Consider the following 115,343-nt stretch of genomic DNA (forward strand, 5'->3'; position numbering starts at 1 on the left):
GCGTCGACCGCCCGGCGGAGCGAACAGATGCCGCCGACGGGGAGGAACTGTTTCGGGATCTCGCCGCCGAGGCGATGGCCGCGGCCGGCCGCGACTATAAGCACGGAATTCAACATGGATTTCGACTAGCCGTTCTTCCAGTAAACTTCAATCCGCGTTTCCGGCTGGCGGATGCCGAAGGGGCTGGCTGCTTGCGGGCGGCTCTGTCTCGGCGGCCCGATCCCGGAGATTGCGCCGGCGACAGGAACTGTCGGCACAGCGCCGTAATGGCTCAGTTTCCTATCCGTCATCGAGCCGGATTGAAAGAAACCGGCCTTGTGTGTATCGTCGAGCTTCGATTGCGCACCAACCGGCGGGCCCGTCCTTGAACCTGACGACAAAGGAAACCGATCTCGTCTTCAGCATCATGGCTGACCTTTCCTACGGCTACGGCTCGAACGAGTTGCGCCGCCGGGTCGGGCTCAAGCTGCTGGACCTGCTTGGCGCGCAGTATTTCGCCTCCTATGTCTGGAACAATTCCCAGAACGCGTTTTGCGATCGTGTGTCGATCAACATGAGCGACGACAATCTGGGCGCCTATGAGCAGTACTTCCAGTATTGCGATCCGATCACGCCGGTGCTGCAGCGGCGGCGCAAGGCCACTAGCGTCAGCGAGATCATGCCGCGCAGCCGGTTCGAGCGCACCGAGTTCTTCAACGATTTCCTTGCCAATGACGGTCTCCACTTCGGCGTGAACTTCTACGCCTATTCCGGCGGAACCAATATCGGCGACCTCAGGATCTGGCGCGGCAAGAACAAGGAGGATTTCAGCCACCGCGAGCTTGAGATCCTCGACGCCATCGGCCCGGGTTTCACCAATGCGATGCGCAGTGCCCTGGCGCGGGAGACGAGCGCGCAAGGCAAGGTCGACCTTGTCTCCGCGCTCGAGCAGGCCGCCACCGGCGCGATGCTCACCGCACGCGAGAAGGAAATCTGCGCAGCCGTGCTGGCGGGCCTGTCAGATCAGCAGATTGCCGCAAGATACGGGATCTCCTTCACGACGGTCCGGTCCCACCTCAAGCACATCTATGGCAAGCTCGGGATCAGCGGGCGCACCCAGCTTCTCTCCAGGGTGATCACGCACTGAACTGAAATATCCTCATTACTGAGGATAGAAATCGCGGCTCCGCCATACGCATCATGTCCCTCGGTCCGAAACCACAGGCGGAGGGAAAATGCCACATCACGATCTCGACCTTTTCGACCTCACGATCACGCAGGCTCTCGAAGGGCTTACGGCACGGCGCTTCTCCGCCCGCGAATACGCCGAGGCTCTGATCGCGCGCTCGGAAGAGCAGAAATCGCTCAACGCTCTGGTGTCGCACGACTGGGACAAGCTGTTGGAAGCCGCCGGCAAGGTGGATGCTTCCGGCAAGGCCGGGCAGAAGCTCGGCGGCATCCCGCTGTGCATCAAGGACAACATCAACACAGGCATCCTGCCTGCGGGCGCCGCCACCGGGGCGCTGGCAAGCCATGTCGCCAAGGCGCCCGCGCCGGTGGCAAAGGCGCTGTTCGATGCAGGCGCGCTGCTCGGCGCCAACGGCAACATGCACGAGCTTGCCTTCGGCATCAGCTCCAACAACGGCGTTACCGGCGCGGTCCACAATCCCTGGAACCCGGCCATGATCCCCGGTGGATCGAGCGGCGGGGTCGCAGCTGCCGTCGCGGCGCGGATGATGCCCGGCGGCGTCGGCACGGATACCGGCGCATCGGTCCGGCTTCCGGCATCGCTCTGCGGTCTCGTCGGCTTCCGTCCCACCGTCGGGCGCTATCCGGGCGAAGGCATCGTTCCGATCAGCCACACCCGCGACACCGCAGGGCCGCTGACCCGATCGGTCGCCGACGCACAGCTGCTCGACCGGGTGATGGCGGGCGGCGTGCCCGCGACAGCTCCAGCAACACTGAAGGGACTGCGGCTCGGTGTGCCGCGCACCTATTTCTACGAGACCCTCGACCCGGCCGTGGCCGCCAACGCGGAAGCCGCGCTCGACGCGCTGCGGAAAGCCGGCGTCGTGCTGATCGAGGCGGACATTCCGGATATTGGCGCGCTCGATGCGGCGGTCAGCTTCCCGGTCGTGCTCTACGAATTCATGCAGGACCTGCCGGCCTATCTTCGCGACCAGGGACTGGACCTGACCATGCAGGATATTCTCGACGGCATCGGCAGCCCGGACGTCAAGGGGCTGGTTGCCTCACAGCTTGGCGCGGATGCCATGCCCGAAGCCGTCTACCGCAAGGCGATCGACGAGGATCGGCCGAAGCTGCTGGCGGCCTATGCCGACTATTTCAGGTCGCACGACGTCGAGGCGGTGATCTTCCCGACCGCGGCCCTTCCGGCCAGGCCGATCGGCGACGACGAGACCGTGGAGTTGAACGGCGAACGGGTTCCGACCTTCCCGACCTTCATCCGCAACACCGATCCGGGCAGCAATGCCGCGATTCCCGGCATCAGCCTGCCGTCCGGTCTCAGCCCCGGCGGCCTGCCGCTGGGCATGGAGCTCGACGGCCCCGCGCTCTCGGACGACCGGCTGCTCGCCATCGCCGCCGCCATCGAAACCGTCTTCGCCTTCGATGCGAAACCACCAGTCCGTTGAAACCTAACAACCGGGGAACAAACATGAAAAGACGCGACTTCATCAAATCATCGCTCACCGTGGCCGTTGCCGGCGCGCTCTCGGGCACTGCCCTCACCTCGGCCTTCGCCGCAGGCCCGATCAAGGTCGGCATCCTGATCCCGCTGTCGGGCCCTGCAGGTCTGTTCGGCCCTTCCTCGCAGAACTGCGCCCAGATGGCCGTTGACGAGATCAACGCCAGCGGCGGCATTCTCGGCCGCCAGATCGAACCGGTGTTCGCCGATGTCGGAGGGCCGCCCGCCGACGCCACCCAGGCGGCGCTGAAACTGTGGAAGGGCGAAAAGGCCGAAGCCTTCATCGGCATGCATGACAGTGCCGTGCGCGGCGCGCTGACCAACCTGTTCAAGGGCCAGGTGCCCTATATCTACACCCCCGTCTACGAGGGCGGCGAGTGCGCCGCCGGCACCTATGTCATCGGTGAGACCCCGGACCAGCAGCTGGCCCCCGTCATTCCGTGGCTGGCCAAGGAAAAGGGTGCGAGCAAATGGTACCTGATCGGCAATGACTACAACTGGCCGCGCGACACCAATGCAGCCGCAAAGGGCTATATCGAGGCGTCGGGCGGCGAAGTCGTCGGCGAGGAATACCTGCCCTTCACCGCTGATAATTTCGATTCCAACCTCGCCAAGATCAAGGACACCGGCGCCAACGCGGTGCTGATCACGCTGGTCGGCGGCGCGTCGGTCGGCTTCAACCGGGCCTTTGCCAGCTTCGGCCTCTCCGACAGCGCCATCCGTCTTGGTACGCTGATCGAGGAGAACACCCTGGCCGGCATCGGCGCGGAGAACTCCAAGGGGCTCTACTCCTCGGCCGGCTACTTCGCCTCCATCGACACGCCAGCCGCCAAGGCCTTCGCGGAAGCCTATGCCGCCAAGTTCGGAGCGGACGCGGCAGCGCTCAATTCGCTGGGTCAATCCTGCTACGAGGGCGTGCTGCTTCTGAGCGCGCTGGCCGGCAAGGCGCAGTCGCTGTCAGCCAGCGATATCGACACCATCGCAGAAGGCACAACCTATGAGGGGCCGCGCGGTGCGGCGACGATGTCGAACCGTCATGTCGCCAAGGACATCTACCTGGCCCAAGCCGACGGCACCGCCTTTACGGTGGTGCAGACCTTTGCCGATGTCGATCCCGGCAACAATTGCGGCTGAGGATCGGCAAGGGCGATGGATCTCGTTGTCACCTACGGGCTTAATTTCGCCTATTCCACCGCAACCCTGGGACTGATCGTCCTGGGGCTTGCGGTGGTGTTCGGCCTGCTCGGCGTCATGAACATGGCACATGGCGAGTTCGTCATGCTTGGCGCCTACAGCGCGCTGATGGTGCAGCAGGCCGGATTGCCGTTCGTGCTGGCCATCCCACTCGCCGTGATCGTCTGCGGCGCGCTGGGCTGGCTGATGGAATGGTCGGTGATCCGGCATCTCTACCGGCGGCCGTTCGACACGTTCCTGGCCACCTGGGGGATCGCGATCCTGATGCGCAAGGGCGTCGAGGTGAGTTTCGGTCGCGAATACCAGAGCGTCGACCAGTCGCTGCCCGGCACGGTCAGCCTGATGGGCATCGATTATCCCGCCTACCGGCTGGTGCTGATGGCGGTGATCGTCACGATGTTTGCCTTACTGTTTGTCTGGTACCAGCGCTCCAACACCGGCGCCCGGATCAAGGCGATGGTGCAGAACCCCGATCTTGCCGCAGCCGTCGGCATCAATACGGCGCGGCTTTCGCGCGCGACCTTCGTCACCGGCGTCGCCATCGCGGGGCTCGCGGGCGTGTTGCTGGCGCCGCTGGTGCGGGTCGAACCCTATATGGGCCTCGATTACCTGCTCTCCTCCTTCTTCATCCTGGTGGTCGGCGGGCTCGGTACGCTTGAGGGCCTCATCATTGGCTCGAGCATCATCGGCGGCGCCGATGTCGTCATCTCCGCCATTTTCGACAAGACCGCCGGCTATCTCGGCGTGCTTGCGATCTCCATCCTGTTTTTATGGTTGAGGCCCGATGGCATTTTCTCGCGCCGCTAAACTCACGCTCGCAGCCCTGCTTCTGGCGTTTCCGTTGCTCTCGGACAGCTTCACCGCCTACCAGCTCGGGCTCTACCTGCTCTACGGCATGGTGGCGCAGGGCATAGCGCTGTGCTGGGGTCGAGCCGGCTTCCTGCCGCTCGGGCAGGCGCTGTTCTTCGGCATCGGCGCCTATCTCTCGGGCGCTGCGCTGAAGGCGGATCTGGGCTGGGCGCTGCTCATTCCGGCCTTCGCCGTCGCCTGCCTGGTGCCCGCACTTCTGGCCGGGCTTGTCGGTGCGCTGGTGTTCAACCGGCAGACCGGCTCGGGTCCCTACTTCTCGCTGATCACGCTGGCGCTGTCGATGCTCGGATTCCAGCTTGCCAATTCGCTCAGCGGCATTACCGGCGGGTTCAACGGCATGACCGCAATTCCCGGACTGCCCGGGATCGATACCTACGAGACGCTCTATTTCGTCATCGTTGGAGTGCTGGTCGTCTCCACCCTGGTGCTGGCGCATGTGATGCGCGCGCCGTTCGGGCAACTGCTGATCGCCATCCGCGAGAACGAGGAGCGGCTGCAGTTCTTCGGTTTCCGCACATCGATGCTCAAGGCTGCGGCCTTTGGCATCAGCGGCGGCATCGCCGGTCTCGCAGGCGCGCTTTACGCGCCGCATCAGGGCATCGTCACGCCCCAGGCGGTGGGCTTCGTGCTCTCGGCGGAACTCCTGATCTGGACGGCCGTCGGCGGCCGCTTCGGCCTCATCGGCCCGGTCGCCGGCGCGGTGCTGATCGGTTTCATGGCAGCAGGCCTGCGGGACTCGTTCCGCTATTGGGAAGTGGCCGTCGCGCTGGTGTTCATCCTCGTCGTGCTGAAGATGCCGGGCGGTATCAGCGGGCTGTTTTCGGCGGCACTCTCACGGTTCGGCGGCGGGAGCTCAACCCGCCATGAAGCCCCCACACCGCAATTGCTTGCAAGCAAGGACCAACGCGCTGCGCCCGACCTGCGGTTCGACACTGTCGGCGTCAGCATGGGCCCGGTGCGGATCCTCAACGGCTTGAGCTTTTCCATATCCCGCACCGGAATCCACTGCATCATCGGACCGAACGGCGCCGGCAAGACCTCGGCGCTCAACGTGCTCACCGGCCGGCTTCCGCTCGGGGCCGGCGAGATCAGCTGGCGCGGCGTGTCGCTCGGCAACACCCGGCCCTTCATTGCCGCGCGCAACGGCATCGGCCGGAAGTTCCAGGTTCCGTCGATCTTTCCGGAACTCAGCGTCCGCCAGAACATCGAGATCGCGCTCTGGGCGAACCGCATCGGCACGACGGAAATGTTCTCGATGCGGCCCTATGGCTGGACGACGCAGATGCTTGGCGAACTCAAGATTCGCTTTCCCTTCCTCATGCAAAGCGACAAAATGGCGGGCTCGCTGTCGGTGGGCCAGCGGCAGATGCTGGATTTCTCGATGACAGTTCTGGCCGAACCGGACCTGGTGCTGCTCGACGAGCCCTGCGCCGGATTGTCCGCCGACGAGACCCGGCAGATGATCGAGGCGATCGCCGCGATCGCCGGGGAGACAAAGGCCACCTTCATCATCATCGAGCACGACATGCAGGTGGTGGAGCGGCTCTCCGACCATGTTCTCGTGATGCACCAGGGGGCACTGCTTGCCAACGGCACCATGACCGAGATCCGCGCCAACGCCGATGTCGCACGCGTCTATTCGGGAGGCAGCAAATGAAAGCCGCGCCTCTTCTCTCGATCGATAATCTCACCGGCGGATATGGCGAGATCGTCATCGTCACCGATCTGTCGCTCGCCTTGTCGCAAGGCCAGGCGCTGTGCGTGACCGGACGCAACGGCGTCGGCAAATCGACGCTCGCGCGACTTGTCACCGGGTCGCTCATGCCGGCATCAGGCCAGGTGGTATTTTTGGGAGAGGATCTCACCTTCGCACCGGCGCATGGCCGCGCCAGGCAGGGCATGGGCTATGCGCCGCAGGAAGGCGTGGTGTTCGATACGTTGAGCGTTGCCGAGAACCTGACGCTGCATCACCGCGACCGCTCGCTGGAACGCTACAAGGAGCTTTTCGCCATGTTCCCGCGGCTGCCGGACCGGCTCGGCCAGCGCGCCGGAACCCTTTCGGGCGGCGAAAAAAAGATCCTGTCCTTCTGCCGGGCGCTGGCGGAGGACACGAAGCTGGTGATCCTGGACGAGCCGACCGAAGGCGTGCAGCCGGAAAACATCGCGCTGATGGCCGAAGCGATCAACCGGGCGAAAGATGCGGGTCGCGGCTTCCTGATCATTGAGCAGAATTTGAGCCTGGTCGAGGCGGTGGCGGATCAGGCGGCCCTGATGGATCACGGCGAATGCATCTACACCCATTCCGGCACGATCAATCTTCGCGCGGAACTGGCGGAACGGCTCAAGATCTGAACCGGGATCTACAGAATGAAAAACCGGCCCCGTCCGTGAGGACGAGGCCGGCCTGTTTTCAACAACGCTGAGACGTGACGATCAGTTGAAGTCGTCGGGCAGCAATTCGGCAGGCATGTTCTGGTAGCAGACCGGACGCAGGAAGCGGCGGATCGACAGCGTGCCGACCGAGGTCGCGCCGAAATTGGTCGAGGCCGGATAGGGGCCGCCATGCACCATGGAATCGGCTACCTCGACGCCGGTCGGGAAGCCGTTGGCCAGCACCCGGCCCGCCTTGCGCTCGAGCACCGGCATCAGCGCGCGGCCGTTTTCCGTGTCGCCTGCATCGAGATGCAGGGTGCAGGTGAGCTGGCCGTGGAGGCTTTTCGCGACCTGCATCATCTCGTCGAAGCCGGAGACCCGGACGATCAGGCCGAGCGGCCCGAAGACTTCCTCACCGAGGATCTCGTTGTCGAGCCATTCCTTGCCGGTGGTGGCGAACAGATAGGGCGTGGCGTTGCGCAGATCGCAGGTCGAGGTCAGCAGTTGCTGGATGCCGGTGACGCCGGCAACCCGGTCACGACCGGCGCGATAGGCCTGGGCGATGCCGTCGGTCAGCATGGTCTGCGCGCCGACCGGCGAGAGTGCCGCCGTCGACGCTTCGACAAAGGTGTCGGCCTCGGGGCTGTCAATGATGACGGCAATTCCGGGATTGGTGCAGAACTGGCCCGCGCCCATGGTCAGCGATCCGGCCCAGCCCTTGGCGATCGCCTCACCGCGTGCCTTGACGGCTTCGGGCAGCAGGAACATGGGGTTGACCGAACCCAGTTCGCCAAAGAACGGGATCGGCTCGGGGCGCTGGGCGCAGAGGTCGAACAGGGCACGGCCGCCGGCGAGCGAGCCGGTGAAGCCGACAGCCTTGATCAGCGGGTGCTGGACCAGGCTCTGGCCGACGTCACGCTTGCCGCCCTGGATCAGCGAGAAGATGCCGGGATGCATGCCGAGCTTCTTCAGCGCCGCGTCGATCGCCTGGGCGACGATTTCGCCGGTGCCGGGGTGTGCGGAATGGCCCTTGACCACGACCGGGCAACCAGCGGCAAGTGCTGCCGCCGTGTCGCCGCCGGCGGTGGAGAAGGCGAGCGGGAAGTTCGACGCGCCGAAGACGGCAACAGGGCCGATCGGGCGCTGGATCATGCGCAGATCAGGACGCGGCAAGGGCGCGCGGTCAGGCAGAGCCTCATCGTGGCGGCGGTCTAGATAATCACCCTTTTCGATGTGGCTGGCAAACAGACGCAACTGGCCGGTGGTGCGGCCGCGCTCGCCCTGCAGGCGGGCTTCGGGCAGACCCGATTCCGATGTGCCGATGGCAGTGATCTCTTCGCCACGCGCCTCGATCTCGTCGGCAATGGCATTGAGAAGAGCAGCGCGCTCGGCGCGGCTGGAATAACCGAAGCTCCAGAAAGCTTCTTCCGCAGCCTTCACCGCCGCATCGACGTGGGCAGGCGTGCCGACCGAGAATTCATGGACATCGCCATGCGCCGGTTCACTCTTGAACGTTGTCTCACCAGCAACCCAGTTTCCGGCAATCAGATGTTTTCCAGTCAGCATGTCAGTCTCCAGTCAAATAAGATTTCGCGCGGCAAGGTTCCGCATAAAAGAGGCGACCCCGAATGTCCATTCCGGGCACTCTGTCGACAGCCGGACCGTGTTGGTCAGATTGCCAAGCCGAGGCGACGAAATGGTGACGACATCGCCGATCTTGTGGGTAAATCCCTCGCCCGGCGTATCACGATCCTGAGTCGGTGCGAACAGCGTGCCGAGGAACAGCACAAGCCCGTCGGGGTACTGATGATGGCGACCCAACGTCTGGGCAACCAGATCGGCCGGGTCGCGGCTGATCTGGTTCATGGAGGAATGGCCCTTGAGCACGTAGCCGTCCTCGCCGGTCACCGTCAGGTCGAGTTCGGCCTCGCGGACGTCATCAAGGGTGAAAGCGTCATCGAACAGACGGATCATCGGGCCGATGGCGCAGCTCGCATTGTTGTCCTTGGCCTTGCCCAGAAGCAGTGCCGAACGACCCTCAACATCGCGCAGATTGACATCGTTGCCAAGCGACGCGCCGACGATGCGTCCTTTCGACGACACCGCCAGAACGATCTCCGGCTCCGGATTGTTCCATTTCGAAACCGGATGGAGGCCGACCTCCGCGCCGGGGCCAACCGAGGACAGCACCTGCGCCTTGGTAAACACTTCGGCGTCCGGACCGATGCCGACCTCGAGATACTGGCTCCACAGCCCCTCGGCGATCAGCGCCGCCTTGACCTGGGCGGCTTCGTCCGAACCGGCCTTGATGTTGCGCAGCGAGCCACCGATGATGTCGCCGACACGGGCTCGAATATCCTGCGCCTTCTTCGGGTCGCCGGCAGCCTTCTCCTCGATCACCCGCTCGACCATGGACGAGGCAAAGGTCACGCCGCAGGCCTTGACCGCCTGCAGATCGCAGGGCGCCAGGAAATGCGGCCTTGCCAGATCACCGGCCATGTCACCGGCCGGATTGGCGGCCAACGAAGCGAGATCGCCGATGGTCACGCCGCCAGCGCTGCGCACGTAGGCTGCGGGATCCTCCATCTCGCAGATGTCGCGCACGCTCGGGGCCTGTTTCGAGGTGATGTCAACGATCTTGCCGTCGCGAAGCGTCACCACCGACGGCCCCTGGACCTCCGGCGACCAGATGCGGCCGATGAAAACGCCATCGTCAGGCAGGTTGAAGTCGGTCATTTCGGTAATCCCCCCAGATGCAGAAAGCAGCGGTGATGTTTCGGGCAGTTTGGCTCGAGCCGCAAGCCTGTACCGACGAAAATGGCGCCGGAGATATCCCGGCGCCGCACATTCAGACGTTTTAGCTGTGCCTCAGGCCTTGCCGACCTTCTGGCGCTGCTGGCCCAGTCCCTCAATACCGAGCTCGATGATCTCGCCGCCCTTTAGATAGGTCTGCGGCTTCTGGCCCATGCCGACCCCGGGAGGCGTTCCGGTGGAGATAACGTCGCCGGGCTGCAGGCTCATGAACTGGCTGACGTAGCTGACCAGATGCTGGACGCCGAAGACCATGGTCCTGGTGGAGCCGTCCTGGTAGCGGTGGCCGTCGACTTCGAGCCACATTTTGAGGTCCTGCGGATCGGCAACCTCGTCGCTTGTGACGAGCCAGGGGCCGATCGGTCCGAAGGTGTCGCAGCCCTTGCCCTTGTCCCAGGTTCCGCTGCGCTCGATCTGGAATTCGCGCTCGGAGACGTCATTGACGACGCAGTAGCCGGCGACATGATCAAGCGCGTCGGCCTCATCGATATAGACGCCGCCCTTGCCAATGATGACGCCGAGTTCGACTTCCCAGTCGGTCTTGACCGATTTGCGCGGGATCAGGACCGTGTCGTTGGGGCCGCAGATGGCGCTGGTGGCCTTCATGAAGATGACCGGCTCCTTGGGCACCTCGGCGCCGGTTTCGGCGGCGTGGTCGGAATAGTTCAACCCGATGCAGATGAACTTGCCGACCTGACCGACACAGGGACCGATGCGGCCATCGTCCAGCACCGGAAGTGTCGACGGGTCGATTGCGGCGATCTTCGCCAGGTTATCGGGCAGCAGCGCGTCACCGGCAATATCACCCACGACAGAAGAGAGATCGCGGGCCTTGCCATCGGCATCGAGAATGGCGGGCTTTTCCTGTCCGGGGGCGCCAACGCGAAGCAGTTTCATGATGTTCGTTCCTTGTGTCTGTTGAAAGCGGTCAGGCGACCGCAGCCTTTGACGGCGTGAAGGTGTACTGGGTTATGGATCTGGCTTTCATCTCGATCGAGAAGCCGGGCGATACAGGCGGCATGTAAGCTGCATCGCGAATGACGCACGGGTGCAGGAAATGTTCGTGCAGATGGTCGACATATTCGATTACCCGCCCCTCCATTGTGCCGGATATGGCGACAAAATCAATCATCGAGAGATGCTGGACATATTCACAAAGGCCAACGCCGCCGGCATGCGGCCATACTGGAAGTTCGTACTTCGCCGCCATCAGCAACACCGCCAGCACCTCGTTGAGCCCACCCATACGGCAGGCGTCGATCTGCACCACGTCGATGGCGCCGCCGACGATCATCTGCTTGAAGATGATGCGGTTCTGGCACATCTCGCCGGTCGCCACCTTGACCGGCGCTATCGCCTCGCGAATGGCCTTGTGGCCGGCGATATCGTCCGGGCTGGTCGGCTCCTCGATGAAGAACGGTTTTGCAAAAGCCAGTTCCTTCATCCAGTCGATGGCTTGGCCGACTTCCCAGACCTGGTTGGCATCGATCATCAGGAAACGGTCGGGACCGAGTTCCTCGCGCGCGATCCTGAGCCGGCGGATGTCGTCTTCAAGATCGCGGCCAACCTTGAGCTTGACGTGATCGTAGCCGGCCTCGACCGCCTCGCGGCACAGCCGCCGAAGCTTGTCGTCGGGGTAGCCGAGCCATCCCGCCGAAGTGGTGTAGCTGGGGTACCCGGTCGCTTCGAGGCTCGCGATCCGCTCCGCCTTGCCGGGCTCTGCGCGGCGGAGGATGTCGAGCGCCTCGTCGCGGGTGATCGCGTCGGTGAGATAGCGGAAATCAATGATGGAAACGATCTCCTCGGGGCTCATGTCGGCGACGAGCCGCCAGACCGGCTTGCCCGCCTGCTTGGCGAGCAGATCCCAGACCGCGTTGACCACGGCGCCGGTCGCCAGATGGATGGCGCCCTTGTCAGGACCGATCCAGCGCAACTGGCTGTCGGAGGTGACATGCCGCCAGAACCGGCCGGGGTTTTCGCTGATCCAGTCGAGATCCAGGCCGACGACGAGATGGCGCATGGCCCCGATCGCGGCGCAGCAGATGTCGTTGCCGCGGCCGATGGTGAAGGTCAGGCCGTGACCTTCCAGACCCGGAGTATCGGTCTTGATCACCACATAGGCTGCCGAATAGTCCGGGTCCGGATTCATCGCATCGGAACCGTCGAGGCTCAGCGATGTCGGGAATCTGAGATCGTGGGTCTCTAGGCCGGTGATTGTGGTCACGTGATCTGTCCCGGTTCTGCTCTCAGATGGTCCAGCCGCCATCGATGGCGTAGGCCTGACCCGAGGTGTAGGTGGCGTTTGCCAAGTAGACCGCGAGGTCGGCGATTTCCTCGGGCGTTCCGAGCCGGCCCATCGGCTGGCGGGCGATGAAAGCTGCGCGCGCGGTCTCGTAGTCGCCCTGCGCGCGCATGCGCTCCTGCAGCGACGGGCTTTCGACCGTGCCGGGGCAGATGGCGTTGCAGCGGATGCCCTGCCCGACATAATCGGCGGCCACCGACTTGGTCAGCCCGACCACGGCGGCCTTGGTGGTTGAATAGGCAAAGCGGTTGGGCACGCCCTTGATCGAGCTTGCCACCGAGGACATGTTGACGATCGCGCCGCCGCCGCGCTCGATCATCGCCGGCAGTACCGCGCGGATGGTGCGGATCATCGAGCGGACATTGAGATCAAGCGCGAAGTCGAAATCCGCGTCCGGCATCTCCAGGATCGAGCCTGCGTGAACGAAGCCTGCGCCGTTGAACAGCACGTCGACCGGACCGACGGCGGCAACCGTGGCGACAATGTCGGCATTGTCCAACACGTCGAGCCGGCGGGTTTCGATCCCGGTCATGCCACCCATTTCGGCCAGCGTGGTTTCATTGATGTCGGTGGCGATGACGCGCGCACCGGCGGCGGCAAACGCGAGTGCGGTCGCGCGGCCGATGCCCTGGCCTGCGGCTGTCACCAATACCGTCTTGTCCTTGACCCAATCTGCCATGTTGTCTCCCTAGGTTGCCGCTCAGTCGGGCTTTTTCTTGCGTTCAACGATATAGATGTGGTCGGCGACCAGCACCACCTCATCCTTCTGATTGATGACCTCGGTGCGCTCGAATACCCGGCCCATGTCCTGGCGCTTCGGATCATCCTCCTTGGAGGCAATCGTGGTGCGGGTGTGGATGGTGTCGCCGATGAAGACGGGCCTGACAAAGCGCAGCCGGTCATAACCATAGGAAAACGCCACGGGGTTGATGACGCTCGCCGTCAGCCCGACGCCGATCGAAAAAACCATGGTGCCATGGGCGATGCGCTGGCCGAAGCCTTGGGTCTTCATGAACTCGGCGTCCATGTGATGCGGGAAAAAGTCGCCGGTATGCCCGGCATGGACGACGAAATCGGTCTCGGTGATTGTGCGCCCGTAAGTCACGCGCTGGCTGCCGATTTCGTAGTCCTCGAAATAGGTTGTCTGTTCCATACTCAGGGTCTCTCTTGCAGCGGAGTCGCAGGCGTTGCGGATGACTGGTAGGCCGCCTCGACCAGTGCCATGGTGTTCCAGGCATCCTCGACGGAGCTTATGAGTTCGGCATCTTCTCCGGCGGCGAAGCGCTGCAGATTGGCCATGCGGCCGACGAAGGCATCGGGGAACCACGAACCTTTCAGCGGCACGGCTATCCACTCGTCGGCGCCTTCGGGCCGGACTTCGAGTATGTCGGGTTCGCCGCGGGGGTAGTCGAGATTGACGCCCAATTGCAGATAGGCCGCGCCCTTGGTGCCGCAAATCCGGAATTCGCAGGCCTGGTGCCTGCGGCCGAAATCATGATCGTGGTTGATCGACAGCGCGCACCGCACCCTGTCACCGTAATCGAGAATGGCGCTGGTGCGGGTCTGGGCGACATCATGGCTGGGGTGGCCGATGGATTTGGCGTGAACGCCATCCGGGTCGCCGAGCAATTGCCGGATCAGGTCGAGATAATGGATCGAGTGCATGGCGATCTCGATGCGGGGCAGGCCCTTGAGGAACGGCCACAATTGCCAGGGCGTCGCCAGTGCCAGCCAGGCGTCGAAATCGACGACCTCGCCGAGCCAGCCCTTAGCGATGGCGTCTTTCAATGCCAGCATCATCGGGGCAAAGCGCAGCTGGAAATTGACTGCGGCGCTGAGCTTCTTCTCGCGGCAGATCCGAAGGATCTCGGTCGCAGCCGGGAGGTCGCTGCCCATCGGTTTCTGGATCAGCACGGCGGCGCCATCGGGCAGCATGCGCAGGACACCGGCATGAACGTTGGGCGGCGTTGCGAGATCGAACACCGCGCCAGGAACCGCAGCCGCTTCTTCCGCCGAAGCATAGGCCGTGATGCCCCACTCGGCCGCGAGCTTCTGCGCCTTTTCCGTATCGGGATCATAGAGGCCCGCAACCGGAAAACCCGCCTTGCGGTAGGCCGGAAAATGCGCGTCACCGACGATGGAGCCCGCGCCGAAAGTGACGATCGGACGAGGGTTGGATGGCGCGGGCCAGGACTGCTGCAGGATGGCGGGGTCGAAGCTGTCAGACATGACGGAACTCCACGGCTGAACTGCTCCTACAACGCCCCCTCACCAACTTCGGCCAAGGGCTCGCCTTGCTCGCCCGGCCTTCGTATCCTCTCCCACAAGGGGAGAGGTCGGCCGAATGACGATCGCGCCACTCTGCCTCTCCCCTCGTGGGAGAGGATAGCAAGCCCGCATGAGACGCAGTCGAATGCCTGGGCACGCTTGGTGAGGGGGAAGGACCGTCGACAAAACTCTCAGTCATGATGGAACACCTCCTCCATCATCGCCCACCATTCCCCGTCCTTGCGTGTCTCCAACGGCGTCTGGCAGGGCATGCAGACATCCCACCACTCCTGCGTTTTCGGGTCGGCCGCCATCTTGGCCGCGTCGGCCTCGAAATCGGTGCCGTGATATTCCCAGTAGCCGAACAGCAGGTTCTCCGGCTCTTTGAGGAAGATCGAATAGTTGCGGATATGGCACTTTGAAATCATGTCGAGGATTTCGGGCCAGACCGCCGCGTGCAGGCGCTTGTACTCGGCGATGTTCTCCGGTTTCAGAGCTATGACCATTCCCATTCGCTGCATGGTTCAATCCCCGCTTTGTGTGATCACGGTGATAAATTCGGCGATGCTCCTGCCGCGCACCGCGTCCCAGTCCCAGTCGATGCCGATGCCCGGTTCGGATGGCGCATAGGCATGCCCGTTCTCGATGCGCATGCGACTTCCGGTCAGCTCATCAAGCTGCGGAATGTATTCGACATATTTGCCGTTCGGCACCGCGCAGGTAAGGCTGACATGCAGTTCCATCAGGAAATGCGGGCAGACCGGAATGTCAAAGGCCTCGGCGGCGTGTGCAACCTTCAGCCAGGGCGTGATGCCGCCGATGCGGCCGACATCGACCTGTACGATCGAGCAGCCGCCCTTCTGCATGTATTCGCGGAAATGGCGGATCGAATAGAGCGATTCCCCGACTGCGATGGGCGTTGAGGTCGAACGCGACAGGCGGACATGGCCATCGATGTCATCGGCAGGCAGCGGTTCCTCGAACCAGGCCAGATCCAGCTCGCGTAGGCGGTCGGCCCGGCGGATTGCCTCATCGATGGCAAAACCCTGGTTGCAATCGGTCATGATCTCGTAGCCATCGCCGACGGCGGCGCGGACAGCGGAAAGCCGGGCATGGTCTTCAGATCCGTGCGGTCGTCCGACCTTGACCTTGGAGCCGAGGAAGCCTTTCGCCTTGGCCTCGACGGCATCCTCGACAAGGGCTTGCGTTTCGATGTGCAGCCAGCCGCCCTCGGTGGTGTAGAGCGGGCATTTTTCCTTTGCGCCTCCCGCCAGCTTCCACAGCGGCAGGCCCTGCTTGCGCGCACGCAGATCCCACAGCGCGGTGTCGATGGCGGCAAGTGCAATCGCGGTGATGGCGCCGATGGTTGTGGCGTGGGTGGCGAATTCGAGATCGTGCCAGATCGCCTCGATCATGTCGGCATCGCGGCCGATCAGCCGCGGCGCCAGATGGTCGGCGATAAGGCGCATCACCGACGAGCCACCGGTGCCGATGGTGTAACTGTAACCGGTGCCGGTGGCGCCGTCTGAATCGGTGATGGTGACGATCGGGGTTTCCTGGCTGACGAAGCTCTGGATCGCATCGGTGCGCTTGACCTTGGGCACCAGGTCGACCATCCGCAGTTCGACTTTTTCGATACGGGCCATCAACCTAGCCCCTCAGACTTTTTTCGGATTGCGCATCAAACAAATGCGACTGGCTGAGATCGAAGCTCAGTTCCACCTTGTCGCCCGACCTCAGCGTCTTCGGATTGAGCATACGCGAAATCCAGTCCTGGCCGGCGAACTCGGCAAAGACCAGCGTCTCGTTGCCGAGCGGTTCGGTCAGCGACACCGGCACTTCGACGGCGTGGACTTCCGCCGCCTCGCCTGAATGAATGCCGTGGCCGGTCGGGTAGAGGTCATCGGGCCTGAGGCCGAAGATTACCTTCTGGCCGGCGGTCACGCGGTCGCGGAACTGCGCGGGCAGAGGCAGGGTGTCGCCATTGCCAAAGATCAGCTTGCTATCGCCGACAACCGCGTCATGCAGGTTCATGGTCGGCGAGCCGATGAAACCGGCGACAAAGCGTGTGGCGGGCCGGCGGAATACCTCTTCCGGCGGTCCGACCTGCTCGATATGGCCGTCGCGCATGATGACGATCCGGTCGGCCAGTGTCATCGCCTCGACCTGGTCGTGGGTGACGTAGATCACAGTCGACTGGACCTTGGCGTGCAGCTTCTTGATCTCGGTGCGCATCTGCATCCTGAGCTTGGCGTCGAGGTTGGATAGCGGTTCGTCGAACAGGAAGACATCCGGGTGGCGGACGATGGCGCGGCCCATGGCGACGCGCTGGCGCTGGCCGCCGGAAAGCTGCGACGGGCGGCGGTCGAGCAATTCCTCAAGTCCCAGGGTTTTCGCGGCATCGGCAACCGCGCTGGCGATCACGTCCTGCGACCGGCCGGCGATCTTCAATGAGAAGCCCATGTTCTCGGCCACGGTCATGTGTGGGTAGAGTGCGTAGGACTGGAACACCATCGAGATATTGCGCTGGCGCGGCGGCAGGTTGTTGACCTCGCGGTCGCCGATATGAATGTGGCCGCCGCTGATGGCCTCAAGCCCGGCAATCATCCTGAGCGTGGTCGACTTGCCGCAGCCCGACGGGCCGACAAGAGCGACGAACTCGCGGTCGGCGACATCGAGATTGATGGCATGGACAACCTCGAGGCTGCCATACTTCTTGACGAGGTTCTTGAGCGAAACGGTGGCCATGACTATCCCTTGACGGCGCCGGAGGTCAGGCCGGACACGAGGTGTTTCTGGACAATGAAGGTGAGGGTCAGCGCCGGGATGATCATCACCACGGCGAGCGCGCACATGCCGCGCCAGTCGATGGTGAACTCGGCGGTGTAATCGAGCAGGCCGACCGGCAGCGTCTTGGAATTGGTCGACCGCGTCAGCTGCGAGGCCAGTGCGAACTCGTTCCAGGAGATCAGGAAGGCGAAGATGCCGGCCGAGGCGATGCCGGACCGGGCGAGCGGAAACTCGACCTGCCAGAACGCCTGCCAGCGGGTGCAGCCGTCGATCTGGGCGGCCTCGGCGAGATCGCGCGGCACCTGGCGGAAGAAGCCGTCGATCAACCAGACCGTGAACGGCACGTTGAGCGCGACATAGGCGATGATCAGGCCGAAATGGGTGTCGATGATGCCGAGCTTGGCATAGACGAAGAACAATGGCAGCGACAGGGCGATGCCCGGTACGGTGCGGGTCAGCATGAAGCCGAGGAAAATCGCGGTCTTGCCGCGAAACTGGTAGCGCGCAAACGCATATCCGCCGGCCATCCCGATGGCGAGTGCGATCACGGTCGAGGTCACCGAGATGATGATCGAATTGCGGAAATAGTCGAGCACCGGGATGCCACCCTGGCCGACGCCGGAGAACATCGCGACATAGGCGTCGAACGACAGGCTCTGCGGGATCCAGACCGGCGGCTTGGCCATGATCTCGACGGTGGGCCGGAGCGAGGACAGCACGATCCACAAGCCCGGCAGGCAGATGATCGCCATGGCGATGAACAGGCCGACAAGATGACCGATCTTGAGCGCCTGCTGCTTGAGACGGTTGGTCTGGTTCTCGTTCATGACTACCACTCCGCCCCGATCTGCTGGCGGGCCTTGGCGAGCTGCCGGAAGAACATGACCGTGAACAAGATAGACAGGAAAATCGCGACATAGGCCATCGCGTTGGCGAGCCCCATCCGCGCGTCCGAATAGGCGGTGCGCGAAATCAGCGTCCAGAGGATCTCGGTGCGTTTGGCCGGGCCGCCGTCGGTCATGATCTTGACGATGTCATAGGCCCGGGCAATGTCGAGCGAGCGGATGGTCATGGCGATGAAGGCGAACGGCATGATGAAAGGCCAGGTGACATAGCGGAAACTCTGCAGCGGCGTGCAGCCATCGACCTTGGCTGCTTCCAGCGGCTCCTTCGGCATCGCCATCAGGCCAGCCAGAATGAAGATCGCGAACACCGATGTGGAGGACCAGACCTCGGCGATCAGGATCGAGGTGAAGGCAAGCTTGCCGTCAATCAGCCAGGGGATCGCCTGATCGGTAAGACCCAGCGATTGCAGCGCGTTGTTCACAAGCCCGATATTGTCATTGAACATGAATTTGAACTGGAAGCCGACCAGGATCGGCGAAAACATCATCGGAAACATCATGATGGTGCGCAGCAGGCGCTGCCCGCGCGTGGCCTTTTCGACAAGCAGCGCCAGAAATAGACCCAGCACCATTTCCAGGTTGAGCGCGATGGTCAGAAGCAGCACCGTGCGTCCGAATGCCGCCCAGAACTCCATGTCGGCAAACAGCCGCTGGTAGTTGCGGAACCCGATGAAGGTGTAAATCGTATCCGGCCGGGTCAGCCGGAACGGCGTGAAACTCGAATAGAGTGACAGCAACAGCGGCACCACCACAACAGCCGCAAGCACGACAAAGGCGGGCAAAAGCAGCAGAACATGCGGCGCAGGCTTCCAGCCTCTCATCGTATCCTCGCATCACTTCGATTTGTGTAAGGTATCACGCGTCCGGCAGGCCGACACGATCCTGGTGGCGGAAAAGGGCGCGGAGCGGCCGCGCCCTTTCCGGGAGGAGGCTGTTACAGCTCTCCGGCATCCTCGAGAATGGCCGTGGCCTTGTCGGCGGCGGCATCGAGGGCTTCCTGGCTTGTCTTGTCGCCAAGAATGGCGGCCTGCAGTTCAGGATAGACCGCGTTGGAGATCTCGATCCAGGACGGCGACTGGGGGACCGGATAGGCGCCATTGGCCGCTTCCTGGAAGGCTTCGAGCACTTCCTTGCGATAGGCATCGTCCTTGGCCTCTTCGATCACCCAGGTCCAGACCGCATCGCGGGTCGGCAGCGGGCCGGCTCCGGCTTCAAGCTTCTGGCTGTCCTCGTTGGTGAGGAACCAGACCAGGGATGCCGCGGCTTCCTTGTTCTCGCAGCTTTCGGTGACGGAGAAACCGTGATGACCGGACCAGCCGGTGCGTGCGCCCGACGAGCCCTTGGGCGGCGCCACGACGCCGACATTGCCCGCCACCTTGGATGCGCCCGGATCGTTGAAGAACCCGGCCCAGCCCGGCCAGTCAAGGTTGAGTGCGACGGTGCCCGAAGCGAAACCCTGGCCGAGGTCGTCCCAGAGATAGTTGGTGGTGCCGGCCGGAACCGCCTTGGCCTTGTAGAGTTCGACGAACCAGTTCAGAGCCCGCACGCCGGCCTCCGAATTGATCGCCGGCTTGCCGTCGGCGTCGAGATATTCACCGCCCTCGGCGCGCAGCATTTCGTAGAAGCGGCCGTTGATCGCCTCTTCCTTGCCGGCATATTGCGTGCCGTAGAAATCCGGCGGATTGGCGAAGAATTCGGCCTGGTCTGTGACCTGCTCCCAGGTGTCCGGCGGGGTCAGATCGTAGCCGTATTTTTCCTTGAATTTCGCCTTGTTGTCTTCGTCAGCATACAGGCTCTTCTGGTAATACATGGCGGAGACGTCGAACTGGGCGCGCGGCAGCATGACCAGTTTTCCATCCAGTGTGGATGCGCCGATATTGGCGTCGACGAAGGCGTCGATTTCCGACGCCGGCAGAAGTGCTGCCAGGTCGGTGTAGATGCCGGAATACTGCGGCGCGAAGGACGAGTGGTTCGAGCCGACGCACCAGTTGATCGCGCCGACAGCGATGTCGGACTTGATTTCCTTGTCGAGCTCGAAGTGGTTCTTCTTCGAAATGACATTGACGGTCGCGCCGGTGGCGTTCTCCCATTCGCTGATGCGCGAATAGAGGTTCTCATACTGCTGACCGCCGATAAGCTTGGCATCGATGGTCACGCCTTCGAACTTGCCGGGCAATTCCTGGGCAAGTGCAGTTCCGCCGACCATCAATAGGACAGCGCCGGCCGATACGCCGGTCAATAGCTTGTTCATGAGCCTCCTCCCGAGACGTTTAAACTTTGGGGCTTCCCCCTCGACCCCTCACTGATGAGAGGTTCATTCATATACAAACATCATCTTCACCAGCGGTCAAGGCATTGTTTCGTTGTTATCTGAAACAATTCTGCGTATATGAATTGGACAATTCATGGAGAAACAAATGGATACGGAAGATGACCGCTACCGGGCGCCGGCGCTCGACAAGGGGCTCGACATTCTCGAGCTGCTGGCCGAAATCGACGGCGGGCTCACCCAGGCGGAGATCGCCAAGCGGCTGGGCCGAAGCCCGAACGAGTTCTACCGCATGCTCGACCGGCTGGTGCGCCGCGGCTATGTCACGCGGCTTGACGGCGACCGGTATTCGCTGACGCTGAAACTCTTCGGCCTGGCGCAGCTGCATGTCCCGGTGCGCCGGCTCGTGTCCTATGCCACCCCGTTCATGCGCGAGCTTGCCGAGGAAACCCGGCAGGCCAACCAGCTCGCCGTCTTCGACCGCGGCTCCGTCGTGGTGGTGGCGCAGCAGGAGGCGCCCGGCTACTGGGGCATCTCTATCCGTGTCGGGTCCCACATCAGCCTTTACGACACCGGCTCGGGCCATGTTCTGCTCGCCTTCCGTTCCCAGGACGAGCGGCTGATGATGATCAACGAGTACTCCGCCAGCGGCGAGCATCCGACGTTGGAAAACGAGTTCTTCGAGCGTCTCGACCAGATCCGGGAGCGCGGCTACGAGATCATGCCGAGCGCCCAGACCGCCGGCGTGTTCAACCTGTCGGCTCCGGTACTCGGCCCCGATGGGCGTGCCATTGCGGCGTTGACTATCCCCTATATCAGCCTGGTCAACGTGCCCCAGGCTCCCGAGATGGCCGAAACCGAGGCAATGCTGACGAGGACCTCACGGCAGCTGTCAAAACTGGCCGGAGCAGATTTCGAACTGCCAAGCTAATTCTTATTTGAATAATCTATTTCCCTATGGGAGCATGTCTTTTCTGGCCGGACAGGGCAAGCCAACGCATTCGAGGAGGAAACCGGATGATCATCGACACCCATCTGCACGTCGTCGACCCCTGGACGCTCGACTATCCCTGGCTGGCGACAGTGCCGGCGCTGAACCAGGCCTGGCCCTATGCGGCCTATGAGCTGGAGGCCCGCCGCGCCGGCATCTCGCGCACACTGCACATGGAGGTCGATGTCGCGCCGGAGCGGATCGAGGACGAAACCAATTATATCGACACGCTTGCGCACCGTCCCGACAGCCTGATCGCCGGCGCGATCGCCTCCTGCCGGCCGGAAGAGCCGGAGTTCGCGGCCTATCTCGACCGCCAGCGCCGCAACCCGCTGGTCAAGGGCTTCCGACGGGTGCTGCACGTGATGCCGGATGAAGTGTCCGAACAGCCGTTGTTCAGGGACAACATCAAGCGCATGTCCGGCTCCGGCCTGACCTTCGATCTGTGCATGCTGCCGCACCAGTTGCCCAACGCAATGGCGCTGGCGGATCTGGCGCCCGACGTCACCTTCATCCTCGACCATTGCGGCGTTCCCGACATCAAGGGCGACGCCCGTCAGCCGTGGCGCGACCACATCACCGAGCTTGCCAGACGCCCCAACGTGGTTGCCAAGATCTCCGGCGTTGTCGCCTATGCCGATCCCGACACCTGGATCGCCGACACGTTGCGGCCCTGGGTCGAGCACACGATTTCGAGCTTCGGTTGGGACCGGGTGGTCTGGGGCAGCGACTGGCCGGTCTGCACGCTCGGCGGCGGGCTTCTGGCCTGGGTCGCGGCAACCCATGCGCTGATCGACGGTGCCAGCGCGGAGGAGAAGCAGAAACTGCTTTCCGGCAACGCCCAGCGCATCTGGAGTCTCTGAAAGCTGTCCGTCTAAAGCCCTAATTCAGCCCTGATCGCCGCGCTGTGTTCGCCGACACGGGGCGCCGCGCGGGTCGATTTCGGCCGCTGCCCGTTGACGCGGATCGGCGAGCGGGTGGTCAGGATCGAGACATTGTCGTCGCGCTCGACCCGCTGCAGCATGTCGAGCACCTCGAAGCCCTCGCTCTGCATCAGGTCGTCCCAGTCAAGCACGCGGGAGCACCAGATGTCGGCCGGCTCCAGGATTGCCAGCCATTCATCGACCGTTTTCGCCCTGATCCTGTCGGCAATCAGGCGCTTAATCTCGTCGCGGGCGGTGAACCAGGATTTCGGATCGGTGGCATAGGGCGCCAGTGCATCGAGTTGCAGCAACTCCTGAAGCCGCGGGATCGGCGTCATGGCGATAGCCAGAAAGCCGTCACTGGCTTCGTAGACACCGTAGGGTGCGGAGAGATAGGCGTGGGCGCTGCGAAAGCCGGAGCGTTTGGGCATGCGCCGCCCGTCGTTGAGATAGGTGGTGAGAACCTCGAACTGGAAATCGACCAGCACTTCGAGCAGGCTGGTTTCGACATGGCTGCCGCGGCCGGAAATGCCGCGCTTGACCAGCGCCGCGAGGATGCCTTGCGCCGTGGCAGCGCCGGCGAGCATGTCGCCCACGGCAAGCCCCATCGGCACCGGGCCGTCGCCATCATTGCCGCTCAGCCACATCACGCCAGAGCGGGCCTGGGCGAGAAGATCCTGCCCCGGCCGTTTGACCCAGGGCCCCTCCTCGCCATAGCCGCTGATCGACGCGTAGACGATTTTCGGGTTTATGGCGCGGACGGTCTCGTAGTCGAGCCCGAGCCGTTCGATCACACCGGGACGGAAATTCTGCACCAGCACGTCGACCTTGCCGATCAGGGCGCGCAGCACCTCGAGGTCGGCCTCGTTCTTGAGATCGATGGCCAGGCTTTCCTTGCCGCGGTTGATGGCGTGAAAAATCGTCGAATCGCCGCCGATCTCGGTGTCGCTGAGATAGAGCGAACGCGAGAGGTCGCCGGCTTCCGGGCGTTCGATCTTGATGACGCGGGCGCCGAGGTCCTGAAGCCGCAATGTTGCATAGGGGCCGGACAGGAACTGGCTCATGTCGAGAATGACGAGGCCATCCAGGGGCAGGTCGGTATCTGTTGTCATGATGTCTTTTCGGTGCTGCCGGCGAAATCCGCCGGGTTTTTGTACTTCACGGTCTGGAGATGCTCGCAGTAGAGAACCAGTTCGCCCTCACCCTTGAACACTTCGTAGCTGGCGCGGATCAGCCCCATGTCCGGGTAGCGCGGTTTCTTGTCGAGGTTGCTGCGCACGGTGTAGATGGTCTCGCCGATGAACACCGGCTTGATGAAGCGCAGCTTGTCATAGCCATAGGAAAACGCGTTGACGCAATTGGTCGCGACCAGGCCGAGCCCGGCGGAAAAGACGAAGGCGCCGGCAACTAGGCGGCGGCCGAACATGCCTTCGCTCTCGGCAAACATCTGATCCTGCACGTAAGGATGGATGTCGACCACGAGCGAGTTGAACATGTGGCTTTCGCCCTCGGCGATGGTCCGGCGCAGCGACCGGATCCGGTGGCCAGGCTGCCAGTCCTCATAAAACCAGTTCTCGGCGTTCCAGACCGGCAGCTCCGCATGCTCCTGGGGCATGTTGCGCGGATGCGTGCTGGCAATGCCCACCGTGGGCTCGAACGAAGATCCCATGACTCCTCCCAAATTCCTATTTGAATAATATATTCACATATGGATTAGACTGACAAGGGGCTGGAATTGAAGCGCTGCGACTGATCCGGGTGGAGCCTTTTGGCGTAGGTTGGGATGGAATACGGCGGCAGGCGTCGGGCGATCGCGAAACGGGACGGTATCTATGCCGGAATGCGGGGTTGTTAACTCTCGCCGACTATGCTGACTGATAATCTAAAAAGTAACTCGTCGGGAATCGACCAATGATCAGAAAACTTCGCTTCGCCGCTGCCCCGCTTGTCGCACTTGCAGTCATTGCACCCCAGGCACAGGCGCAGGATGCCAGCGGACCGGGCATCTCCTTCGAACTGGGAGCGGCAGGCAAACTGACGCCGCGCTATTTTGGCGCCAGCAAGCTGGTGCTTTCACCGGTTCCGCTGTTCCGCCTCAAGCGTCTGGAATTTCCCAACGGGTTTGCAATCGGCGGCGGTTCCGACGAAGGCTTTTCGCTGAGCCCGTCAATCGACGTGATCGGCAAGCGTTCGACCAAGGATTCGCCTGAACTGACCGGTCTCAACACGATCAACACCGCGGTCGAACTGGGAGTGGCTGCCAAGTACCAGATGGGCAATTTCCGGGTGCTGGGCGCCGTCAGGCAGGGGCTCGGGGGACACAAGGGTGTGCGCGCCGAACTGGGCGCCGACCTTATCGTCAAGCCCGATGAGCAGTGGACGTTCCACGGCGGTCCGCGCCTGAACTTCGGCAACTCGAAGTTCACCAACACCTATTTCGGCGTCACCGCCGCGGAAGCGTCGGCACTCTACCCGGCCACGACAGCATCGGGCGGCCTGTACAGCGCAGGTTTGGAAGCGGGTGTGCGGTTCCAGGTTGATGACTACTGGGCCGTGGAAGCAAGTGCAGGCTGGTCGCGGCTGACCGGCGACGCGGCAAGGTCACCGATCACCGCTCAGGGCTCGAAAAACCAGTACAGCGCCTCCTTTGGCGTCGTCCGCCGTTTCGATATCGGCTTTTGAGATCATGCCGGTCTCGTTCAGGGACCGGCAGATCACCTGACAGGTCGTGCAATAACCGCTGCATCCGGATCCCGATCAACGGCATGGCATATTAGAGAGTTGCCCCGCCGCCATCCTCGGGCGAAACCGGATCTGCAGACAACCGTGCGAGCGCTTCATCAAGATGTTTGAGATCGTCTCCAACATCATCGTCACCGACCATCGCACTCTCGGTTGCAGCACGCATTTCGGCCCGGGCCGCTTCGCGCATACGCTCAAGCCGGTCGATCTTTTCGGCATTTCCCAAATCCGGATCTTCGAGAATGGTCCTGATATCCGCCTTGACGTCCTGATGGGGCATGGCACTGATCCTTTCACTGACAGTGGATCTTATGATTAACGGATTGCTCCGCCTGTCGGGCCAACGCGGCAGCATCCGCATGGTTCCGGCCGATTTTACACACTTGACCCAAGGCACGGCGCAGACTGCGTCCGATTGCTACGCGCAAGTCTTGCGCGGTAATCATTTCGAAAAGACGTTATGATTCGGGATCGAACCCTGCTGCGCTCTGAACCTCGTATGGCTCCGCAGCAGAGCAATGCCAGACATGTAGTCAAGCTGACGCATTGCCGTTTGGGTCCCTCAGACAAACAGCGAGTCGACATGATACTCAGTCCCGATGACCATGATTTTTTCAAAAGCGAAGGGTATCTGCTGATCAAGGGGTTTCATGATCACAGTTCTGAGATCATGCCCATCCAGCGTGACATTCACGAGATCATCGGCCTTGTCGCGCAACGGCACGGGATCAAGCTGCCGGAGCGTGCGTTCACCCCCGAAAGTTTCGATGAGGACTATTACACCCTGCTGGCCGAAGACCGCCGCTATGCCAGCGAGGTCTACGATCTCACCAAGCAGATCCCGTCATTCCTTCGCCTGATCTCGAACGAACGCTCGGAAGCCCTGTTCCGCGAACTGCGCCAGACTGAACATGCAGGGATTGGTGCCGCTTCCTACGGCATCCGGATCGACAATCCGAACGAGGACAAGTTCCGCTCGCACTGGCATCAGGAATTCCTGTTCCAGCCGCAAAGCATTGACGGCATCGTCTTCTGGACGCCGCTCACGCCGGTACGCGCCGACATGGGACCAGTGATCATTCTTCCCAAGTCGCACAAGGACGGCCTTTGTACCTACAGCAAGGCCACCACCTATGCGAACAAGCAGGGCGCCTATCAGATCGGCATTCACGACGAGGATGCGGTGGTCTCCCGCTATGAGCATATCGCGCCGCTGACTGAACCGGGCGACCTGCTGCTGATGGATTTCCTGACCATCCACGGGTCGGGCGAAAACCGCTCGAAACGTTCCAGATGGTCGATTCAGAGCCGATTCTTCAACTACCGGGATCCGGTCGGCATGAAGCTTGGCTGGAAAGCCTCGATCACCACCGGCACCGAGGTGGAAAAGCTTTTCCCGGAAAATTTTGTCAGCAGCGAGCAGCCATGATGCTTTGCAACGTCTGTCACACCGAACTGGCGGATCCGGTTTACCGCGGAGGCGCAAACACCTCGATCACCACCATGAACAAGGTGGTGTCGGGGCAGACGCGAATATTCCATTGCCGGACCTGCGATCACGTCCAGACCGAGGAACTGCCGGATCTCGCGCGCTATTATGCCGAGGAGTATTCCATCAATGAAGATGGCGTGGATGACGACCAGCTGTACGAGATAAGAGACGGCAGGGAGATCTACCGCTCCGAGCATCAGGCAGCAGTTCTGCTGTCCAAGATCGACCTGCACAACAATCCCAAGGTTCTCGATTATGGCTGCGCGAAGGGGGCAACCCTGAGGCGGGTTGTCGAGGCCAACCAGTCGGTCGAGCCTTACCTGTTCGACGTCACCGACAAGTATCAGCGCTACTGGCGCGACTTCCCAAAGCCGGCGCGTTGGGCCTCGCACACTCCCGATCCGGCATGGTCGGGCACGCTGGACGTGGTGCTTTCGTTCTACGCGCTCGAACACATTCCCCATCTCGGCAGCGTCCTTGGGGACGTCAGGGCGCTGCTGCGTCCGGGCGGGCTGTTCTATTTCATCGTGCCCAACCTCTACGCCAACTGGGCCGACTTCATCGTGGCCGACCACGTCAACCATTTCAGCCGCGGCTCCCTTGCCATGATGCTGGCGAGAGCAGGTTTCGACGATATTGAAATCGATGACAGCTCCCATGCGTCAGCCTTCGTCGTCAGTTGCCGCAGGGCCGAGACTGCTCCCCAGGCGATTTGGGGTGCTCCGGCATCGAGCGAGGCTGTCGAGGAACTGGCGAGGTTCTGGTCCACCGCAAGGCAACGCATCAGCGAGCAGGAGGGCGGAGTGGCGCCAGATGCGAGATTCGCGATCTATGGCGCCGGCATCTATGGCAATTTCATTCTTTCGTGTCTTGCCAACCCGGACCGGGTTGCCTGTTTTCTGGATCAGAACCGGTTTCTGCAAGGCAAGCAGTTGAACGGGGTCCCGATCGTTCACCCGGCCGATCTCCCCGACGATGTCGCCGCGGTTTTCGTCGGCCTGAATCCGCTCAATGCGCGACGGATCATCTCCTCCGTGGAGAGCCTGCAATCGCGCAGTGTTCCCTGTTACTTTCTGAATTGAGGCCTTGCTTCCGGAGTTGACGCCAATGGAAAATCTGGACGCCGTCGCGGACAAATATCTCGCCGAGCCAGCCGTGGAGATCGAGAACGATCTGATCATGAACTGGTATCCGGAACGGATCGCCAACCGCACAGGCCATGTCGGCTCTGTTCTGGAACTTGGCCTGGGACATGGCTACACGGTTCCCTATTTCGTCAAGATGGCCGACCATCACGAGGTTGTCGAAGGGTCACAAAGGGTCATCGATCATTTCCGCGCCAAGAATGCCTGGTACCAGGGCCGGCTCGTCCAGGACTATTTCGAGACCTACACGCCCGACCGCCTGTTCGATGTGATCGTCATGGGTTTCGTGCTCGAACATGTCGATGATCCGAAACTGCTGCTTGAACGCTACCGGTCGTTTCTCGCCCCCGGTGGCAAGATCTATGTCGCCGTGCCCAACGCCAAATCGCTCAACCGCAGGCTCGGGCTGGAGATGGGCATGATCGACAACATCTACGATCTCAACGCCACCGATCACCAGTTGGGCCACAAGCGCAACTACTGCCGCGACAGCTTGCGCACCGATGTCGAGGCAGCGGGCTATCGCACGACCCTTGAAGAGGGCATCTATCTCAAGCCGCTGCCATTGGGGGTCCTGAAAACGCTCGACGACATGGACGCCAATCTGCAGGCGATGCTGAAGGTCGGCGTCGATTTTCCCGATCTCTGCGTGGCGTTGCTGTTTGAGCTTGAGGCCACAGGTGGCTGAGCATTCGCCGGATCGCCATACCATCGCGGTGACCGGTGTCGGCGCGCTGATCGGCCAGGGCATCGCCCGGTCGCTGCGTCCGGCAGGCCGGGCCCGGATCGTCGGCATTGACCGACGCATCACGCCTTTCTCGCAGAGCTTCTGTGACATCTGCTTACAGAAGCCCGAGGCAGACGAGGCTTCCGAAGCCTATCTCGATTTCTGGCGAAACCTGGTACGCACTCACTCCGTCGACCTGATCCTGCCCGGGCTCAGCGTCGACATGGAATTCTTCAACACACATCGTGCAGCCTTTGACGAGATGGGCGTGCCGGTTGCCCTGAACCGGGCGGAACTGATCGAGCTGTGCGCCGACAAGTTCGATTTCTACACCACCTACCGAGCGGCCGGCTTTCCGGCCATTCCATCGGCAAGGCCGGAAAGCTGGGTAAGCGCGGTGTCGGAACTCGGACCGGCTCCGCTGCTGCTCAAACCGCGTCGCGGCGAAGGATCGTCCGGTATTGTAAAGCTTCACGATGAAGTGGACTTCGCGTACTGGACCCGGCGCAACGGCGACAACTGGCTGCTGCAGACAATCATCGGGACAGATGCCGACGAATACACCGTGGGGCTCTACGGGCTGGGCGATGGCACCTACGCCGGACCGATCATCATGCGCCGGCGGCTGACGCGCTCGGGGCACACCGGCGAAACGGAGGTCATGGATCACCCGGCCATCGCCGAGCTGACCGGCAGGATCGCTCGCCATTTCAAACCCGTCGGGCCGACAAATCTGCAGTTCCGGGTTCAGGACGACATACCGTACCTGCTCGAAATCAATCCCCGGTTTTCAAGCAGTTGCTCGCTCCGTGCCGCCTTCGGCTTTGTCGAGGCAGAAATGTGCATCGACGATCTGCTGGAAGGCAGACGTCCGGGTGTCCCGCACATTCGCCGCGGAACCGCACTTCGCTACAACGAGGATTTCATCGCACATGTTGGCGATACTCTCTGATATCCACGCCAATCTGGCAGCCCTCGAAGCGGTGCTTGAGGATGCGCGGGCGCGCGGCTGCGATGACTTCATCTGCCTTGGCGACGTCATCGGCTACAATGCGGAGCCCGAGGAGTGCTGTCAGCTGCTGATGCAAAACGGGATTCCCAACATTCTGGGCAATCATGACAGCTACATCACCACCGGCGAAAACTGCACGCGGTCCCAGGTGGTGGCCTCGATCATCGATGATCACCGCAGCCGGCTTTCTCCCGAAAGCATCGCCTGGCTCGCCCGTTCATCGTCTTACATACGCAACGGAGACATCCTGATGGTCCACGGCGGACCGGACGATCCGCTCGACCAGTACATCCGGGAGATCGATGCAACGATGTTTCCCGATGGGGTGAACGTGATGTTTGCCGGGCATACCCATGTCCAGTTTTCCCACCGCTTCGGAGAAAAGCTGTTCTGCAATCCAGGCTCCGTCGGCCAGCCGCGCGACGGTGACCCGCGTGCCGCCTATGCGATCTGGCATGAGCGAACACTGAGCCTGCACCGCGTGGAGTACGATATCGACCGGACGATCTCGGTCATGCAGGCACGCGGTTATGAGCCGTTTCTTGCCCGCGGCTTGCCGATCGGCGCCCAGATCAACGGCAGGGTGGATACGATCCTGGTCCGTTGACGGGCAGATCGGTCATGCCCGTTTCAGGGCCCGGCGGGTCGACAGCAGCAGGTTGGTCTCGCTTGAGGTGATGCCCTCGAATCTGCGGATGCGGACCAGCGTGTCGTCGAGCTCCTGAAGCGTGTCGGCCGCCAGTTCGACAATCAGGTCCCAGCGGCCATTGGTCGAATGCACCGCCTGAACCGCCGGCATGCCCTGCAAATGGGCAATGATCCGTTCCGTTCCCCTGCCCTCAATCCCGATCATGGTCAGCCCCCTGACCGGCGCCGCGGTCACGTCGGCGCGGGTGAGCACGGTGAAGCCTGCGATCTCGCCGCTGGCAACCAGCCGTTCGATGCGGCTGCGAACCGTGGCGCGGGCCAGTTTCAGCTTCGCCGCGAGATCCGAAATCGACGCCCGCCCATCGCGCCTGAGCGCCGCAATCAGGCGAATGTCGATATCATCCAGTGTTGACATGCTCACCTGCCGATCTGATCAATGATGTTTTCGTTTTGAGAATACCTGATGCCTCGTTCTTGGCAAAGAGGGAAACATTTCGTTGCCAAGGCGGTATCACGCCCGATTTCACCTTACGATCCTTACCAAAATGGCAAACCTGACTGACACAAACAGTGTTTTGGTGCCCGGAACGGGCAAACTTTCCATTTCAAACGCCAGCCGCCTCTGCGACGGATCATCCGAACAGAGGACATCCGATGAACCAGCATTGTATTTTGGTCGGCGCGCCCGTCGACAGCGGTCAATCCAATCCAGGCTGCCTGATGGGTCCGGCGTCCTACCGCGTGGCGGGCCTTGCCGGAACGCTTTCCGAACTCGGTTGCAGCGTCGAGGACCGCGGCGATGTCGCACCACGAGTGTCTGAAGCAGGGACCTGTACCAATGCAGCGGTGCATCACCTGGGCGAAACGGTTTCCTGGACGCAGGCGCTGGCTGATGCGGCAGAGCATTCAATGGCGGCCGGGTTACCGATCTTTCTGGGCGGCGACCACAGCCTTTCGCTTGGTACGGTCGCCGGGGTGGCGGCCCATGCCAGAAAGCACGCAAGGCCATTGTTCGTGTTGTGGCTCGATGCCCACAGCGATTTCCACACGCCGATGACCACCCGCTCGGGCAACCTGCACGGCACGCCGGTTGCCTATCTCGCCGGACTTGCAGACTTCGAGAATTTTCCGCCGTTCCCGGACCCGGTCCCGGCCGACCGGATCTGCCTGTTCGGAATCCGCTCGGTCGATCCCGACGAGCGCACGGCGTTGCGCCGTCACGGCATCACGCCGGTCGACATGCGCGAGCTCGACGAGCGCGGCTTCGTCGCGCCGCTCAGCGCATTTCTCGATCAGGTGCGGGCTGCCGACGGGCTTTTGCACGTCTCGCTCGATGTCGATTTCCTCGATCCGTCGATCGCGCCGGCCGTCGGCACCACCGTGCCCGGCGGGGCGACCTTCCGCGAAGCACATCTGGTCATGGAGATGCTGCACGAATCGGGCCTCGTCAGTTCACTCGACCTGGTTGAGCTCAATCCGTTCCTCGACGAGCGCGGCCGCACCGCGCGGCTGATGGTCGATCTCACCGCCAGCCTGATGGGGCGGACGGTTTTCGACCGCGTCAACCGAAGCCTCTGATTTAGGCACCCATCCCTCTTTCCAATACCGGAGACGACAATGACCCCTCCTTCGCACCTGGCCTATGTGCCCTTCATCAGCGTCGAGAACATGATGCGGCTCATTCACTCGATCGGCATCGAGACAATGCTGAGAGAACTGGCGGACGCCATCGAGCACGACTTCACCCGCTGGCCATTGTTCGACAAGACGCCGCGGGTCGGCAGTCACTCCGAAGTGGGTGTGATCGAGCTGATGCCGACATCGGACGGCGATCTCTACGGCTTCAAATATGTTAACGGCCACCCGTCCAACACCAAGCAGGGGCTGCAGACGGTGACCGCTTTCGGGCTGCTGGCGCAGGTCTCCTCGGGCTATCCGGTGCTGCTCTCGGAGATGACCGTTCTGACGGCGCTCAGGACGGCGGCGACCTCGGCGATGGCGGCGCGGCACCTGGCGCCGAAGGGTGCGAAGGTAATGGCGGTGATCGGCAATGGCGCCCAGTCCGAATTCCAGGCACTGGCTTTCAAGGCGGTGGTCGGCATCGAGGAAGTCCGGCTTTACGACATCGACGCGGCGGCGACCGCCAAATGCGCCCGCAACCTCGCCGGCTCCGGACTGAAGGTGACCCCCTGCCAGTCCTCCCAGGAGGCGATGGAAGGCGCGCAGATCGTCACCACCTGCACTGCCGATAAGCAGTACGCCACCATCCTGACCGACAACATGATCGGCGACGGCATCCATATCAACGCGATTGGCGGCGATTGCCCGGGCAAGACCGAGTTGCACAGGGACATCCTGCTGCGCTCCGATATCTTTGTCGAATATCCGCCCCAGACACGGATCGAGGGCGAGATCCAGCAAATGCCCGAGGATTACCCGGTAACCGAGCTGTGGCAGGTGATCAACGGAGAGGTTCAAGGCCGCACATCGGCTTCGCAGATCACGCTGTTTGACGGCGTCGGCTTTGCCATCGAGGATTTCTCGGCGCTGAAATATGTCTACCAGCGGGCCCTGAAGACCGACCACTTCCAGCAGCTCGACATGATCGCCGACCCGGACGATCCGCGCGACCTGTTCGGCATGTTGCACCGCGCCGGCGATGCAGCCTGACAGGCAAGGCTGGAGCAGGTTGCGGCACCTGCCTTGGCGAAAGCGGTGACAAGGGGTATGGACGGGCATGACCAGTCCTGACCCCGAAACCCCGCCGATCCGCCTGCTTGTCGATGCCGATGCCTGCCCGGTGCGCGAGGAGTGCGTTCGGGTGGCGCTGCGCCACGATATCAAGGTGACCTTCGTGTCCAACAGCTACTTCCGGATCGAGACCGATCCGCTGGTGGAACGCGAGATCGTGCCAGGCAATTTCGACGCTGCTGACGACCGTATCGTCGAGCATGTGACGAAGCGGGCCGTGGTGGTGACCGCAGACATCCTGCTGGCGGAGCGCTGCCTGAAGGCCGAGGCGGCGGCGGTGATGAGCCACACCGGCAAGCCCTTCACCAATGATTCCATCGGCATGGCCGTGGCGACACGATCGATCATGGCGGACCTGAGAGCCGGCGGCGCAAAGGTGGGCGGGCCGGCGCCGTTTTCCAGGCAGGACCGGTCGCGTTTTCTCTCGGCGCTCGATCTGGCCCTGGTGCGGTTGAAGCGGCACGGCTGAGCGCGCGTCCGGAACTGGTGATTTTCGCCCCAGCCATTTTCGCCCCAGACAAGACAATCGGTCCGGCTTTCCATTTCTTCTGGACAATCGTCTCCGTGCGGGCTCAATTGATGCGAACGGCTTACCGGGGATAGATTTCATGGCCTATGTGGACATGCTCAAGACATTTGTGCGCGTTTACGAACTGGGCAGCATGTCGGCTGCCGCGCGCGATCTGCGGGTTTCGGCGGCGGTCTCCTCGAGCCGGATTTCAGACCTTGAGAAAAGCCTTGGCGTACGGCTGTTCAACCGCACCACCCGCAGCCTGCGCGCCACCGCGCATGGCGAATTGTTCTACAAGGGCGCGATCAAGATCCTCGACACGATCCGCGAGGTCGAAGGCGGCATTGCCGAAATTACCGCCCAGCCAAAGGGGACACTTTTCATCTCGGCGCCGCTGGCGCTCGGCAAGAAACTGGTGGCGCCGCTAATTCCGGCCTTCAAGGCGGAGTACCCCGACATCAATGTCCGGCTCCGATTGTCAGACCGCAAGGTGGATATTGCGCAGGAGGGCCTCGACGCCGCCTTCGTGCTCGGGCCGCTTCCCGATTCGGATCTCAGGGTGCGGGCGATCCACGACTTCGAACGCCTGCTGGTTGCCTCGCCGGCCTATGTCGAAACGCACGGCATGCCGGAAAGCGGCGACGAGATAATGGCGAGCAAGCACAAGTGCCTGCTGCTGCGCTATCCCGGCGCAACCGAGTTCTACTGGAACCTGCTGGTCGACGGCGAAGTGCGCGCCTACCATCCCGAAGGGTCGCTCGAAAGCGATGACGGCGACGTGCTGACGGCCTGGGCGCTGGCCGATTGTGGCATCGCCAGCAAGACCCGTTACGACGTCGCCGCCGATCTTGACGCCGGCCGCCTGGTGCAGGTGGCCAAATCCACCCCGCAGACGCCGCAACCCTTCTCCTGCCTGTACCCGCACAAGCGGCTGCAGGACCCGAAGGTCAAGCTGTTCATCGATCACGTCATCAAGGGAATCCGGGCCGAGATAGACCGGGCCGCGGCTTCAACATCTTCAGGAAAAATTTGAAACCGAACTGCATTTTCTTTGCATACTATAGGTTTTGAAGTCCGGCTGGAGTCGACCGGATGCATTCGTCCAGGAGACACATGATGAGTGAGCACATGCCGTCGCAGCTTCCGGGTTTCGCGCGAAATTCGGTCAACCTCGCATCCGCGGGCCTTGGCGCGAAGGGCATCTTTGTCACCGACGAGTTCTTCGCCCCGCTCGAGCGCATGCTCAGCGATCAGCCAGCCGTGTTCATCGAAGACAAGTATGACGACAACGGCAAGTGGATGGATGGCTGGGAAAGCCGCCGCAAGCGGGTGCTGGGCCATGATTTCGCAATCATCCGGCTGGCGGTCGCCGGACGCATCGATGGCTTCGATGTCGACACCTCGCACTTTACCGGCAACTATCCGCCGGCTGCCCGCATCGAGGCCTGCAATGTGGCGGACGATCCGGATGAGAGCACCGAGTGGACCGAAGTCCTGCCGACCTCGCCGCTGGGACCGAGCGCCCACCATTATCTCGGGTCCAACTCTTCGGAGATCTTCACCCATGTCAGGCTGCACATCTATCCCGATGGCGGTGTGGCGCGGCTCAGGGTCTTCGGCCAGCCGTTCCTCGACCGGTCGCGGGTCGGTAACGGAGACATCGAACTGTCGTCGGCGCTGAATGGCGGCCGTATCGTCGGGTTCTCGGACGCCCATTACGGTTCTTACCACCGGCTGCTCGCACCGGGGCGCGGCGAGAACATGGGCGACGGCTGGGAGACAAGCCGCAGGCGGGTTCCGGGCAATGAATGGATCGTGATCGCGCTGGGGGCGCGGGGCGTTCTGTCCGGCGCGATTGTCGACACCGCCTACTTCAAGGGCAATTTTCCCGACATGTGCTCGATCCAGGCCGCGGACATGAGCGAATTCGGCACCGATGCGGGCGATGCCATCATCACCGCGTCGATGTTCTGGCCGGAACTGATCGGGCAGCAGAAGCTCTCGGCGGATCATGTCCATGATCTTTCCGCCGATATTCGCGACATCGGGCCCGTCACTCACGTGCGGCTCAACATCTTCCCGGACGGTGGGGTCAGCCGCCTGAAACTGACAGGACGTCTCGCCTGAGCGCGATGACGGCAGGATAACAGCATGCACATTTCTTTGTGGAGGCAGCAACCGGGACATCGATAAGCGGAACACAGATCGTTCTGCCCACATTTTTGGAAGGTCGACAGAGACTGGCAATTCAGCCGGTTCGCAGCATGGGGGGCAGCGAACCGGTGGGACAAGCGCCCCTGAGGGAAAAAGGACCAACCCAATGGCAGACTCATCAATTGGAACCGCAGAACAGCTGCGGGATCCGAACTACACGCCGCCGCTTATCAAGGCCGTACCGCTGGGCATCCAGCATGTGCTGGCCATGTTCGTTTCAAACGTCACGCCGGCCATCATCGTGGCCGGTGCCGCCGGCATCGGTTTCGGCTCGGATCAGGGCGCGCTCGGCTTCCCCGACATGACCTACATGATCCAGATGTCGATGCTGTTCGCCGGTATCGCAACCCTGCTGCAGACCATCGGCATGGGCCCGGTCGGGGCGCGGCTGCCAATCGTGCAGGGCACCAGCTTCGCCTTCGTTCCGGTGATGATCCCGGCGGTCGCGGGCCTTGGCACCGCCGGTCTCGCCGGCCTTATGACCGGTGTGATGATCGGCGGCGTGTTTCACTTCTGCCTTGGCTTTTTTGTCGGCCGCATCCGCTATGCCCTGCCGCCGCTGGTGACCGGACTGATCGTGCTGATGATCGGTCTGGCGCTGGTCAAGGTCGGCGTACAGTATGCCGCCGGCGGCGTGCCGCTGATGGGCAAGCCCGAATTCGGCAGCCTGGCGATGTGGATTCCTGCCCTGGTGGTGATCATCGTCACGCTTGCGATCAAGTTCTTCACACGCGGTTTTGCGGCCGTGGCGGCCGTGCTGATCGGCATCGTCGCCGGTTACATCGTGGCGCTGATGATGGGCCAGGTGAACTTTGGAAACCTGGCGCGGGCCAGCTATTTCGCACCTCCGATGCCGTTCAAATGGGGCTTCGAGTTCAACTTCGCCATCGTGCTGGGCATGTGCTTCATGGCCGTGGTCTCGGCGATCGAAACCGTGGGCGACACCTCAGGCATCACCAAGGGCGGGGCCGGGCGTGAAGCCACCGACAAGGAGATCGAAGGCGCGACCTTCGCCGACGGTCTTGGCACCGCGGTCGCCGGCGTCTTCGGCGGCCTGCCCAACACCTCGTTCTCGCAGAATGTCGGCCTGGTCGCCATGACCGGCGTGATGAGCCGTCACGTGGTGACCATCGGGGCGCTGTTCCTTATCGCCGCCGGCTTCATCCCGAAGGTCGGTGCTGTCATCAACACCGTGCCGATCAACGTGCTTGGCGGCGGCGTCATCGTGATGTTCGGCATGGTCTGCGCCGCGGGCGTCAACATGCTCTCGGAGGTCAAGTGGAACCGCCGCAACATGGTGATCTTCGCCACCGCTCTGTCGATCAGCCTCGGCCTGCAGCTGGTGCCGGAAGCTCTGCAGCACCTGGGCAAGACCGCCCAGATCCTGCTGACCAGCGGCCTGCTGCCCGCAGCCCTGATCGCGATCGTCCTCAACCTGGTTCTGCCCGAAGATCTCGACGACTGAGACCGGCAGAAACCCTGATCGCAAACAAGCCCCCGGTTTCGGCCGGGGGTAAGAAACAAGAGAGGCCGGAGCATCAAGCCATGCTCCGGCCTCTTTGGTGTCGGTATCCGGGCCGGCGAGGTCCGGTTGACGATCTCAGGCGGCGCTTTGCGCTGCCAGGCGAATGGCCGAAATATTGCTCGCCCAATCTTCCTCGCCCGCACCGTTGAACACCGCGGAACCTGCGACCAACACGTCAGCACCGGCAGCGGAGACCAGCGGGGCGGTCGCCGGGGTGACGCCGCCGTCGATCTCGATATGGATCGGACGGGCGCCGATCATCTTTTTCACCCGCGCCACCTTGTCGACCACCGACGGGATGAAGGCCTGGCCGCCGAAGCCGGGGTTGACGGTCATCAGCAGGATCAGGTCAAGCCGGTCGAGTACATATTCGATGACGTTTTCCGGCGTCGACGGGTTGAGCGACACGCCGGCCTTCTTGCCGAGCGCGCGGATTGCCTGCAGCGAACGGTCGAGATGGGTGGTCGCTTCGGCATGAACCGTGATGATGTCGCACCCCGCATCGGCGAAGGCCTCGAGATAGGGATCGCAGGGCTCGATCATCAGGTGGCAGTCGAACACCGCCGTGGTGCGGGGGCGCACGGCCTTGATGATGCCGGGGCCGAAGGTGATGTTGGGGACGAAGTGGCCATCCATGACGTCGAGATGGATCCAGTCGGCGCCGGCGCGCATGACGCCTTCGATGTCATCGCCGAGGCGGGAGAAATCCGCCGACAGGATGGACGGGGCAATCAGGATGGGCTTGGACACTGTGGACATGGGCGCTTACCTCGGATTGGGAGCGGCCGTGCCTGATGGCCCCGGCCCGTTGGAATGCGGTTTGCCCGATCAGACGCGCCAAGGTCAAGACGGCTTTGGATCATGCCTGTGCAAAGCCCTGCGACCTCTTGCCCGAATCATGCGGCACGGGGCAGGCTTCCGCGGCAAGCAACCGGAGCCCACGATGTCCAGACCACCGATCAGCCATTCCATCGTCTTCACCTACACGAGCGATCTCGAGCGCGGCTCGCGGTTTCTGCGCGAGGTGATGGAACTGGATTTCGTGGTCGATCAGGGCGCCTGCCACATCTACCGGCTGACGCCGCTGAGCTATATCGGCATATGCAATCTGCCCGACCGTCCGCAGGGTACGGCGGGGGTGACGCTGACCATCGTGTCGCCCGATGTGGACGGCTGGCGCGATTTCCTCGAAGCCAAGGGCGTGAAATACGTCAGCGGGCCAGAACACAGCGAGGAGTTCGGCGTCTACTCGTCGCTGTTTCATTCGCCCGACGGCTACCGCGTGGAGATCCAGAGTTTCGACGATCCGGAGTGGGACATGGGCAATGTCGGGGGCAGCATCGACTGACGCTGCCCTGCCCTGCGATAGGTAGAAACCGGATCAGAACCGGATCGGTTCTCGGGTCATTTCCAAGTGCAGCATGTCGCCACTCCACGGATTGGCTTCGCAGACCGCCTCATCGAGCTCCACTCCCAGGCCGGGCTCATCCGACGGGATCACGTAGCCGTCCTGCCATTCGATCTTTTTCCTGAGCACCTCGGCGTAGAAGCCGTCCCAGGTCTTGATCGACTCCAGCACGAGGAAGTTGGGCAGGGTGGCGGCAAGCTGAATGTTGGCGGCAGCCACCAGCGGGCCGCAATAGCAATGCGGCGCGATCTGGATGCCGAAGGCCTCGGCCATGCCGGCGATCTTCTTGGTCTCGAGAAGCCCGCCTGAGCGGCCAAGGTTGGGCTGCAGGATGGCAGCTGCGCGGGTTTCGATGACGCGGGCGAACTCGTGCTTGGTTACCAGCCGCTCTCCGGTCGCCACCGGGATGGACGTTGCCCGCGCAACTTCGGCCATGGCCGCGATCTGATCGGGGGGCACCGGCTCTTCGAACCACAGCGGATCGGCGGCCTCGATGGCGCGCGCCATGCGGATGGCGCCGGCGGCGGTGAACTGGCCGTGGGTTCCAAACAGGATGTCGGCCCGGGTGCCCACTGCCTCGCGCACTGCCTTGACCATGCGGGCAGAGCGATCGATGTCGGTCAGAAGCGGCTGATGCCCGCCCTGGACCCGATAGGGCCCGGCCGGATCGAACTTCACCGCCGTGAAGCCCTGGCGCACGGCCTCGATAGCCGCCGCGGCGGCAAGATCCGGATCATTGTAGACGTTCTTCGGGCTGTCGGTGGACAGCGGGTCGGCGCTGCCGGTGGCAGGATAGAGATAGGTGTAGGAGCGAAGTCCCTCATGCACCCGTCCGCCAAGCAGCTTGTGCACCGGCTGGCCCGCTTCCTTGCCGATGATGTCCCAGCAGGCCATTTCCAGCGCCGAGCAGCAGGCCATCATGGTCATGTCGGGGCGCTGCGAGAAGCCGGAGGAATAGCAGAGCCTAAAGAAATTCTCGATGTCATGCGGATCGCGGCCGACCAGATAACGTGCGGCGACATCCTCCATCAGCCTGGCGGTCAGATGCGGATCAAAGGCCGCGTCATAGGCTTCACCATATCCGACGACGCCGCCGTCGGTGACCAGCTTGACGAACAGGAAGTAGCGCCCGCCGGTCTGCGGCGGCGGGTTGGCCACCACAAAAGTCTGGACATCCTTGATCTTCATGACGTGCTCCGCAATCTCAAATCGACTTCAAAAACGACCCGGCGCAATCGATCAGGTATCGGCAGCAAAATCCAGCCCATTCGAATTCATTCCCGGCCATTTTGCCGCTCAAACCGGCATACGGCGCGAGGACAAGGATCGGGCAAGCTTGACCTGACAGGGTTGGATCAGCCAGGGCCTCACGTGAAGAAGCTACATGATTCAACTTTCCATCTGTCTGCCCACACGCAACAGGCAGAAATACTGCATTGAAACGATCCGCGGTCTCGCCGCGAGCGATGCAACCAATTTCGAAGTCATCGTCGGCGACAACTCCGACGATGGCTCGATCCTGTCCGATTACTTCACAAACGAGCTCAGGGATTCCCGTTTCCGCCTCATAGGCCCGGAAGAGACGGTTCTTGCCATGGTCGACAACTGGGAACGGCTGGTCGGAGAGGCAAAGGGGCGCTGGCTTTCGGTCATCGGTGACGACGACCATATCGACCCGAGGCTTGTGCAGTTGCTCAAATACTACGAGCGCACCTATCCGGAGGTCGAGGCGGTCAGCTGGGCGCGGATGAGCTTCAACTGGCCGGACAATCGTCCGGAACCGGCGCTTTCGGTGGTCCCGGTCGCCCATGATACCTATGTGGCGGTGAAATCGATCGTCCAAGACCGGCTTTACCGCTGGAGCGAAGGCTCGAAACGCCCGGCAGTGGGTTTCGGCATCTATCATGCCGCGGTACGCAAGTCGGTGATGGAACGGATCAAGCGGAAATATGGCGGGCGCTATTTCGAGCATCCGGTGGTCGATTACGAAAGCAGCTGCAAGATCATCCGGGAAGCCAAGGTGCTGGTGCACTGCCAACGACCGTTCTCCGTGCTCGGGGCCTGCAATGCATCCAACTCCGCGGGCACGAAGTCCCGTGAAACCATGATGAAGCGGGTCGACACGTTCAAGGCGGAAACCAGGGGCAAGGTCGACATGGACGACCCGGTTTTCCCGTTCCCGATCAGCGATCCCGGTGCCTCGATCTGCTCATCCGTCGCCTCCACCACCTACTGGTTCTGCCGGACCTATGGGATCGACCTCACCGGCTTTCCAGAGAACTTCGCCCGCGCTGCGATGGATGAACTGGGCGGGACGGTTGTCGAGGAAGATTACAATCTCAAGAAGGCGTTCTTCGAACGCGGGTTTGATGCCTGGGAAGGCGGGAAATGGCGGGAGCATTTCAAGCCGCAGCCATTCTGGGGCAACCGCTCGCACAACGAACTTTGCGGGGTTCTCAAGGACTATCTCTACATCCGCGAAGATGTGCCGCCCTCGGAAACACCGGCCGACTTCTATCATTTCGGTGAAGCGATGATCATGCCGGTCGAGAACGTGACCTCCGGCGCCCGGGTGTTCGCACGATGACCCGGCTGACCATCTGCATCCCTACCCGCAACCGCCAGCGCTACGCCATGGATGCCGCGCGTCACATGCTCGCCTCGAAGCGGGACGACTTCGAGATCCTGATCGGAGACAATTCCGATGACGCCGCTCCGCTGGCAAGCTTTGTCGCCGAGATGAACGACAGCCGGCTGCGCTTGCTGCCTCCGGAAGAAAAGCCGCTGGCGATGCAGGACAACTGGGAACGGATGCCACAGCATGCACGCGGCGAATGGATCAGCATCATCGGCGATGACGACTACCTCGACCCGGACCTGTGCGAGGTGTTGCGGCTGACCACCCAGCGCGTGCCCAACGCCGATGCACTTACCTGGGGCCGGTCCTATTTCGTCTGGCCCGAAGCGCGATCGCATCGCGAGATCACCCGGATCCCCACCGGAAGTCATCTGATGCACATGGAGAAGAAGGATCTCATGCGCAAGATGTTCTTCTGGGAAGATGCCAAGGACCGTCCTGCCTGCCCGTTCGGGATCTATCATGGCGCGCTCAAGAAAGACCTCCTGGAGAGGATCAGGAGCGCCTTCTCCAATCGCTATTTCGAACATCCCAATGCCGACTACGACAGTATCTGCAAGACGGTGATGATGGCCGACATGTGCATCTACTGGGAACGGCCGCTTTCGGTGTTCGGCGCGTGCGCGGCATCCAATACCGCCGGCCTGCGCGACACCGCCGTCGGGCTGGAACGCATCCGTACCGTTCGCGGGGAAAACCAGTCCCAACTGGAAGCAGCCGACTTTCCGTTTCCGATCGAGCTCGGCATCACGTCTTCGGTGGCGCATGCTGTGGAATGGTTCAAGCAGCGCTACGGCATCGAACTCAACGGCTGGGAAGAAGGCTTCATCCAGGCCTGCGCCGGGGACTGCGAAAGCCAGACCGACCGGGCAAGGTTCGAGGAGAAAAAGGCGGGCTATGCGGCCGCGATCAAGCAATGGCGCGGCGCCCAGGCGCTCAAGCTGTTCAACCCGGCCTTCAAGCACCGCCCGGATGTACCGAAATTCATGGGCCACGCCGAAGCTCATCTCAATTTCGACATGGGCATCGGAAACGCGCAGACGGCTGCGGAGTTCTACAACCTCCTGAACGGCATGCTTTTCCCGGTGCGCCTACTGGAAAGCCGCCTGAACGATGCCTGACGCGTTTCTCCGGCGCCGGCTTGCGCGCGATGCAACACCGTCCGGACCCCCGACATGATGGGGCGGCGTGTTGTCATCAGCCAGTCCATGTATTTCCCCTGGGTGGGCATGCTCGAGCAGATCCGCCTTGCCGATACGCTGATCCACTACGACGACGTCCAGTTTTCAAAGGGCAGCTTCAGCAACAGGGTTCAGGTCAAGTTGCCAAACGGACCATCCTGGATGACGGTACCGCTTCACGATCACCATATGGGACAGACGATCGAGGAGGTCCAACTGCAACCAACCGGTCCCTGGCGTGCCCGGCATCTCGCCATGCTGGAGCAAAGCTTCGCGGGAGCACCTCATGCCGCAGATGCTCTGGAACTTGCCAGCCGGGTGATTGACGGCAATCACGCCACGCTGGCCGATCTGGCGCGCGACAGCATGCTGTCTCTTTGCAGCTATTTCGATCTGGACAAGACTACGCGGTTTGCAGATGCCGGTGACTTCGGAATAGGCGGGTCCGGAAGCGTCCGGGTACTGGAACTGGTCAAGGCCGTCGGTGGTACGGACTACATCACCGGGCACGGGGCGAAGAACTATCTCGATCACCGGATGTTTGAGGCCGAGGGTATCAGCGTCTCGTACATGGATTACCAATGCACGCCCTACCCGCAATCACATGGCGCCTTCACTCCCTTTGTGTCGGCTCTGGATCTGGTGGCTCATTGCGGCCGAGGCGGACTGACAAAAATCGCGTCCCAGACACGGGACTGGAAGGAGTTTGTGAATGAACCCCAATGATGCATTCCGCGCTGAAGTCGAGGCCAACATCGATGGTCTCATGGAAGACACCGATCTGCAGGCCCTCTCGCGGGTCTGGATCCGGGAAGCCACACCCTACAAATGGTCTTATAACTTCTCCTGGTTTGGGCGGCCGGCGATCCAGCTTCCAAATGACGCCTGGGCGTTGCAGGAGCTGGTCTGGAAAGTCAGGCCGGACCTGATCATCGAGACCGGCATCGCCCATGGCGGATCGCTGATCTACTCGGCGTCGCTGCTGGCGCTGCTGGACCTGTGCGATGCCACCGAAAAGGGCGAAACGCTCGACCCGCGCAAGCCGAAGCGCAAGGTGCTCGGCATCGATATCGACATCCGCCAGCACAATCGCGATGCCATCGAGGCGCATCCGCTCTTCCCGCGTATCGAGATGATCGAGGGCTCAAGCATTGCCGAAGAGACGATCGCGAAGGTTCGCGAGATGGCGTCGGACTACAAACGAATTCTGGTATGCCTCGATTCCAATCACACCCATGACCATGTTCTGGCCGAGCTTGAGGCCTATGCGCCGATGGTCACGCCCGAAAGCTACTGCATCGTTTTTGACACATTGATCGAAGACACCCCGGCATGGCTTGGCGGTGAGCGTCCCTGGGGTCCGGGAAACAGTCCGAAATCGGCGGTTCATGCCTATCTCAAGAACAATCCGGACTTCGAGATCGACAGCCGCATCGACAAGAAGCTGCTGATCACAGTGGCACCGGACGGATTCCTCAAGCGCATCGGCTGATTCAGGCCCAGGCAACCAGACCAAAAGCGCGAAAATTCCGGTTTTCTGACCAGAAATCGCGTCAGACCGTGACTATCACTAGGTGAGCAATCTTTAAATCGATTGAAAAACTGAAAACCTCCGGCAGTCCAACTTTTCCTGTTCCGGCTGTTTAAAAACACGCTATAGAGGCAAAAGGGGACAGAGGGCGCATGAAAGCGCCCCCCATAAAAAGACGAGAGGGACAACGGCCTCATGGAGTATTTTCTTCAGCAGCTTATCAATGGGCTCACGTTGGGCTCCATTTACGGGCTCATCGCCATCGGCTACACCATGGTCTATGGCATCATCGGCATGATCAACTTTGCCCATGGTGACATCTTCATGGTCGGCTCGTTTATCGCGCTTGCGACGTTCCTGGCCCTGGTCGCCCTTGGCATTTCAGCCTTGCCGCTGATCCTTTTCATCACACTGCTTGTGTCGATGCTGTTCACTTCCGCCTGGGGATGGACAGTGGAACGGCTGGCCTACAGGCCGCTGCGCGGATCTTTCCGGCTTGCGCCGCTGATCACCGCGATCGGCATGTCGATCGTGCTGCAGAATTTTGTCCAGATCACCCAGGGCGCTCGGGTCAAGCCGCTGCCGCCGCAGATTCAGGGCGGCGTGACGCTGATGGAAGGCGTGACCGAGAACGGCACCATCGCCGTGCAGCTGTCCTACATGCAGATGATCATCATCGCGACAACACTGGCGCTGATGATCGGCTTCTCGCTGCTGATCTCCAAGACCTCGCTTGGCCGGTCGCAGCGCGCCTGCGAACAGGACCAGAAGATGGCCGCCCTGCTCGGCGTCAATGTCGACCGCACGATCTCGCTGACCTTCGTCATGGGCGCAGCACTGGCTGCGGTTGCGGGCTTCATGTTCCTGCTGCTTTACGGCGTCATCGATTTCTACATCGGCTTTCTTGCAGGCGTTAAAGCCTTCACCGCGGCCGTGCTCGGCGGTATCGGTTCGCTTCCGGGCGCCATGCTCGGCGGGCTGCTGATCGGCCTGATCGAAGTGTTCTGGTCGGGCTATTTCTCGGTCGAATACAAGGATGTCGCCGCGTTTTCGATCCTGGTCATCGTGCTGATCTTCATGCCGTCCGGATTGCTGGGCAAACCCGAAGTCGAGAAAGTCTGATGAACGCCGCTCCGAATTCCGGCCTGATGGCCGAATCCGTCAAGGATGCGGCGGTAGCCGCACTTCTTGCCGCCGTGCTGGGTTTCTTCTTCTTCGCGCTGCGCACCGATATCGGCACCGGCGGCCTCGACCTCACCTACCGGTGGGGTCTGTGGTTCATCGCAATCGCCATCGTCTTCGGCGTCCGGTTGCTGTTGAATCTGTTCATCTTCAAGGCGAAGAAGCCGATCACAAGCGGTGTCAGCGTCTCGGTTCCGCCGGCGCTGACGACCGCCGTCGGCCGTGTCATCGGCCCGGTTCTCCTGATGATCGCGCTTACCCTGCCCTTCATCGTGATGGCCGTGTACCCGGAGCGCGACCGACAGTTCATCGACCTCGCGATCCTGATCATGACCTATGTCATGCTCGGCTGGGGCCTGAACATCGTGGTCGGCCTGGCCGGCCTGCTCGACCTCGGTTACGTGGCATTCTATGCGGTCGGCGCCTATTCGTTCGCGCTGCTGGCGCAGTATTTCGACATCGGCTTCTGGATGGCGCTGCCGCTTGCAGGCCTGCTGGCGGCGATGTGGGGGATCATCCTGGGCTATCCGGTGCTGAGGCTGAGAGGCGACTACCTCGCCATCGTCACCCTGGCCTTCGGTGAAATCATCCGCGTGGTGCTGCTCAACTGGTACGAGTTCACCGGCGGCCCTGACGGCATCTCCGGCATTCCGAAGCCGAGCTTCTTCGGCCTCGACTTCTCTCGGACCGGCGGATTTGCTGATTTCTTCGGTCTCGACTACGATTCGATCCACCGCTTCATCTATCTCTATTACATCATCCTGGTGCTGGCGCTGATCACCAACTTCGTCACGCTGAGGCTGCGCAAGCTGCCGATCGGACGGGCCTGGGAAGCGCTGCGTGAGGACGAGATCGCCTGCCGCTCGCTCGGCATCAACACCACCAACACCAAGCTGACCGCGTTTTCGATCGGCGCCATGTTCGGCGGTTTCGCGGGCTCGTTCTTCGCCACCAGGCAGGGCTTCATCTCGCCCGAGAGCTTCACCTTTCTCGAATCGGCAATCATCCTGGCGATCGTGGTGCTGGGCGGCCTCGGCTCGCAGATCGGCGTGGTCATCGCCTCGGTGGTGATGATCGGCGGCATCGAGATCCTGCGCAACCTGGGCTTCCTGAAGGAGATCTTCGGACCCGATTTCGAACCCACCCAGTATCGCATGCTGATCTTCGGCCTGGCCATGGTGCTTATCATGGTGTGGAAACCGCGTGGCATCATTTCCAGCAGGAACCCTTCCGCGGTCTACAAGGAACGCAAGAAGATCGGCTCGGACATGGTCGCTCAAGGTGAGGGCCACTGATGGAAACCGCAATGAAAACGCCCCCCGCCCACACCTGGGACGACAACGCCGTCTTGTCGGTCGAGCACCTGACCATGCGCTTTGGCGGCCTGGTTGCCGTCAACGACCTGAGCTTCAATGTCGGCCGCGGCGACATCACCGCCCTGATCGGACCCAACGGCGCCGGCAAGACCACCGTGTTCAACTGCGTCACCGGGTTCTACAAGCCGACCGAGGGCCGCATCGTGATGCGCCACGGCACCGGGCTGCAGTCGGAAAAGATAGAGGCGCTGACCCGCACCGGACGGCAGTTCAACGATGATGGCGACGACCGTGTGTTCCTGCTCGAGCGGATGCCGGATTTCGAGATCTCGAAGCGCGCCAAGGTGGCCCGGACGTTCCAGAACATCCGCCTGTTCGGTGGCATGACCGCGCTGGAAAACCTTCTGGTGGCCCAGCACAATCCGCTGATGCTGGCCTCTTCCATGACCATCGGCGGGATATTGAACCTGCCAAGCTATCGCAAGGCCCGGGCCGAAGCGATCGACTTCGCTGCCTACTGGCTGGAGAAGACCGGCCTGATCCACCGCGCCGACGACCCGGCCGCCGACCTGCCCTATGGCGACCAGCGGCGGCTCGAGATCGCCCGGGCGATGTGCACGCGGCCGCAGCTGCTTTGCCTCGATGAGCCGGCAGCGGGCCTCAATCCGCGGGAATCGACAGAGCTCAACCAGCTGCTGCAATATATCCGCAAGGATCACGGCACCTCGATCCTGCTCATCGAGCACGACATGGGCGTCGTCATGGAGATCTCGGATCACGTGGTCGTGCTCGACTACGGAGAGAAGATCTCGGACGGTGATCCGGACCATGTGAAGAACGATCCCAAGGTGATTTCAGCCTATCTCGGCGTCGACGAGGACGAAGTCGCCGAAGTCGAGGAAGCCCTCGACATGCCGGTCATCCACGGCAAGACCGACCCCGCGGAGAACGGTGAAGGAGGCCGGTCATGAGCACTGAGCAGAACCTTCTGACCATCCGCGGCGTCGAGACCTATTACGGCAAGATCGTCGCCCTGCGCGGTGTCGATGTCGATGTCAAGAAAGGCGAGATCGTCACGCTGATCGGCGCCAACGGCGCGGGTAAGTCGACGCTGATGATGACCATCTGCGGCAGTCCGCGCGCCCGCACCGGCGAGATCGTCTTTGACGGCCAGGACATTTCCCGCACACCGACGCACGAGATCATCCGGATGGGCATCGCCCAGTCCCCGGAAGGACGCCGCATCTTTCCGCGCATGTCGGTGATGGAAAATCTGCAGATGGGCGCGCAACTGGTCGACGACAAGCACTTCGATGACGACCTGAAGCGTGTCTTCGACCTGTTTCCGCGCCTCAAGGAGCGGGCAAACCAGCGCGGCGGTACGCTGTCCGGCGGCGAACAGCAGATGCTGGCGATCGCCCGGGCGCTGATGAGCCGGCCGAAGCTGCTTCTGCTCGATGAGCCGTCGCTCGGCCTGGCGCCACTGATCGTCAAGCAGATCTTCGAGATCATCAAGGAACTCAACTCCAACGAGGGGCTGACGGTGTTCCTTGTCGAACAGAACGCGTTCCACGCGCTCAAGCTCGCCCACCGCGGCTATGTCATGGTCAATGGCAACATCACCATGTCCGGCACCGGAGCGGAATTGCTCAAACGCGACGAAGTTCGCGCCGCCTATCTGGAAGGCGGAGCTCACTAGGAGGAGCAGAACATGGAGAACGGCCTCTTTTGGGAAGTCTCGATTGCCGAGTTCATCTTCGTCACGATGATCCTTGGCGGCGGCACGGCCTGGATGACCGGACGGGCGGTGGCACAGACCTGGCGGACCCCGCTGCAGCTTGCCTGGTACATGGTGATCCTGAGCCTTGCGGTTCGGTTCATCCACTTCGCGCTGTTTAACGGCACGCTGTTGTCCGGCTACTATTTCGTGGTCGATTTCCTGGTCATTCTGGTGTTTGCGTTTCTCGGCATGCGGTTTACCCGCGCCGGGCAGATCGCAAGACAGTACAGTTTCGCGTTCGCCCGTTCAGGGCCTTTCGGCTGGCGTCAGAAGGAACACTGAGCGCAGCGGGATGCGGATTGAACAGCCTTCTAAAAACAACTGTATTTCTCTGAAAATATGGGTTTAGATGGTTGCATACGGGGCATAACGCCCCCCACACCGGGACCGAACCTAATCAGCGCCTGCGGTCCCGGTGGAAGGAAAACGAACAGGTGTTGCTGGGAGTTAACATGAAGAAGATCCTTTTGGCTGGAGCCGCCCTTGGCTTCGCGATGTCTTCAGCTTCGGCTGAAATCGTCATTGCGACCGCAGGTCCTATGACAGGCCAATACGCATCCTTCGGGGAACAGATGAAAACCGGCGCCGAGCAGGCTGTCGCCGACATCAACGCCGCCGGCGGCGTCAACGGCGAAATGCTCAAGCTCGAAATCGGTGACGATGCCTGCGATCCGAAGCAGGCTGTTGCTGTAGCCAACCAGTTCGCCGGCAGCGGCGTGGTGTTCGTTGCAGGCCATTTCTGCTCGGGCTCCTCGATCCCGGCATCGGCAGTGTACTCGGATGAAGGCATCATCCAGATTTCGCCTGCCTCGACCAACCCGAAGTTCACCGACGAGCGTCCCGGCGGCGCTGATGGCGGCACCTACCGGGTTTGCGGCCGTGACGACCAGCAGGGCGAAACCGCTGCTGCTTACCTGCTGAAGAACTTTGCAGACAAGAAGATCGCCTTCGTTCACGACAAGACCGCCTACGGCAAGGGTCTCGCGGATGCGACCATGGGTTCCTACGAAGCCGGCGGCGGCACGCCTGCTATGTACGAAGCCTACACCGCGGGTGAAAAGGACTACTCGGCTCTGGTTTCGAAGATGAAGCAGGAAGGCATCGACGTGCTTTACGTCGGCGGCTATCACACCGAAGCCGGCTTGATGGCCCGCCAGATGAAGGAACAGGGCATGTCCACTGTTCTGGTTTCCGGCGACGCGCTGGTTACCGACGAGTACTGGGCGATCACCGGCGATGCCGGCGAAGGCACCCTGATGACCTTCTCGCCCGATCCCACCAAGAGCCCGGCTGCGGCTGAAGTGGTCAAGGCTCTGCAGGACGCAGGCAAGACCACCGAAGGCTACGTGATGTACACCTATGCGGCCATCCAGGCCTATGCACAGGCTGTCACCGCCGCCGGTTCGACCGACTATGATGCGGTTCGCGAAGCCCTCAACGCAGGTGACTTCAAGACCGTGCTCGGCGACCTTGCGTTCGATGACAAGGGTGACGTTTCGCTTCCGGGCTACGTCTTCTACCGCTGGTCGGACGGCAAGTACGCCGAAATCGAATAGTCTTCGGTTCCATCCGAATGACAAGAACCCCGGTGCGCAAGCGCCGGGGTTTTTCTTTTGCCCGCCGGTATGCAGGCTCCGGGTCGGGTTCAGTCGCGGATTTCAAGATCCGCCTTGCGGGAGTTCCGGACCACAAGTTCTGCGTTGGGAATGTCGTTGGACAGCGCCCTGGCCAGGGCCTGGTCCGGGTCCAGCCCGTGCGCAAGCCAGCGATCAACCAGCCTGCGGCGCAGTTCGCCGGGGTCAGCCTTCAACATCACGGTCAGATCAAACATGTCCGCCAGTTGCACCCAGGGCTCCTCATCCAGAAGCAGGTAGTTGCCTTCCGCGATCAGGAACCGGTGCTCGGGGGCGATGATGCGGCCGCCGGCCCGCGCCAGGTCGAGAACCCTGTCGAAGACCGGAACCGCCACCTCGGCGGCGGGCGTCTTGCGCAGGCGTTCGAGCAGCACCGCATAACCATCGGCATCAAAGGTAAAGGGCGCGCCCTTGCGGGCAAGCGTTCCGCGGGCTTCAAGCACCGCGTTGTCGAGGTGAAAGCCATCCATCGGGACAATCGCGGCCGTCTGCCCGCGGCGGCTGAACTCCGCCACGAGCATCTCCGATAACGTCGACTTGCCGGCACCGGGCGGGCCGCTCAGGGCGATGATGAACCGTTGCTCGTCAGCCGCACGCATGATTGCGGCTTCGGCCAGTTGGGCGGCGGTGCGCTCGACCTGCTGCATCCCGGGCGCTTCAGGCCGCGGCCGCTTCTTGCGGCGGCTCCTTGGCCCCGGTCATGAAGGCAACCGCATCCGACATGGTGTAGTCTTTCGGATTGATGACGCAGAGCCGCTTGCCGAGCCGGTGGACATGGATGCGGTCGGCGACTTCGAAGACATGCGGCATGTTGTGCGAGATCAGGATGATCGGAATGCCGCGGGAGCGCACGTCGAGGATGAGTTCCAGCACCCGCCGGCTTTCCTTGACGCCAAGCGCGGCGGTCGGCTCGTCGAGAATAATGACCTTGGAGCCGAAGGCCGCGGCGCGCGCAACGGCGACGCCCTGTCGCTGCCCGCCCGAGAGCGTCTCGACCGCCTGATTGATGTTCTGGATGGTCATCAGGCCGAGTTCATTGAGCTTGTCGCGGGCAAAGGCATCCATCGCCTTGTGGTCGAGCTGGCGCAGCACCGAGCCGCGGAAGCCGGGCTTTCGCAACTCGCGGCCCATGAACATGTTGTCGGTAATCGACAGGGCCGGCGACATGGCCAGCGTCTGGTAGACGGTTTCGATGCCGGCGTGGCGGCCATCCAGAGGCGAATGGAACTTCACTTCCTTGCCTTCGAGCCAGATCTTGCCCTCATCCGGAGTGACGGCACCGGACACGGCCTTGATCAGCGTCGACTTACCGGCGCCGTTGTCGCCGATGACCGCGAGGATTTCACCGTGGTGCAAATCGAAGTCGCAATTGTCGAGAGCGACCACGCGGCCATAGCGCTTGACGAGATTGCGTCCCTTGAGAATGGGTTCCATCAGACTGACACCTTTCTGATCCACTGGTCCACGGTGACGGCGGCGATGATGAGCACGCCGATGAGCAGGTAGGTCCATTGCGCGTCGGCGCCGAGCAGCCTCAGGCCTAGCGAAAAGACGCCGACAATGAGTGCGCCGAAGAGCATCCCCATGATCGAGCCGCGACCGCCAAACAGCGAGATACCGCCGATCACCACGGCGGTGATGGATTCGATGTTGCCCAGTTGGCCGGAAGTCGGCGAGACCGAGCCGATGCGGCCGATCAGGGCCCAGCCGGCAAAAGCGCAGATCAGACCGGACAGCATGTAGACGGAGATCAGCGTGCGCTTGACCTGGACGCCCGAAAGTTCGGCGGCTTCAGGATCGTCACCCACCGCATAGACATGGCGTCCCCAGGCGGTCTGCTTGAGCACGTAGGCCAGAAAAAGCACCAGCAGCACCATGAAGATCGCGCCATAGGTGAACACGGCGCCGCCAAAGGCAATCTTGTTGCCGAAGAACTGCAACAGGGGGGCCTGGTCGGCAATGTCCTGGGCGCGAATGGTCTCGTTGGCGGAATAGAGGAAGTTGGTGGCCAGCACGATCTGCCACATGCCCAGGGTGACGATGAAGGGCGGCAGCTTCATCACCGCAACCAGAAACCCGTTGATGAAGCCGCAGAAGGTGCCGCAGGCGATGCCGGCGGCCACCGCGATCTCGACTGGCAGGCCGTAGCGAAACGAGAACAGGCCCATGACGACCGAGGACAGCACCATGATGGCGCCGACCGAAAGGTCGATGCCGGCGGTCAGGATGACCAGCGACTGGGCGGCGCCCAGGATGCCGACGATCTGGACCTGCTGCAGGATCAGAGTGAGTGCAAAAGGCGAAAAGAACTTCTGCCCCAGAACCAGTCCGAAGACGAGAATGGAGCCGACCAGCACAATGGCCGGGACCATCCAGGGGGTCTGGTGAAGCCCGTGCTGGATGCTCTTGACCATACTTCTGTCATGGGTCGCGAAAGCGGCAACGGTGGTCGGGCTCGTGGCCGCGGCCTTTTCGTATTCCTGCGTATCGGACATGGTTCCTCCCCAACGTCACAAGGCATGACTGTTCTTCCGCACCCGAAGCACGGCGGCGCTTTGCAATGAGGCGGCCCGAAGGCCGCCCCATCAGTGTTTACCTGTCAGAGACTGTTATCAACCCCAGCACTTGTCCATGCCTTCGGCAACCGAGATCGACTCGACGCCTTCGGCCGGCTTGTCGGTGACAAGTGCCACGCCGGTATCAAAGAAGTTCTTGCCTTCGGTCGGGGCCGGCTTGGTGCCGTCCTTGGCCCATGCCGCGATGGCTTCGATGCCCTTGGAGGCCATCAGCAGCGGATACTGCTGGGAGGTCGCGCCAATCACGCCATCCTTGACGTTGGCCACGCCCGGGCAGCCGCCATCGACGGAGACGATCAGCACGTCGCCCTCGCGGCCGATTGCCTTGAGCGCCTCATAGGCGCCGGCTGCGGCCGGCTCGTTGATGGTGTAGACAACATTGATCATCGGGTCTTTGGCAAGGAGGTTTTCCATGGCCCTGCGGCCGCCTTCCTCGTTGCCGGCGGTGACGTCGTTGCCGACGATGCGCGGATCTTCCTCATCGCCCCATTTGGAGGGATCCTTCACGTCGATGCCGAACCCGGTGAGGAAGCCCTGGTCGCGCAGCACGCCGACGGTCGGCTGGCTGACAGCCAGGTCCAACATGCCGATCTTTGCGTTGGCTGCCTCGTCGCCGAGGGTGGCTGCCGCCCATTTGCCGATCAGTTCGCCGGCCAGGAAGTTGTCGGTCGCAAAGGTCGCGTCGGCGGCATCGATCGGGTCAAGCGGCGTGTCGAGTGCGATCACCAGCAGACCGGCATCACGGGCCTGCTGGACCGCGGAGACGATGGACGAGGTATCGGAGGCTGTCAGCAGGATGCCCTTGGCACCATCGGCGATGCAGGTCTCGATGGCGGCAACCTGGGTCTCATGGTCGCCGTCGATCTTGCCCGCGTAGGACTTCAGCGACACGCCGAGTTCCGCGGCCTTGGCTTCAGCCCCTTCCTTCATCTTGACGAAGAATGGATTTGTGTCAGTCTTGGTGATCAGGCAGGCGCCGACGCTGTGGCTGGCTGCCTGGGCAGGCGCTGCGGCGAGTGCGCCGAATGCGGCAGCGGCGAACAACGCGGTCTTCAGTGCGGTAGTGGTTTTCATGTTATCCTCCCGGGATTGGCTTTGCAGGTCAGTCTGCTTGCGCTCCGAACCGGAAATCCTCACTTCCGTTCTTCGCGTCACCACTAAAACAACACAGAATAGCAGCGCTTGTCAATTAATAATTCACTCTTATTTAGTAATTGACTGGGGATCGTCTTTGCCGCATTGTTTTGCTAAGGAACAACCGCGACCGAGGACCGTTGCTTGTGCAACAGAGTCGCGGCGGCGAATCCGGGAGGACACTGACAGGTGCAGCAAGACGCGAAAACCAGCGACGACCGCGCCACCCCTGCGAGCCAGTCGATGCGAGGGTCGAACCAGAGCGGGCTGCGGGCCTACAACCAGCGCCTGGTGCTGAGCCTTGTCTATACGCACGGCAATCTGGCCAAGACCGACATTGCCCGAATGACCGGCCTGTCGGCCCAGACCGGCTCCGTCATCATGAGGGAACTGGAAGCCGAGGACCTGATCGTCAAGGGCGAACCGATCCGCGGCAGGGTTGGCCAGCCCTCGGTGCCGCTGTCGATCAATCCCGACGGCGCCTTCTTCATCGGGCTGAAGGTCGGGCGGCGCAGCGCCGAACTTATCCTGATCAATTTTCTCGGCGAACCGAAAACCACGCTGCGCAAGAGCTATCCCTGGCCCACTCCACCCCAGATTATCGAGTTTGTCCGCGAAGGCATCGAACAGATCATTCAGGGCCTGCCGGCAGGCTTGCGCAACCGGGTGGCGGGTCTGGGAATCGCCACGCCCTTCCAGCTGTGGGACTGGACCGAGCAGGCTGGCGCGCCGCGCGAGGAAATGGACCTTTGGCGTAACTGCGACCTCAGGGCGGAGCTGGCAAGTTTCAGCAACATGCCGGTCTATCTGCAAAACGACGCCACTGCGGCCTGTGCGGCGGAACTGGTATTCGGCCAGCATTCGGGCCTGACAGACTATCTCTATTTCTACATCGGCACCTTTGTCGGCGGCGGCGTGGTGCTCAACGGCAGCGTCTATTCCGGCCGCACCGGCAATGCCGGCGCGCTGGGGCCGCTGCCGGTTACCGGCCCGGACGGCAAGCCGGTGCAACTGATCGACCGCGCCTCGATCATGCTGCTCGAACGCATGCTCAGGGCTGCGGGCCAGGATCCGTCACCGCTCTGGAACAGCCCCGATCACTGGAGCGGGTTCGAGGCACTCGCCGACGAATGGGTCGGCATCGTCGCCCGCGGCCTGGCACAGGCAATCGTGTCGGCCGCCTCGATCATCGACTTCGAACATGTGATCATCGATGGCGGCATTCCGGCCGATGTCCGGGAGAAGCTGGTGGCGGCGACCCGCGCGGAAGTGCAGAACTACGATGTCCGCGGCCTCGATGTACCCACCATCCTGCCCGGAACCGTGGGGCATCTCGCCCGGGCGCTGGGTGCGGCCAGCCTGCCTTTGTTCGACAAGTACCTGATCGACCGCAATGCCCGGCTCGGCTCCGCCTGAGCGCAGCCTTCAAGATCAATCGTAGCGCAGGTCGACAGCCTTTCCGCCGAAGATCCTGTAGGCCCAGATAGAGTAGCCCGTGATCACCGGCAGCACGAACAAGGTTCCCACCAGAATAATGGCCAGACTTTCCGTGGCGCTCGCAGCCTCGACAATGGTGATCCGGCCCGGCACGACATAGGGGTAGAACGACCAGGCCAGCCCGGCGAAGCCGAGGCAGAAGATACCCGCCAGGCTGATGAACGGCGCCAGGTTCATCCGGTCGCCCTCAAGCGGCATCCTTCCCGACAGGCGCCAGAGCCAGACAAACAGAGCCAGCGTGAGCACCGGCAACGGCGCGAGGTAGAGGGTTTCGGGAAAACCGAGCCAGCGTTCCCAGATCCGCTCGCTGGCAAGCGGCGTGGCAAGCGAGATTGCTGCCATTCCGAGTGCGACGAAGCCGAGCGAGGCGCGCAGCCACGTCACGGCCCGTTTCTGCAGTTCGCCTTCGGTCTTGTGGATCAGCCAGGCCGCGCCGATCGCCGCGTAGGCCGCCGCCAGGCAGACGGCAACCAGCAAGGCGAACCCGGCGGCGGCCCAACCGGTATCAAGCCCCAGCACATAGAGTCCCAGCATGTAACCCTGCGACAGCGCCGACATCAGCGAACCGGCGAAAAACATCCTGTTCCAGGACGGCTTGGCGCTGAGGCTGACCTTGGCCCGGAACTCGAAGGCAACACCGCGCAGGATGAGCCCGATCAGCAGCACCGCGACCGGAAAGTAGAGCGTTGTCAGGATAACGCCGTGAGCGACGGGGAACGCTACCAGCAGCAGCCCGACCGCGAGCACCAGCCAGGTCTCGTTGGCATCCCAGAACGGGCCGATGGAGGCGACCATCCTGTCCTTCTGGGCGTCGTCGGCGAAGGGCGAGAGAATACCGATCCCCAGGTCAAAGCCATCGAGGATCACGTAGACAAGGATCGCCACGCCCATCAGGGCGGCAAAGATGTAGGGGAGCGCAAGCGCCCAGTCGATACCGGTCATGGTGCTACCTTCCCATCCCGAGCACCATTGCCGGATCCGGATCGATGCCGGGATCCTTCACGCTAGGCGGCTGCTGCGGCGCCTTGGCGGCCTTGAGCGCAAGCGCCACGATGACCGACAGATAGGCGGCGATCAGACCGGCATACACCAGCAGGTAGGCCGCAAGCGTTATCCCCACGGAGGTCGCGGGAACCGTAGTGACGGCGTCGGCGGTCTTCAGCACGCCGCTGACCAGCCAGGGTTGGCGGCCGATCTCGGTGGTGTACCAGCCGGCAAGGGTGGCGACCCAGCCCGACAGGGCCATCGGCACCAGCACATAGGCCAGCGGCCGGTTGATGTCGCCCCGGCGCCAGATCATCCAGCTGCCTATCCAGGCGACAAAGAGCATGGCGAAGCCGACACCGACCATGATGCGGAAGGCGAAGAAAAGCGGTGTCACCGGAGGGTGCAGCACCGTGCCGTCCTCGGCGACAAAATCATTGAGGCCCGGCACCACGCCGTCAATGTCGTGCTTGAGGATCAGGCTGGCACCGCCGGGGATGCCGATCTCGAACCGGTTCTCGCGCGCCTCTTCATCGGGGATGGCGAACAGGATCAGCGGCACGCGCGGTCCGGTTTCCCAGTTGCCCTCCATGGCGGCAACCTTCTGGGGCTGGTGCTCGAGCGTGTTGAGACCATGCAGGTCGCCGGCAAGAATCTGCAGCGGAATGAGGACCGCGCCGAGCGTCAGGCCGGAGCGCAGCGCCAGCATGTTGGCGCGGCCCCGATCGCCAAAGAGCCAGCGCAGGGCGGAGAGGCCCGCGACCAGGAAGGCCACCGTCAGGCCCGAAGCCAGCAGCACGTGAACGAGGCGGTAGGGCATGGACGGGTTGAACACGATGGCCAGCCAGTCCGTTGCATAGGCGACCCCGTCGCGGATCTCGTAGCCCTGCGGGGTGTGCATCCACGAGTTCAGCACCAGGATCCAGAAGGCCGACATTGTGGTGCCGAAGGCGACCAGGAAGGTTGCCAGCGTGTGGACACGACCGGACACGCGGCGGAAGCCGAACAGCATGATGCCGAGGAAGACCGCTTCGAGAAAGAAGGCGGTCAGCACCTCGTAGGCGAGCAATGGCCCGGCGATGTTGCCAACGCTTTCCATGAAGCCCGGCCAGTTGGTGCCGAACTGGAAGCTCATGGTGATGCCGGAGACAACGCCCATGGCAAACGACAGCGCGAAGACCTTCACCCAGAAAAAATAGGCGTCCATGTAGGCCTGGTCACCGGTCCGGTTGAAGCGGAGGCGGAACCAAAGCAGCAACCAGCCCAGCGCGATGGTGATGGTCGGGAACAGGATGTGAAACGAGATGTTGGCGGCAAACTGGATACGGGACAGCAGAAGGGTGTCCATGGCGGTTTCCTTTCGGTTGCCACGAATCTGGGGCGCTCCCGGACGCAGATAAGATGACATTCCGCCGCAGCGCAGCAAACCCGTGGCGAGGAGCGGAGATGGCTTTTTGCGAATGATTTGCAAAAGCATTGACAATGGCAGCAATGCGCATAGATTGCCTCTTGCAAACCATTCGCAGGAAGGGATCTATGCGTATCTTCGCAATTCTGGGACTTCTCATGGCGTTCAGCCTTGGACCGGCAACATCGGCGCTGGCGCAAATCAAGGTTCTGACCTCGTTTACCGTCTTCGCCGACATGGCCCGCAATGTCGCCGGAGAACATGCCGAAGTGGTCTCGATCACCCGCGAGGGCGCCGAGATCCACATGTTCCGCCCCACGCCGGGCGACATCAAGCGCGGGCTTGGCGCCGATGTGGTGCTGTGGAACGGGCTGGGACTGGAAACCTGGTTCGAACGCTATCTGGAAAATCTCGGCGACGTGAAGGCCTATGTCCTGTCCGATGGCATCGAACCGATCAGCATCGGGGACGGCCCCTATGAAGGCCGGGCCAACCCGCATGCCTGGATGTCTCCAGGCAATGCCATGATCTATGTCGACAACATCGTCCGCGCACTGTCGGAAACCGATCCGGACAACGCCGCTGCCTACAGGGCGAACGGCGAAGCCTACAAAGCAGAGATCACCGCGACCTTCGAACCGATCCGCGCTTCCATTGAAGCCCTTCCGGAGGAGCGGCGCTGGCTGGTCTCCTCAGAAGCGGCGTTCTCCTACCTGGCGCGGGATTTCGGCCTGAAGGAAGCCTCGATCTGGGCGATCAACGCCGACAGCCAGGGCTCGCCGCAGCAGGTGCGCCGCATCATCGACCTGATGCGCGACAACCAGATCCCGGTGATCTTTTCAGAAAGCACGGTCTCGCCAAAACCGGCCGAGCAGGTAGCACGGGAAACCGGGGCGGCCTATGGCGGCGTGCTCTACGTGGATTCGCTGTCGACGCCCGACGGGCCGGTTCCAACCTATCTCGACCTGCTCAGGGTGACATCGGAAACAATCGTCACCGGACTGACGGCCAAACCATGAATGCTCCCGCCCCCGTTGGCATGCAGACTGCCCCGATGACCGGCCTCGACGTGCACGATGTCTCGGTGATCTACCGCAACGGCAACAAGGCGCTCGACGGCGCCTCGTTTTCGGTTCCGAAAGGCTCGATCACGGCGCTGGTCGGCATCAATGGCAGCGGCAAGTCGACGCTGTTCAAGTCGCTGATGGGCTTCGTGCCGATTGCCGGCGGCGAGATCAGCATTATGGGGCTTTCGGTAAAGCAGGCGCTCGGCCGCAATCTCGTGGCCTACGTGCCGCAGGCCGAGGAGATCGACTGGTCGTTTCCCGTCCTGGTCGAAGACGTTGTGATGATGGGCCGCTACGGCCACATGAATTTCCTGCGCATGACGCGGCCCGCCGACCGCACAGCGGTCAACGAGGCGCTCGAGCGCGTCGGCATGCAGGCCTTCCGCAAGCGCCAGATCGGTGAACTCTCCGGCGGGCAGAAGAAGCGTGTCTTCCTGGCCCGGGCGCTGGCCCAGGAGGGCCAGGTCATCCTGCTCGACGAGCCCTTCACCGGCGTTGACGTGACCACCGAGAACCAGATCATCGAGCTGCTCAAGGATCTGCGCGCGGAAGGCCGGGTGATGCTGGTCTCGACCCACAATCTCGGCAGCGTGCCCGAATTCTGCGACCGGGCGGTGCTGATCAACCGCTCCGTCCTGGCCGAGGGACCGACCGGTGAGGTCTTCACCCAGAAGAACCTGCAGAAGGCCTTTGGCGGCGTGCTCAGGCATTTCGTGCTGGGCGGACAGGACCTGCACGACGATGACGACCGGCGCCAGGTCACGGTTCTCACCGACGACGAGCGGCCCTTCGTTATCTATGGCGAGGCCGAACGCAAGGCCCGCAAGGGTAAACCCAAGGGCAGCGGGGAGACACCCTGATGAGCTGGCTGCTCGAGCCATTCAGCTACGGCTACATGGTCAACGCCATGTGGGTGTCGGCGCTGACCGGGGCGATCTGCGCGTTTCTGTCGTGCTACCTGATGCTCAAGGGCTGGTCGCTGATCGGCGACGCGCTGTCGCACTCGATCGTGCCGGGCGTGGCCGGCGCCTACATGCTGGGCCTGCCGTTTGCGGCGGGCGCCTTTCTCGCCGGAGGCTTGGCCGCCGCCGCCATGCTCGCCATCCGCTCGCGCACACGGCTGCGCGAGGATGCGATCATCGGCATGATCTTCGTCTCGTTCTTCGCGCTCGGGCTATTCATGGTGTCGATCTCGCCGACGCCGATCAATGTGCAGACCATCGTGCTTGGCAATGTGCTGGCAATCACGCCGTCGGATTCGCTGCAGCTGATCATCATCGGCGCGGTCACGCTGACGGTGCTCACGCTGATCTGGAAGGACCTTATGCTGGTGTTCTTCGACGAGAGCCACGCCCGCACCATCGGCATCCGCGCCGACCTATTGAAGGGGGTGTTCTTCACCTTGCTGGCGGCCTCCACCGTGGCTGCGATGCAGACCGTCGGCGCCTTCCTGGTGATCGCGCTGGTGGTGACGCCGGGCGCCACCGCCTACCTCATCACCGACCGGTTTCCGCGGCTGATCGTCATTGCCGTGGCGATCGGCTCGATCACCTCGTTTGTCGGGGTGTATCTCAGCTATTTCCTCGACGGCGCAACCGGCGGCGTGGTGATCATGCTGCAGACCGGGCTGTTCCTCCTGGCCTTCCTGTTTGCGCCCCGGCACGGGATCCTGGCGCAGCGGGCCAGGGCGCGCGGCGCAAGCCCCGAGACGGGAGCTGCCTGATGGACGTGATCCTCGACTTCTTCATCGATCCGTTCCGCTTCGCCTACATGCAGAAGGCGTTCCTGATCACCTTCCTGATCGCGCTGCCGATGGCGGCGATGAGCTCGCTGATGGTGCTCAAGGGCTGGTCGCTTTTGGGCGATGCGATGAGCCACGCGGTGCTGCCGGGCATCGTCATGGCCTATATCGCCGGCCTGCCGCTGGTGATCGGCGCCTTTGCCGCAGGCCTGTTCTGCGCGGTCGCAACCGGCTGGCTCAACGCCAACAGCCGGGTCAAGGAAGACACGGTGATGGGCATCGTGTTTTCCGGCATGTTCGGCTTAGGCATCGTGCTGCATGTCAGCGTCCGCTCAAGCCTGCATCTCGACCACATCCTGTTCGGCGACATGCTCGGCGTTGCCTGGTCGGACATCGGCGCGACCGCCATCCTGGCTGCCGTGTGCGGCGGGTTCCTGCTGATCAAGTGGCGCGATCTCGTCGCCCAGGCCTTCGACGAGCTGCATGCGCGCGCCATCGGGCTCAAGACCGGATGGCTGCATTATGGGCTGCTGACGGCCATCGCGCTGATGATCGTCGCCAGCCTGAAAGCCGTCGGCATCATCCTGTCGATCGCGCTGCTGGTGGCGCCCGGCGCCATTGCCTTTCTGGTCGCCCGCACCTTCGCCGGCATGCTCACGGTCGCCGTCGGATCGGTGATGCTGTCGGCACTGATCGGCATCTTCGCCAGCTACCACATCGACAGCGAACCGGCGCCGACCATGGTGCTGATGATGACCGGGCTGTTCGTGGTGGCGCTGGTGGTGAGCCAGGTGCGGGATTTGAGGATGAGAAGGGTGGCCGGGGGGTAGGCAACTGCTGTTCGTGCGGCACCGAAGGGTTTTCGTTGCCGCTTGTCGTGGCGTTCGAAAACTCATGGCGACTTTTTTCCAACGATTTGTGCGACCCTAGGTCTCAGCGAGATTTTCCACCAGATGCCAAGTGCAAACAACGATATTTGTCGGCGTGCATGCTTTAGCTCGGAGAATTGTCCGGTTTGTAAATACTTCGCGATCAGCTAAGGTAATTGCGAAACATACAATATCCCACCTCAAAACGGAGAACGGTTTGCAACCCGTTTATTTTGCTCATGGGTATAGGGAGCGGGAAGCACCATTCGCGGCTTTCTTTGGAAAGCTGTTGAGAAAACAGTCATTGCTACCCAGTCTCGATCCGCCTTCAGAAAGCGTTAACGCCGCTAAACTCGAACGCCATTTGCGCTACACCAAAGGGCTGGTTGCGATAGTTTCGAACCGCGACAGCGCTGTGTCCCCCCATATTCGTTTCGAAATAAATATGTCGATACGGATGGGACAGCCGCTGCTTGTTTTCTTTGAAGATACACTCTCCCCAGACATGTTTCCTAAACAGATTCCTAAACGTCGCTTCTCCGCGACTTCTTACTTTCGGGAAGTTCGAGAACACCTACATGCAATATCAAGTCTAGAAGACTATATTGGGCGGGAGAACATCCCAAAATTCGTTTCACCAAATGACCACAGAACTTGCCTTCTTCTCGGCTTCGGACAGAGTTCTACGCCGTACCATGATCTTATTTTGACACTAATTAAATCCAAAGGTTATTCTGCCATTAGAATTCCAATTGAGAACACAAGCCCTCCTATCGATGAAACAATGATGGCAGAAGTTAGATCTGCCGATCTAGCGATTGCTTTCTTAGATGAAAGGGATCCATCCAGCATGTATCATTTGGGGCTTGCCCAGTCTTGCATGGTCCCCACAATTCTATTGACAACCCACCAAAATAGACCGCTAAATCATTTAGTTCCTCAGGAGTATCAACGCCTATACCTTGATTCAAAAAATACCGCTGAAGGATTCATAAAAATAGAACAGCAAATAAATCTATTCGAAGAGGATTTTGTGAGCCTTGATAGCGATTCCGAGGCGGACCAGTATGCTAACCAACTGGCAAGCATCTCCTCACATTCTGGTGAGTATACGGAAGAAACACGGCTAACAATAATTAGGGAGCTAACGATGGGTGACAAATACACAACTGGCCAGGCAGGTGCAGTCGGTCCGGGAGCATTCTCAACCGGCAACACATTCAATCAAATTTGGCAGCAACATTCTGAGAGTATTGACCTTCCGACACTTGTGGCGGAGCTGGGGCAGCTTCGGGAAGCTATGCGGGCTGAGGCTCAAAGTCCGGAACATGATGTGGCGCTTGGTGCAGTCGCTTCTGCGCAATCAGCCGCGGAAAATGGGGACGGTCCCGGCGCGCTTTCTCACCTTAAGAGTGCAGGAAAATGGGCTTTGGATGTAGCCACAAAAATCGGCGTCAACGTTGCAACGGCTGCCATCAAATCAGCTACCGGTATTTGAGTAAGTTACCCTGTTCTTTGGCCAAAAACTCTCGCCTTTTTTGCCACGTTCGAAGCAATAATTTTCGACCTATCCGGACCGGAATTTGCAAACCGGCTCGCTCTTTCAAGCTTCGGACTGTGTAACTTTGTCCAATGTCTATTTCCCACTCATTCATTCCCTGCCTCCCCTCAGACCATCCCTCCCCCCTTGCCTTCCCGGCGCGATTCGGCCTAGATACCACCATCCCGTTGGGAGAAGCCGGCTCATGCCGGTGCCGAAGGAGCAACCGCCCCGGAAACTCTCAGGCAAAAGGACCAACGGAACACTAGGACTCTGGAGAATGGCGCTCATCGCGTCTGCCGAAGGGATAACAATCTCAGGCAAAAGGACAGAGGGGGCTGTTTGAAAGCGTTCGACGCTTGACGATTGGCCCGTGCACGGTTGAACCCGGCACCCGAGATGGAGACTGCAGCGTGGACACCACAGCTGACCTTCTGAAAACGCCCCTACATTCCCTGCATCTCGAGCTTGGCGCGCGCATGGCCGGATTTGCCGGCTACGACATGCCGATCCAGTACAAGATGGGCGTCATGCAGGAGCACCTGCATACACGCGCCAATGCCGGCCTGTTCGACGTTTCGCACATGGGGCAGATCCTGATCCGCGCCAAATCAGGCGATGTCCGCGACGCAGCACTTGCGCTCGAGGCGGTCACCCCGGTCGACGTCGCCGATCTCAAGCCCGGCCGCCAACGCTACGGGTTGTTCACCAATGACAAGGGCGGGCTCGAAGACGATTTCATGGTCGCCAACCGCGGTGACCATCTCTACCTGGTGGTCAACGCGGCCTGCAAACATGATGACCTCGCGCGCATCGAGGCGGCACTGTCCGACACCTGCGAGATCGAGGCGCAGTTCGATCGCGGGCTGATCGCGCTGCAGGGACCGGCGGCGGAAGGCGTTCTCTCCTCCTATGCGCCGAAGGCCGAAGACATGCTGTTCATGGATGTCACCGAGCTTGAAATCGCCGGGGTTCCGGTGGTGGTGTCGCGCTCGGGCTATACCGGCGAGGACGGCTACGAGATCTCGATCCCGGCGGAAGAGACCGACCGCATCGCCCGGCTGCTCTTGTCGGACGACCATGTCGCGCCGATCGGGCTCGGGGCGCGCGATTCACTCCGGCTGGAAGCCGGTCTCTGCCTCTACGGCAACGATATCGACGAGGCCACCACGCCGGTGGAAGCCAACCTGAAATGGGCGATCCAGAAGGTGCGACGTAATGGCGGTGCACGCGAAGGCGGCTTCCCGGGCGCTGACATCATCCTCTCCCAGTTCGACAACGGCGCTTCCCGCCTCAGGGTCGGTCTGCAGCCTGCGGGCAAGGCGCCGGTGCGCGCCGGCGCGGTGCTGTTTGCGCAGGAGACCGGCGGCGAGGCCATCGGCACCGTGACATCGGGCGGGTTCGGCCCCAGCGCCGGAGGCCCGGTCGCCATGGGCTATGTGCCTGCCGCGCAGGCCGCTCCGGGAACCACGATCTTTGCGGAAGTGCGTGGCAAGCGGCTCGAACTGGCCGTCGCTTCCCTGCCCTTCGTCCCCTCCACCTACAAACGCTAAATCACAACAGGAACAGCACCATGCTCAAATTCACCGAAGACCACGAATGGCTCAAGATCGAGGGCGATGTCGCAACCGTCGGCATCACCGAGCACGCCGCCGAGCAGCTCGGCGACTTGGTGTTCGTCGAACTGCCCGAGGTCGGCGCGAAGCTCGACAAGGGCGGCGAAGCCTCCACCGTGGAATCGGTCAAGGCCGCATCGGACGTCTATTGCCCGCTCGCCGGCGAGATTACAGAGGTCAACCAGGCGATTGCCGACGATCCGTCGCTGGTCAATTCCGATCCGACCGGCGCCGGCTGGTTCTTCAAGCTCAAGCTCGATGACGCCGGCTCGGCCGACGAGCTGATGGATGAAGCCGCCTACAAATCCATGATCGGCTGAGACAGACCATGACCATCAAGCTGACTGACTACAATCCTTACGACTTCGCCAACCGTCGCCATATCGGCCCGTCGCCGGCGGAGATTTCCGATATGCTCGAGGTTGTCGGCGCTGCGTCGCTGGACGCGCTGATCGACGAGACCGTGCCGGGCTCGATCCGCCAGAAGGCGCCCTTGGCGTTCGGCGATCCGATGAGCGAACGCGAGGTGCTCGATCACCTGCGCGCGACGGCGAAGAAGAACAAGGTGATGCTGTCGCTGATCGGTCAGGGCTATCACGGCACCATCATGCCGCCGGTGATCCAGCGCTGCATCCTCGAAAACCCGGCCTGGTACACGGCCTATACGCCCTACCAGCCGGAAATCAGCCAGGGCCGGCTGGAAGCGCTTCTGAATTTCCAGACCATGGTCGCCGACCTGACCGGGCTCGACATCGCCAATGCCTCGCTGCTTGACGAGGCGACGGCGGCGGCGGAAGCCATGGCGATGGCCGAGCGGGCCTCGAAATCCAAGCACACCGCTTTCTTCGTCGATCACCACTGCCATCCGCAGACCATCGACGTGATCCGCACCCGCGCCGAGCCACTGGGCTGGGAGGTGATCGTCGGCGATCCGTTCACCGAGCTCGACCCCGAAGCGGTCTTTGGCGCCATCTTCCAGTATCCCGGCACATACGGCCATGTGCATGATTTCACCGATGTGATCGCGACATTGCACGCGCACAAGGCGATTGCCGTTGTTGCCGCCGATCCGCTGTCGCTGACGCTGCTCAAGTCACCGGGTGAAATGGGCGCCGACATTGCCATCGGCTCGATGCAGCGCTTCGGCGTTCCGGTCGGCTACGGCGGGCCGCACGCGGCCTACATGGCGGTCAAGGACGCCTACAAACGCTCGATGCCCGGACGCCTGGTCGGCGTCACCGTGGATGCGCGTGGCAACCAGGCCTACCGGCTGGCGCTGCAGACCCGCGAGCAGCATATCCGCCGCGAGAAGGCGACGTCCAACATCTGCACCGCGCAGGTGCTGCTCGCCGTGATTGCCTCGATGTATGCCGTCTTCCACGGCCCGGTGGGCCTGCGGGCCATTGCCGGCCGCGTCCACATCAAGGCGGCGACGCTGGCGGCCGGCCTCAAGCAACTCGATTTCATCATCGACCCGGCGATCTTCTTCGACACCGTCACGGTGTTCGCCGAAGGCCGCCAGTCCGAGATCCTGGAAGCCGCGCGGGCTGAAGGCATCAATCTGCGCAAGGTCGGTGATGACCGCATCGGCATCGCGCTCGATGAGGTGTCGCGGCCCGAGACCGTGGAAGCGGTGTGGCGGGCCTTCGGCGGCACTCTCAAGTTCAAGGACATGCTGGCCGAGCCGATCATCGCCGATCCGCTGGTCCGGCAGTCGCGCTATCTCGAACACCCGATCTTCCACATGAACCGGGCCGAAAGCGAGATGACGCGCTACATCCGCCGGCTGTCGGACAAGGACCTGGCGCTTGACCGGACCATGATCCCGCTCGGCTCGTGCACGATGAAGCTCAATGCGACGGCGGAAATGCTGTCGATCACCTGGCCGGAATTTGCCGACATCCACCCGTTCGCGCCCGCCGACCAGGCGCTCGGCTACAAGCAGATGATCGACGATTTGTCGGACAAGCTGTGCCAGATCACCGGCTATGACGCGATCTCGATGCAGCCCAATTCTGGCGCGCAGGGCGAGTATGCCGGGCTGATGTCGATCCGCAGCTACCACCGTGCCAATGGCGAAGGCCATCGCCATATCTGCCTGATCCCGACGTCGGCGCATGGCACAAACCCGGCCTCGGCGCAGATGGCGGGCATGACGGTCGTGGCGGTCGGCACCCGCGAGAACGGCGACATCGATCTCGATGATTTCCGCGCAAAGGCCGAGCAGCACGCCGACAATCTCGCCGCCTGCATGATCACCTACCCCTCCACCCACGGGGTATTCGAGGAGACGGCGGCGGAAGTCTGCGCGATCACCCACAAACACGGCGGCCAGGTCTATCTCGACGGCGCCAATCTCAATGCACTGGTCGGGCTCGCGCGACCCGGCGATATCGGCGCCGATGTCAGCCACCTCAATTTGCACAAGACCTTCTGCATTCCGCATGGCGGCGGCGGTCCCGGTATGGGGCCGATCGGTGTGAAATCACATCTGACGCCGCATTTGCCGGGCCATTGCGTCACCGACGGCAAGCCGGGCGCGGTCTCGGCCGCACCCTTCGGCTCGGCATCAATCCTGCCGATCTCCTGGGCCTACTGCCTGATGATGGGCGGCGAAGGTCTGACCCAGGCGACGAAGATCGCGATCCTGAACGCCAACTACATCGCCGCACGGCTGAAGGGCGCCTACGACGTGCTCTACACCTCGGCGTCGGGACGGGTGGCGCATGAGTGCATTCTTGACACGCGGCCGCTGGTGCAAAGCGCTGGCGTCACTGTCGACGACGTCGCCAAGCGGCTGATCGATTGCGGCTTCCACGCGCCGACCATGAGCTGGCCGGTGGCAGGTACGCTGATGATCGAGCCGACGGAATCGGAAGTCAAAGCCGAGCTCGACCGGTTCTGTGCCGCGATGCTGGCGATCCGCGACGAGGCCTGGGCAATCGAGGACGGACGGCTCGACCGGGAGAACAACCCGCTCAAGAACGCACCGCACACGATCGAGGATCTGGTCGGTCCGTGGGATCGGCCCTATGACCGCGAGGCGGCGATCTTCCCCGCCGGCGCGATGCGCAATGCCAAGTATTTCGCACCGGTCAACCGGGTCGACAATGTCTATGGTGACCGCCACCTGGTCTGCTCCTGTCCGCCGATGTCGGACTACGCGGAAGCTGCGGAGTAACACGCGCGAACGATATCAGGAGGCGGCTTTCGGGCCGCCTCTTTGCTGTCGGGCAGGCGGATCCGCGCAACGATGTCGTCGCGGATCATTTTCAGCTGGCTTCATCGAAACGCGTCAATGATCCTGACATATTTGGTTTAGGGTAAACAAACACTTGAACCGGGACAGGGCCGGCCAGAACTCCCCGTCTACAGCCACGCTCCTGACAATCTCTGACACTGCTTCGAGCTACGAATCCAACCAGTCTTGACGTGGAAGCGTCAGCCTTTGGCCACATTTTTTGCCGGAAGGCTTGATGAATGAATATTCATTCACTATTCTTACTGTACAGACCAAGTCAGAAAATCCGTTTGCCTGCAGATTGCGTAGAAACTGAGAGACGCAGTTTAGCGCAACTTGCATACCCCACCAAGGACCGCCGCATGGACACCGCCACGCACAGCATTGCCAGCAAGCGCGCCCTGGACATCCTGGATCAGGTCAAGTCGGTGTTTGCACTCAACGGCTTCGACGGTACCTCGATGCAGGATCTGGCGCAGGCGACGCAGATGAGCGTCGGCAATTTCTACCGGTACTTCCCCTCCAAGGACGCCATCATCACTGCGCTTGTCAAGCGCGATCTCGAGGAGATCGAAGCGGTGTTCGAAGCGGTTCAGAACGCCTCCGATCCCGGTGCGATGTTCATGACCATCCTGAGGGAGCGGATCGAGACGCTGCCGGTCGAGGACGCGGCCCTGTGGAGCGAGGTCCAGGCGGCCTCCTTCCGGTCGCCGGAGATCGCGACACTGATGCGCACAATGGACGAGACCGTGCGTGACAACGTGGTCAAGGCCCTGGTTCGCATCCACGGTGACGGCAGCGCCAATGCGGTCAAGACCTTCGAGACACGCGCACATCTGATGATGCTGCTTATCCATGGCTTTGCCCAACGCAAATTCTGTGCCCGCGAAGCCATCCTGGACGAACAATCCGCAGCACTCGGCGAGCTTGTGCTCTCGACACTGCACGACACCATTTTCGCTCCCCCAGCCACTCCCGCCGAATGACCGGATCTTCCATGCGCCCTGTTCTAGCCCTTCTGCTCGCCCTGCCGCTTCTCTCTGCCCTGGCCTTGCCTTCAGGCGCGGTCGACGCCGAGGCCCCGCCTGCCACGGGCGCGCTGCCCCCGGCCATTATTGCCGTCAGGGCCAACGAAACGCCGATCACCGACCGGGTACTTTCCAACGGTATGATAACGGCGGTCGAGGAAGTGCTTGTCGCACCCCAGGTCGAAGGCCTGGCGATCGAGAGCCTCAAAGCCGACATTGGCGACCGTGTGCAGGCGGGTTCGGTCCTGGCAACGCTGTCCAAGGACCAGCTGATCCTGCAGCGCAGCCAGCTCGAGGCCAATCGCGCCAAGGCGCTTGCTGCAATCGCGCAGCTCGAAGCCCGGCTTGCGGAAGTCGAGTCAAATTCCGCTGAAGCGGTGAAGGCGAGCAACCGGGCACGGCAGCTGGCCGACCAGGGAACCTATTCGACGGTCCAGGCGGAGCAGGCCGAAGCCCAGGCCACCGCCTCGCTTGCCCAGGTCCGCTCGGTCGAGGAATCCATCAAGGTGGCCCAGGCCGATATCGCGGTGATCGACGCACAGATGAAGGACGTCGATCTGCGGCTGGCGCGAACCGAAGTCAAGGCACCGGTGTCCGGCATCATTTCGGATCGCGGTGCCCGGATCGGGTCGATTGCCAGCGCCGGCGCCGGGCCGCTGTTCACCATCATCCGGGATGGAGAACTGGAACTGCGCGCCGACATCGCCGAAGCCGACATGCACCGGATTGCCGAGGGCCAGAGCGTGGTGGTGCATCTCATCGGTGCAGGAACACCGGCCAAGGGCATAGTGCGGCTGATCGAGCCGACACTGAACACGACAACCCGGCTGGGCATGGCGCGGATCAGCATCGCGGATGGCGAGGGCCTGCGCGCCGGCATGTTTGCCGATGCGCAAATCATTGTCGCCGAACGCGAGGCGATCACCGTGCCGGTGACATCGGTCAACATGGGCAACGGCAGCGCAGATGTGCTCCGGATCGAGGACGGTGTTGCGAGCCTGACCCCGGTAACCACCGGCATCCGCGAAGGCGGCCGGGTGGAAATTGTCGAGGGACTTGCCGAAGGGGACCTGATCGTCGCCAAGGCAGGCGCCTTCGTGCGTGATGGCGACCGGATCACTCCGGTGGAAGAAACCGACAGCGGCACTGTAGCCGCAATCACCGAGTGAGGCTGCCGAGATGAATTTTTCCGCCTGGGCCATCCGCAATCCGATCGCACCGATCCTGGGATTCGTGCTTCTGACGATTGTCGGCATCCAGTCCTTCTTCACACTGCCGATCACGCGGTTTCCGAACATCGACGTGCCACTGGTGGCGATCACCGTCGTCCAGTCCGGCGCCGCTCCTTCGGAGATCGAAGCCCAGGTCACCAAGGAAATCGAGGACGCGGTCGCCGGCATCACCGGCGTCGACGATATCATGTCGACGGTATCCGACGGCATTTCCACGACCAATGTGATCTTCCGCATGGAGGTGCCGACCGACCAGGCGGTTCAGGACGTCAAGGATGCCATCGACCGGGTGCGCGGCGACCTGCCCGCCTCGGTGGAAGAACCGATCGTCACCCGCGTCGATGTCGAGGGCCAGGCGATCATGACGTTTGCCGTCAATGCGCCCGACATGACGCTGGAGGAAGCGTCCTGGTTTGTCGATGACACCATCAAACGGGCGCTGCAGGGCCAGCGCGGCGTCGGCAAGGTGGATCGCTATGGCGGTGCCGACCGGGAAATCCGCATCGAACTCGATCCAGCCAGGCTTGATTCCTATGGCATAACCGCAGCCGATGTGAATCGGCAGCTCAGGGCGACCAATGCCAATCTGGGCGGCGGCCGCGGCGAAATCGGCGCCCGCGAACAGGCGATCCGGACACTGGGCGACGCCCAGGACACTCAGGCCCTGGCCAACACCACGATTGCCCTGCCGAACGGCCGTTATGTCAGGCTCAGCGAGCTCGGCACCGTCCATGACACTTACGAGGAACTCAGATCCTTCGGCCGTTTCAACGGCGACCAGGTGGTCTCCTTCGCGGTGTTCCGTTCCAAGGGCGCCAGCGAGATTTCCGTGTCCGAAGTGGTGACGGAAACGCTTGATGAAATCCGCGCCGACCATCCGAATGTGCAGCTGACGCCTGTCGACGACACGGTGTTCTATACCTACGGCAACTACGAATCGGCTCTGCACACGCTGGTCGAAGGCGCGCTGCTTGCTGTTCTGGTGGTGCTCTTGTTCCTGAGGAACTGGCGGGCGACGCTGATCGCAGCCGTTGCGCTGCCGCTCTCGGCCATCCCGACCTTCTATGTCATGGAACTGCTCGGCTTCTCGCTCAACCTCGTCAGCCTTCTGGCCATCACCCTGGCGACGGGTATTCTTGTCGACGACGCGATCGTCGAGGTGGAAAACATCTCGCGGCATATCCGCATGGGCAAGACGCCTTACCGGGCCGCGGTCGAGGCTGCCGACGAGATCGGGCTGGCGGTGATCGCCACCACCTTCACCATCATCGCGGTGTTCGTGCCGGTGTCGTTCATGCCCGGCATCCCGGGACAGTACTTCATACAGTTCGGCATGACGGTGGCCGTGGCGGTGATGTTCTCGCTGCTGGTGGCTCGCCTGATCACTCCGATGATGGCCGCCTATCTGATGCGCGACAGCGACGCCCACGAAGAGGCCGAGGGCGGCGGGGCGGTGATGCGCGGCTATACCTGGTTTGTCTCCAAGACCCTGCGCTGGCGGTACACCACGCTGTTTGCGGCCATCGGATCCTTGTTTGTCGCGGTCTATTTCATGGCCCAGGTGCCGGGCTCGTTCCTGCCGCCGGAAGACGTGTCGCGGGTGTCGATCAGCGTCGAGCTGCCACCCGGCGCGACGCTCGACGACACCGACGACACCACCAGCGCGATGTTCGATATCATCAAGGACGTCGAAGGTGTCGAAAGCGTCTTCATTCTCGGCGGCACCTCGCCGCGTGGCGAACTCGACATCCGGCGGGCTTCCGTATCGGTGCAGCTTGAAAAGATCGAGCATTCGATCGTCAAGAAGGTGGTCAACGGCCTCGTCGGCGCGGTTCCTTTCGTGTCCGACTCCCTGCCGCGCATGGAAGTTCTGGGCCGGACCCGCTCCCAGGCCGAGATCGAAACCGAGATCTTTGACAAGCTGGCCGTCATTCCCGATATTCGCGCCTACAAGCTCAACGATCGTGGCGAACGCGATCTGAGCTACAACGTGATTTCAAACGACGACGCGGCGATCGACCGTGCCGTGGCCATTCTCGAACCCAGACTGAAAGCCGAAAGCGTGCTGTCGAGCGTCAGCGTGCAGGGCTCGCTGCCCCGTCCGGAAGTGCAGATCCGTCCGCGTCTTGAAGAAGCCGCGCGGCTGGGCGTGACCACGGCGCAGATCGCCGAAACCGTTCGGGTCGCCACCATTGGTGACGTTGACGCGGCACTCGCCAAGATCTCGCTCGACAACCGGCAGATCCCGATCCGGGTGCAGCTCGACCCGGCCTACCGGACCGATATCGACCGGATCGGCAATCTGCGCATCCAGACTTCCAGGGGCGTGTCGGTTCCGCTCAAGACCGTGGCGGATATCGTCATCACCCAGGGCCCCTCGACCATCAAGCGCTTCAACCGCGAGCGGCAGGCAACGATCGGTGCCAGCCTGCCGATCGGCGTGGCGCTGGATACGGCCAAGAGCCGGTTCAACGAGATCGTCCAGTCGACCGAACTGCCGGCCGGCGTTCAGGTACTCGAATCTGGCGATGCGGAAGTCCAGAACGAGCTGATGGACAGCTTCCTCAACGCCATGCTGATGGGGCTGTTGCTGGTGCTGACCGTGCTGATCCTGTTGTTCAAGGACGTGATCCAGCCGTTCACCATCCTGTTTTCGCTGCCGCTGGCCATCGGCGGTGTCGCCGCGGGCCTGATCCTGACCAACAATGCGCTGTCGATGCCGGTGCTGATCGGCATCCTGATGCTGATGGGGATCGTCACCAAGAACGCCATCCTGCTGGTCGATTTCGCGGTCGAACTGATCCGCTCGGGGCGGGATCGCGTCGAAGCGATGATCGAGGCCGGCCAGAAGCGGGCCAGGCCGATCGTGATGACCTCGATCGCCATGTCGGCGGGCATGCTGCCAAGCGCGCTCGGCGTCGGTGAAGGCGGCTCGTTCCGCGCGCCGATGGCGATCGCAGTCATTGGCGGGATCATGGTCTCCACCGTTCTCAGCCTGGTGGTGGTGCCGTCGTTCTTCCTGATCATGGACGACCTGTCGCGACTGCTGAGCCGGATCTTCAGCCGCTTTGTCGGCCCGAAGGAAGACGAGATCGAGGTTCTCGAGCCAGAAGCGATGACCGTTGCGATCGGTGAGAACAGTGAAGAGATCGCCGAGCTGCGCGAGCGGCTGGCGCGGCTCGAAGGCCAGTCCGAACGTTCGCCCCCGAAGCTGGTGATCAGCCAGCAGGCAGCGGAATGATCACAAACCGGCGCTGACAACAGCGCCGGTTTTTTCTTGTCCGGATTTCAGACTCCCAGGAATTCGGTTTCCACCTCGCGGGTGAGACTTGCCGGCGGGCCGGTCCAGACGGTCTCGCCGCGGGCGAGAATGACGCACCGGTCGGCCACGGCGCGGAGCTCCGAGAAGCCTTTGTCGATCACCAGAATCGACTGACCACCCTGCTTGAGCCTGGCGATCGCCGCCCAGATTTCGTGGCGCACCACCGGCGCCAGCCCCTCCGTCGCCTCATCGAGAATGAGCAGTCGCGGATTGGTCAGCAAGGCGCGGGCAATCGCCAGCATCTGCTGTTCGCCGCCCGACAGCGTCGCCGCACTCTGCGTCAACCGCTCGCCCAGACGCGGGAAAAGTTCCGTGGCCTTGTCGATGTCCCAGGGGCCGGATCGGGCCGAGGCCATGAGGTTTTCGGAAACCGAGAGATTGGCAAAGCAGCGACGCCCTTCGGGCGCTAGGCCGATGCCCAGCCGTGCAGCCCGGAATGAGGGCAGCGCGGTAACATCGCGGCCGTCAAAGCGGATCTCGCCGCGGGTGGTGCGCAGCATACGCGTGATGGCGCGCACGGTGGTGGTCTTGCCCATGCCGTTGCGGCCCATCAGCGCCACCAGCTCGCCCTCGGCGATTTCCAGTTCGACGCCGAACAGCGCCTGCGATGCGCCATAGAATGCCTCGAGTTTTTTTACCTGAAGCAGGCTCATGCCGCATCCTCCCCGAGATAGGCAGTGCGCACTTCGGGATGATTGCGGATCTCGTCGGCGGTGCCACGGGCGATGATCTTGCCCGAGACCAGGACCGAGATGCGGTCGGCCAGCTGGAAGACGGCATCCATGTCGTGCTCGATGAGCAGGATCGGTGCTTGCGTGCGCAGCTTGTCGAGAAAGCCGATCAGCTTGGCTGAGCCCTCCTGGCCGAGACCGGCCATCGGCTCGTCCATCAGGAAGATGCGCGGGCGCATGGCCAGCGCCATGGCGATTTCCAGGAGCCGCTTCTCGCCATGCGAGAGTTCGCTGACGCGGACAGCCGCACGACCGCTCAAACCGACCCGATCCAACGCCTCCATCGCCTCGTCGATCAGTTCCCTGTCGCGGGAAACCTGGCGGAAGAAACCGAAGATCGATTTGCGCCGGGCCTGGGCCGCGAACATGACATTGCCGCGCGCTGAGAATTCCGGGATCAGCGAGGAAACTTGGAAGGTGCGGGTAAGCCCCAGCCGGGCGCGTTCGATCTGGTCGAGATCGCTGATCTCGCGGCCGTCGAAGCGGATCGAGCCGGCATCGGCGGCGAGTTCGCCGGCAACCAGCTTGATCAGGCTCGACTTGCCGGCGCCGTTGGGGCCGATCAGGGCATGGATCTCGCCGGGCCGCAGATCGAGGTCGACGGCATCGGTGACCTTGAGCGCGCCGAAGGATTTGCTCAGCCCGGAGAGCTCCAGTACCGGTTCAGTCATGGCGCACCCTCCCCGCGACCAGGCCAATGAAGCCACCCCGGGCGAACAGAACGACGGCCAGCAGCGCCGCACCCAGGAAGAACTGCCAGTGCTCGGTGACGCTGCCGAAGGCATGTTCGAACAGCACGAACAGGCAGGCGCCGACCACCGGGCCGAACAGCCGTGCAACGCCGCCCAGAATGATGAACACCATGATCTCGCCGGAGAGATGCCAGGACATCATCGTCGGACTGACGAAACGGTTGAGATCGGCATAGAGCGCGCCGGCGAGGCCGGTGACCATACCGGATATCACGAAGGCCGCGAGCTTGATCCGGTAGGGCGACAGGCCGAGGGCGGCGACGCGTCCCTCGTTCTGGCGGACGGCCTGCAGTGCCATGCCGAAGCGCGCACCGGTCATTTTCCACTGTGCCAGCAGCACCACGATCAGCACCGCGTAGCAGAGCAGGAAGAAATCGAGCGGACGAAGCGTGTTGAGACCCGGGAAGGCATTGCGGACATAGATCGACAGGCCATCTTCGCCGCCATAGGCCGGCCAGGAAATGGCGAAATAGTAGATCATCTGCGCGAAGGCCAGCGTGATCATGATGAAGTAGACGCCGGACGTGCGCAGGCTCAGCGCCCCTATCACCAGCGCCGCCAGGCCGCTGACCAGAACCGCGACCAGCCACAGCACCAGCATCTGGTTGGTGCCGTTGATGACGAACGGCGATGTCATCAGCGGCTCGTAGGTCTGATGGTGGCTGGCGAGAATGCCCACGGCATAACCGCCAACACCAAAAAATGCCGCGTGGCCGAAGGAGACGAGACCGCCAAGCCCCAGTGCGATGTTGAGACCGACGCCGGCGAGCGCCAGGATGGTGGCACGGGTGGCGAGCGTGACGAGGAACGGCTCATCGGCAAAATGGGCGACAAGCGGCCCACCGAGCAGGATCAGCGCCAGCAGGATGTTGAGACGATGTTCGGTGACAAACTCAGGCATTGGCAGGAAACAACCCCTTTGGCTTGAACACCAGAACGACGGCCATCAGCAGATAGATCAGCATCGAGGCGATCGCGGAGCCGACGCCGCGGGCGGCGGAGGCTTCCATCACATTGGCCAGCAAGGTGGGCAGCAGGAAGCGCCCCAGCGTATCGACGAGACCGACGATCAGGGCCGCCACAAGCGCGCCGCGGATCGAGCCGATGCCGCCGATGACGATGACGACGAAGGCGAGAATGAGCACCGGTTCGCCCATGCCGATCTGCACCGACTGGATGGCGCCGATCAGCGCGCCGGCAAAGCCCGCAAGGGCTGCTCCGAGGGCGAAGACGACGGTGTAGAGAAAGCGGATGTCGACCCCAAGCGCCGCGATCATTTCGCGGTCGGCCTCGCCGGCTCGGATCTGCATGCCGAGCCTCGTGCGGCTGATCAGCAGTCCAAGCCCGGCAGCGACCGCAAGGCCTGCGATGATGATCGCCAGCCGGTAGGCGGGATAAAGCATGCCGCCGGGCAGCGTGACCGGGCCGGACAGGAAGGCGGGCGGGTCGAGATAGAGCGGGAAGGATCCGAAGACGAAGCGGACACCTTCCGAAAACATCAGCACCAGTGCGAATGTGGCCAGCACCTGATCGAGGTGATCGCGGTCATATAGCCTGCGGATGACAATGATTTCGACCAGCGCCCCCAGGGCGGCGGCAGCGGCAAGGCTGGCCACCAGACCGATCCAGAAGGAACCGGTCCAGGCAGCGACCGCCGCGCAGACGAAGCCGCCGACCATGAACAGCGAGCCATGGGCAAGATTGATCAGTCCCATGACCCCGAAGATCAGGGTCAGGCCGGCCGCCATCAGGAACAGCATGACGCCGAGTTGCAGGCCGTTGAGGATCTGCTCGAGAAAAAGGGCAACGGTCATCGTCTACCGGGCTCGCACCAGTGAGAATGCATGTCGCGTTCAAATGGCTCCATTCGAGCGATAGCGCACATGCATTGGTTCAACAGGCAACAGCGGACTTTGCGCATCCGACCGGATGCGCGGCGCTGTCGGAGACAAACCGGGCGGACCATGGGAGGTCCGCCCGGCAAGGACGATTGACGATCACATCTTGCAATCAGCCGCGTAGGCGTCAGCGTGATCTTCAAGGGCAACGCCGATCAGCTTGTTGGTGAAGACATCACCCTCCTTGACCACTTCGCGGACATAGATGTCCTGGACCGGGTGATTGTTCGAACCGAACTTGAAATCACCGCGGGTCGACTTGAAGTTGGCGGCCTTCAGGGCTGCGCGGAACGCATCCTTGTCGGAGATCGGGGCCGCATCCATGGCCGAGATCAGCAGGTTGGCGGTGTCGAAGCCCTGGCTGGAATAGAGCGAGGGCAGACGGCCGTAGGCTGCCTGATAGGATTCAACGAACGCCTTGTTGGTTTCGTTGTCGATGTCCTTGGACCACTGCGAGGTGTTCTTGACGCCGAGCGCTGCATCGCCGACGGCCTGCAGAATGTTCTGGTCGAAGGAGAAGGCGGGGCCGAGCAACGGCACGTCAACGCCGGCGCCGGCATACTGCTTCATGAAGGCAATGCCCATGCCGCCGGGCAGGAAGAAGAAGACGCTGTCAGCGCCGGAAGCGCGGATCTCGGCGATTTCGGCGGCATAGTCGGTCTGGCCGAGCTGGGTGTAGATCTCCTTGACCACCTCGCCCTTGAAGAAGCGCTTGAAACCGGTCAGCGCATCCTTGCCGGCCGGGTAGTTCGGGGCCAGGATGAAGCTCTTCTTGAAGCCTGCGGTGGTGGCGTAGGCGCCCATGCCTTCATGCAGGTTGTCGTTCTGCCAGGCGACATTGAAATAGTTCTCGTTGCAGCCTGCGCCTGCAAGCGCCGACGGGCCGGCATTCGGGGAGAGGTATATCTTGCCCTGGGCAACCGCGCCCGGAACCACGGCCATCGCCAGGTTGGACCAGATGATGCCGGTCATGATGTCGACCTTGTCTGACTGGATCAGCTTGTCGGCAAGCTGCACGGCGAGGTCAGGCTTCTGGGCGTCGTCCTCGACGATCAGTTCGATGTCGGTGCGGCCGGACTGCTTCAGCGCCAGCTCGAAGCCGTCGCGCACGTCGATGCCGAGCGAGGCGCCGCCACCCGAAAGTGTGGTGATCATGCCGACCTTGACCGGCTCTGCAGCGGCCATCGATACACCGGCGAGCAGCGACGCGGCAGCCGCCAGACTCATGACTGTCTTCTTCATTGATTTTTCCTCTCTGTGTTTTGTGCAGCGCCGGCCTTGTTGCGGTCCGGTCGAAGCCATTTATCCCCTTCAGGCGACGATTGCATGTGATGCCGGGCAAATCCCGCCAGCCAGCACATGCATGCCTTGTTTCGAATGCCGGAGCGGCTTTCAACGCCAGAAGACGCCGTCTGACGCTCCGATCATCGCCATTGACTGCGACCTTATCAGCCGATTTGAAGAATTCCAGTACTTTTTTTAAGCTTAAAATAAATAAGGGTGCAGCGTGATTGTCCCTTGCACCCGGGCGCCGGGCATGGTTCCAAGGGGAAAACGGTTGTCATTCGGCAAGGCAAAAGGAGATCGGCGATGCAGTGTTTTTTCGTGGAGTTTCAATGCAAACTTGGCCAGGCCTACGCGGTGGCCGATGAAATCGCCAATCGCGAGATCGCGTCCGAAATCTATTCGGTCAGCGGACAGTTCGACCTGATGGCGAAATTCTACATCGAGGACGATGTCGACATCGGCCGGTTCGTCGCCGACAATCTTCACACCGTTCCGGGCGTCGAGCGGACCCACACGATCCTGACCTTCAAGGCGTTCTGAGCAGGCACGGGGACATTGTCCCTCGGCCAGGAGGTCCAGAAGGCGCGAAAACTGGTCATGACCGGAAAAAAGAGTGGTACGATTGGGTGGGCTCGAACCACCGACCTCCGGATCCACAATCCGGCGCTCTAACCAACTGAGCTACAACCGCACGCCAGCTGACAGGGACAATGTCCGTGCCGCTTTGTTGCCGCTCACATACTGGCAGCAGGTGGTTTTTGCAAGAGGTTTCAGGCCGGTTTTCTGAAATTCACCCGCTGAAAAATCCACCTGAAGGCGTCGAGGCGGCGGGTCCTGCAAACCGTGCACAAACGAAAAAGGCCGGACACAGGGTCCGGCCTTTTCTCGTTTCAATGCAGGAAGAATTCAGGTCGGCGCCTGAAGACTTCAGGCAGCCTTGATTTCACTCATCGCCTTTTCGGCAACGGTCTTGGCCGGCTTGGAAACGTCTTCGGCGAGCTTGCGAGCGGCTTCCTGCATGGTCTTGGCCTGATCGGCCATCATTTCAGCCTGCTTGCGGAAGTATCCGGTCTGCAGTTCGATCATCTGGGCGACCGACTTGACGCCGAGCAGGGCTTCCATGTGCGAGAGCGAGTGCTCGACATTGCCGCGGGCCGCGTCGATTGCCTTGAGGCTCAGATCGACCGTGCCAGCCTGGGCAGTTTCGAGCGTCGACTCGATGGCCTTGGTGGCGTCTTCGGCAACAGTCTTGGCCTTGGCGTAGGCTTCCTTGGTCTGGTTGACCGACTTGTCAGCCATTTCGCGGTAGCTGTCGGTCATCTTGCTGACGTCGAAGGTCGGGAATTCGAACATTTCTGCGGATGTGGTGGTTTTCTTGGTCGCCATGTCACTTCTCCTTGAAGCATCAGTGGGACCGTTCGTGGCCCCGTTTCAATTTCAAGAATTGTATAGCACAGCTTATTGTGCAGTGCAACATTTATTGTGCAACGCGCCATCCATTAACCGTTTCGAGACAAATGAGCGCCGTTCCGCGCCGGTTTGCTGGACCGCTGGCGGCGGCAAAGCTATTAATAAACCCTTAATTCCCCCGAGGAAGGGGACACACAGGCCCAAACTGGAATTCCACCCATGCCGGCACATCATTATCCGTTCATCGATCTTGCGGTCCATGCTTCCGTTCGCGATCACTTTGCCAAGGGCGATGCCGTGGCAGTGCTGAGCCGCGATCTCGGTGAGGTGCTGTGGGCCAACGGCGCCGCGGCACAGCTTTTCGGCTTCTCCAACATCTATGATGTTCTGGACGAGGGGCTGGGCCGGCAGTCGTCGATGCGACGGCAAATCGAGAGCGCGGTCAGCGGGCTGTCGCGCACCGGCAGGCCGCAGAATTTCATGGTCCGCTCCGCAAGCGGCTTCTCGCGGGTGATGGCGCCCGCAAATCTTGAGGAAATTGTGCTGCCGGACGGCGCGCAGGCGCTGCTCCTGACCAGCAGCCAGGCCGGGCAGCTGCTGGCGCCCGGCGCCCGGGCGCGGCAGATCATTGCCGGGTTCGAGGGCACGGGAACCCATGTCGCGGTTCTCGACGAACGCGGCCAGGTTCTGGCAGCCTCGAGCACATTCAACGAGATCGGTCTCGCCAAGGCCGATATCGAGCGGATGGTGGTGGATGTGGCCGACGCGCGCGACCGGCTGGTCAAGCGGATGACGGACGCGCCAAACGGGGCGATGCCGACGGCGATCGGAAGGCTGGCTGACGATCCGGCACTCAACCTGCTGTTTGCCGTCGAACAGGCACCTGTCGACGACACCGTCGTTGCCGCGGCGGACACCGGCGCCAGGATCGACGATGACGCATCGGGCCAAGCGCAGCAGGACCCGGTCCTGCAGGAGCAGACCGAAACCACCGGCGAGGCAGAAACGACGTCCGTTGAAACGGCCGAACACCCCGCGGACAATGAGTCCACGGGCGATGTTGGCGCAAACAGCGAGACGCCGGACGAAACGCCGGTCGAGGACCCTGCCCGCGGTTATGCGGAAAGCACGGATCAACCCGCGGCGGAGGAGCAGCCGCGGCGCCAGACCTTCTTCGATACCAGGCGGATCCGCGACGAACTCAATGCACGGCTGGCCAAGGCGGCGGAACGGGACACCGAAATCCCAACCGCCTTTGAGGACGCGCGCGGCCTCGAAGTGCCCCAGGAGCCGGATGATATAGACAATGATGCGGCAAGCATCGAAACCGGGAGCGCCGTTTCCGGAGACGACACCAGCACAGAGCTGAGCTCCCGCGAACCGGGCGAGATTGCTGCCTCCGGCGAGGAACCGGCGGCCCAAGACGATGAACCGGCCGACCCGGTATCCATCGCCACGGAAGACGATGCATCCGCTCAAGATGATGTGACCGAGCTTGCGTATGAGACCTCCGCAGAGGACGACGTCTCTGGCGAGGAAGTGGACGACGAAGTCTCCGGTGATGACGTCGTTGGGGATGGCGAGAACGTCCGCCCGGAAGAGGCTGGCGTGGAAGACGATCAGCCGGAGACGGAAGCCGAAGCAGAGGTCGAACGGGACCTCTCACCGGACGAACCGGCTGCCGCTGCCATGCCGGAGTTCCAGTTCGATCCCGACGCAAAGCCGGCGCGGTTCGTCTGGAAGATCAACCGGGATGGCGAGTTCAGCGAAGTCTCGCCGGAATTCGCCGCCGCCGTCGGTCCGCACTCGGCCGATATCATCGGCCGAAAGTTCCCGGACCTTGCGCGGGTGTTCAACCTCGATCCCGATCATGTCATTTCCGACCTGCTCAACCGCCGCGACACCTGGTCGGGCAAAACCGTGTTCTGGCCGATCCAGGGCACCGACCTGGTCACCCCGGTCGATCTGGCGGCGCTGCCGACCTACACCCGCGACCGCCGCTTCGACGGTTTCCGCGGCTTCGGCATCGTCCGGATCGGCGAAGCCCGTCCAGACCCGGAAGCGCTTGGCCTTGCCCTGGTGCCAGGACGCATGTCGCCTCTCGCTGATGAAACCGTCTCCGAGGACGAGAAGCCGTTCGACACCGAGGAAACGACCGGTGACGCCACTTCCGAGATCGCGGGCGTGGATGATGATGCGGATCTCGAATTGCGCGATCTCGAGAAAGACATCGAGGACCTTGCCCGGATGGACGGTGTGGACGCCGGTTCGGACATCCTTGACGAGGAGGAGGCAGACGCTGGAGATCTGACCGACGATGCGGGCAACAGCCAGGACAAGATCGACGACAATGATCCGTTCCGCGGCGAGCGTCCGGCGATCCGCCTGGTGGAAACACCGATGCGGCGCGAGAGCGACAAGGTTATCAGCCTGGAAGCACACCGGCCGCGCCTGGCCCGCGAAAGCCTCTCGCCGGGCGAGCAGGCAGCCTTCCGCGAAATCGGCGCGCGGCTGAGCGAGACATCGACACCCCCGGCAGACGCATCCGCGGAGACTCCGGAGGCAAAGTCCGAGTCTCCCGCCCCGGAACAGCCGGACACGCCTCAAACCTTCGGCAAGCGGGCAGAGCCACCGCTGATGGATGACCAGCCCGGCATTGAAGACAAGGAGGCTGGTACGGACCGGGCGGAAAGCCCGGGGGACCAGGCGGAGACCGGTGCAGACGCAACCGAAGCGACGGCTTTGAGCGACGCGGATGATGTGGCCGCAACCGCTCATGCAGGCGAGAGCGAAGCATCCGCCCCGGCAATGACCGACGAGCCTTCCGCCGAAAAGCCCTCCGTCGAAGAGTCCTCAGTCACCGGGACCGCCTCGCCCGCAGCGCTGCCATCGGCGTTCGCGTTGCCGGCGCGCCAGGGCATGGCTTCGGGCATGGATGCCGGCATCATCGATGCGATCCCGGCCGCACTGCTGGTGCATTCCGGCGACGAGCTGATCCACGGCAATGCCGAATTCCTCGAGCTGACCGGTTACGGGTCACTTGCGGAACTGGCCGATCGCGGCGGTCTTGATCATCTGCTCGAACGCCCGGGCGAGAACGAGGCTTCCAGTGATGGCGGGCTGTTCGTGCGCCGTGGTGATGGCGGCAGGCGGGAAGTCACCGCCCGGCTGCGCTCGGTCAATTGGGGCGACGGCCAGGCTCTGCTGCTGGCGCTGTCGCCACGCGAAACCTTGCCCCCAGTCACCGCTCCTCTGGAGCTGGTCGGCGCGCAAGACGACGCTGCCGAAGAGCCGGAGCGGGACGAGGAGGAGTTTCCCGAAACCAGCACACTGGCGATCGAGGCGCAGGAACTGCGCTCGATCCTGGAGACTGCCACCGACGGCGTCGTCATCCTCAACAATGACGGCAGCATCCGCTCGATGAACGGTTCGGCCTGCGCGCTGTTCAACTACGACGAGGCCGAGACCCGCGACCAGCCCTTCGCCATGCTGTTTGCCCATGAGAGCCAGCGCGCGGTGATGGATTATGTCGGCGGGCTTACCGATCACGGCGTCTCGAGCGTGCTCAATGACGGCCGCGAAGTGATCGGACGCGAGGCTTCGGGCGGCTTCCTGCCGCTGTTCATGACCATCGGCCGGCTGTCGGGCTCGAACGGCTATTGCGCGGTGCTGCGTGACATCACCCAGTGGAAACGCACCGAGGAAGAGCTGCGCAATGCCAAGCGCGCGGCCGAAACCGCCAACTCGCACAAGTCCGATTTCCTTGCCCGGGTCAGCCACGAGATCCGCACCCCGCTCAACGCCATCATCGGCTTTTCCGAAATGATGGTCGAGGAGCGGTTCGGACCGATCGGCAGCCCGCGTTATCTCGAATACGCCCACGACATTGGCAATTCGGGCAAGCATGTGCTCGACATCGTCAACGACCTGCTCGACATTTCCAAGATCGAAGCCGGCCAGGTGAGCATGGAGTTCGTGTCGGTCTCGCTCAACGACCATCTGGCCGAAAGCGTATCGCTGTTGCAGCCGATGGCCAACAGCCAGCGGGTGATCATCCGCACCAGCCTGTCGGCCAGCGTGCCGGACGTCGTCGCCGACCAGCGCTCGATCAAGCAGATCGCACTCAACCTGCTGTCCAACGCCATCCGCTACACGCCGTCAGGCGGGCAGATCGTGGTGTCGACCTCCTATGAGCCGTCCGGCAATGTGATGATCCGTATCCGCGACACCGGCATCGGCATGAATCGCAAGGAACTGGAGCAGGCGATGAAGCCGTTCGGCCAGGTCGGCCCCGGACCGCGGCAGCGCGGCGACGGAACCGGTCTCGGACTGCCGCTGACCAAGGCGATGGTCGAGGCCAACCGCGCCCAGTTCGAGATTGTCTCGGCACCGGGCGAAGGCACGCTGGTGTCGATCTCGTTCCCGCCGCAGCGGGTGCTGGCCGATTGATGTGAGAATGTTTTCAGCCGGTTGAACAAAAAAGACGGGGACCTGATCGGGTCCCCGTTGTGTAATTGCATCAGTGCTAACCAACACCTGGAAGGTAAAATTGAAACCCCAAGGTTGCCCACAGTAATGCGCGCAAATCCTTGCCCGGTCCTTGCCGGATTATTTAAGATTTTACTGAAATAGCCTGCTTCAAAAGGCTTGGTTAAATTTCGCGGTAAGGTTTTGTTAGGAAATAAGGCAGAGCACGGTCTTCGGAAAGCTACTGACCACAGTCGCTGAAGAGGTGACAAGAAAGCCGGTCAGGCCCGCCGCACCGCACAATCGACGAGGAAACATATCTTGGACGTAGTCGTTATCGGCGCAGGCCTGGCAGGCCTCACTGCAGCCGCCTTGTTGCGCCAGGCCGGAGCCAGCGTTGAGATTGTCGAAGCCGACCGCCATATCGGGGGCCGTATTCGTGCGGTGCGTGACCCGGTCAGCAACCGCGCGCTGGCCGATCTGGGGCCGACCTGGGTCTGGCCGAAATATCAACCCGGAGCGGCACGGTGGATCGACAGGCTCGGCATTGCCACCTTCGAGCAGTTCAACGACGGGGACGCCGTCATAACCGGATACAGGCCTGCGCCGTTCCGCCAGCCTGTCCCGGGCCAGGATGGAATGGTTCGCATCGCCGGCGGTCCGTCAGCCTTCATTGATGCCCTTGCCGGCATTGTGGGTGACGCCCGGATCCGCACATCCGCTGCCGTGACCGGGATTGCCGAAGACGGCCCCGACAAGCTGCAAATCCACCTCGGTTCGGGCGAGACCCTCACAGCGGGAAAGGTGATCGTTTCTGTTCCGCTTCGCGTGGCAGCCGTAAGCATGCACCTGCCCTGGGCTCCGGCAAGCCTGCTTGATGCCCTTAGCGGGACGCCAACCTGGATGAGCAGCCAGGCCAAGGCTGTTGCTCTCTACGAGCGGCCGTTCTGGCGAGATGCCGGACTTTCGGGCAGGATCGTCAGCCGCAACGGCCCACTGTTCGAGGCGCATGATCATTGCAGCGCCGACAACACGACCGCGGCAATATTCGGCTTTGTGAGCTGGTCACCGGAACAGCGCAAAAAGGACCCGGAAGGCCTACGGCAGGCAATCCTCGACCAGCTTTCGGCCAGCTTCGGCAAGGCCGCCGGCCACCCCCTTGAGCTGGTGGTGCAGGACTGGGCGACCAATTCCCGTATCGCCACCGGAATGGACCTCTCCGAAGCCGCGCAGCACCCGGATCTGGCTCCCGCGGTCCTGAGGCAGCCACATCTCGGCGGACGGCTTCGTTTCGCGGTCTCCGAGGTCTCGGAGATCAGCCCCGGCCTCATCGAAGGTGCACTCTTGTCGGGTGAACGGGCCGCATCGGAGCTGCTTGGAGAGCGCCTCTGACGCGAGAGGCGAAGAGCAGTGCGCGGCGCGCCCTATCCCTTCAGCTCTTCCAGCCCGGCAAACAGGCCCAGCGCTTCCGGATTGGCGAGCGCCTCCTGGTTCTTGACCGGGCGACCGTGGACCACGTCGCGGACGGCGAGTTCGACAATCTTGCCGGACTTGGTGCGTGGGATGTCGGTGACGGCGATGATCTTTGCCGGCACGTGGCGGGGTGAGGCGCCAGAGCGGATCTTGGCGCGGATTCTCGCCTTGAGATCGTCGTCCAGGCTCACGCCGTCAGCAAGGCGGACGAAGAGGACGACGCGGACATCGTCGTCCCAGTCCTGGCCGATGCAGATCGCCTCTACAACCTCGTCCATCTGCTCGACCTGGTTGTAGATCTCGGCGGTGCCGATACGCACGCCGCCAGGATTGAGCGTCGCATCCGAGCGGCCGTGGATGACGATGCCGTGATGGCCGGTCCATTCGGCGAAGTCGCCATGGGTCCAGATGTTGTCGAAACGGGAGAAATAGGCGGCGTGGTATTTCTCGTCGTTCGGGTCGTTCCAGAAGCCGATCGGCATGGCCGGGAACGGCTTGGTGCAGACCAGTTCGCCCTTTTCGCCGGTGACCGACTTGCCGTTGTCGTCCCAGACATCGACGGCCATGCCGAGGCCCGGTCCCTGGATCTCGCCGCGCCAGACCGGCAGCGCCGGGTTGCCGAGCACGAAGCAGGAGACAATGTCGGTGCCGCCGGAAATCGAGGCCAGGTGCACGTCGGGCTTGATACCCTCATAGACAAAGGAAAAGCCTTCCGGCGACAGCGGCGAACCGGTCGAGGTCAAGAGCCTGAGCGATGACAGATCGTGGGTCTTGAGGGGTTCGAGCCCGGCCTTGCGGACGGCATCGATGAACTTGGCCGAGGTGCCGAGGACGGCGAAGCGTTCGTCCGCCGCATAGTCGAAAATGACGTTGCCGTCGGGATGGAAGGGTGAACCGTCATAGAGGCAGAGGGTTGCCCCGACCGCCAGCCCTGAGGCAAGCCAGTTCCACATCATCCAGCCGCAGGTGGTGAAGTAGAACAGCCGCTCGCCCGGCTCGAGCCCGCAATGCAGGCGATGCTCCTTGAGATGCTGCAGCAACGTGCCGCCGGCGGAATGAACGATGCATTTCGGGATGCCGGTGGTACCCGAGGAAAACAGGATGTAGAGCGGGTGCGCAAACGGCAGCGGCTCGAATGATACAGGCTTGGCAGGGTAGTCGGCGATGAAGTCCGCAAGCGTGGCGGCACCTTCCACGGCGCCGGCGACAGCCGCACCGTCATCCAGCGTCGGCACGATCACGGTGGCACCGGGCTTGAGCGCTGCGGCAATCTCGACCAGCTTGGCGGTCACCTCCTGGCGCTTGCCATTGTACCAGTAGCCGTCGCAGGAGATGAAAAGTTTCGGCTCGATCTGGCCGAAGCGGTCGAGCACGCCCTTGACGCCGAAATCTGGCGAACAGGACGACCAGATCGCGCCGATCGAGGCGCAGGCCAGCATGCAGGCAATGGTTTCGGGCATGTTCGGCAGCATCGCGGCGATGCGGTCGCCCTTGTCGACGCCGTGCGCGCGGAAGGCCTGCTGCAGGCGCGAGACCAGCGCGTGCAGTTCGTCCCAGCTCATCTGCCGCGCGGCCTTGTCCTCGGCCCGGAAAATCATCGCCGGCTCATCCCCGGTGCGGGTCAGCAGGTTCTCGGCGAAATTCAGTTCCGCATCGGGGAAAAACCGCGCGCCGGGCATGGCGTCGCCGTTCTCAATAATGCGATCGCCCTTGGTGCCGCGGACGCCGCAGAAATCCCAAAGCGCCGACCAGAAACCCTCGCGGTCGGCGACCGACCACTCGTGAAGCGCGAGCGGATCTTCGAGCGAACGCCCTGCACGCGCGCCGGCGAAGTCCGCAAACGCCATCCAGGGGCTCTGCTTCAGATCCTGCTCATTGGGGCTCCACAGCGGGGTGTCGGTCATGATGTGCTCCTGCCAGATAATGCGGGTCAGGGTGTAGCATTGGCGGTGCCGGATGCAAACAGAACTTGATGCCGAAGCCCGGCACAATAACCATGAGCATCAGTCACCAATTGCATTCACCTTCACCAAGCTTTAACCAGAACCGTCAGCGCCATTCGGGGCGGAATCTGGAGGGGTATCAGGGTTGGGATTCATCATCGCACAGTGGTCCTTGCGACGTGCGGCGATTTCGGGTGCGCTTTTCGTGCTCGTCTCGGTCCTGGCCGTGTTTGCAAGCCTGCCGCTGGCGGTGTCGAGCGGGGTGGTGCGCGACCGCCTCGAGCGTGACATCAGCACCTGGGCGGGCCATCCGGTGTCGCTCGGCGGTGCGCCCTCTCTGGATTTCTGGCCAACCCCGACGATCCAGCTCGACAATGTCGAAATCCTGCCATCGGCCTTCGCCGCCAGCGATGCGATCATGCGCGCCGAAAGCATCGTCGCCAATTTCAATCTTTTCTCGGCGGTGCTCGGCGCACCGAGTTTCTCGGAGTTCAGGCTGATCCGGCCGACCTTCAATGTCGAGCTCTATCCCGATGCTACCTCGAACTGGACATCGGCTTCCGGCGAGCTGGCGCGCGGGATCGATGCTGCAGTGGCGCGGGACCTTGCGGCGCAAACGGGCGAAGAGGTTCCCGCCACCGCGATCATTCCCGCGTCTGCCGCACTCGGTACCGTCACCATCGTGGACGGCACCATCAAATGGGTGCGGGATCCAGGTGCGGCGGCCGAAAAGCTCACCGCGATCAACGGGACCGTGGCCTGGACGGCGCCTACGGCGGTGGCGCGGGCGAACATCACCGCGATCTTCCGCGGCGAGCAGGTGACGTTTGCCGGATCGACCGCGGCGCCACTGCTGCTGCTCGGCGGCCGCACCGCGCCGGTGGAGGCCAAGATCTCGTCGGCGCCGCTCAACATTGAGTTTGGCGGATCGGTCAGCCTCGGACAAAATTACTTCCTGTCGGGCGCGCTCACGCTTTCAAGCGTTTCGGTGCGGCGCGCGCTGGAATGGTCGGGCACCGACATCAGGCCCGGCGAGGCGCTGGGCGCACTCGAACTGACGGCAAAGGTCACGGCCGAGCGGACCAAGGCCAAGCTCGACGACCTGATCATCATCATAGACCGGAATCGGGGTATCGGCGTTCTCGACATGGAATTGCGCGAAGATGCGCCGCCGCTGATTGCCGGCACTCTGGCGTTCAACTCGCTTGACATCGCCTCCTTCCTGCAGGCGTTCACACCGCTGCCCAAGGCCGGCAAGGACATCGCCTCGACCATCGACACGCGCTTTCTTCGCGAGATCGGGCTCGACCTGCGGCTGTCGGCGCAATCGGCGAGTTTCGGGCCGGTGGCGCTCTCGAACCTCGCCGCGGCGGCCCGCGTCGACCGGGGTCGCGCCAATTTCGATGTCGGCGACGCGACCGCCTATGGCGGCAGCCTGATCGGGCGCGTTGCGCTTTCGGAGAAAGGCGTCGATGGCGGGTTCAAAGTGCAGCTTTCGGCGCGCAAGACAAATTTCAGCGGACTGTTCGATGCCGTCGGCCTGACCGGTCCGCTGCCGCGCGGCACCGGGTCACTCGACCTTGAGGTCACCTCGCCCTACCCGACCTGGGCCACGGCCCTGTCGGACCTGACCGGCAAGATCGACCTTGCGGTGGAGGCGGGCATGGTGCCGGGGCTTGATGTCGCTAAATTCCGCGAACTGGCCGGAACCGAACGGTTCTTCGATCTTGGCCAACTGGGAGAAGGCACCGGCTTCGCCTTCAACTCCGCCCGCTTTGAGGCCACCATCGCCGATGGCGAGGCCAATTTGGAAACGGCCGAGCTGATCGGTCCGCAGCAGATGTTCTCGCTTTCGGGCGTCATTCCCTATTCGCGCTCGAGCCTTGCCATTGCAGGCGTTCTGTCGCCGGTGCCGGTCGCGGAAGGCCAGACGGCAGCCACGCAACCGGGCGCCGAGGCACTCCGGTTCTTCATCGGCGGATCATGGCCGCAGCCGGTGATTTCGCCGGTGATCGAGTGAAATCCGGCAAGGGCAAGCCACGCTTGCGAAATCATGCATATTTGGCGACAATCGGGTTCGCGTGATGTCGGAGAGATACCTGGCATTCAGCGAACGGAGAGGGAGAACGCTCAGATAATGCTGCGGCTGCTTTCGGCACTTGTCAAAATCGGTTTGGCGTCGCTGATCACCGGCGCGATATTGTCGGCGCTCAACCTGTCGGCAGCCGAACTGCTGGCCGAGATCGGGCTGACGCCGGACCGCGTCTTCGCGGCCCTGCAGGAAGGGGCGGCCTGGGCCATCCCCAACATCGTGCTCGGATCGCTGGTAATCGTGCCGATCTGGTTCGTCACCTATCTGCTGCGGCCACCACGGAACTGACCTCTTACAGTCAGTGATTGGCGAAGGCCGCCTGTTCGTCGCGCAGGCGCCGAACTTCCCGGCTCTTGTTGAGAACCGAGGCGATGATGACGCCGATTGCCACGGCGCCGATCAGCAATGTACAGACAGCATTGATCTCCGGGGTTACGCCGAGGCGCACCTGGGAATAGATCTTCATCGGCAGCGTGGTCGCACCCGGGCCGGAGGTGAAGCTCGCGATCACCAGATCATCGAGCGACAGGGTGAAGGCCAGCATCCAGCCGGCAATCACCGCCGGCAGGATCACCGGCAGCGTGATCTGCAGAAAAGTGGTGACAGGCCCCGCGCCCAGATCCATCGCCGCCTCCTCGAGCGAGCGGTCAAAGCTCATCAGCCTTGATTGCACCACCACGGCGACAAAGCACATGGTGAAGGTGATATGGGCCAGCGTCACGGTCCAGAAGCCGCGGCCGAAATCGACGGCCACGAACAGCAAGAGCAGTGACAGTCCGGTGATCACCTCGGGCATCACCAGCGGCGCGAAGACCATGCCGGAGAACAGGATGCGCCCGTTGAACCGCGTGTAGCGGGTCAGCGCGAGAGCTGCGAGCGTGCCCAGCACCGTGGCGAAGGTGGCCGACACCAGCCCCACCCGGACGGTGACCCAGGCAGCATCCATCAGGCCCTGATTGTTGAAAAGCTCGCGATACCATTTCGTGGAAAACCCGGCCCAGACCGTGACAAGCCGGGATTCGTTGAAGGAATAGATCACCAGGAGCAGGATCGGCAGGTACAGGAAGGCAAAGCCGAAGACGACCGAGGCGATGTTGAAGCGGGTCCAGCTAGTGTTCATGGCTTTATCTCACCGTCCGCTTTCCTGGGATTTGGCCTGCATCTGCTGGAAGAACATGATCGGAACCACCAGGATCAGCAAGAGCAGCACCGCGACCGCAGACGAGACCGGCCAGTCCCGGTTGTTGAAGAACTCGCTCCACAATGTCTTGCCGATCATCAGCGTGCGGGAACCGCCGAGCAGATCGGGAATGACGAATTCGCCGACGGCGGGAATGAAGACCAGCAGGCAGCCCGCGACAATGCCGGGAATGGCGAGCGGAAAGGTGATCTTCCAGAACGCGCTGATCGGCGTGCAGCCGAGATCCTGCGCCGCCTCGATCAGCGCGTAGTCCATCTTCTCGAGCGCCGCGTAGAGCGGCAGCACCATGAACGGCAGGTAGGAATAGACAATGCCGATATAGACCGCAGTGTCGGTGTTGAGGATGATCAGCGGATCGTCGATCAGGCCGATGGCCATCAGCGCCTGGTTGAGCAGGCCTTCGGGCTTCAGAATGCCGATCCAGGCATAGACGCGGATCAGGAACGAGGTCCAGAACGGCAGGATGACCAGCATCAGAAGCGTCGGCCGCAGCGATGACGGGGCGCGGGCCATGCCGTAGGCCAGCGGAAAGCCGATCAGCAGGGTGAGCATGGTGGAAATGAAGGCGATCTTGATCGAGGAGATATAGGCGTTGATGTAGAGCGAATCCTCGGTCAGCCAGAGATAGTTCGAGAAGCTGAACTGCCGGAAGGCGTCAAATATGCCTGAAATGCCGTCAGCCAGGTCGATGGTTGGCGCATAGGGCGGCATCGACATCACCGGTTCCGAAAACGAGATCTTGAGCACGATCAGGAACGGCACCAGGAAGAAGATCAGCAGCCAGGCATAGGGAACGATGATGACCAGGCGGCGGGTGATGGCTGAGATGAGTTTCACCGGGAGACCCTCATAGCGACTTGATGATGGCACGGGCGAGAAAGATCGCCATGAGCATTGAGAGAACGGCCAGCACCATGGTGCCGTAAAGATCGATCAAGTGCGGCGCGCCGATCAGGACCGCGAAAAAACCCAGGGTGGCAACCGAGACATAGGCCGCAAAGTTCTGCTCGCTCAGCGGAGATGACTTGACGAGAACCCCGTAGGTTTTGGCGAGAGCGAGGAAATAGACCGAAACAATGACATAGCCGAGATAGACCGAAGCGACTTCGGGACGCTGCACAAGCAGGCCCGCAGCAATGGCCAGGGTCATGACGATCGCGGCGATGCGATTGGTCCTGAAGGCCCTTTTCTGGGCAGCTTGGTCTGACGGCTCGGTGCTCTGCATGAACATCCCTCAATTGCTCAGCACGACGCCGCTGTCCGGGGCGAAGGAGACCCAGATCTCCTCGTCGTAGCTAAACGGATCCTCGACGGTGCGGACCGCGTTGAGCAGCGATGCCTTGACCACATCTCCGCTCTTGAGCTTGATGTGAAACACGGTCATGTCGCCGAGATAGCCGATATCCCAGACTTCGCCGGAAGCGGCATTGATGCCTCCCTCGGGCCTGGTCCGGGAGACCCGCAGCTTTTCCGGCCTGATGGCGAAACTGGCCTTCTCGCCGGTTGCGTGGGCATGCGGGGTTTCGGAACGGATGACCATGCCGTCGGGCGTCTCGATGTCGACGACGCCGCCCTTGACCGCCGTGACCTCGCCGCGGAAAATGTTGATGTCCCCAATGAAGCTGGCGACGAATTCGGATTTCGGCGCTTCATAGATTTCCGCCGGGGTGCCGATCTGGATGATCCGTCCGACATCCATCACCGCAATCCGGTCGGCCATGGTCATGGCCTCTTCCTGGTCATGGGTGACGACGACGAAGGTCAGGCCGAGATCCTGCTGCAGGTCCATGAGTTCGAACTGTGTTTCCTCGCGCAGCTTCTTGTCGAGCGCGCCGAGCGGCTCGTCGAGCAGCAGCACCTTGGGGCGCTTGGCAATCGAGCGGGCAAGGGCGACGCGCTGACGCTGACCGCCCGAAAGCTGATGCGGCTTGCGCTTGCCGAACTGGTCGAGCTTGACCAGCTTGAGCATGTTGTTGACGCGGTCGTCGATCTCGGATTTCGCCATGCCGTCCTGCTTGAGGCCGAAGGCGATGTTCTTCTCGACGCTCATGTGCGGAAACAGCGCGTAGGACTGAAACATCATGTTGACCGGGCGCTTGTAGGGCGGCACGCCGGACATGTTCTCGCCGTCGAGCAGGATCTGGCCTTCGGTGGGGTTTTCAAAGCCTGCCAGCATGCGCAGAAGCGTTGACTTGCCGCATCCCGAACCGCCCAGCAGCGCGAAGAACTCGCGCTGGAAGATGTGTAGGGTCAGATCCTTGACGGCGACGAAATCGCCGAATTTCTTGGTGATGTTCTCGAACGCGATGTAGGGGCGCTGGTTCGGATCATTCCACGGTTCGAAGCTTCGCCGGATGCTGCCCAATGATTTCATGATCAACTGTCCCCATGATCAATACCGGTGCATGTCGCGTTCAACCCTGTTCATTCCGGCGATACCGCGCATGCATTCTCACAAACGCTCCAGCTTGCCTTGCGCTCGATGTCAGGCGCGCGGTGCTGAAGTGAAAACCCCCGGCCCATTCACCGGACCGGGGGTTTCAGATCGGGTCACTGACCGGTGACGACCTTGGTCCAGGTTCTTGTCAGCACGCGCTGCGTGCGCTGATCCTTGGGCGAGGTCGAGTAAAGGCGGCCGATGGTTTCCTCGTCGGGATAGATGGCCGGATCGCCAATCACGTCCTCGTTGAGGAACTCCTTGGATGCCTGATTGCCGTTGGCGTAGTAGACGTAGTTGGACGCCTTGGCCATGACCTCGGGCTTCATGATGTAGTTGAGGAATTCATGGGCTTCCTCGACATGGTTGGCATCGCCGGGGATCGCCATGTTGTCGAACCACATCAGAGCGCCTTCCTTGGGGATGACATACTCGATGGTGACGCCCTGATCGGCTTCCGCAGCGCGGTCGCGGGCCTGAAGGATATCACCCGACCAGCCGACGGCGAGACAGATATCACCGTTGGCCAGAGCGTTGATGTATTCCGACGAGTGGAACTTCTTGACGCTCGGACGCACCGTGAGCAGCAGCTCCTCGGCCTTGGCGATGTCATCGGGGGAGTTTGAATCGGGATCGAGGCCAAGATAGTTCAGCGCTGCCGGAACAATCTCATCGGCCGTGTCGAGCATGTAGACACCGCAATCGGCAAGCTTGGAGATATTTTCCGGATCAAAGACGATCGACCAGGAATTGAGCGGCATGTCGCCCAGGCGTTCCTTGACCTTGTCGACATTGATGCCGAGGCCGGTGGTGCCCCACATGTAGTTGATGGCGTGCTGGTTGCCGGGATCGTATTTTTCCAGCCGCGACATGATCGCCGGATCCATGTTGGCGAGGTTGGGCAGCTTTGACTTGTCGAGTTCCTGGAACACGCCGGCCTGGATCTGCCGGGCGAGGAAGGTTCCGGTCGGAACCACGATGTCGTAGCCGGTCGAGCCGGCAAGCAGCTTGGTTTCCAGCACCTCGTTGGAATCGAACACGTCGTAGACAACCTTGATGCCGGTTTCCTTGGTGAATTCCTCGAGAATGGACTCATCAATATAGTCGGACCAGTTGTAGACGTTGACCACGCGCTCCTGGGCGGTGGCGAGCACGGTCGATGCGGCGAGCATGACGGCTGCTGAGATTAGGTGGGTTTTCAGGGTCATTCCTGTTCCTCTCGTTTTGTGATCTTGCCACTCCTCAAACGGCCAAGCCGTAGCGGAGGCTTCCACGTCCCGGCCTTTGATGGCCGGGTGCGGCGGATGACCCAACTTTAGGCGGAATCTCAGGTTGCACAAGAGGTGATCAAGGCATTTCCGGGCAGGCCGGCGACAAATTGCTGCGACGCACTTGTTCCCTTGGGGGCGCTTCGCCCCGCGGCTGCCGGGACAGCGCGGAGCGATGCCGATGTTACTGAAAATCAAAGGCGGACAGCCCGGTCACCATCTCGTCAAGCCCGAGCGGCCGGGTGATCGGCGGTTCGGCCCGGGCGAGGCAACCGGCGCGCTCGCACAGGCGGCAGGCCGGGCCGACGGCAATAGTGACCGGTTGCGATGTCTTGCCGCCGGTCATCGCCAGCGCGCCGCCATAGACGATCTCGTCGCGGAAACCGATGTCGCAGCCCAGCAGGATGGCGGTACGCCGCGGCCGTTCGGAGAAGGCGCCCTGCGGACCTTCGAGCGTGCGCGAGATGGTGAGGAACTCGGCGCCGCCGGGCATTTCAACAGCTTCGACCAGCACTTGCGCGGGCTGCGAGAAGGCCGCGTGGATCGACAGTTTCGGACAATTGCCGCCAAAGCGCTGTTGCGGAAAGCCCTGCGCCCCGGCACGGCGGAAGCGATGGCCGGCGACATCGACCTCGAGCATGAAGAACGGAACGCCCGAAAGGCTCGGCCGGCACAGTGTGGTGACGCGGTTGGCGGCCTGCTCGAAGGACACGCCGAAGCGGGATTTAAGCACATCGATATCGTAGCGGGCGCGCTGGGCCGCGGCATGAAAGGCCTGGTAGGGCATCATCAGCGCGTGGGCCGCATAACGGGCGAGCTCAAAACGGGCGATGCGGCGGGCCTCGTCGCTCGACAGCTTGAGATCGTTGATCCCGGCCGCGATGGCGACATTCATGCGGATCAGCGAGGCTTCCATGGCGACCTCGCGCAGCTGGTCGAACGGCGACAGCCGTTCGGACAGGAACAGGCGCTGCGAATGGCGGTCATAGCGGCGGCGCCAGTTGGGCATGGTGGCGACCGGCAGCGAACGGACGACAACGCCGTGCTCGGTCCTGAGCCAGGCCTTGAGCGCGCCCATCAGGTCATCGCCGGGCTTGAGCAGGCTGTGAAAGGCCTCCGCCTCCTCCTCCAGCGCCGGGTGATGATTGGGGCGGTTCTCGAGAACCTCGCGGACCTCGTCCATGGGCAGTTGTGCACCCGACAAGGCAGGACTGTGGCCCTCGCGCGCCAACATGGCGGAGAGGTCCGACAGACGCTCGGCCTGCTCGCGGTAGGCGCGGTGAAGCTTCAAGATGGCGGCGCTGGCATTGGGCGCGGCCTCGGCGATCTCGATGACTTCCTGGTCGCCCGGCAGCTCCCCGGTCAGGAGCGGATCGGCGAAGACCTCCTTGAGGCTTGCGAGCGTGGTGCCGCCGCCCTCGCCCTGCAGTTCCTCGGCATCGACCTTGTAAACCGAAGAGAGCTTGAGGATCAGCTGGACGGTCAGCGGACGCTGGTTGCGCTCGATCAGGTTGAGATAGGACGGCGAAATCCCGAGCGCCTCGGCCATCGCCGTCTGGGTCAGGCCCTTGGCGTTGCGGATCCGGCGAATGCGCGGACCGGCAAATATCTTCTGTTCAGCCATCGCACGATCTTTACAGGTTTTTACAGACTTTCGTCGCAGTCCGCAGAGGTTTCGCTTTTACAATTGTGACAAATTTACACGTGGATTTTGTCAAACACAAGACAGGTTGACCTCAATTGTCAGCTGGAATTGTTGAATTTTCTCGGCTTCATGTGCAGCGCAATGTAAATTCAGTCACATCGAAAGCGGGCAAAGGGCTCCCAAGCTGGTTCGCTGGACAGCAACATACCTTGACCGGAGAGACGTCATGACTGATTTTTACAATCTCGTTCCAACCGCACCCGAAGGCCGCTATGACGGCATCGAACGTCCCTACAGCCCGGCAGACGTGCAGAAGCTTCGCGGCTCGGTCAACATCAAGTACAGCCTCGCCGAGATGGGCGCCAACCGGCTCTGGAAGCTGATCCACGAGGAAGACTTCGTCAACGCGCTGGGCGCCATGACCGGCAACCAGGCCATGCAGCAGGTTCGCGCCGGCCTCAAGGCGATCTACCTCTCGGGCTGGCAGGTGGCGGCTGACTCCAACACCGCGTCGTCGATGTATCCCGACCAGTCGCTCTATCCTGCCAATGCGGCACCTGAGCTTGCCAAGCGGATCAACCGCACGCTGCAGCGCGCCGACCAGATCGAGAACGCCGAAGGCAACGGGCTTTCGGTCGACACCTGGTTCGCACCGATCGTCGCCGACGCGGAAGCCGGTTTCGGCGGACCGCTGAACGCGTTCGAAATCATGAAGGCCTTCATCGAAGCCGGCGCCGCGGGCGTTCACTACGAAGACCAGCTGGCATCGGAAAAGAAGTGCGGCCACCTGGGCGGCAAGGTCCTGATCCCGACCGCAGCCCACATCCGCAACCTCAACGCCGCCCGCCTGGCTGCCGACGTCATGGGCACTCCGACGCTGGTCATCGCCCGCACCGACGCGGAAGCCGCCAAGCTTCTGACCTCGGACATTGACGAGCGCGACCGTCCGTTCGTCGACTACGACGCCGGCCGCACGGTCGAAGGCTTCTACAACATCAAGAACGGCCTCGATGCCTGCATCGCCCGTGCCAACGCCTATGCGCCGCATTGCGACCTGATCTGGTGCGAAACCTCGAAGCCGGATCTCGAGCAGGCCCGCAAGTTCGCCGAGGGCGTGCACAAGGAGCATCCGGGCAAACTGCTGGCCTACAACTGCTCGCCTTCGTTCAACTGGAAGAAGAACCTGGACGATGCAACCATCGCCAAGTTCCAGCGCGAACTGGGTGCCATGGGCTACAAGTTCCAGTTCATCACGCTGGCCGGTTTCCACCAGCTCAACTACGGCATGTTCGAACTGGCCCGCGGCTACAAGGACCGGCAGATGTCGGCCTATTCGGAGCTGCAGGAAGCGGAATTCGCGTCCGAGGTCAACGGTTACACCGCGACCAAGCACCAGCGCGAAGTCGGCACCGGTTACTTCGACGCCGTCTCGATGGCGATCACCGGCGGCAAGTCCTCGACCACCGCGATGGGCGAATCCACAGAATCGGCCCAGTTCAAGCCGGCCGCTGAATAACACAGACACTGCCTCACCCGCCCGGATCTGACGGGCGGGTGAGGCCCCCGACACGACAGACGACCCGATCACAAACCCCGCTAGAGGAGAAATGCAAATGGCACCCCAGACCCGCGTCAAGGAAAGAGCAGAAGAGCAATCTTCGGCAATGGATTCCGACCAGCAGGCAGCAATCCGCATGCTCGCCAACGACCTGCACCGTCTCAACCACTCGGTCATGAAGGCCGTCGATGCCGGCGTTTCGGTGGAACTCGTCCGCTCGGCCCGCCACCATGGCGGCGAGGGCAACTGGGGTGATTTGCTGATCCCGGTGATCGTGACCCAGGGCCGTTGAAGATAAAGTTTCAAGCAATTCCGGACGCGAAACCGGTTCCCAGTTTCGCTGGAATTGCTCAACGGGGAACTCCGGGCCGCGCATTCGAGCCTGAAGACCCTGCTCCCGGTTCCGGAAGTCCCTGTTTTCCGGATTTGCCTTCACAGGCAACCAAATTCCCGCCGCGGTTTCACCCCGGCGGGTTTTTTGTTGGTTGATGATGATGCCTGCCGCAATCAGGCGGGCGCCACCGGACGGCGCGTGCGGGCGCTCGCGGTGAAGCGCATGGCCGCGAAGGCGAGCACCGCGGCAATGGCGATGGCCACCACCATGGGCAGCGGGGTGCCGTTGAAATAGGGCCCGGCAAGCATGGTCATCACGCCGCCGGCCAGCATCTGCAGCATGCCGCCGAGCGAGGAGGCAAGGCCGGCGATATCGCCATGGTCATCAAGCGCCATCACCATGGCGGTGGGGATCACCAGGCCAAGGCAGGCATTGGCGCAGATCAAGAGGCCGACCAGCAGGGCGAACTGGTCAATACCGAACCAGACCAGACCGACCAGCAGCAGCGTGAACCCCATGAAACCGGTCACCGCCCAGTTGACCACCCGGTCGGCTCCGAACTTCTCACCGAGCGTGGCGGCGAGCTGGGTGGCGGTGAAGAAGCCGGCGGCGTTTGCGGCGAAAGCCAGGCTGAAGCCTGTGGGCGTGAGCCCGTAATGGCCGGTATAGACGAACGAGGCCGAGGCGAGGAAGACAAAGAAGCTGGCCATGCCGAAGCCGCCGACGAAGGTCAGCCCCATGAAAACCGGATCACGCAGCAGCGTCTTGATGCCACCCAACAGGGCGGCGAGACGAACCGGGGTGCGGTGCTCCGGCTGAAGCGTTTCGGGCTGCAGCAGCAGGGTGACGGCAATGCTGAGCGCGGCTGCCACGGCGAGCGTGGCGAAGATCGCCCGCCAGCCCGACAGCGCGATGATGCCGGAGCCGGCGAGCGGCGCCAGCATCGGCGAAACCGAGATGATCAACATGACCAGCGCCATCAGCCGGGTGGCCTGGGGTCCGGTGTGCATGTCGCGGATGATGGCGCGCGGGATCACCATGGCCGCGGCCCCGCCGAGCGCCTGGACCACGCGGGCTGCGACCAGCGAATTCATGTCCGGCGCCAGCGCGCAGCCGATGGAGCCGGCTGCAAACAGCACGAGGCCGGCAATCAGCGGCGGCTTGCGACCGACCATGTCGGCCACCGGGCCGTAGACCATCTGGGCCAGGCCATAGGCGATGAAATAGGCGGTGATGGTGAGTTGTGATGCGGCAATGGTGCTGTTCAGACTGCCGGCAATGGTGGGCAGTGCGGGCAGGAACATGTCGATGGCGAGCGGGCCGGTGGCGCACAACAGACCGAGCACGACCGCGGAGCGAACGAAGGGAGACATTCGAAAAACCTCTTCAAGAAAACGGAGGACGGCGCCTGCGCAAACCATCGGGATGCGTCGCCCTGATATCGAAATGTGCTGACAGAAAACGTCATCAGCCGGTTGGGGTCCGGCGCGGCGGCTTCCATCCCATGACAGGGGTCACAGGACAGCGGCCACCATCGCCGGGTCAGTCGCTTGACCGCCCGGGGGCTGTCAGGTTTCTGGTGGAGCGAAGGCGGAATTCGGCAAATGCCCCGGGACAGAAGGGTGACACCCTCCGCCTGGCCAGAGCCTGAAAATCCGCCGGAGCTACCGGATCAATGGAAAAATGGTCACAACACGTACTCCCGCGATTGGGGCTTGAGGAAACCTAGCCGCGTTTTGATGTGCTGCAAAGCATGTCCGTGCCAACCTCGCGGTGGTTTTGACGCCGCGTGTTGCGCGAAAGCTACGCCTCGTCCCGGCTTTCCTCGTCGCAGTCGCGCTCGTAATGCCGGGCGAGCGGGAACGGCGGCAGCCAGGATTCGCGGCGCAGGGTCCAGAGCTCGTAAGTGGGGATGAACCGGTCGGGCTGATCGAGCGCGCCGAGATGGACTTCGATCTCGTCGCCCGAGCGACTGAAGACCGAGGAGCCGCATTCGGGGCAGAAATGCCGACCCTGGTAGTGGCGCGTCTCGCCTTCGACCACGACCGCCGTTTCGCGGAAGATGGCGGAGGCGTGAAACAGGGCGCCGTGGTGCTTGCGGCAATCGAGGCAATGGCAGAGGCCGACCCGGTCAGGTTCGCCCGACGCGGTGATGCGGACCTTGCCGCAAAGGCAGCCGCCGGTGACGTGTGTCATGTCAAAGCCTCCTCAACGCTGCAATTTCCGCCATAGACCGGAATGAAGTCTACAGGCGATGGCGCCGGGCTTGCAATCGACGGGGCAATCGACGGGGTGCGGTGTCCGGTCAAGAAGGATTGCGTAGGTCACAGCTTACGGAATTGCAGCCGCCGGCAATCCCGCGCGCGCGAGCGCCGGGGTCTGGCAAAAAAGATCGGGTCCGGAGGGCCGCGCGCGGGCTGACGCCTCTGAAGATGGTTGGTATGGGTGTGCATGCGAGGCGCATGCACGGGGTGGCGCAGCGCGCGCGCAGACCCGAGTCTCGCCGGACGGTGTCCACGTCCGACAGGCGGTGGCGTGCCGCTTGTTGGCTGCCCGGACACGGGCGGCCTCAACGGCTTGTGGCATTCTCCGACACGGGCTTGGCCTTCGCGTTGACGATGCGGGAGCGCCAGGGCGCGGCGCGTGAGCGCCATGCCCTTTCCCGTATCCGCAAGACGGCCCGCCACAGGCCCGTTTCCACCCCCGCCCCGGCTGCCGGCCGGCGCGGACCGGCACAGAGGGCAAGGATTTCTCCGGTGGCTGGTCAGGCGCCCGTCCGGGAGGGACGAGAGATCTGCCAGCGGAGCAATGCCGGTGCACTGCCTCCTCCCTCCACCTGCCGCACGTTACGACAGCTTCGGAAGGCCTTCCTCCCGCCTGGACCGAGACGTTTGCGATCCATCCGGCGGCGGGAGCGGGATGAGTGTGGCATGGGGGCGAAGGGTGTGGAAGAAATGGGGGGGATTTTGGCGTGGGAATCTCGCGGCGGACACCTTCTCCCCCCTGGTGGGGGAGAATGCGAAATCATGAGCTTGGCTTCAGCAAAGTCATAGATTCGTCCAGCTGATAGGTCATTTACACAGCAGACCGGATAGGTGGTTTACAGTTTTGGCTGGGAATGCCCGACAGGGCAGATGGGGGGTGAGGCCGCAGACATCGGATCCGGAGCGATACCCCCCTCTGTCGGCGATGCCGACATCTCCCCCGCAAGGGGGAGATCAGGTGGGCTCGGCGGCCTGCGCCGTTACGCAGCCCGGTTCTGTCCGGCGGTGCGCCCTTCTTCGAGATCGAGGCGGAACTTGGCTACGAGGGCGGTGAGTTCGGCGGCTTCCTGGGCGAGGGTGTGGCTCGAGGCGTTGGTCTGTTCGACCATGGCGGCGTTCTGCTGGGTCATCTGGTCCATCTGGCCCACCGCCGCATTGACCTCGGCAAGGCCGGTCGATTGTTCGCGGCTGGCGGTCGCCATGGCGCCGACATGCTCGGAGATTTCCTCGATGCGGGCGATGATGCGGGTGATGGCCTCGCCGGTCTCGCCGACGAGCGAGACGCCGGAGCGGACCTCCTCGCCCGACGCCGCGATCAGTTCCTTGATCTCCTTGGCGGCGTTGGCCGAGCGGCCGGCCAGTTCGCGGACCTCCTGGGCGACGACGGCGAAGCCCTTGCCGGCTTCGCCCGCACGCGCCGCCTCGACACCGGCATTGAGCGCCAGCAGGTTGGTCTGGAAGGCGATCTCGTCGATGACGCCGATGATCCTGTCGATCTTGCCCGAGGCCTCCTCGATGCGGCTCATGGCGTCGACGGCACGGGCGACGATCTGGCCCGAGGCGCGGGCGTCATTGGCGGTGTCGCCGGCCAGCTTGTCGGTGTCCGACGCGCGGCTCGAGGCGGTGCGCACGGTGGCCGAGATCTCGTCGACGGCAGCAGCGGTCTCCTCAAGCGAGGCTGCCTGCTGCTCGGTGCGGCGGGCGAGATCATCGGCAGCGGAGCGCATCTGGCCGCTGTTGGAGCTGATCGAGGCGGCATTGTCGCGGATCTGGCTGAGCGCGTCGCGCATCTGCTCGATGGAGCCATTGAAATCGAGCCGCAGGCTGTCGAGTTCACCGGCAAAGGGGGTGTCGATGGTGGAGACAAGGTTGCCCTGGGAGAGATCGCGCAGCGCGGCACCGAGCTGCTCGACGGCGAAGCGGACCTGGGCGTCGGCCTGAGCCTTCTCGGTGTCGGACTGCTGGCGCGCCCGGGCGGCCATCTCGCGTTCCTTCTCGCTTTCGCCCTCGATGCGGATCTTGTCGATGGCGTTCATCTTGAAGACGTCGAGGGCGCGGGCCATCTCGCCGATCTCGTCGGCGCGGGCCGAGTCGGTGACGGCGACATCGAGATCGCCGGAGGCGACATCGCCCATGGCGCGGACAAGGCGGCGGATCGGGCCCTTGAGCGCGGCGATCAGCATGAAGGCGGCAACAAGGCCGAAGGCGCCGCCGACGAGTGCGGCCGAAAGGGTGATGCCCTCGGCGCGGTCCTTGACCGCTTCGGCGCCCTGCTGCTGGCTTGAGGTGAAAGCCAGAACGCTGCTCCAGGCCTCGTCGATGCGCTCGGAGGCGGCCATGAACAGGCTGGTCTCGGCCTGCTTCTTCTCGATCAGTTCTGCCATCAGCGCCGGAATCGTGACCGACTTGGCGCTCCAGACCTCGCCGATGGCTTCCATGACGGTCTCACCGCCATTGGAGAAGGCAATCAACTGGATGCTCTGATCGACACGGCTGAGCTTGGCGGCGACATCCTCGCCACGGGTTTCGTCGGGCTGGCCGAGGAAATGGACGATCGACAGCTCGAGCGCGGAGAGATGGGCGAGAAAATCGCGGCTGTCGCTGACGATCTGCTGGCCCATGAGGATGTCGGCATCGAGCTGGCCGAACCTGAGGGTGGCTTCGCGAGCAACCTGGGAGGCGAGGCCCTGCAGCATGATGCCCGAGGGGCGCAGCGCGTTGGCGTATTTCTGCAGCTCGATCATGCCGGCCTCGGAGACGACACCGGCCTTCTGAACGGCGAGAAGGCCATCGAGATTGTCGCTCAGCAGGCTCTTGAGCGCCGGCTTGGTCTCGGGAATGACCTTTGGAAGATCGCGGCTCATCTTGCGGATGTCGCGCTTGAGCTCGTCGGCGGCAGCAAAGGCCTCTTCCGGCGTGGCGGCAGACGAGATGGCGCTGGAGATCGCGACGATGGCCTGGGCGCCGTTGCCGAGCTGGTCGGCGGCGCGCAACAGGGTCTTGGTTTCGTCCTCGGCCTGGGCCAGTTCCTGGCCGACGGTGTCAATGGTGGCGTTGAGGCGGCCGCGGACGTTGTCGAGCTCACTGAGCGTCTCGTCAAAGGCACCGTAGATGCCGGTGACTTCGGTGTGCAGGCCCCAGAGCGCGTCGACATCGGCGCGCAGGGCTTCAGCCACGGTGCGGGATCGGGTCAGGGCCGCGGATTCGGTCTCGGTCTCGGCCAGCTCTAGGACTTTTTCGACCCGCTGCAACTGGGCGTCGAGGCTCTGCATCACGGCTGCGCGCTTCTCCTCGCTCTGGTCATGGAGGAAATTGGTCATGCCGGCATAGGCTTCCTTGAAACCGCTCAGGGTCTCGATGCTGGCATTGGTGCCGGTGAGACGGGCGCCGAGCAGATTGCCGGTGTACAGGTTGATCGCGGCAAGTCCCGCCATTCCCGCGATCAGGGGAATGATGAAGACGACCACCTTGGTCTGGATGGAGAAGCGGGCGAGCAAACGGTCGATGATCATGAAAATACCTGCACGATAAAAATACACGGACATCGCCGTCCGGGCGAGGAGCTGCATCATGCAAGCCGTCGGGACGGGCACCGGCGGACGGAATGCCCTTTCGTCAGATGCTGGCAGAACAGGGTTAAAGCAACCTAAACGTACATCTGCGAAATCCGGAGGTGGATCGCAGGTTTCTCGGACCAGCGTCGCGCAATGTGAGTCCGGCTGGGGCTGCCGCACTGCAAACAGGTCGCGGGCGGGACGCTGGCGCCAGCCGGAAAAACCTCTATGATCGCGGCATTACTGACAAACCCATGGTGATTTATGGCCTCCCGCAAGTCCGGCAAACCCGCTTCAGCAAAACCGGCGCAACCCGCCGCGCCCAAATTTCTCGACATCAAGCGCGGCGTCGAAAACTGGACCCAGGCCAGCGAGTGGCTCAGGGTTCGCGGTATCGAGGACATCGAGTGCATCACGCCGGACTTCGCCGGCGTGGCGCGCGGCAAGATGATGCCGTCGTCGAAATTCACCTCCAACACCTCGCTGTCGCTGCCCTCGGCGGTGTTCCGGCACACGATCTCTGGCGAATACCCCGAGGAGACCGGCGATTTCCGCTATGATCCGCTCGACGGCGACCTGAAGCTGATGCCGGACCTGTCGACACTATCGGTGGTGCCGTGGGAAACCGACCCGACGGCGCAGGTGATCTGCGACATGGTGACCACAAAGGGCGACCCGGTGAGCTACACGCCGCGCAACGTGCTCAAGAAGGTGGTCGAGCTCTACACCGAGCGCGGCTGGAAGCCGGTGGTGGCGCCGGAAATCGAATTCTACCTGGTGGCGCAGTCGGACGACCCGGATTACCCGCTGAAGCCGCCGCGCGGCCGCTCGGGCCGGACGATCACCGGCGGGCAGTCCTACTCGATCGCCGGCGTCAACGAGTTCGACGAGCTGGTCGACGACATCTACGATTTCTCCGACAAGCAGGGGCTGGAGATCGACACGCTGATCCACGAGGAGGGCCCGGCGCAGCTCGAGATCAACTTGCGCCACGGCGACCCGGTGGAGCTTGCCGACCAGGTGTTCCTGTTCAAGCGCACGATCCGTGAGGCGGCGATCAAGCACGGCATGTACGCCACCTTCATGGCCAAGCCGATGCAGCAATATGCGGGATCGGCGATGCATATCCACCAGTCGGTGGTGGATGCCAAGACCGGCAAGAACGTCTTCTCGAAAGCCGACGGCGAGCCGAGCGAAGCCTTCTTTAACTTCATCGGTGGGATGCAGCACTACGTGCCCAAGGCGCTGGTGATGATGGCGCCCTATGTCAATTCCTACCGGCGGCTGACGCCGGACATGGCCTGCCCGGTCAACAATGCCTGGGGCTACGACAACCGGACGACCGCCTTCCGGGTGCCGCATTCCGAACCGGTGGCGCGGCGGGTAGAGAACCGGCTGCCATCGTCGGACGCCAATTCCTACCTGGCGCTGGCGGCGTCGCTGGCCTGCGGCTATCTCGGCATGGTCAACGGGCTGGTGCCGAGCGACCCGGCCTACCAGACCGTCAACGAAGGCTCGGTCGACCTGCCGCGCGGACTGCTAGAAGCGGTGTCGCTGCTTGAAAGTGAGTCCGGCTTTGCCCAAGTATTCGGGCAGGAGTTCATCAACACCTATGCCGGCGTCAAGCGCGGCGAATTCGAAACCTTCATGCAGGTGATCAGCCCGTGGGAACGCGAGTTCCTGCTGCTCAACGTCTGAGAAATGCAAGCCATGACCTACCAAAGCCCCATTGCACCGGGCGTCTCGTTCTATGAGGCCACGCTCGGCGAGCGTCCCCCCTACGCCTCCCTGCCCGGAGCCACAACTGCCGACGTCGTCATCGTCGGCGGCGGTTTCACCGGGCTGCAGGCGGCCTATCACCTGGCCGCAAGCGGCAAGGACGTGGTGCTGATCGAGGGCGCGCGCTTCGGCGACGGCGCCTCGGGCCGCAATGGCGGGCAGCTTGGCACCGGACAGCGGGCCTGGGTGGAGGAGAGCGAGGCGGATTTCGGCCGCGACAACGCCAAGGCGCAGTTTGCCGTGGCCGAGCGGGCGAAGATGCATCTGCTCAGCTTTTCCGCAACCCACAACATCGACGCCGATTTCCGCCCGGGCCAGATCTCGGCGGCGCACAAGCCAGGTTACGTCAAGGATTACCGCGACCATGTGAAAATCATGACCGAGGAGTACGGCTACGAGGGCCTGCGGTTTCTGGACCGCGAGCAGCTTGCCGCGGCACTCGGTTCGACGCGCTACCACGGCGGCACCCATGACGCGGGGACGGGCCACATCAATCCGCTGAAATACGTGGTCGGGCTGGCGCGGGCTGCCTCTCAAGCCGGGGCGCGGCTGCACGAGAATACGCGGGCACGAGGCATTGCCAGTGCCGGCGGCAAGGTGACGGTGAAGACCGATGCCGGCGACATCGTCGCCGGACGCGCGCTGATTGCCTGCAACGCCTTCATCGACGGGCTGGAGCCGGTGACCTCGGCGCATGTGATGCCGATCCGCTCGTTCATCGGCGCCACGGTGCCGCTGGGCGATGACAGCCCGGTGATCCCCGGCGGAGAATCGGTCGACGATTCGCGCTTCGTGGTGCGTTACTTCCGCAAGAGTGCCGACGGGCGGCTGCTGTTTGGCGGTCGTGAGGCCTACACGTCGGACAATCCGACCGACATCTCGAGCCACATAAGGCGGCAGATCGCCGAGCTCTACCCGGCGCTGAAAGATGTCGAGATCACCCATTCCTGGGGCGGCTCGGTGGGGATCACGCTGTCGCGGCGGCCGTTCGTGCGCGAAGTGATGAAGAACGTCACCTCGATCGGCGGGTTTTCCGGCCACGGGGTGATGCTGTCGAACTATTGCGGCAAGCTCTATGCCGACCATGTGCTGGGCGGTTCGGAGGATCTCGAGGTGATGCGCAACCTCAAGGTCGGCCCCTTCCCCGGCGGCGACCGCTTCCGCAAGCCGCTGCTGTTCCTGGCGCTGACCTGGTATTCGCTGCGGGACCGGTTCTAGGGGAACAGCAGATAGCCCGTTGGCCGGTCGGTCCCGTTTTCCGGCCAGCCAGCGTGGCGACATACCGCACGGTGAATGCGGCGTTGAATTGCTACCATCGCTCCAAATTCGGCTCAGGTCATATCATGCAGGGTTTCACTTCAAAGGCGCCATACTCTTATCGGACGGATCCCACCGTGCCGAGTTTTGATGATCATGGGCCGGCGACGGTGATGGATGGCGAATGCGTGCTGTGCTCGGTTGGCGCCCGACTGATCGCTCGCTTCGACAAAGCCGGGGAGTTTCGCATCTGCCGATCCCAGACACCGCTTGGACGGGCACTCCTGCATCATTACGGGTTGTCTGCCGATGATCCGGAGAGCTGGCTGTACATCGCCGATGGCCAGGCCTTCACCTCGCTTGACGCGATGATCCGGGCAGGCCGGCGGGTTGGCGGAGTTGGTCTGCTGCTGCAACCGCTGCGACTGATGCCCCGCAGCCTGCAAGATTGGCTTTACCGGCGGCTCGCACGCAACAGGTATCGGTTGTTTGGACGCAACAACATGTGCGAAATTCCGGATCCGGCGCTGCGGGCAAGGCTCATGGAATGAAGGTCGTCGTTCTGGGTGGCTACGGCGTCTTTGGATCCCGGCTGGCCGAACTTCTGGTACGCGATGGCCATGATGTGGTGGTGGCCGGACGAAGCCTGAGCAAGGCGCAAGCACTGTCCGGAAGGCTTGGTTGCAAAGCCTTGGCCGTGGATGTCCGCAGGGAACCGGATGCGCTGTTTGCGGGGTCGCCGGATGTCGTTGTCGATGCCGCCGGCCCCTTCCAGACCTATGGGCACGATCCCTATGTCATCCCACGCCTCTGTATCGAGCATGGCGCAGACTACCTGGATCTCTCCGATGATGCAGCGTTTACCGCCGGCCTGGAAGTGCTTGACGATCTTGCCCGAAGGGCCAGGCGCAGATTGCTTTCGGGAGTATCTAGCGTACCTGGGCTTTCCTCTTCCATTGCCGCCGATCTTTGCAAGGGCCTTGATGAAATCCTGCTGATCGACACAGCCATACTGCCCGGCAACCGGGCACCGCGCGGCGCGTCAGTCATATCCAGCATCGTTGGTCAACTGGGAACGCGTTCACGCGTCTGGCGCGGCGGCATCTGGCGTGACCAGCAGTGCTGGAGTGACGCCCGCAAGATACGTCTTTCTGCCGACTTAGAAAGATCCGGGCACTTCATCGAGGTGCCGGACATCTTGCTGTTTCCCGCATTCTTCGGCGCAAGATCGGTGATGTTCCGCGCAGGCATGGAACTTGGCATCATGAATGTCGGCATGCGCGGAGTGGGTTGGCTAAGGCAGCGGTGGAAATTCGATATCACCCCGGGGCGGGCCGAGCTCTTCAGACGAATTGCCAATCTTCTTCTCCCCTTCGGAACCGACCGCGGCGGCATGCGGGTCGTAGTCGTCGGTCGCAGAGGCAATGAGGTGATACGGCGAGAATGGCGGCTCGTCGCCGAAGCTGGAGACGGGCCTTACATTCCCGCAGTGGCGGCTCGTGCCCTCATCCGGCGTCTTGACCGGATCACTCCGGGGGCTCGCGCCTGCCTGGCCGAGGCAACGCGGGCAGAAATGGAGCAAGCCATGACCGATCTGGCCGTTTCGACGGTCAGGGACGAAGCTCCGTCTCCAACCCTGTTTCAGACAGTGCTTGCCGACCGGTGGGCAGACCTGCCGCCGGAAGTCCAGTCGCTGCACCGTGTTCAGGACATCGAGAGTTTTTCGGGAAAAGCCCGGGTCACACGCGGTAGCTCGCTGACGGCCCGCTTCATTGCGTGGGTTTTCGGATTTCCGGCTGCAGCCGATGAAACGCCGGTCACGGTGACAAAAACGCGTAGGGGATCGGGAGAAATCTGGGAACGGAACTTCGGGGGGCGCATTTTTCGCTCCTACTGCACGCCCGCCGGCAGCCAATACCGCTTCCGGGAACGCTTCTGGCCGTTCACCTTCGAGATGGACCTGCCTGTGGAGGATGGCAGTTTGCGGTTCCCGGTTTGCCGGGGGTGGTGCCTCGGCATCCCACTTCCGGGTTTTCTGCTGCCAAGAAGCGAAAGCCGCGAGTACGCCCTGAAAGGCGTATTCCACTTTGATGTCGCGCTGACTGCACCGTTTGGCGGAGGCCTGATCGTGCGTTACCGTGGTCACCTGCACCCCGATAGCCGCAACCTCGCAAGCCTTTCCCAAGCCTGCTCCTGATAGCCAGGCGTCACTCGGAGGGTAAAAACCGAACCTCCAGACTTCTCAGCCCTAGCTTTATCTAATCGATTAGATTATGCGTATGGCACCGTTCACGGACAGGATGCCATGCAATGAGCCAGATCATCATTCCGGTCGACCCGTTTGACTATGTCGTCTTCGGCGGCACCGGGGACCTTGCCGAGCGCAAGCTGTTGCCGGCGCTGTATCACCGGCAGATGGCCGGCCAGCTGACCGATCCGACACGGATCATCGGCGCGTCGCGCTCGGAGATGAGCCATGACGAGTATCGCGGCTTCGCGCAGGCAGCGCTGAAGGAGCACCTGAAGAAGGGCGAATACCACGACGACGAGGTCGAGACCTTCCTCAAGCGGCTGTTCTACGTTGCCGTCGACGCCAGGTCCGAGAAGGGCTGGCCGGAACTGAAAGCGCTGCTCGACGAGGGCCAGGACCGGGTCCGGGCGTTCTATCTCGCCGTCGGACCGGCGCTGTTCGGCGACATTTCCGAAAAGATCCGCTCCAACGGTCTGGTGACCGGCGAGACCCGGATCGTGGTGGAAAAGCCGATCGGGCGGGATCTCGAATCGGCGCGGGCGCTGAACCGGACCATCGGCGAGGTGTTCACCGAAGAGCAGATTTACCGCATCGACCATTATCTCGGCAAGGAAACGGTGCAGAACCTGATGGCGCTGAGGTTCGCCAACGCGCTCTACGAGCCGCTGTGGAACTCGGCGCATATCGACCATGTGCAGATCACGGTGGCGGAATCGGTGGGGCTTGAAGGCCGCGCCGGCTATTACGACAAGGCGGGCGCGCTTCGCGACATGGTGCAGAACCACCTGGTGCAGCTCTTGTGCCTGGTGGCGATGGAGCCACCGGCCTCGATGGACGCCGAGGCGGTGCGCGACGAGAAGCTCAAGGTTCTTCGCTCGCTCAAGCCGATCACCGAGGACAATGCCGACACCCTGACCGTGCGTGGCCAGTACAAGGCGGGCGCCTCGGCAGGCGGGCCTGTGAAGGGCTATCTCGAGGAACTTGAGGGCGGGGTCTCCAACACCGAGACCTTCGTCGCCATCAAGGCCGAAATCAACAACTGGCGCTGGGCCGGCGTGCCGTTCTATCTCAGGACCGGCAAGCGCATGAGCGAGCGGATCTCGGAGATCGTGGTGGCGTTCAAGCCGATCCCGCATTCGATCTTCGGACCGAGCGCCGGGCGGATCACCGCCAACAAGCTGGTGATGCGGCTGCAGCCCGACGAGGGCGTCAAGCAGTGGATCATGATCAAGGATCCGGGACCGGGCGGCATGCGGCTCAGACACGTCTCGCTGGACATGAGCTTCGCCGACCGGTTCGAGCAGCGCAATCCGGACGCCTATGAGCGGCTGCTGCTCGACGTCATCCGCTGCAACCAGACCCTGTTCATGCGCCGCGACGAGGTGGAAGCGGCCTGGAACTGGGTCGACCCGATCCTGACCGCCTGGGAAGAGACCGGACAGACGGTGCAGCCCTACACGGCAGGCACCTGGGGACCGAGCCAGGCGATTGCGCTGATCGAACGCGACGGCAGGACCTGGCATGAAAGCGACTGACGCCGGACAGGCCGATACCAGGAATTCGGATTTCGCCGATGGGGCGGACCTGGCCGAGGCGCTGGCCGACAGGGTGGCTGGCGCACTGGCGGCGGCGATCGGCGAACGCGGCCAGGCAACACTGGCGGTGTCGGGCGGGACCACGCCGAAAGCCTTCTTCGCGGCGCTGTCGAGAAAGCCGATTGCCTGGGACAAGGTGACGGTGACGCTGGTCGACGAACGCATGGTACCGCCCTCGCACGAGCGCTCGAACCACCGGCTGGCGAGCCTATATCTGTTGCAGAACCGGGCTGCGGAAGCCGGGTTTGTGCCACTCTACACCAGCAAGGGTGATGCGGCGGACGTGGCGCGGACCGCCTCGGCCGCAATCGATGCCATGGCCCTGCCCTTCGACGTGGTGGTGCTGGGCATGGGAACCGACGGGCACACCGCATCGTTCTTCCCAGACGGTTCCACGCTTGAGGATGTTACCGATCCCGCCTGCGCGCAAAGCGTGATGGCGATCGAGGCGCCCGGCGCGGGAGAGCCGAGACTGACGCTGACGCTGCCGCGGATTGTGGAAGCGGGCCTTCTGGTGCTCCATATAGAAGGGGAGCAGAAGAAGGCCGTGCTGGCCAAGGCGCTCGGCGCCGGGCCGGAAGCCGAGATGCCAGTGCGCGCGGTGCTGCGGCACGCGAAGACGCCGGTCGAGATCTACTGGGCGCCCTGAGCGTCCGAGTCTGCGCCCGGCACCGGCCGGGCGGCGAGAGGGCCCATGGAGTCTTGGGGGCCCTCACCCAAACCGAACAAAAGGATACCAGCCATGACTGTCGATCCCCGCATTGCAGCCGTCACCGCCCGTATCGTCGAACGCTCGAAGCCAAGCCGCGAAACCTATCTGTCGCATCTGCGCGAGATGGCGACGAAAGGCCCGTTCCGCTCGACGCTTTCCTGCGGCAACCTGGCGCACGGATTTGCCGCCTGCGGGCCGAACGACAAGGCCAATCTGGCCCAAGACGTGGTGCCCAATCTCGGCATCATCACTTCCTACAATGACATGCTGTCGGCGCATCAGCCGTTCGAGACCTATCCGGAGCTGATCCGCAAGGCTGCACGCGAGGCAGGCGGCGTGGCGCAGGTGGCGGGCGGCGTGCCGGCGATGTGCGACGGCGTCACCCAGGGCCAACCCGGCATGGAGCTGTCGCTGTTCTCCCGCGACGTGATCGCCATGGCGGCAGCCGTCGGCCTTTCGCATAACATGTTCGACGCGGCGGTCTATCTCGGGGTCTGCGACAAGATCGTGCCGGGGCTCACGATCGCGGCGCTGAGCTTCGGCCATCTGCCGGCGGTGTTCATTCCCGCAGGTCCCATGACCAGCGGGCTTTCCAACGACGAGAAGGTGCGGATCCGCCAGCTCTATGCCGAAGGCAAGGTCGGGCGGGCCGAACTGCTGGAGGCCGAATCCAAATCCTACCACGGGCCGGGTACCTGCACCTTCTACGGCACCGCCAACTCCAACCAGATGCTGATGGAGATCATGGGGTTGCACATGCCCGGAGCGTCCTTCATCAATCCGGGGACGCCGCTCAGGGATGCGCTGACGGCGGAAGCCACGAAGCGGGCGCTGGCGATCACCGCGCTCGGCAACGAGTTCACCCCGGTGGGCGAAATGATCGACGAGCGCTCGGTGGTCAACGGCGTTGTCGGGCTGCATGCCACCGGCGGGTCGACCAACCACACGATGCACCTCGTCGCCATGGCGCGGGCGGCGGGGATCCGGCTGACCTGGGAAGACATTTCAGAGCTCTCGGATGCGGTGCCGCTTCTGGCCCGGGTCTATCCGAACGGGCCGGCGGACGTGAACCATTTCAATGCGGCCGGCGGCCTCGGTTTCATGATCGACCAGCTGCTCTCGGTCGGGCTGCTGCACGAGGATGTCCGCACCGTGTGGGGCAAGGGGCTTTCTTCCTATGCTGTGGAAGCCAGGCTCGGCGAGAACGGCGCAGTGGTGCGCGAGCCGATCGCAAAAGTCAGCGGTGACGCGAAGGTGGTGACAACGGCGGACAAGCCGTTCCAGCCCAATGGCGGCTTGAAGATGCTCACCGGCAATCTCGGCAAGGGCGTGATCAAGATCTCCGCGGTGAAACCGGAGCGCTACGTGGTGGAAGCGCCCGCGCGGGTGTTTGACACTCAGAACGGGCTTCAGGACGCCTTCAAGGCCGGCGAACTCGTCGGCGACTTCGTCGCCGTGGTGCGGTTCCAGGGCCCGAAGGCCAACGGCATGCCGGAGTTGCACAAGCTGACCCCGCCGCTGGGCGTTTTGCAGGACCGGGGCCAGGCCGTGGCGCTGGTGACCGACGGCCGCATGTCTGGCGCCTCAGGCAAGGTGCCCGCGGCGATCCACGTCACACCGGAGGCCAAGGACGGCGGGCCGATCGCCCGGATACGGGATGGCGACATGATCCGTCTCGACGCGGTGACGGGATCGCTGGAGGTTCTGGTGCCGGCAGAAGAATTTACAGCGCGGGAACCGGCGACCGCCGACCTCAGCCACAATGAATGGGGCCTGGGCCGGGAGCTGTTCGCGCGGCTCAGAGACAACGCCGGCACCGCCGATGAGGGCGCCAGCGTTCTCTACTAAAGGACGGAGTGCCGCGCGGCCCGACGGCCGCGCCGGCCGGATCCGCCAATCCGCCTACCAGGAGCGCACGTCCATGACGTGGTCGCGATGGTTGGGGTGAGCGCTGAAGACGTAGATCCGGTGCAGTTCCTTGTCGTTGAGCAACCGCAGGAAGCGCACTTCGACCGTGTTGTTGGTGTAGGTGCGGGTCAGCACGCAGCCGACGCTGGAAATCCGCGCCTCGGGAACATCGAGATTGAATTCCTGCGGCAGCTTGAACTGGGTCAGGATACCGAGAACGGCGCTGGCCGGCGAAATGCCGATCAGCTGGCAGCGGCGCGACGCCATGTGCATGACGCCCTTCTCGGTGTATTCGATCCGGGCTTCATTCATTGTTTCTTCCATCTTGTACCTGACCTCGCGGTCGTACATGAAGGATTCTTCTCTCTGCAGATAGTTTGTCCCCGCAGCCATGTAACGTTCCCCTTGTTCCTGGCCCCATCCCCGGTGGCCATGTGTTTTCAATGGAACCCACGATAGCACTGGAAGATTAACGGATCATGATCGCGAGGCGGTCTAAGTATCTGATTTTAATCATTTAAGGCAGATCTAAAGAACGATTCCTGCTGCATTTCGCGCTTCTGCGCATCGGTCAAGACGCAGGCATAAACTGACCGCAAGGATTGCAAAGGGCGAGCGATCCGGTTGAGAACCTCGCTCAAAGGCTCTGATCCGGCCCCGCGAGAGACTTCAAAACCGGCTGGAAACAAGACGTATTTTAATCACATGCCGTAAAGACCGATCACGCGTTCGTGAGAAGCCGTGAGAATGGCCTTTCCCGGGATCACGGGCCAACCCAAGCCGAGAAAAATGGCGCATTTTCCTCGATGTGGGAAACCGCCGAAATCCGGGCTTTCAAGTTTCCTGACAGTGCGGAATTGTGAACGGTGCATGACAGTCCGGGTTGACGCGAAATCCGGTCATCACAGCCGGCACCCGAATCTATCCATCTGATATATAACGATAAAAATAGTTCCCTGACAAAATGCCCCATGGCTTTGTCACGCCATGATCGCATGCCGATCACATCCATGTGTTTCGCAAGTCATCTGCCGCAGGCCCATCTCTGGTTCATCGAAACGGCGCGGCCCGCTCAGCCGATCGGACAATGATCAACGGGCCACCGTTTCAGACCAGATCAACGACCAACAGTCCTAACCGACACACAAGGATGAACACGATGAACAAGATGATTATGGCCCTCGGCCTGACCCTCGCTGCCTCCACCGGCGCTTTCGCACAGTCGCCCAACGACTGGGTTGAACTCAACGCACCGGTGCACGGCCCGGCAGCCGAAGCCCATGCAGCGCAGAGCGCACAGGGCGGCATCGACTACACCGCAACCGCTTCGTTCGACCGCGCTCAGGAAACCAAGAAGGGTTACACCGAGCTGCAGTTCAACCGCTAATCGCCATACGGGATGAAGGCGGGCACCTCCAGCCGGCTTCATCCCCCGCCGCGGTGGCAATCGAAAGGGCACTGAAACTTTTTCTCCAGCCCCAACGTTCTGCAGACCATGGCCTTCAAAAAGATCATCGAGATGGCGCAGGCCGGACACAGCTTCAACAAGCAGTCCGCCGGTTCCCCGCTCGCGACCAAGACATCGAACTAAGACCAAAAGGACCAACACAATGAACAAGATCATCATCGCACTCGGCCTGACCCTTGCAGCCTCCACCGGCGCCTTCGCACAGTCGCCCAACGACTGGGTTGAACTGAACGCACCGGTCCACGGCCCGGCCGCCATGGAACATGCCGCAAAGAGCGACATGGGCGGCGTCGATTATACCGCAACCGCTTCAACCGTCCGTACGCCTTCGACCGACAATCCGGAACAGAACGGCTACACCGCGCTGCAGTTCAACCGCTAACAGCGGCATCCCGCGGATGAAGCCGGGCTCCTCCCAACCGGCTTCATCCGCCGCCGGACCGCAAACCGAAGACCCCGGTCTTCACCCAATCACGAAAGGACTACCCAAATGAACAAGATTCTTATCGCCCTCGGCCTGACCCTCGCAGCCTCCACCGGTGCCTTCGCACAGTCGCCCAACGACTGGGTCGAGCTGAACGCACCGGTCCACGGCCCGGCCGCCATGGAACATGCCGCAAAGAGCGACATGGGCGGCGTCGACTACACCGCGACCGCTTCCACCGTCCGTACGCCTTCGACCGACAACCCGGAACAGAACGGCTACACCGCGCTGCAGTTCAACCGCTAACAGCGGCATCCCGCGGATGAAGCCGGGCTCCTCCCAACCGGCTTCGTCCGCCTGAGGACCGCAAACCGAAGACCACTGGTCTTCACCCCAGCATGAAAGGACTACCACAATGAACAAGATTCTTATCGCACTCGGCCTGACCCTCGCAGCTTCCACCGGCGTCTTCGCACAGTCGCCCAACGACTGGGTCGAACTGAACGCACCGGTGCACGGCCCGGCCGCCATGGAACATGCCGCAAAGAGCGACATGGGCGG

Annotated in this window: 104 protein-coding genes, 1 tRNA gene and 1 riboswitch (2 of these 106 running past the window's edge); of the genes, 61 read left to right on the forward strand and 44 right to left on the reverse strand. The window is 62.5% G+C overall.

All coding sequences use genetic code 11. The features are described 5' to 3' along the window. Positions 1-104 carry the 5' end (the start) of a 2-C-methyl-D-erythritol 4-phosphate cytidylyltransferase gene (ispD, locus tag GTW23_RS20920; RefSeq protein ID WP_252917355.1) on the reverse strand. The gene continues 580 nt to the left of window position 1, outside the view, so the window shows 104 of its 684 coding nt (coding positions 1-104); the start codon lies at positions 102-104; its stop codon lies beyond the left edge, outside the window. Between the two features lie 260 nt (positions 105-364). On the opposite strand from ispD, the gene GTW23_RS20925 reads away from it, so the two are divergent. The 6 genes from GTW23_RS20925 to GTW23_RS20950 all read left to right on the forward strand — a co-directional run bounded on the left by GTW23_RS20925 (position 365) and on the right by GTW23_RS20950 (position 7,102). Continuing rightward, positions 365-1,126: a response regulator transcription factor gene (locus tag GTW23_RS20925; protein ID WP_252917356.1), complete on the forward strand. Its 762-nt coding sequence runs from the start codon at positions 365-367 to the stop codon at positions 1,124-1,126. Positions 1,127-1,214: 88 nt separating this feature from the next. Next, a complete protein-coding gene (gene iaaH / locus GTW23_RS20930; protein WP_252917357.1) occupies positions 1,215-2,633 on the forward strand; it encodes an indoleacetamide hydrolase in 1,419 nt (472 codons plus the stop codon). Between the two features lie 23 nt (positions 2,634-2,656). Then, positions 2,657-3,820: a substrate-binding domain-containing protein gene (locus GTW23_RS20935; protein WP_252917358.1), complete on the forward strand. Its 1,164-nt coding sequence runs from the start codon at positions 2,657-2,659 to the stop codon at positions 3,818-3,820. A gap of 15 nt (positions 3,821-3,835) precedes the next feature. Next, the gene (locus GTW23_RS20940; RefSeq protein WP_252917359.1) at positions 3,836-4,687 is read left to right on the forward strand and encodes a branched-chain amino acid ABC transporter permease; all 852 of its coding nucleotides are present in this window, start codon (positions 3,836-3,838) and stop codon (positions 4,685-4,687) included. Continuing rightward, a complete protein-coding gene (locus GTW23_RS20945) occupies positions 4,665-6,407 on the forward strand; it encodes a branched-chain amino acid ABC transporter ATP-binding protein/permease (protein ID WP_252917360.1) in 1,743 nt (580 codons plus the stop codon). The genes GTW23_RS20940 and GTW23_RS20945 overlap by 23 nt, the downstream gene beginning before the upstream one ends. After that, positions 6,404-7,102: an ABC transporter ATP-binding protein gene (locus tag GTW23_RS20950; RefSeq protein ID WP_252917361.1), complete on the forward strand. Its 699-nt coding sequence runs from the start codon at positions 6,404-6,406 to the stop codon at positions 7,100-7,102. The genes GTW23_RS20945 and GTW23_RS20950 overlap by 4 nt, the downstream gene beginning before the upstream one ends. Positions 7,103-7,183: 81 nt before the next feature. Here GTW23_RS20950 and GTW23_RS20955 read toward each other — a convergent pair whose 3' ends face one another. The 13 genes from GTW23_RS20955 to GTW23_RS21015 all read right to left on the reverse strand — a co-directional run bounded on the left by GTW23_RS20955 (position 7,184) and on the right by GTW23_RS21015 (position 20,450). Further along, positions 7,184-8,689, reverse strand: coding sequence for an aldehyde dehydrogenase (NADP(+)) (locus tag GTW23_RS20955; protein ID WP_252917362.1), 1,506 nt, complete (start codon positions 8,687-8,689; stop codon positions 7,184-7,186). 12 nt (positions 8,690-8,701) lie between these two features. Beyond that, positions 8,702-9,859, reverse strand: a complete 1,158-nt coding sequence (locus tag GTW23_RS20960) for a fumarylacetoacetate hydrolase family protein (protein ID WP_252917363.1) — start codon at positions 9,857-9,859, stop codon at positions 8,702-8,704. Positions 9,860-9,991: 132 nt separating this feature from the next. Next, positions 9,992-10,831 carry a fumarylacetoacetate hydrolase family protein gene (locus GTW23_RS20965; protein WP_252917364.1) on the reverse strand — a complete coding sequence of 280 codons (840 nt, stop codon included), beginning with the start codon at positions 10,829-10,831 and terminating at the stop codon, positions 9,992-9,994. Between the two features lie 31 nt (positions 10,832-10,862). Continuing rightward, positions 10,863-12,158 carry an L-fuconate dehydratase gene (locus tag GTW23_RS20970; protein ID WP_252917365.1) on the reverse strand — a complete coding sequence of 432 codons (1,296 nt, stop codon included), beginning with the start codon at positions 12,156-12,158 and terminating at the stop codon, positions 10,863-10,865. A gap of 22 nt (positions 12,159-12,180) precedes the next feature. Continuing rightward, on the reverse strand, positions 12,181-12,915 hold the full coding sequence (locus GTW23_RS20975) for an SDR family oxidoreductase (RefSeq protein ID WP_252917366.1): 735 nt from the start codon (positions 12,913-12,915) through the stop codon (positions 12,181-12,183). A 21-nt stretch (positions 12,916-12,936) separates the two neighbouring features. After that, positions 12,937-13,389: a MaoC/PaaZ C-terminal domain-containing protein gene (locus GTW23_RS20980; protein WP_252917367.1), complete on the reverse strand. Its 453-nt coding sequence runs from the start codon at positions 13,387-13,389 to the stop codon at positions 12,937-12,939. 2 nt (positions 13,390-13,391) lie between these two features. Then, positions 13,392-14,465, reverse strand: coding sequence for a Gfo/Idh/MocA family protein (locus tag GTW23_RS20985; RefSeq protein ID WP_252917368.1), 1,074 nt, complete (start codon positions 14,463-14,465; stop codon positions 13,392-13,394). A 230-nt stretch (positions 14,466-14,695) separates the two neighbouring features. Further along, positions 14,696-15,025 carry an L-rhamnose mutarotase gene (locus GTW23_RS20990; protein WP_252917369.1) on the reverse strand — a complete coding sequence of 110 codons (330 nt, stop codon included), beginning with the start codon at positions 15,023-15,025 and terminating at the stop codon, positions 14,696-14,698. Between the two features lie 3 nt (positions 15,026-15,028). Further along, entirely contained in the window at positions 15,029-16,150 is a 1,122-nt protein-coding gene (locus GTW23_RS20995) for a mandelate racemase/muconate lactonizing enzyme family protein (protein ID WP_252917370.1), read from the reverse strand. A 4-nt stretch (positions 16,151-16,154) separates the two neighbouring features. Continuing rightward, a complete protein-coding gene (locus tag GTW23_RS21000; protein ID WP_252917371.1) occupies positions 16,155-17,252 on the reverse strand; it encodes an ABC transporter ATP-binding protein in 1,098 nt (365 codons plus the stop codon). Between the two features lie 2 nt (positions 17,253-17,254). After that, the gene (locus GTW23_RS21005) at positions 17,255-18,121 is read right to left on the reverse strand and encodes a carbohydrate ABC transporter permease (RefSeq protein WP_252917372.1); all 867 of its coding nucleotides are present in this window, start codon (positions 18,119-18,121) and stop codon (positions 17,255-17,257) included. Between the two features lie 2 nt (positions 18,122-18,123). Beyond that, complete coding sequence (locus tag GTW23_RS21010) at positions 18,124-19,020, reverse strand: carbohydrate ABC transporter permease (RefSeq protein WP_252917373.1); 897 nt, start codon at positions 19,018-19,020, stop codon at positions 18,124-18,126. 113 nt (positions 19,021-19,133) lie between these two features. Beyond that, a complete protein-coding gene (locus tag GTW23_RS21015) occupies positions 19,134-20,450 on the reverse strand; it encodes an ABC transporter substrate-binding protein (RefSeq protein ID WP_252917374.1) in 1,317 nt (438 codons plus the stop codon). A 166-nt stretch (positions 20,451-20,616) separates the two neighbouring features. Between GTW23_RS21015 and GTW23_RS21020 the strand changes: the two genes are divergently transcribed. After that, on the forward strand, positions 20,617-21,399 hold the full coding sequence (locus GTW23_RS21020; protein WP_152010043.1) for an IclR family transcriptional regulator: 783 nt from the start codon (positions 20,617-20,619) through the stop codon (positions 21,397-21,399). Between the two features lie 86 nt (positions 21,400-21,485). Continuing rightward, positions 21,486-22,322: an amidohydrolase family protein gene (locus tag GTW23_RS21025; protein WP_252917375.1), complete on the forward strand. Its 837-nt coding sequence runs from the start codon at positions 21,486-21,488 to the stop codon at positions 22,320-22,322. Positions 22,323-22,333: 11 nt separating this feature from the next. Here GTW23_RS21025 and GTW23_RS21030 read toward each other — a convergent pair whose 3' ends face one another. Both GTW23_RS21030 and GTW23_RS21035 read right to left on the reverse strand, forming a co-directional pair. Next, complete coding sequence (locus GTW23_RS21030; RefSeq protein WP_252917376.1) at positions 22,334-23,494, reverse strand: CaiB/BaiF CoA transferase family protein; 1,161 nt, start codon at positions 23,492-23,494, stop codon at positions 22,334-22,336. Next, positions 23,491-24,051 (reverse strand): MaoC family dehydratase, encoded by a 561-nt coding sequence (locus GTW23_RS21035; RefSeq protein WP_252917377.1) that lies wholly within the window; start codon positions 24,049-24,051, stop codon positions 23,491-23,493. Before GTW23_RS21035 ends, GTW23_RS21030 begins: the two co-directional genes overlap by 4 nt. A gap of 242 nt (positions 24,052-24,293) precedes the next feature. Between GTW23_RS21035 and GTW23_RS21040 the strand changes: the two genes are divergently transcribed. Then, positions 24,294-25,064, forward strand: coding sequence for a MipA/OmpV family protein (locus GTW23_RS21040; protein WP_252917378.1), 771 nt, complete (start codon positions 24,294-24,296; stop codon positions 25,062-25,064). Between the two features lie 91 nt (positions 25,065-25,155). On the opposite strand, the gene GTW23_RS21045 is transcribed toward GTW23_RS21040, so the two are convergent. Further along, complete coding sequence (locus GTW23_RS21045) at positions 25,156-25,404, reverse strand: hypothetical protein (RefSeq protein ID WP_152010048.1); 249 nt, start codon at positions 25,402-25,404, stop codon at positions 25,156-25,158. 303 nt (positions 25,405-25,707) lie between these two features. Here GTW23_RS21045 and GTW23_RS21050 point away from each other — a divergent pair, with 303 nt between their 5' ends. From GTW23_RS21050 to GTW23_RS21070, 5 genes are read left to right on the forward strand one after another with little or no spacing between them, the layout of a single operon-like run. Further along, a complete protein-coding gene (locus GTW23_RS21050; protein WP_193217334.1) occupies positions 25,708-26,553 on the forward strand; it encodes a phytanoyl-CoA dioxygenase family protein in 846 nt (281 codons plus the stop codon). Further along, positions 26,550-27,698 carry a class I SAM-dependent methyltransferase gene (locus tag GTW23_RS21055; RefSeq protein WP_252917379.1) on the forward strand — a complete coding sequence of 383 codons (1,149 nt, stop codon included), beginning with the start codon at positions 26,550-26,552 and terminating at the stop codon, positions 27,696-27,698. The genes GTW23_RS21050 and GTW23_RS21055 overlap by 4 nt, the downstream gene beginning before the upstream one ends. A gap of 25 nt (positions 27,699-27,723) precedes the next feature. After that, entirely contained in the window at positions 27,724-28,449 is a 726-nt protein-coding gene (locus GTW23_RS21060; protein ID WP_152010052.1) for a class I SAM-dependent methyltransferase, read from the forward strand. Next, a complete protein-coding gene (locus tag GTW23_RS21065) occupies positions 28,442-29,440 on the forward strand; it encodes an ATP-grasp domain-containing protein (RefSeq protein WP_252917380.1) in 999 nt (332 codons plus the stop codon). The genes GTW23_RS21060 and GTW23_RS21065 overlap by 8 nt, the downstream gene beginning before the upstream one ends. Beyond that, entirely contained in the window at positions 29,421-30,107 is a 687-nt protein-coding gene (locus tag GTW23_RS21070) for a metallophosphoesterase family protein (protein ID WP_252917381.1), read from the forward strand. The genes GTW23_RS21065 and GTW23_RS21070 overlap by 20 nt, the downstream gene beginning before the upstream one ends. A 12-nt stretch (positions 30,108-30,119) precedes the next feature. Here the strand turns inward: GTW23_RS21070 and GTW23_RS21075 are convergent, their stop codons facing one another. Further along, positions 30,120-30,554, reverse strand: a complete 435-nt coding sequence (locus tag GTW23_RS21075) for an Lrp/AsnC family transcriptional regulator (protein ID WP_152011612.1) — start codon at positions 30,552-30,554, stop codon at positions 30,120-30,122. Positions 30,555-30,802: 248 nt separating this feature from the next. Here GTW23_RS21075 and rocF point away from each other — a divergent pair, with 248 nt between their 5' ends. From rocF to GTW23_RS21105, 6 genes are all read left to right on the forward strand, one after another. Next, positions 30,803-31,726: an arginase gene (gene rocF, locus GTW23_RS21080; protein WP_252917382.1), complete on the forward strand. Its 924-nt coding sequence runs from the start codon at positions 30,803-30,805 to the stop codon at positions 31,724-31,726. 39 nt (positions 31,727-31,765) lie between these two features. Further along, the gene (locus GTW23_RS21085; RefSeq protein WP_252917383.1) at positions 31,766-32,818 is read left to right on the forward strand and encodes an ornithine cyclodeaminase; all 1,053 of its coding nucleotides are present in this window, start codon (positions 31,766-31,768) and stop codon (positions 32,816-32,818) included. 67 nt (positions 32,819-32,885) lie between these two features. After that, positions 32,886-33,368 (forward strand): YaiI/YqxD family protein, encoded by a 483-nt coding sequence (locus tag GTW23_RS21090; protein ID WP_252917384.1) that lies wholly within the window; start codon positions 32,886-32,888, stop codon positions 33,366-33,368. Positions 33,369-33,507: 139 nt separating this feature from the next. Beyond that, a complete protein-coding gene (locus GTW23_RS21095; RefSeq protein ID WP_252917385.1) occupies positions 33,508-34,443 on the forward strand; it encodes a LysR family transcriptional regulator in 936 nt (311 codons plus the stop codon). An 83-nt stretch (positions 34,444-34,526) separates the two neighbouring features. Further along, positions 34,527-35,537, forward strand: a complete 1,011-nt coding sequence (alc, locus tag GTW23_RS21100; RefSeq protein WP_252917386.1) for an allantoicase — start codon at positions 34,527-34,529, stop codon at positions 35,535-35,537. Between the two features lie 193 nt (positions 35,538-35,730). Next, on the forward strand, positions 35,731-37,089 hold the full coding sequence (locus tag GTW23_RS21105; protein ID WP_252917387.1) for a uracil-xanthine permease family protein: 1,359 nt from the start codon (positions 35,731-35,733) through the stop codon (positions 37,087-37,089). A gap of 135 nt (positions 37,090-37,224) precedes the next feature. On the opposite strand, the gene rpe is transcribed toward GTW23_RS21105, so the two are convergent. Then, entirely contained in the window at positions 37,225-37,908 is a 684-nt protein-coding gene (gene rpe / locus GTW23_RS21110; protein WP_290129057.1) for a ribulose-phosphate 3-epimerase, read from the reverse strand. Between the two features lie 184 nt (positions 37,909-38,092). Here rpe and GTW23_RS21115 point away from each other — a divergent pair, with 184 nt between their 5' ends. Next, entirely contained in the window at positions 38,093-38,497 is a 405-nt protein-coding gene (locus GTW23_RS21115; RefSeq protein WP_252917388.1) for a VOC family protein, read from the forward strand. 33 nt (positions 38,498-38,530) lie between these two features. On the opposite strand, the gene GTW23_RS21120 is transcribed toward GTW23_RS21115, so the two are convergent. Further along, a complete protein-coding gene (locus tag GTW23_RS21120) occupies positions 38,531-39,745 on the reverse strand; it encodes a mandelate racemase/muconate lactonizing enzyme family protein (protein ID WP_152010062.1) in 1,215 nt (404 codons plus the stop codon). Positions 39,746-39,941: 196 nt separating this feature from the next. On the opposite strand from GTW23_RS21120, the gene GTW23_RS21125 reads away from it, so the two are divergent. From GTW23_RS21125 to GTW23_RS21170, 10 genes are all read left to right on the forward strand, one after another. Then, complete coding sequence (locus tag GTW23_RS21125) at positions 39,942-41,144, forward strand: glycosyltransferase family A protein (protein ID WP_252917389.1); 1,203 nt, start codon at positions 39,942-39,944, stop codon at positions 41,142-41,144. Continuing rightward, entirely contained in the window at positions 41,141-42,316 is a 1,176-nt protein-coding gene (locus GTW23_RS21130) for a glycosyltransferase family 2 protein (RefSeq protein ID WP_252917390.1), read from the forward strand. Before GTW23_RS21125 ends, GTW23_RS21130 begins: the two co-directional genes overlap by 4 nt. 54 nt (positions 42,317-42,370) lie before the next feature. Continuing rightward, complete coding sequence (locus tag GTW23_RS21135) at positions 42,371-43,102, forward strand: WbqC family protein (RefSeq protein ID WP_252917391.1); 732 nt, start codon at positions 42,371-42,373, stop codon at positions 43,100-43,102. After that, entirely contained in the window at positions 43,089-43,868 is a 780-nt protein-coding gene (locus tag GTW23_RS21140; RefSeq protein ID WP_252917392.1) for a cephalosporin hydroxylase family protein, read from the forward strand. The genes GTW23_RS21135 and GTW23_RS21140 overlap by 14 nt, the downstream gene beginning before the upstream one ends. 234 nt (positions 43,869-44,102) lie before the next feature. Beyond that, positions 44,103-45,029, forward strand: a complete 927-nt coding sequence (locus GTW23_RS21145; protein WP_152010067.1) for an ABC transporter permease subunit — start codon at positions 44,103-44,105, stop codon at positions 45,027-45,029. Beyond that, on the forward strand, positions 45,029-46,384 hold the full coding sequence (gene livM, locus GTW23_RS21150; RefSeq protein ID WP_252917393.1) for a high-affinity branched-chain amino acid ABC transporter permease LivM: 1,356 nt from the start codon (positions 45,029-45,031) through the stop codon (positions 46,382-46,384). Before GTW23_RS21145 ends, livM begins: the two co-directional genes overlap by 1 nt. An 11-nt stretch (positions 46,385-46,395) precedes the next feature. After that, on the forward strand, positions 46,396-47,376 hold the full coding sequence (locus GTW23_RS21155) for an ABC transporter ATP-binding protein (protein WP_152010069.1): 981 nt from the start codon (positions 46,396-46,398) through the stop codon (positions 47,374-47,376). Next, on the forward strand, positions 47,373-48,104 hold the full coding sequence (locus GTW23_RS21160) for an ABC transporter ATP-binding protein (RefSeq protein ID WP_152010070.1): 732 nt from the start codon (positions 47,373-47,375) through the stop codon (positions 48,102-48,104). Before GTW23_RS21155 ends, GTW23_RS21160 begins: the two co-directional genes overlap by 4 nt. 12 nt (positions 48,105-48,116) lie before the next feature. Beyond that, entirely contained in the window at positions 48,117-48,467 is a 351-nt protein-coding gene (locus GTW23_RS21165; protein WP_252917394.1) for a DUF6867 family protein, read from the forward strand. A 170-nt stretch (positions 48,468-48,637) separates the two neighbouring features. Continuing rightward, on the forward strand, positions 48,638-49,741 hold the full coding sequence (locus GTW23_RS21170) for a branched-chain amino acid ABC transporter substrate-binding protein (protein WP_152010072.1): 1,104 nt from the start codon (positions 48,638-48,640) through the stop codon (positions 49,739-49,741). 89 nt (positions 49,742-49,830) lie between these two features. Here the strand turns inward: GTW23_RS21170 and GTW23_RS21175 are convergent, their stop codons facing one another. The 4 genes from GTW23_RS21175 to GTW23_RS21190 all read right to left on the reverse strand — a co-directional run bounded on the left by GTW23_RS21175 (position 49,831) and on the right by GTW23_RS21190 (position 53,469). After that, a complete protein-coding gene (locus tag GTW23_RS21175) occupies positions 49,831-50,466 on the reverse strand; it encodes a nucleoside triphosphate hydrolase (RefSeq protein WP_252917395.1) in 636 nt (211 codons plus the stop codon). A 10-nt stretch (positions 50,467-50,476) separates the two neighbouring features. After that, a complete protein-coding gene (locus GTW23_RS21180; protein WP_244615230.1) occupies positions 50,477-51,253 on the reverse strand; it encodes an ATP-binding cassette domain-containing protein in 777 nt (258 codons plus the stop codon). Beyond that, entirely contained in the window at positions 51,253-52,314 is a 1,062-nt protein-coding gene (locus tag GTW23_RS21185; protein WP_152010075.1) for an ABC transporter permease, read from the reverse strand. Before GTW23_RS21185 ends, GTW23_RS21180 begins: the two co-directional genes overlap by 1 nt. 117 nt (positions 52,315-52,431) lie before the next feature. Then, complete coding sequence (locus tag GTW23_RS21190) at positions 52,432-53,469, reverse strand: sugar ABC transporter substrate-binding protein (RefSeq protein WP_252917396.1); 1,038 nt, start codon at positions 53,467-53,469, stop codon at positions 52,432-52,434. 249 nt (positions 53,470-53,718) lie between these two features. On the opposite strand from GTW23_RS21190, the gene GTW23_RS21195 reads away from it, so the two are divergent. Further along, complete coding sequence (locus tag GTW23_RS21195; protein ID WP_252917397.1) at positions 53,719-54,945, forward strand: ROK family transcriptional regulator; 1,227 nt, start codon at positions 53,719-53,721, stop codon at positions 54,943-54,945. 15 nt (positions 54,946-54,960) lie between these two features. Here the strand turns inward: GTW23_RS21195 and GTW23_RS21200 are convergent, their stop codons facing one another. Continuing rightward, a complete protein-coding gene (locus GTW23_RS21200) occupies positions 54,961-55,968 on the reverse strand; it encodes a cytochrome d ubiquinol oxidase subunit II (protein ID WP_252917398.1) in 1,008 nt (335 codons plus the stop codon). Positions 55,969-55,972: 4 nt separating this feature from the next. Then, complete coding sequence (locus GTW23_RS21205) at positions 55,973-57,358, reverse strand: cytochrome ubiquinol oxidase subunit I (RefSeq protein ID WP_252917399.1); 1,386 nt, start codon at positions 57,356-57,358, stop codon at positions 55,973-55,975. Between the two features lie 188 nt (positions 57,359-57,546). Between GTW23_RS21205 and GTW23_RS21210 the strand changes: the two genes are divergently transcribed. The 11 genes from GTW23_RS21210 to GTW23_RS21260 all read left to right on the forward strand — a co-directional run bounded on the left by GTW23_RS21210 (position 57,547) and on the right by GTW23_RS21260 (position 72,993). Beyond that, a complete protein-coding gene (locus tag GTW23_RS21210) occupies positions 57,547-58,437 on the forward strand; it encodes a metal ABC transporter substrate-binding protein (RefSeq protein WP_252917400.1) in 891 nt (296 codons plus the stop codon). After that, on the forward strand, positions 58,434-59,345 hold the full coding sequence (locus GTW23_RS21215; protein WP_290129058.1) for a manganese/iron ABC transporter ATP-binding protein: 912 nt from the start codon (positions 58,434-58,436) through the stop codon (positions 59,343-59,345). Before GTW23_RS21210 ends, GTW23_RS21215 begins: the two co-directional genes overlap by 4 nt. Next, on the forward strand, positions 59,342-60,208 hold the full coding sequence (locus GTW23_RS21220; protein WP_290129078.1) for a metal ABC transporter permease: 867 nt from the start codon (positions 59,342-59,344) through the stop codon (positions 60,206-60,208). The genes GTW23_RS21215 and GTW23_RS21220 overlap by 4 nt, the downstream gene beginning before the upstream one ends. Further along, positions 60,208-61,056, forward strand: a complete 849-nt coding sequence (locus tag GTW23_RS21225; protein ID WP_252917402.1) for a metal ABC transporter permease — start codon at positions 60,208-60,210, stop codon at positions 61,054-61,056. The genes GTW23_RS21220 and GTW23_RS21225 overlap by 1 nt, the downstream gene beginning before the upstream one ends. Positions 61,057-61,312: 256 nt before the next feature. Continuing rightward, the gene (locus GTW23_RS21230; protein ID WP_252917403.1) at positions 61,313-62,593 is read left to right on the forward strand and encodes a hypothetical protein; all 1,281 of its coding nucleotides are present in this window, start codon (positions 61,313-61,315) and stop codon (positions 62,591-62,593) included. Between the two features lie 221 nt (positions 62,594-62,814). After that, positions 62,815-62,902: riboswitch (glycine riboswitch) on the forward strand. A 146-nt stretch (positions 62,903-63,048) separates the two neighbouring features. Then, entirely contained in the window at positions 63,049-64,188 is a 1,140-nt protein-coding gene (gene gcvT / locus GTW23_RS21235) for a glycine cleavage system aminomethyltransferase GcvT (RefSeq protein ID WP_252917404.1), read from the forward strand. 20 nt (positions 64,189-64,208) lie between these two features. Then, positions 64,209-64,571: a glycine cleavage system protein GcvH gene (gcvH, locus tag GTW23_RS21240; protein WP_252917405.1), complete on the forward strand. Its 363-nt coding sequence runs from the start codon at positions 64,209-64,211 to the stop codon at positions 64,569-64,571. A gap of 8 nt (positions 64,572-64,579) precedes the next feature. After that, positions 64,580-67,432 carry an aminomethyl-transferring glycine dehydrogenase gene (gene gcvP / locus GTW23_RS21245; RefSeq protein ID WP_252917406.1) on the forward strand — a complete coding sequence of 951 codons (2,853 nt, stop codon included), beginning with the start codon at positions 64,580-64,582 and terminating at the stop codon, positions 67,430-67,432. Positions 67,433-67,854: 422 nt separating this feature from the next. After that, positions 67,855-68,478, forward strand: coding sequence for a TetR/AcrR family transcriptional regulator (locus GTW23_RS21250; protein ID WP_193217337.1), 624 nt, complete (start codon positions 67,855-67,857; stop codon positions 68,476-68,478). An 11-nt stretch (positions 68,479-68,489) separates the two neighbouring features. Next, positions 68,490-69,689, forward strand: coding sequence for an efflux RND transporter periplasmic adaptor subunit (locus tag GTW23_RS21255; protein WP_252917407.1), 1,200 nt, complete (start codon positions 68,490-68,492; stop codon positions 69,687-69,689). 10 nt (positions 69,690-69,699) lie between these two features. After that, a complete protein-coding gene (locus GTW23_RS21260; RefSeq protein WP_252917408.1) occupies positions 69,700-72,993 on the forward strand; it encodes an efflux RND transporter permease subunit in 3,294 nt (1,097 codons plus the stop codon). A gap of 47 nt (positions 72,994-73,040) precedes the next feature. Here GTW23_RS21260 and GTW23_RS21265 read toward each other — a convergent pair whose 3' ends face one another. From GTW23_RS21265 to GTW23_RS21285, 5 genes are all read right to left on the reverse strand, one after another. Further along, entirely contained in the window at positions 73,041-73,727 is a 687-nt protein-coding gene (locus tag GTW23_RS21265) for an ABC transporter ATP-binding protein (RefSeq protein WP_152010090.1), read from the reverse strand. Continuing rightward, entirely contained in the window at positions 73,724-74,476 is a 753-nt protein-coding gene (locus GTW23_RS21270; protein ID WP_252917409.1) for an ABC transporter ATP-binding protein, read from the reverse strand. Before GTW23_RS21270 ends, GTW23_RS21265 begins: the two co-directional genes overlap by 4 nt. Next, positions 74,469-75,458 carry a branched-chain amino acid ABC transporter permease gene (locus GTW23_RS21275; protein WP_252917410.1) on the reverse strand — a complete coding sequence of 330 codons (990 nt, stop codon included), beginning with the start codon at positions 75,456-75,458 and terminating at the stop codon, positions 74,469-74,471. The genes GTW23_RS21270 and GTW23_RS21275 overlap by 8 nt, the downstream gene beginning before the upstream one ends. Then, a complete protein-coding gene (locus GTW23_RS21280; protein ID WP_152010093.1) occupies positions 75,451-76,371 on the reverse strand; it encodes a branched-chain amino acid ABC transporter permease in 921 nt (306 codons plus the stop codon). Before GTW23_RS21280 ends, GTW23_RS21275 begins: the two co-directional genes overlap by 8 nt. A gap of 183 nt (positions 76,372-76,554) precedes the next feature. After that, entirely contained in the window at positions 76,555-77,697 is a 1,143-nt protein-coding gene (locus tag GTW23_RS21285; RefSeq protein WP_152010094.1) for an ABC transporter substrate-binding protein, read from the reverse strand. 348 nt (positions 77,698-78,045) lie between these two features. On the opposite strand from GTW23_RS21285, the gene GTW23_RS21290 reads away from it, so the two are divergent. Continuing rightward, on the forward strand, positions 78,046-78,282 hold the full coding sequence (locus GTW23_RS21290; protein WP_152010095.1) for an Lrp/AsnC ligand binding domain-containing protein: 237 nt from the start codon (positions 78,046-78,048) through the stop codon (positions 78,280-78,282). 74 nt (positions 78,283-78,356) lie between these two features. Here the strand turns inward: GTW23_RS21290 and GTW23_RS21295 are convergent. Both GTW23_RS21295 and GTW23_RS21300 read right to left on the reverse strand, forming a co-directional pair. Continuing rightward, positions 78,357-78,433: transfer RNA gene (locus tag GTW23_RS21295), tRNA-His, on the reverse strand. Between the two features lie 236 nt (positions 78,434-78,669). Continuing rightward, entirely contained in the window at positions 78,670-79,128 is a 459-nt protein-coding gene (locus GTW23_RS21300; RefSeq protein ID WP_152010096.1) for a phasin family protein, read from the reverse strand. Positions 79,129-79,371: 243 nt separating this feature from the next. Between GTW23_RS21300 and GTW23_RS21305 the strand changes: the two genes are divergently transcribed. Both GTW23_RS21305 and GTW23_RS21310 read left to right on the forward strand, forming a co-directional pair. Further along, complete coding sequence (locus tag GTW23_RS21305) at positions 79,372-83,601, forward strand: ATP-binding protein (protein ID WP_252917411.1); 4,230 nt, start codon at positions 79,372-79,374, stop codon at positions 83,599-83,601. Positions 83,602-83,940: 339 nt separating this feature from the next. Continuing rightward, on the forward strand, positions 83,941-85,011 hold the full coding sequence (locus GTW23_RS21310; RefSeq protein ID WP_252917412.1) for a flavin monoamine oxidase family protein: 1,071 nt from the start codon (positions 83,941-83,943) through the stop codon (positions 85,009-85,011). A gap of 32 nt (positions 85,012-85,043) precedes the next feature. Here the strand turns inward: GTW23_RS21310 and GTW23_RS21315 are convergent, their stop codons facing one another. After that, a complete protein-coding gene (locus tag GTW23_RS21315) occupies positions 85,044-86,999 on the reverse strand; it encodes an acetoacetate--CoA ligase (RefSeq protein ID WP_252917488.1) in 1,956 nt (651 codons plus the stop codon). 181 nt (positions 87,000-87,180) lie between these two features. Between GTW23_RS21315 and GTW23_RS21320 the strand changes: the two genes are divergently transcribed. Together GTW23_RS21320 and GTW23_RS21325 are read left to right on the forward strand one after the other, a co-directional pair. Continuing rightward, on the forward strand, positions 87,181-89,055 hold the full coding sequence (locus GTW23_RS21320) for an AsmA family protein (protein WP_252917413.1): 1,875 nt from the start codon (positions 87,181-87,183) through the stop codon (positions 89,053-89,055). 117 nt (positions 89,056-89,172) lie between these two features. Continuing rightward, positions 89,173-89,415, forward strand: a complete 243-nt coding sequence (locus GTW23_RS21325) for a DUF6460 domain-containing protein (protein WP_152010100.1) — start codon at positions 89,173-89,175, stop codon at positions 89,413-89,415. A 10-nt stretch (positions 89,416-89,425) separates the two neighbouring features. Here the strand turns inward: GTW23_RS21325 and GTW23_RS21330 are convergent, their stop codons facing one another. From GTW23_RS21330 to GTW23_RS21355, 6 genes are all read right to left on the reverse strand, one after another. Next, on the reverse strand, positions 89,426-90,247 hold the full coding sequence (locus GTW23_RS21330) for an ABC transporter permease (protein WP_152010101.1): 822 nt from the start codon (positions 90,245-90,247) through the stop codon (positions 89,426-89,428). Positions 90,248-90,256: 9 nt separating this feature from the next. Then, positions 90,257-91,165 (reverse strand): ABC transporter permease subunit, encoded by a 909-nt coding sequence (locus GTW23_RS21335; protein ID WP_152010102.1) that lies wholly within the window; start codon positions 91,163-91,165, stop codon positions 90,257-90,259. Between the two features lie 10 nt (positions 91,166-91,175). Next, positions 91,176-91,553: a hypothetical protein gene (locus tag GTW23_RS21340; protein ID WP_252917414.1), complete on the reverse strand. Its 378-nt coding sequence runs from the start codon at positions 91,551-91,553 to the stop codon at positions 91,176-91,178. A gap of 9 nt (positions 91,554-91,562) precedes the next feature. Then, the gene (locus GTW23_RS21345) at positions 91,563-92,702 is read right to left on the reverse strand and encodes an ABC transporter ATP-binding protein (RefSeq protein WP_252917415.1); all 1,140 of its coding nucleotides are present in this window, start codon (positions 92,700-92,702) and stop codon (positions 91,563-91,565) included. Positions 92,703-92,878: 176 nt separating this feature from the next. Beyond that, positions 92,879-93,973 carry a polyamine ABC transporter substrate-binding protein gene (locus GTW23_RS21350; RefSeq protein WP_252917416.1) on the reverse strand — a complete coding sequence of 365 codons (1,095 nt, stop codon included), beginning with the start codon at positions 93,971-93,973 and terminating at the stop codon, positions 92,879-92,881. Positions 93,974-94,217: 244 nt separating this feature from the next. Then, positions 94,218-95,657, reverse strand: coding sequence for a helix-turn-helix domain-containing protein (locus GTW23_RS21355; RefSeq protein ID WP_152010105.1), 1,440 nt, complete (start codon positions 95,655-95,657; stop codon positions 94,218-94,220). 247 nt (positions 95,658-95,904) lie between these two features. On the opposite strand from GTW23_RS21355, the gene aceA reads away from it, so the two are divergent. Both aceA and GTW23_RS21365 read left to right on the forward strand, forming a co-directional pair. Continuing rightward, positions 95,905-97,194 (forward strand): isocitrate lyase, encoded by a 1,290-nt coding sequence (gene aceA, locus GTW23_RS21360; RefSeq protein ID WP_252917417.1) that lies wholly within the window; start codon positions 95,905-95,907, stop codon positions 97,192-97,194. A 97-nt stretch (positions 97,195-97,291) separates the two neighbouring features. Beyond that, on the forward strand, positions 97,292-97,528 hold the full coding sequence (locus GTW23_RS21365) for an SMc00767 family acetate metabolism repressor (protein WP_152010107.1): 237 nt from the start codon (positions 97,292-97,294) through the stop codon (positions 97,526-97,528). Between the two features lie 215 nt (positions 97,529-97,743). On the opposite strand, the gene GTW23_RS21370 is transcribed toward GTW23_RS21365, so the two are convergent. The 3 genes from GTW23_RS21370 to GTW23_RS21380 form a co-directional block, all read right to left on the reverse strand. Next, positions 97,744-98,943 carry a multidrug effflux MFS transporter gene (locus GTW23_RS21370; RefSeq protein ID WP_252917418.1) on the reverse strand — a complete coding sequence of 400 codons (1,200 nt, stop codon included), beginning with the start codon at positions 98,941-98,943 and terminating at the stop codon, positions 97,744-97,746. Positions 98,944-99,373: 430 nt separating this feature from the next. Beyond that, the gene (locus GTW23_RS21375) at positions 99,374-99,766 is read right to left on the reverse strand and encodes a GFA family protein (protein WP_252917419.1); all 393 of its coding nucleotides are present in this window, start codon (positions 99,764-99,766) and stop codon (positions 99,374-99,376) included. A 1,048-nt stretch (positions 99,767-100,814) separates the two neighbouring features. Beyond that, positions 100,815-103,346 (reverse strand): methyl-accepting chemotaxis protein, encoded by a 2,532-nt coding sequence (locus GTW23_RS21380; protein WP_252917420.1) that lies wholly within the window; start codon positions 103,344-103,346, stop codon positions 100,815-100,817. A gap of 306 nt (positions 103,347-103,652) precedes the next feature. On the opposite strand from GTW23_RS21380, the gene GTW23_RS21385 reads away from it, so the two are divergent. From GTW23_RS21385 to edd, 7 genes are all read left to right on the forward strand, one after another. Further along, the gene (locus GTW23_RS21385; protein ID WP_152010111.1) at positions 103,653-105,086 is read left to right on the forward strand and encodes a glutamine synthetase family protein; all 1,434 of its coding nucleotides are present in this window, start codon (positions 103,653-103,655) and stop codon (positions 105,084-105,086) included. 12 nt (positions 105,087-105,098) lie between these two features. After that, entirely contained in the window at positions 105,099-106,385 is a 1,287-nt protein-coding gene (locus GTW23_RS21390) for an NAD(P)/FAD-dependent oxidoreductase (RefSeq protein ID WP_252917421.1), read from the forward strand. Between the two features lie 53 nt (positions 106,386-106,438). After that, positions 106,439-106,975, forward strand: coding sequence for a thiol-disulfide oxidoreductase DCC family protein (locus GTW23_RS21395; RefSeq protein WP_252917422.1), 537 nt, complete (start codon positions 106,439-106,441; stop codon positions 106,973-106,975). Next, positions 106,972-108,621: a saccharopine dehydrogenase family protein gene (locus GTW23_RS21400; protein WP_252917423.1), complete on the forward strand. Its 1,650-nt coding sequence runs from the start codon at positions 106,972-106,974 to the stop codon at positions 108,619-108,621. Before GTW23_RS21395 ends, GTW23_RS21400 begins: the two co-directional genes overlap by 4 nt. A 113-nt stretch (positions 108,622-108,734) precedes the next feature. Then, positions 108,735-110,210 carry a glucose-6-phosphate dehydrogenase gene (gene zwf / locus GTW23_RS21405; protein ID WP_252917424.1) on the forward strand — a complete coding sequence of 492 codons (1,476 nt, stop codon included), beginning with the start codon at positions 108,735-108,737 and terminating at the stop codon, positions 110,208-110,210. After that, positions 110,197-110,919, forward strand: a complete 723-nt coding sequence (gene pgl, locus GTW23_RS21410) for a 6-phosphogluconolactonase (RefSeq protein ID WP_252917425.1) — start codon at positions 110,197-110,199, stop codon at positions 110,917-110,919. Before zwf ends, pgl begins: the two co-directional genes overlap by 14 nt. Before the next feature lie 93 nt (positions 110,920-111,012). Next, the gene (gene edd, locus GTW23_RS21415) at positions 111,013-112,830 is read left to right on the forward strand and encodes a phosphogluconate dehydratase (RefSeq protein WP_252917426.1); all 1,818 of its coding nucleotides are present in this window, start codon (positions 111,013-111,015) and stop codon (positions 112,828-112,830) included. Between the two features lie 54 nt (positions 112,831-112,884). Here the strand turns inward: edd and GTW23_RS21420 are convergent, their stop codons facing one another. Beyond that, a complete protein-coding gene (locus GTW23_RS21420) occupies positions 112,885-113,283 on the reverse strand; it encodes a hypothetical protein (RefSeq protein ID WP_193217339.1) in 399 nt (132 codons plus the stop codon). Between the two features lie 766 nt (positions 113,284-114,049). On the opposite strand from GTW23_RS21420, the gene GTW23_RS21425 reads away from it, so the two are divergent. The 4 genes from GTW23_RS21425 to GTW23_RS21440 form a co-directional block, all read left to right on the forward strand. After that, the gene (locus tag GTW23_RS21425; protein ID WP_152010118.1) at positions 114,050-114,277 is read left to right on the forward strand and encodes a hypothetical protein; all 228 of its coding nucleotides are present in this window, start codon (positions 114,050-114,052) and stop codon (positions 114,275-114,277) included. Positions 114,278-114,500: 223 nt separating this feature from the next. Continuing rightward, the gene (locus GTW23_RS21430) at positions 114,501-114,740 is read left to right on the forward strand and encodes a hypothetical protein (protein ID WP_152010119.1); all 240 of its coding nucleotides are present in this window, start codon (positions 114,501-114,503) and stop codon (positions 114,738-114,740) included. 108 nt (positions 114,741-114,848) lie between these two features. Beyond that, a complete protein-coding gene (locus tag GTW23_RS21435; protein ID WP_152010120.1) occupies positions 114,849-115,088 on the forward strand; it encodes a hypothetical protein in 240 nt (79 codons plus the stop codon). Positions 115,089-115,197: 109 nt separating this feature from the next. Continuing rightward, positions 115,198-115,343, forward strand: partial view of a hypothetical protein gene (locus GTW23_RS21440; RefSeq protein ID WP_252917427.1) — the 5' portion only. It continues 94 nt past the right edge of the window; the window shows 146 of its 240 coding nt (coding positions 1-146); its start codon is at positions 115,198-115,200; the stop codon falls past the right edge of the window.

Origin of the sequence: Parahoeflea alexandrii (assembly GCF_024105735.1) — a bacterium.
Classification (GTDB): Bacteria; Pseudomonadota; Alphaproteobacteria; order Rhizobiales; family Rhizobiaceae; genus Hoeflea; species Hoeflea alexandrii.

What these genes read in the sequence shown, in the direction of transcription:
- iaaH (WP_252917357.1), top strand. Translation starts at nt 1,215, where the DNA reads ATGCCACATCACGATCTCGACCTTTTCGACCTCACGATCACGCAGGCT.
- GTW23_RS20935 (WP_252917358.1), top strand. Translation starts at nt 2,657, where the DNA reads ATGAAAAGACGCGACTTCATCAAATCATCGCTCACCGTGGCCGTTGCC.
- GTW23_RS20940 (WP_252917359.1), top strand. Translation starts at nt 3,836, where the DNA reads ATGGATCTCGTTGTCACCTACGGGCTTAATTTCGCCTATTCCACCGCA.
- GTW23_RS20945 (WP_252917360.1), top strand. Translation starts at nt 4,665, where the DNA reads ATGGCATTTTCTCGCGCCGCTAAACTCACGCTCGCAGCCCTGCTTCTG.
- GTW23_RS20950 (WP_252917361.1), top strand. Translation starts at nt 6,404, where the DNA reads ATGAAAGCCGCGCCTCTTCTCTCGATCGATAATCTCACCGGCGGATAT.
- GTW23_RS20955 (WP_252917362.1), bottom strand. Translation starts at nt 8,689, where the DNA reads ATGCTGACTGGAAAACATCTGATTGCCGGAAACTGGGTTGCTGGTGAG.
- GTW23_RS20960 (WP_252917363.1), bottom strand. Translation starts at nt 9,859, where the DNA reads ATGACCGACTTCAACCTGCCTGACGATGGCGTTTTCATCGGCCGCATC.
- GTW23_RS20965 (WP_252917364.1), bottom strand. Translation starts at nt 10,831, where the DNA reads ATGAAACTGCTTCGCGTTGGCGCCCCCGGACAGGAAAAGCCCGCCATT.
- GTW23_RS20975 (WP_252917366.1), bottom strand. Translation starts at nt 12,915, where the DNA reads ATGGCAGATTGGGTCAAGGACAAGACGGTATTGGTGACAGCCGCAGGC.
- GTW23_RS20980 (WP_252917367.1), bottom strand. Translation starts at nt 13,389, where the DNA reads ATGGAACAGACAACCTATTTCGAGGACTACGAAATCGGCAGCCAGCGC.
- GTW23_RS20985 (WP_252917368.1), bottom strand. Translation starts at nt 14,465, where the DNA reads ATGTCTGACAGCTTCGACCCCGCCATCCTGCAGCAGTCCTGGCCCGCG.
- GTW23_RS20990 (WP_252917369.1), bottom strand. Translation starts at nt 15,025, where the DNA reads ATGCAGCGAATGGGAATGGTCATAGCTCTGAAACCGGAGAACATCGCC.
- GTW23_RS20995 (WP_252917370.1), bottom strand. Translation starts at nt 16,150, where the DNA reads ATGGCCCGTATCGAAAAAGTCGAACTGCGGATGGTCGACCTGGTGCCC.
- GTW23_RS21000 (WP_252917371.1), bottom strand. Translation starts at nt 17,252, where the DNA reads ATGGCCACCGTTTCGCTCAAGAACCTCGTCAAGAAGTATGGCAGCCTC.
- GTW23_RS21005 (WP_252917372.1), bottom strand. Translation starts at nt 18,121, where the DNA reads ATGAACGAGAACCAGACCAACCGTCTCAAGCAGCAGGCGCTCAAGATC.
- GTW23_RS21010 (WP_252917373.1), bottom strand. Translation starts at nt 19,020, where the DNA reads ATGAGAGGCTGGAAGCCTGCGCCGCATGTTCTGCTGCTTTTGCCCGCC.
- GTW23_RS21015 (WP_252917374.1), bottom strand. Translation starts at nt 20,450, where the DNA reads ATGAACAAGCTATTGACCGGCGTATCGGCCGGCGCTGTCCTATTGATG.
- GTW23_RS21020 (WP_152010043.1), top strand. Translation starts at nt 20,617, where the DNA reads ATGGATACGGAAGATGACCGCTACCGGGCGCCGGCGCTCGACAAGGGG.
- GTW23_RS21025 (WP_252917375.1), top strand. Translation starts at nt 21,486, where the DNA reads ATGATCATCGACACCCATCTGCACGTCGTCGACCCCTGGACGCTCGAC.
- GTW23_RS21030 (WP_252917376.1), bottom strand. Translation starts at nt 23,494, where the DNA reads ATGACAACAGATACCGACCTGCCCCTGGATGGCCTCGTCATTCTCGAC.
- GTW23_RS21035 (WP_252917377.1), bottom strand. Translation starts at nt 24,051, where the DNA reads ATGGGATCTTCGTTCGAGCCCACGGTGGGCATTGCCAGCACGCATCCG.
- GTW23_RS21040 (WP_252917378.1), top strand. Translation starts at nt 24,294, where the DNA reads ATGATCAGAAAACTTCGCTTCGCCGCTGCCCCGCTTGTCGCACTTGCA.
- GTW23_RS21045 (WP_152010048.1), bottom strand. Translation starts at nt 25,404, where the DNA reads ATGCCCCATCAGGACGTCAAGGCGGATATCAGGACCATTCTCGAAGAT.
- GTW23_RS21050 (WP_193217334.1), top strand. Translation starts at nt 25,708, where the DNA reads ATGATACTCAGTCCCGATGACCATGATTTTTTCAAAAGCGAAGGGTAT.
- GTW23_RS21055 (WP_252917379.1), top strand. Translation starts at nt 26,550, where the DNA reads ATGATGCTTTGCAACGTCTGTCACACCGAACTGGCGGATCCGGTTTAC.
- GTW23_RS21060 (WP_152010052.1), top strand. Translation starts at nt 27,724, where the DNA reads ATGGAAAATCTGGACGCCGTCGCGGACAAATATCTCGCCGAGCCAGCC.
- GTW23_RS21070 (WP_252917381.1), top strand. Translation starts at nt 29,421, where the DNA reads ATGTTGGCGATACTCTCTGATATCCACGCCAATCTGGCAGCCCTCGAA.
- rocF (WP_252917382.1), top strand. Translation starts at nt 30,803, where the DNA reads ATGAACCAGCATTGTATTTTGGTCGGCGCGCCCGTCGACAGCGGTCAA.
- GTW23_RS21085 (WP_252917383.1), top strand. Translation starts at nt 31,766, where the DNA reads ATGACCCCTCCTTCGCACCTGGCCTATGTGCCCTTCATCAGCGTCGAG.
- GTW23_RS21090 (WP_252917384.1), top strand. Translation starts at nt 32,886, where the DNA reads ATGACCAGTCCTGACCCCGAAACCCCGCCGATCCGCCTGCTTGTCGAT.
- GTW23_RS21095 (WP_252917385.1), top strand. Translation starts at nt 33,508, where the DNA reads ATGGCCTATGTGGACATGCTCAAGACATTTGTGCGCGTTTACGAACTG.
- alc (WP_252917386.1), top strand. Translation starts at nt 34,527, where the DNA reads ATGAGTGAGCACATGCCGTCGCAGCTTCCGGGTTTCGCGCGAAATTCG.
- GTW23_RS21105 (WP_252917387.1), top strand. Translation starts at nt 35,731, where the DNA reads ATGGCAGACTCATCAATTGGAACCGCAGAACAGCTGCGGGATCCGAAC.
- rpe (WP_290129057.1), bottom strand. Translation starts at nt 37,908, where the DNA reads ATGTCCACAGTGTCCAAGCCCATCCTGATTGCCCCGTCCATCCTGTCG.
- GTW23_RS21115 (WP_252917388.1), top strand. Translation starts at nt 38,093, where the DNA reads ATGTCCAGACCACCGATCAGCCATTCCATCGTCTTCACCTACACGAGC.
- GTW23_RS21120 (WP_152010062.1), bottom strand. Translation starts at nt 39,745, where the DNA reads ATGAAGATCAAGGATGTCCAGACTTTTGTGGTGGCCAACCCGCCGCCG.
- GTW23_RS21125 (WP_252917389.1), top strand. Translation starts at nt 39,942, where the DNA reads ATGATTCAACTTTCCATCTGTCTGCCCACACGCAACAGGCAGAAATAC.
- GTW23_RS21130 (WP_252917390.1), top strand. Translation starts at nt 41,141, where the DNA reads ATGACCCGGCTGACCATCTGCATCCCTACCCGCAACCGCCAGCGCTAC.
- GTW23_RS21135 (WP_252917391.1), top strand. Translation starts at nt 42,371, where the DNA reads ATGATGGGGCGGCGTGTTGTCATCAGCCAGTCCATGTATTTCCCCTGG.
- GTW23_RS21140 (WP_252917392.1), top strand. Translation starts at nt 43,089, where the DNA reads ATGAACCCCAATGATGCATTCCGCGCTGAAGTCGAGGCCAACATCGAT.
- GTW23_RS21145 (WP_152010067.1), top strand. Translation starts at nt 44,103, where the DNA reads ATGGAGTATTTTCTTCAGCAGCTTATCAATGGGCTCACGTTGGGCTCC.
- livM (WP_252917393.1), top strand. Translation starts at nt 45,029, where the DNA reads ATGAACGCCGCTCCGAATTCCGGCCTGATGGCCGAATCCGTCAAGGAT.
- GTW23_RS21155 (WP_152010069.1), top strand. Translation starts at nt 46,396, where the DNA reads ATGAAAACGCCCCCCGCCCACACCTGGGACGACAACGCCGTCTTGTCG.
- GTW23_RS21160 (WP_152010070.1), top strand. Translation starts at nt 47,373, where the DNA reads ATGAGCACTGAGCAGAACCTTCTGACCATCCGCGGCGTCGAGACCTAT.
- GTW23_RS21165 (WP_252917394.1), top strand. Translation starts at nt 48,117, where the DNA reads ATGGAGAACGGCCTCTTTTGGGAAGTCTCGATTGCCGAGTTCATCTTC.
- GTW23_RS21170 (WP_152010072.1), top strand. Translation starts at nt 48,638, where the DNA reads ATGAAGAAGATCCTTTTGGCTGGAGCCGCCCTTGGCTTCGCGATGTCT.
- GTW23_RS21175 (WP_252917395.1), bottom strand. Translation starts at nt 50,466, where the DNA reads ATGCAGCAGGTCGAGCGCACCGCCGCCCAACTGGCCGAAGCCGCAATC.
- GTW23_RS21180 (WP_244615230.1), bottom strand. Translation starts at nt 51,253, where the DNA reads ATGGAACCCATTCTCAAGGGACGCAATCTCGTCAAGCGCTATGGCCGC.
- GTW23_RS21185 (WP_152010075.1), bottom strand. Translation starts at nt 52,314, where the DNA reads ATGTCCGATACGCAGGAATACGAAAAGGCCGCGGCCACGAGCCCGACC.
- GTW23_RS21190 (WP_252917396.1), bottom strand. Translation starts at nt 53,469, where the DNA reads ATGAAAACCACTACCGCACTGAAGACCGCGTTGTTCGCCGCTGCCGCA.
- GTW23_RS21200 (WP_252917398.1), bottom strand. Translation starts at nt 55,968, where the DNA reads ATGACCGGTATCGACTGGGCGCTTGCGCTCCCCTACATCTTTGCCGCC.
- GTW23_RS21205 (WP_252917399.1), bottom strand. Translation starts at nt 57,358, where the DNA reads ATGGACACCCTTCTGCTGTCCCGTATCCAGTTTGCCGCCAACATCTCG.
- GTW23_RS21210 (WP_252917400.1), top strand. Translation starts at nt 57,547, where the DNA reads ATGCGTATCTTCGCAATTCTGGGACTTCTCATGGCGTTCAGCCTTGGA.
- GTW23_RS21215 (WP_290129058.1), top strand. Translation starts at nt 58,434, where the DNA reads ATGAATGCTCCCGCCCCCGTTGGCATGCAGACTGCCCCGATGACCGGC.
- GTW23_RS21225 (WP_252917402.1), top strand. Translation starts at nt 60,208, where the DNA reads ATGGACGTGATCCTCGACTTCTTCATCGATCCGTTCCGCTTCGCCTAC.
- gcvH (WP_252917405.1), top strand. Translation starts at nt 64,209, where the DNA reads ATGCTCAAATTCACCGAAGACCACGAATGGCTCAAGATCGAGGGCGAT.
- gcvP (WP_252917406.1), top strand. Translation starts at nt 64,580, where the DNA reads ATGACCATCAAGCTGACTGACTACAATCCTTACGACTTCGCCAACCGT.
- GTW23_RS21250 (WP_193217337.1), top strand. Translation starts at nt 67,855, where the DNA reads ATGGACACCGCCACGCACAGCATTGCCAGCAAGCGCGCCCTGGACATC.
- GTW23_RS21255 (WP_252917407.1), top strand. Translation starts at nt 68,490, where the DNA reads ATGCGCCCTGTTCTAGCCCTTCTGCTCGCCCTGCCGCTTCTCTCTGCC.
- GTW23_RS21260 (WP_252917408.1), top strand. Translation starts at nt 69,700, where the DNA reads ATGAATTTTTCCGCCTGGGCCATCCGCAATCCGATCGCACCGATCCTG.
- GTW23_RS21265 (WP_152010090.1), bottom strand. Translation starts at nt 73,727, where the DNA reads ATGAGCCTGCTTCAGGTAAAAAAACTCGAGGCATTCTATGGCGCATCG.
- GTW23_RS21270 (WP_252917409.1), bottom strand. Translation starts at nt 74,476, where the DNA reads ATGACTGAACCGGTACTGGAGCTCTCCGGGCTGAGCAAATCCTTCGGC.
- GTW23_RS21275 (WP_252917410.1), bottom strand. Translation starts at nt 75,458, where the DNA reads ATGCCTGAGTTTGTCACCGAACATCGTCTCAACATCCTGCTGGCGCTG.
- GTW23_RS21280 (WP_152010093.1), bottom strand. Translation starts at nt 76,371, where the DNA reads ATGACCGTTGCCCTTTTTCTCGAGCAGATCCTCAACGGCCTGCAACTC.
- GTW23_RS21285 (WP_152010094.1), bottom strand. Translation starts at nt 77,697, where the DNA reads ATGAAGAAGACAGTCATGAGTCTGGCGGCTGCCGCGTCGCTGCTCGCC.
- GTW23_RS21290 (WP_152010095.1), top strand. Translation starts at nt 78,046, where the DNA reads ATGCAGTGTTTTTTCGTGGAGTTTCAATGCAAACTTGGCCAGGCCTAC.
- GTW23_RS21300 (WP_152010096.1), bottom strand. Translation starts at nt 79,128, where the DNA reads ATGGCGACCAAGAAAACCACCACATCCGCAGAAATGTTCGAATTCCCG.
- GTW23_RS21305 (WP_252917411.1), top strand. Translation starts at nt 79,372, where the DNA reads ATGCCGGCACATCATTATCCGTTCATCGATCTTGCGGTCCATGCTTCC.
- GTW23_RS21325 (WP_152010100.1), top strand. Translation starts at nt 89,173, where the DNA reads ATGCTGCGGCTGCTTTCGGCACTTGTCAAAATCGGTTTGGCGTCGCTG.
- GTW23_RS21330 (WP_152010101.1), bottom strand. Translation starts at nt 90,247, where the DNA reads ATGAACACTAGCTGGACCCGCTTCAACATCGCCTCGGTCGTCTTCGGC.
- GTW23_RS21340 (WP_252917414.1), bottom strand. Translation starts at nt 91,553, where the DNA reads ATGCAGAGCACCGAGCCGTCAGACCAAGCTGCCCAGAAAAGGGCCTTC.
- GTW23_RS21345 (WP_252917415.1), bottom strand. Translation starts at nt 92,702, where the DNA reads ATGAAATCATTGGGCAGCATCCGGCGAAGCTTCGAACCGTGGAATGAT.
- GTW23_RS21350 (WP_252917416.1), bottom strand. Translation starts at nt 93,973, where the DNA reads ATGACCCTGAAAACCCACCTAATCTCAGCAGCCGTCATGCTCGCCGCA.
- GTW23_RS21355 (WP_152010105.1), bottom strand. Translation starts at nt 95,657, where the DNA reads ATGGCTGAACAGAAGATATTTGCCGGTCCGCGCATTCGCCGGATCCGC.
- aceA (WP_252917417.1), top strand. Translation starts at nt 95,905, where the DNA reads ATGACTGATTTTTACAATCTCGTTCCAACCGCACCCGAAGGCCGCTAT.
- GTW23_RS21365 (WP_152010107.1), top strand. Translation starts at nt 97,292, where the DNA reads ATGGCACCCCAGACCCGCGTCAAGGAAAGAGCAGAAGAGCAATCTTCG.
- GTW23_RS21370 (WP_252917418.1), bottom strand. Translation starts at nt 98,943, where the DNA reads ATGTCTCCCTTCGTTCGCTCCGCGGTCGTGCTCGGTCTGTTGTGCGCC.
- GTW23_RS21375 (WP_252917419.1), bottom strand. Translation starts at nt 99,766, where the DNA reads ATGACACACGTCACCGGCGGCTGCCTTTGCGGCAAGGTCCGCATCACC.
- GTW23_RS21380 (WP_252917420.1), bottom strand. Translation starts at nt 103,346, where the DNA reads ATGATCATCGACCGTTTGCTCGCCCGCTTCTCCATCCAGACCAAGGTG.
- GTW23_RS21385 (WP_152010111.1), top strand. Translation starts at nt 103,653, where the DNA reads ATGGCCTCCCGCAAGTCCGGCAAACCCGCTTCAGCAAAACCGGCGCAA.
- GTW23_RS21390 (WP_252917421.1), top strand. Translation starts at nt 105,099, where the DNA reads ATGACCTACCAAAGCCCCATTGCACCGGGCGTCTCGTTCTATGAGGCC.
- GTW23_RS21400 (WP_252917423.1), top strand. Translation starts at nt 106,972, where the DNA reads ATGAAGGTCGTCGTTCTGGGTGGCTACGGCGTCTTTGGATCCCGGCTG.
- zwf (WP_252917424.1), top strand. Translation starts at nt 108,735, where the DNA reads ATGAGCCAGATCATCATTCCGGTCGACCCGTTTGACTATGTCGTCTTC.
- pgl (WP_252917425.1), top strand. Translation starts at nt 110,197, where the DNA reads ATGAAAGCGACTGACGCCGGACAGGCCGATACCAGGAATTCGGATTTC.
- edd (WP_252917426.1), top strand. Translation starts at nt 111,013, where the DNA reads ATGACTGTCGATCCCCGCATTGCAGCCGTCACCGCCCGTATCGTCGAA.
- GTW23_RS21420 (WP_193217339.1), bottom strand. Translation starts at nt 113,283, where the DNA reads ATGGCTGCGGGGACAAACTATCTGCAGAGAGAAGAATCCTTCATGTAC.
- GTW23_RS21425 (WP_152010118.1), top strand. Translation starts at nt 114,050, where the DNA reads ATGAACAAGATGATTATGGCCCTCGGCCTGACCCTCGCTGCCTCCACC.
- GTW23_RS21430 (WP_152010119.1), top strand. Translation starts at nt 114,501, where the DNA reads ATGAACAAGATCATCATCGCACTCGGCCTGACCCTTGCAGCCTCCACC.
- GTW23_RS21435 (WP_152010120.1), top strand. Translation starts at nt 114,849, where the DNA reads ATGAACAAGATTCTTATCGCCCTCGGCCTGACCCTCGCAGCCTCCACC.